The organism is Cupriavidus sp. 01T418 (genome assembly GCF_056398885.1).
The window spans coordinates 335,595-443,314 of sequence record NZ_JBFTQG010000001.1 but is presented as its reverse complement, the minus strand read 5'-3'; the positions used below and the strand labels follow the sequence as shown (position 1 = coordinate 443,314).

The 107,720-nt window shown below is 66.4% G+C and carries 86 protein-coding genes, 2 tRNA genes and 1 pseudogene (1 of these 89 only partly in view); 40 read left to right on the top strand and 49 right to left on the bottom strand.

The genetic code is table 11. The features are described from left to right. The first annotated feature begins 422 nt into the window (after positions 1 to 422). The 7 genes from AC1DQ3_RS01980 to AC1DQ3_RS01950 all read left to right on the top strand — a co-directional run bounded on the left by AC1DQ3_RS01980 (position 423) and on the right by AC1DQ3_RS01950 (position 9,405). Complete coding sequence (locus AC1DQ3_RS01980) at positions 423 to 2,015, top strand: exonuclease domain-containing protein (protein ID WP_477118479.1); 1,593 nt, start codon at positions 423 to 425, stop codon at positions 2,013 to 2,015. Positions 2,016 to 2,040: 25 nt separating this feature from the next. Then, entirely contained in the window at positions 2,041 to 2,454 is a 414-nt protein-coding gene (locus AC1DQ3_RS01975) for an SRPBCC family protein (protein ID WP_477118478.1), read from the top strand. A 276-nt stretch (positions 2,455 to 2,730) separates the two neighbouring features. Further along, entirely contained in the window at positions 2,731 to 4,248 is a 1,518-nt protein-coding gene (locus AC1DQ3_RS01970; protein WP_477118477.1) for an amidase, read from the top strand. 57 nt (positions 4,249 to 4,305) lie between these two features. Further along, positions 4,306 to 5,646 carry an MFS transporter gene (locus AC1DQ3_RS01965; RefSeq protein ID WP_477118476.1) on the top strand — a complete coding sequence of 447 codons (1,341 nt, stop codon included), beginning with the start codon at positions 4,306 to 4,308 and terminating at the stop codon, positions 5,644 to 5,646. 83 nt (positions 5,647 to 5,729) lie between these two features. After that, the gene (locus AC1DQ3_RS01960; RefSeq protein ID WP_477118475.1) at positions 5,730 to 6,161 is read left to right on the top strand and encodes a hypothetical protein; all 432 of its coding nucleotides are present in this window, start codon (positions 5,730 to 5,732) and stop codon (positions 6,159 to 6,161) included. Between the two features lie 731 nt (positions 6,162 to 6,892). Next, positions 6,893 to 8,182, top strand: a complete 1,290-nt coding sequence (locus AC1DQ3_RS01955; RefSeq protein ID WP_477118474.1) for an MASE1 domain-containing protein — start codon at positions 6,893 to 6,895, stop codon at positions 8,180 to 8,182. Beyond that, a complete protein-coding gene (locus AC1DQ3_RS01950) occupies positions 8,179 to 9,405 on the top strand; it encodes an alpha/beta fold hydrolase (protein ID WP_477118473.1) in 1,227 nt (408 codons plus the stop codon). Before AC1DQ3_RS01955 ends, AC1DQ3_RS01950 begins: the two co-directional genes overlap by 4 nt. A gap of 6 nt (positions 9,406 to 9,411) precedes the next feature. Here the strand turns inward: AC1DQ3_RS01950 and AC1DQ3_RS01945 are convergent, their stop codons facing one another. The 9 genes and pseudogenes from AC1DQ3_RS01945 to AC1DQ3_RS01905 form a co-directional block, all read right to left on the bottom strand. Next, a complete protein-coding gene (locus AC1DQ3_RS01945) occupies positions 9,412 to 11,709 on the bottom strand; it encodes a patatin-like phospholipase family protein (RefSeq protein ID WP_477118507.1) in 2,298 nt (765 codons plus the stop codon). A 365-nt stretch (positions 11,710 to 12,074) separates the two neighbouring features. After that, positions 12,075 to 13,055, bottom strand: a complete 981-nt coding sequence (locus AC1DQ3_RS01940; RefSeq protein WP_477118472.1) for a flavin-nucleotide-binding protein — start codon at positions 13,053 to 13,055, stop codon at positions 12,075 to 12,077. A gap of 287 nt (positions 13,056 to 13,342) precedes the next feature. Continuing rightward, positions 13,343 to 13,484, bottom strand: a pseudogene (locus AC1DQ3_RS01935) (IS256 family transposase); the annotation flags it as partial. Between the two features lie 540 nt (positions 13,485 to 14,024). Next, the gene (locus AC1DQ3_RS01930) at positions 14,025 to 14,945 is read right to left on the bottom strand and encodes a Bug family tripartite tricarboxylate transporter substrate binding protein (RefSeq protein WP_477118506.1); all 921 of its coding nucleotides are present in this window, start codon (positions 14,943 to 14,945) and stop codon (positions 14,025 to 14,027) included. A 71-nt stretch (positions 14,946 to 15,016) separates the two neighbouring features. Next, positions 15,017 to 16,357: a DUF1254 domain-containing protein gene (locus AC1DQ3_RS01925; RefSeq protein ID WP_477118471.1), complete on the bottom strand. Its 1,341-nt coding sequence runs from the start codon at positions 16,355 to 16,357 to the stop codon at positions 15,017 to 15,019. Between the two features lie 78 nt (positions 16,358 to 16,435). After that, positions 16,436 to 17,737 carry a DUF1254 domain-containing protein gene (locus tag AC1DQ3_RS01920; RefSeq protein WP_477118505.1) on the bottom strand — a complete coding sequence of 434 codons (1,302 nt, stop codon included), beginning with the start codon at positions 17,735 to 17,737 and terminating at the stop codon, positions 16,436 to 16,438. Positions 17,738 to 17,762: 25 nt separating this feature from the next. Then, a complete protein-coding gene (locus AC1DQ3_RS01915) occupies positions 17,763 to 18,773 on the bottom strand; it encodes a Bug family tripartite tricarboxylate transporter substrate binding protein (RefSeq protein WP_477118470.1) in 1,011 nt (336 codons plus the stop codon). A gap of 101 nt (positions 18,774 to 18,874) precedes the next feature. Next, complete coding sequence (locus tag AC1DQ3_RS01910; protein WP_477118469.1) at positions 18,875 to 21,043, bottom strand: acetate--CoA ligase family protein; 2,169 nt, start codon at positions 21,041 to 21,043, stop codon at positions 18,875 to 18,877. A gap of 87 nt (positions 21,044 to 21,130) precedes the next feature. After that, complete coding sequence (locus AC1DQ3_RS01905) at positions 21,131 to 21,937, bottom strand: IclR family transcriptional regulator (protein WP_477118468.1); 807 nt, start codon at positions 21,935 to 21,937, stop codon at positions 21,131 to 21,133. A gap of 157 nt (positions 21,938 to 22,094) precedes the next feature. Between AC1DQ3_RS01905 and AC1DQ3_RS01900 the strand changes: the two genes are divergently transcribed. From AC1DQ3_RS01900 to AC1DQ3_RS01890, 3 genes are all read left to right on the top strand, one after another. Beyond that, positions 22,095 to 22,787, top strand: coding sequence for a TetR/AcrR family transcriptional regulator (locus tag AC1DQ3_RS01900; RefSeq protein WP_477118467.1), 693 nt, complete (start codon positions 22,095 to 22,097; stop codon positions 22,785 to 22,787). 141 nt (positions 22,788 to 22,928) lie between these two features. Continuing rightward, complete coding sequence (locus tag AC1DQ3_RS01895; RefSeq protein ID WP_477118466.1) at positions 22,929 to 23,927, top strand: Bug family tripartite tricarboxylate transporter substrate binding protein; 999 nt, start codon at positions 22,929 to 22,931, stop codon at positions 23,925 to 23,927. A gap of 177 nt (positions 23,928 to 24,104) precedes the next feature. After that, entirely contained in the window at positions 24,105 to 24,809 is a 705-nt protein-coding gene (locus AC1DQ3_RS01890) for a histidine phosphatase family protein (protein WP_477118465.1), read from the top strand. A 78-nt stretch (positions 24,810 to 24,887) separates the two neighbouring features. Here AC1DQ3_RS01890 and AC1DQ3_RS01885 read toward each other — a convergent pair whose 3' ends face one another. The 3 genes from AC1DQ3_RS01885 to AC1DQ3_RS01875 form a co-directional block, all read right to left on the bottom strand. Continuing rightward, positions 24,888 to 26,066, bottom strand: coding sequence for an acetyl-CoA C-acetyltransferase (locus AC1DQ3_RS01885; RefSeq protein WP_477118464.1), 1,179 nt, complete (start codon positions 26,064 to 26,066; stop codon positions 24,888 to 24,890). A gap of 174 nt (positions 26,067 to 26,240) precedes the next feature. After that, complete coding sequence (locus AC1DQ3_RS01880) at positions 26,241 to 26,702, bottom strand: PaaI family thioesterase (RefSeq protein ID WP_477118463.1); 462 nt, start codon at positions 26,700 to 26,702, stop codon at positions 26,241 to 26,243. 5 nt (positions 26,703 to 26,707) lie between these two features. Further along, positions 26,708 to 27,685 carry an NAD(P)H-dependent flavin oxidoreductase gene (locus tag AC1DQ3_RS01875; RefSeq protein WP_477118462.1) on the bottom strand — a complete coding sequence of 326 codons (978 nt, stop codon included), beginning with the start codon at positions 27,683 to 27,685 and terminating at the stop codon, positions 26,708 to 26,710. 207 nt (positions 27,686 to 27,892) lie between these two features. On the opposite strand from AC1DQ3_RS01875, the gene AC1DQ3_RS01870 reads away from it, so the two are divergent. Further along, entirely contained in the window at positions 27,893 to 28,780 is an 888-nt protein-coding gene (locus AC1DQ3_RS01870) for a crotonase/enoyl-CoA hydratase family protein (RefSeq protein WP_477118461.1), read from the top strand. 16 nt (positions 28,781 to 28,796) lie between these two features. Continuing rightward, positions 28,797 to 29,468, top strand: coding sequence for a nitroreductase (locus AC1DQ3_RS01865; protein ID WP_477118460.1), 672 nt, complete (start codon positions 28,797 to 28,799; stop codon positions 29,466 to 29,468). A gap of 41 nt (positions 29,469 to 29,509) precedes the next feature. Here the strand turns inward: AC1DQ3_RS01865 and AC1DQ3_RS01860 are convergent, their stop codons facing one another. Further along, positions 29,510 to 32,272 (bottom strand): winged helix-turn-helix domain-containing protein, encoded by a 2,763-nt coding sequence (locus AC1DQ3_RS01860; RefSeq protein ID WP_477118459.1) that lies wholly within the window; start codon positions 32,270 to 32,272, stop codon positions 29,510 to 29,512. Positions 32,273 to 32,673: 401 nt separating this feature from the next. Between AC1DQ3_RS01860 and AC1DQ3_RS01855 the strand changes: the two genes are divergently transcribed. Both AC1DQ3_RS01855 and AC1DQ3_RS01850 read left to right on the top strand, forming a co-directional pair. Continuing rightward, on the top strand, positions 32,674 to 33,819 hold the full coding sequence (locus AC1DQ3_RS01855; RefSeq protein WP_477118458.1) for an acyl-CoA dehydrogenase family protein: 1,146 nt from the start codon (positions 32,674 to 32,676) through the stop codon (positions 33,817 to 33,819). 46 nt (positions 33,820 to 33,865) lie between these two features. After that, positions 33,866 to 35,101, top strand: a complete 1,236-nt coding sequence (locus tag AC1DQ3_RS01850; RefSeq protein ID WP_477118457.1) for an acyl-CoA dehydrogenase family protein — start codon at positions 33,866 to 33,868, stop codon at positions 35,099 to 35,101. A 55-nt stretch (positions 35,102 to 35,156) separates the two neighbouring features. Here AC1DQ3_RS01850 and AC1DQ3_RS01845 read toward each other — a convergent pair whose 3' ends face one another. The 4 genes from AC1DQ3_RS01845 to AC1DQ3_RS01830 form a co-directional block, all read right to left on the bottom strand. Further along, positions 35,157 to 36,734 (bottom strand): fatty acid--CoA ligase, encoded by a 1,578-nt coding sequence (locus AC1DQ3_RS01845; RefSeq protein WP_477118504.1) that lies wholly within the window; start codon positions 36,732 to 36,734, stop codon positions 35,157 to 35,159. Positions 36,735 to 36,792: 58 nt separating this feature from the next. Further along, positions 36,793 to 37,575, bottom strand: a complete 783-nt coding sequence (locus AC1DQ3_RS01840; protein WP_477118456.1) for an SDR family NAD(P)-dependent oxidoreductase — start codon at positions 37,573 to 37,575, stop codon at positions 36,793 to 36,795. A gap of 319 nt (positions 37,576 to 37,894) precedes the next feature. Beyond that, positions 37,895 to 38,140 (bottom strand): GlsB/YeaQ/YmgE family stress response membrane protein, encoded by a 246-nt coding sequence (locus AC1DQ3_RS01835; protein WP_477118455.1) that lies wholly within the window; start codon positions 38,138 to 38,140, stop codon positions 37,895 to 37,897. A gap of 31 nt (positions 38,141 to 38,171) precedes the next feature. After that, positions 38,172 to 38,582, bottom strand: coding sequence for a sunset domain-containing protein (locus AC1DQ3_RS01830; RefSeq protein WP_477118454.1), 411 nt, complete (start codon positions 38,580 to 38,582; stop codon positions 38,172 to 38,174). Between the two features lie 399 nt (positions 38,583 to 38,981). Between AC1DQ3_RS01830 and AC1DQ3_RS01825 the strand changes: the two genes are divergently transcribed. The 3 genes from AC1DQ3_RS01825 to AC1DQ3_RS01815 all read left to right on the top strand — a co-directional run bounded on the left by AC1DQ3_RS01825 (position 38,982) and on the right by AC1DQ3_RS01815 (position 43,377). Then, entirely contained in the window at positions 38,982 to 41,252 is a 2,271-nt protein-coding gene (locus AC1DQ3_RS01825) for a mechanosensitive ion channel family protein (RefSeq protein ID WP_477118453.1), read from the top strand. A 327-nt stretch (positions 41,253 to 41,579) separates the two neighbouring features. Further along, complete coding sequence (locus tag AC1DQ3_RS01820; RefSeq protein WP_477118452.1) at positions 41,580 to 42,740, top strand: helix-turn-helix transcriptional regulator; 1,161 nt, start codon at positions 41,580 to 41,582, stop codon at positions 42,738 to 42,740. Positions 42,741 to 42,915: 175 nt separating this feature from the next. Further along, complete coding sequence (locus AC1DQ3_RS01815; RefSeq protein WP_477118451.1) at positions 42,916 to 43,377, top strand: MaoC family dehydratase; 462 nt, start codon at positions 42,916 to 42,918, stop codon at positions 43,375 to 43,377. 90 nt (positions 43,378 to 43,467) lie between these two features. On the opposite strand, the gene AC1DQ3_RS01810 is transcribed toward AC1DQ3_RS01815, so the two are convergent. From AC1DQ3_RS01810 to AC1DQ3_RS01785, 6 genes are all read right to left on the bottom strand, one after another. Continuing rightward, the gene (locus AC1DQ3_RS01810; RefSeq protein WP_477118450.1) at positions 43,468 to 44,994 is read right to left on the bottom strand and encodes a SpoVR family protein; all 1,527 of its coding nucleotides are present in this window, start codon (positions 44,992 to 44,994) and stop codon (positions 43,468 to 43,470) included. Between the two features lie 80 nt (positions 44,995 to 45,074). Beyond that, a complete protein-coding gene (locus AC1DQ3_RS01805; protein ID WP_477118449.1) occupies positions 45,075 to 46,352 on the bottom strand; it encodes a YeaH/YhbH family protein in 1,278 nt (425 codons plus the stop codon). A 37-nt stretch (positions 46,353 to 46,389) separates the two neighbouring features. Next, positions 46,390 to 48,312: a PrkA family serine protein kinase gene (locus AC1DQ3_RS01800; protein WP_477118448.1), complete on the bottom strand. Its 1,923-nt coding sequence runs from the start codon at positions 48,310 to 48,312 to the stop codon at positions 46,390 to 46,392. Positions 48,313 to 48,743: 431 nt separating this feature from the next. Then, positions 48,744 to 49,931, bottom strand: coding sequence for an acyl-CoA dehydrogenase family protein (locus AC1DQ3_RS01795; RefSeq protein ID WP_477118447.1), 1,188 nt, complete (start codon positions 49,929 to 49,931; stop codon positions 48,744 to 48,746). Between the two features lie 142 nt (positions 49,932 to 50,073). Further along, the gene (locus AC1DQ3_RS01790; protein WP_477118446.1) at positions 50,074 to 51,060 is read right to left on the bottom strand and encodes a Bug family tripartite tricarboxylate transporter substrate binding protein; all 987 of its coding nucleotides are present in this window, start codon (positions 51,058 to 51,060) and stop codon (positions 50,074 to 50,076) included. A 27-nt stretch (positions 51,061 to 51,087) separates the two neighbouring features. Beyond that, positions 51,088 to 52,827: a long-chain fatty acid--CoA ligase gene (locus AC1DQ3_RS01785; RefSeq protein WP_477118445.1), complete on the bottom strand. Its 1,740-nt coding sequence runs from the start codon at positions 52,825 to 52,827 to the stop codon at positions 51,088 to 51,090. Between the two features lie 365 nt (positions 52,828 to 53,192). Between AC1DQ3_RS01785 and AC1DQ3_RS01780 the strand changes: the two genes are divergently transcribed. Then, positions 53,193 to 54,362: an AraC family transcriptional regulator gene (locus AC1DQ3_RS01780; RefSeq protein ID WP_477118444.1), complete on the top strand. Its 1,170-nt coding sequence runs from the start codon at positions 53,193 to 53,195 to the stop codon at positions 54,360 to 54,362. A gap of 52 nt (positions 54,363 to 54,414) precedes the next feature. On the opposite strand, the gene AC1DQ3_RS01775 is transcribed toward AC1DQ3_RS01780, so the two are convergent. From AC1DQ3_RS01775 to AC1DQ3_RS01750, 6 genes are all read right to left on the bottom strand, one after another. Next, a complete protein-coding gene (locus AC1DQ3_RS01775; RefSeq protein WP_477118443.1) occupies positions 54,415 to 54,849 on the bottom strand; it encodes a universal stress protein in 435 nt (144 codons plus the stop codon). A 108-nt stretch (positions 54,850 to 54,957) separates the two neighbouring features. Continuing rightward, positions 54,958 to 55,176, bottom strand: a complete 219-nt coding sequence (locus AC1DQ3_RS01770) for an HP1242/YdcH family protein (protein WP_477118442.1) — start codon at positions 55,174 to 55,176, stop codon at positions 54,958 to 54,960. A gap of 188 nt (positions 55,177 to 55,364) precedes the next feature. Then, complete coding sequence (locus AC1DQ3_RS01765; RefSeq protein ID WP_477118441.1) at positions 55,365 to 56,600, bottom strand: CaiB/BaiF CoA transferase family protein; 1,236 nt, start codon at positions 56,598 to 56,600, stop codon at positions 55,365 to 55,367. After that, positions 56,597 to 57,460 (bottom strand): MaoC/PaaZ C-terminal domain-containing protein, encoded by an 864-nt coding sequence (locus AC1DQ3_RS01760; RefSeq protein ID WP_477118440.1) that lies wholly within the window; start codon positions 57,458 to 57,460, stop codon positions 56,597 to 56,599. Before AC1DQ3_RS01760 ends, AC1DQ3_RS01765 begins: the two co-directional genes overlap by 4 nt. Positions 57,461 to 57,464: 4 nt before the next feature. Continuing rightward, positions 57,465 to 58,379, bottom strand: a complete 915-nt coding sequence (locus tag AC1DQ3_RS01755) for an SDR family NAD(P)-dependent oxidoreductase (RefSeq protein ID WP_477118439.1) — start codon at positions 58,377 to 58,379, stop codon at positions 57,465 to 57,467. A 96-nt stretch (positions 58,380 to 58,475) separates the two neighbouring features. Continuing rightward, the gene (locus AC1DQ3_RS01750; RefSeq protein WP_477118438.1) at positions 58,476 to 59,462 is read right to left on the bottom strand and encodes a Bug family tripartite tricarboxylate transporter substrate binding protein; all 987 of its coding nucleotides are present in this window, start codon (positions 59,460 to 59,462) and stop codon (positions 58,476 to 58,478) included. A gap of 194 nt (positions 59,463 to 59,656) precedes the next feature. On the opposite strand from AC1DQ3_RS01750, the gene AC1DQ3_RS01745 reads away from it, so the two are divergent. After that, the gene (locus tag AC1DQ3_RS01745; protein WP_477118437.1) at positions 59,657 to 60,559 is read left to right on the top strand and encodes a LysR family transcriptional regulator; all 903 of its coding nucleotides are present in this window, start codon (positions 59,657 to 59,659) and stop codon (positions 60,557 to 60,559) included. 73 nt (positions 60,560 to 60,632) lie between these two features. On the opposite strand, the gene AC1DQ3_RS01740 is transcribed toward AC1DQ3_RS01745, so the two are convergent. Beyond that, positions 60,633 to 61,964: a TldD/PmbA family protein gene (locus AC1DQ3_RS01740; protein WP_477118436.1), complete on the bottom strand. Its 1,332-nt coding sequence runs from the start codon at positions 61,962 to 61,964 to the stop codon at positions 60,633 to 60,635. After that, entirely contained in the window at positions 61,964 to 63,397 is a 1,434-nt protein-coding gene (locus AC1DQ3_RS01735; protein ID WP_477118435.1) for a TldD/PmbA family protein, read from the bottom strand. Before AC1DQ3_RS01735 ends, AC1DQ3_RS01740 begins: the two co-directional genes overlap by 1 nt. A gap of 357 nt (positions 63,398 to 63,754) precedes the next feature. On the opposite strand from AC1DQ3_RS01735, the gene AC1DQ3_RS01730 reads away from it, so the two are divergent. From AC1DQ3_RS01730 to AC1DQ3_RS01710, 5 genes are all read left to right on the top strand, one after another. Then, positions 63,755 to 64,924 carry an acyl-CoA dehydrogenase family protein gene (locus AC1DQ3_RS01730; protein WP_477118434.1) on the top strand — a complete coding sequence of 390 codons (1,170 nt, stop codon included), beginning with the start codon at positions 63,755 to 63,757 and terminating at the stop codon, positions 64,922 to 64,924. A gap of 12 nt (positions 64,925 to 64,936) precedes the next feature. Beyond that, positions 64,937 to 66,136, top strand: a complete 1,200-nt coding sequence (locus tag AC1DQ3_RS01725; protein ID WP_477118433.1) for a CaiB/BaiF CoA transferase family protein — start codon at positions 64,937 to 64,939, stop codon at positions 66,134 to 66,136. 128 nt (positions 66,137 to 66,264) lie between these two features. Further along, positions 66,265 to 67,647: an MmgE/PrpD family protein gene (locus AC1DQ3_RS01720; protein WP_477118432.1), complete on the top strand. Its 1,383-nt coding sequence runs from the start codon at positions 66,265 to 66,267 to the stop codon at positions 67,645 to 67,647. A gap of 37 nt (positions 67,648 to 67,684) precedes the next feature. Next, the gene (locus AC1DQ3_RS01715) at positions 67,685 to 68,542 is read left to right on the top strand and encodes an HpcH/HpaI aldolase/citrate lyase family protein (RefSeq protein WP_477118431.1); all 858 of its coding nucleotides are present in this window, start codon (positions 67,685 to 67,687) and stop codon (positions 68,540 to 68,542) included. Continuing rightward, positions 68,539 to 69,393, top strand: a complete 855-nt coding sequence (locus AC1DQ3_RS01710) for an HTD2 family dehydratase (RefSeq protein WP_477118430.1) — start codon at positions 68,539 to 68,541, stop codon at positions 69,391 to 69,393. The genes AC1DQ3_RS01715 and AC1DQ3_RS01710 overlap by 4 nt, the downstream gene beginning before the upstream one ends. An 86-nt stretch (positions 69,394 to 69,479) precedes the next feature. On the opposite strand, the gene AC1DQ3_RS01705 is transcribed toward AC1DQ3_RS01710, so the two are convergent. The 3 genes from AC1DQ3_RS01705 to AC1DQ3_RS01695 form a co-directional block, all read right to left on the bottom strand. Continuing rightward, positions 69,480 to 70,445 carry a Bug family tripartite tricarboxylate transporter substrate binding protein gene (locus tag AC1DQ3_RS01705; RefSeq protein WP_477118429.1) on the bottom strand — a complete coding sequence of 322 codons (966 nt, stop codon included), beginning with the start codon at positions 70,443 to 70,445 and terminating at the stop codon, positions 69,480 to 69,482. Between the two features lie 117 nt (positions 70,446 to 70,562). Next, positions 70,563 to 72,107 (bottom strand): class I adenylate-forming enzyme family protein, encoded by a 1,545-nt coding sequence (locus AC1DQ3_RS01700; protein ID WP_477118428.1) that lies wholly within the window; start codon positions 72,105 to 72,107, stop codon positions 70,563 to 70,565. Positions 72,108 to 72,158: 51 nt separating this feature from the next. After that, the gene (locus tag AC1DQ3_RS01695; protein ID WP_477118427.1) at positions 72,159 to 73,127 is read right to left on the bottom strand and encodes a tripartite tricarboxylate transporter substrate binding protein; all 969 of its coding nucleotides are present in this window, start codon (positions 73,125 to 73,127) and stop codon (positions 72,159 to 72,161) included. 259 nt (positions 73,128 to 73,386) lie between these two features. On the opposite strand from AC1DQ3_RS01695, the gene AC1DQ3_RS01690 reads away from it, so the two are divergent. After that, complete coding sequence (locus tag AC1DQ3_RS01690) at positions 73,387 to 74,595, top strand: acyl-CoA dehydrogenase family protein (RefSeq protein WP_477118426.1); 1,209 nt, start codon at positions 73,387 to 73,389, stop codon at positions 74,593 to 74,595. A gap of 59 nt (positions 74,596 to 74,654) precedes the next feature. Further along, positions 74,655 to 75,782, top strand: coding sequence for an acyl-CoA dehydrogenase family protein (locus AC1DQ3_RS01685; protein ID WP_477118425.1), 1,128 nt, complete (start codon positions 74,655 to 74,657; stop codon positions 75,780 to 75,782). A gap of 124 nt (positions 75,783 to 75,906) precedes the next feature. Here AC1DQ3_RS01685 and AC1DQ3_RS01680 read toward each other — a convergent pair whose 3' ends face one another. From AC1DQ3_RS01680 to wecB, 12 genes are all read right to left on the bottom strand, one after another. Continuing rightward, positions 75,907 to 76,152, bottom strand: coding sequence for a DUF1272 domain-containing protein (locus AC1DQ3_RS01680; protein WP_477118424.1), 246 nt, complete (start codon positions 76,150 to 76,152; stop codon positions 75,907 to 75,909). Between the two features lie 81 nt (positions 76,153 to 76,233). Continuing rightward, entirely contained in the window at positions 76,234 to 77,772 is a 1,539-nt protein-coding gene (locus AC1DQ3_RS01675) for an acetolactate synthase large subunit (RefSeq protein ID WP_477118503.1), read from the bottom strand. A gap of 122 nt (positions 77,773 to 77,894) precedes the next feature. Further along, a complete protein-coding gene (locus AC1DQ3_RS01670) occupies positions 77,895 to 78,725 on the bottom strand; it encodes a GntR family transcriptional regulator (protein WP_477118423.1) in 831 nt (276 codons plus the stop codon). A gap of 190 nt (positions 78,726 to 78,915) precedes the next feature. Continuing rightward, positions 78,916 to 79,851 (bottom strand): DUF535 family protein, encoded by a 936-nt coding sequence (locus AC1DQ3_RS01665; RefSeq protein ID WP_477118422.1) that lies wholly within the window; start codon positions 79,849 to 79,851, stop codon positions 78,916 to 78,918. 534 nt (positions 79,852 to 80,385) lie between these two features. Continuing rightward, positions 80,386 to 80,757, bottom strand: a complete 372-nt coding sequence (locus AC1DQ3_RS01660; protein ID WP_477118421.1) for a HigA family addiction module antitoxin — start codon at positions 80,755 to 80,757, stop codon at positions 80,386 to 80,388. Between the two features lie 437 nt (positions 80,758 to 81,194). Continuing rightward, positions 81,195 to 82,094: a hypothetical protein gene (locus AC1DQ3_RS01655; protein WP_477118420.1), complete on the bottom strand. Its 900-nt coding sequence runs from the start codon at positions 82,092 to 82,094 to the stop codon at positions 81,195 to 81,197. Further along, positions 82,091 to 82,966: a YaiO family outer membrane beta-barrel protein gene (locus tag AC1DQ3_RS01650; protein WP_477118419.1), complete on the bottom strand. Its 876-nt coding sequence runs from the start codon at positions 82,964 to 82,966 to the stop codon at positions 82,091 to 82,093. The genes AC1DQ3_RS01655 and AC1DQ3_RS01650 overlap by 4 nt, the downstream gene beginning before the upstream one ends. Before the next feature lie 210 nt (positions 82,967 to 83,176). Continuing rightward, positions 83,177 to 85,036, bottom strand: a complete 1,860-nt coding sequence (locus AC1DQ3_RS01645) for a polysaccharide deacetylase family protein (protein WP_477118418.1) — start codon at positions 85,034 to 85,036, stop codon at positions 83,177 to 83,179. Beyond that, positions 85,033 to 86,100, bottom strand: a complete 1,068-nt coding sequence (locus tag AC1DQ3_RS01640) for a hypothetical protein (RefSeq protein WP_477118417.1) — start codon at positions 86,098 to 86,100, stop codon at positions 85,033 to 85,035. The genes AC1DQ3_RS01645 and AC1DQ3_RS01640 overlap by 4 nt, the downstream gene beginning before the upstream one ends. Positions 86,101 to 86,110: 10 nt before the next feature. Further along, positions 86,111 to 87,154 (bottom strand): bactofilin family protein, encoded by a 1,044-nt coding sequence (locus AC1DQ3_RS01635; protein ID WP_477118416.1) that lies wholly within the window; start codon positions 87,152 to 87,154, stop codon positions 86,111 to 86,113. Continuing rightward, a complete protein-coding gene (locus AC1DQ3_RS01630; protein WP_477118415.1) occupies positions 87,151 to 88,491 on the bottom strand; it encodes a glycosyltransferase family 2 protein in 1,341 nt (446 codons plus the stop codon). Before AC1DQ3_RS01630 ends, AC1DQ3_RS01635 begins: the two co-directional genes overlap by 4 nt. Before the next feature lie 70 nt (positions 88,492 to 88,561). Beyond that, positions 88,562 to 89,713, bottom strand: a complete 1,152-nt coding sequence (wecB, locus tag AC1DQ3_RS01625) for a non-hydrolyzing UDP-N-acetylglucosamine 2-epimerase (protein ID WP_477118414.1) — start codon at positions 89,711 to 89,713, stop codon at positions 88,562 to 88,564. 1,136 nt (positions 89,714 to 90,849) lie between these two features. Between wecB and cysK the strand changes: the two genes are divergently transcribed. Together cysK and AC1DQ3_RS01615 are read left to right on the top strand one after the other, a co-directional pair. Continuing rightward, positions 90,850 to 91,767 carry a cysteine synthase A gene (gene cysK, locus AC1DQ3_RS01620; protein WP_477118413.1) on the top strand — a complete coding sequence of 306 codons (918 nt, stop codon included), beginning with the start codon at positions 90,850 to 90,852 and terminating at the stop codon, positions 91,765 to 91,767. A gap of 177 nt (positions 91,768 to 91,944) precedes the next feature. Further along, the gene (locus AC1DQ3_RS01615) at positions 91,945 to 92,145 is read left to right on the top strand and encodes a hypothetical protein (protein ID WP_006158694.1); all 201 of its coding nucleotides are present in this window, start codon (positions 91,945 to 91,947) and stop codon (positions 92,143 to 92,145) included. Between the two features lie 80 nt (positions 92,146 to 92,225). Here the strand turns inward: AC1DQ3_RS01615 and AC1DQ3_RS01610 are convergent, their stop codons facing one another. Continuing rightward, entirely contained in the window at positions 92,226 to 93,953 is a 1,728-nt protein-coding gene (locus tag AC1DQ3_RS01610) for a hypothetical protein (RefSeq protein ID WP_477118502.1), read from the bottom strand. Between the two features lie 558 nt (positions 93,954 to 94,511). On the opposite strand from AC1DQ3_RS01610, the gene AC1DQ3_RS01605 reads away from it, so the two are divergent. The 4 genes from AC1DQ3_RS01605 (at position 94,512) to AC1DQ3_RS01590 (ending at position 99,010) form a co-directional block, all read left to right on the top strand. After that, a complete protein-coding gene (locus tag AC1DQ3_RS01605; protein WP_477118412.1) occupies positions 94,512 to 94,787 on the top strand; it encodes a hypothetical protein in 276 nt (91 codons plus the stop codon). 306 nt (positions 94,788 to 95,093) lie between these two features. Next, entirely contained in the window at positions 95,094 to 96,263 is a 1,170-nt protein-coding gene (gene pobA / locus AC1DQ3_RS01600; protein WP_477118411.1) for a 4-hydroxybenzoate 3-monooxygenase, read from the top strand. 80 nt (positions 96,264 to 96,343) lie between these two features. Further along, positions 96,344 to 97,765: an aromatic acid/H+ symport family MFS transporter gene (locus tag AC1DQ3_RS01595; RefSeq protein ID WP_477118410.1), complete on the top strand. Its 1,422-nt coding sequence runs from the start codon at positions 96,344 to 96,346 to the stop codon at positions 97,763 to 97,765. Positions 97,766 to 98,176: 411 nt separating this feature from the next. Beyond that, the gene (locus AC1DQ3_RS01590; protein WP_477118409.1) at positions 98,177 to 99,010 is read left to right on the top strand and encodes a hypothetical protein; all 834 of its coding nucleotides are present in this window, start codon (positions 98,177 to 98,179) and stop codon (positions 99,008 to 99,010) included. 168 nt (positions 99,011 to 99,178) lie between these two features. Here AC1DQ3_RS01590 and AC1DQ3_RS01585 read toward each other — a convergent pair whose 3' ends face one another. Then, complete coding sequence (locus tag AC1DQ3_RS01585; protein WP_477118408.1) at positions 99,179 to 99,706, bottom strand: metal-dependent hydrolase; 528 nt, start codon at positions 99,704 to 99,706, stop codon at positions 99,179 to 99,181. Between the two features lie 198 nt (positions 99,707 to 99,904). On the opposite strand from AC1DQ3_RS01585, the gene AC1DQ3_RS01580 reads away from it, so the two are divergent. From AC1DQ3_RS01580 to AC1DQ3_RS01570, 3 genes are all read left to right on the top strand, one after another. Next, positions 99,905 to 100,327 (top strand): hypothetical protein, encoded by a 423-nt coding sequence (locus AC1DQ3_RS01580; RefSeq protein WP_477118407.1) that lies wholly within the window; start codon positions 99,905 to 99,907, stop codon positions 100,325 to 100,327. Positions 100,328 to 100,460: 133 nt separating this feature from the next. Beyond that, positions 100,461 to 100,536 (top strand) — tRNA-Glu (locus AC1DQ3_RS01575). A gap of 83 nt (positions 100,537 to 100,619) precedes the next feature. Beyond that, positions 100,620 to 100,696 (top strand) — tRNA-Asp (locus AC1DQ3_RS01570). Between the two features lie 192 nt (positions 100,697 to 100,888). Here the strand turns inward: AC1DQ3_RS01570 and AC1DQ3_RS01565 are convergent. Then, positions 100,889 to 102,526, bottom strand: coding sequence for a sensor histidine kinase (locus AC1DQ3_RS01565; RefSeq protein ID WP_477118406.1), 1,638 nt, complete (start codon positions 102,524 to 102,526; stop codon positions 100,889 to 100,891). A gap of 98 nt (positions 102,527 to 102,624) precedes the next feature. Here AC1DQ3_RS01565 and AC1DQ3_RS01560 point away from each other — a divergent pair, with 98 nt between their 5' ends. The 5 genes from AC1DQ3_RS01560 to AC1DQ3_RS01540 form a co-directional block, all read left to right on the top strand. Beyond that, positions 102,625 to 103,230, top strand: a complete 606-nt coding sequence (locus AC1DQ3_RS01560) for a response regulator transcription factor (RefSeq protein WP_477118405.1) — start codon at positions 102,625 to 102,627, stop codon at positions 103,228 to 103,230. A 342-nt stretch (positions 103,231 to 103,572) separates the two neighbouring features. Continuing rightward, complete coding sequence (locus AC1DQ3_RS01555) at positions 103,573 to 104,262, top strand: DUF746 domain-containing protein (protein WP_477118404.1); 690 nt, start codon at positions 103,573 to 103,575, stop codon at positions 104,260 to 104,262. A gap of 438 nt (positions 104,263 to 104,700) precedes the next feature. Then, a complete protein-coding gene (locus AC1DQ3_RS01550) occupies positions 104,701 to 106,140 on the top strand; it encodes a TolC family protein (protein WP_477118403.1) in 1,440 nt (479 codons plus the stop codon). Positions 106,141 to 106,161: 21 nt separating this feature from the next. Next, complete coding sequence (locus tag AC1DQ3_RS01545) at positions 106,162 to 107,328, top strand: efflux RND transporter periplasmic adaptor subunit (protein WP_477118402.1); 1,167 nt, start codon at positions 106,162 to 106,164, stop codon at positions 107,326 to 107,328. 1 nt (position 107,329) lies between these two features. Continuing rightward, a protein-coding gene (locus AC1DQ3_RS01540) for an efflux RND transporter permease subunit (protein ID WP_477118401.1) crosses the window boundary here: on the top strand, positions 107,330 to 107,720 show its 5' end (the start). Its footprint extends 2,705 nt past the window's final position; 391 of the gene's 3,096 nt are visible here — the first part of the coding sequence; the start codon lies at positions 107,330 to 107,332; the stop codon falls past the right edge of the window.

Below are 107,720 nucleotides of genomic sequence, written 5' to 3'. Positions count from 1 at the left end.
ATAACTTGTAAGCTAAAAGACCGAAGCCTTCCGCATCCGCTATCAAGCGCCCACACTTATCGGTTGTTTGTTTGTTAAAGAACGGCACCCGGTTCGCTTTGCTTACCGCGTCGCTGCGTTGTCCGCAGCAGAGAAACGAGATTATGAAGCGCAATCCGCGTTTCGTCAACAGGTTTTTTGACTTCCGTTCGCCGCGCCTGCCGCGCCGCCAACCACCCTGCCAACCCCCGCAACCCTTGTCCCGTCTGCGTTGCCGCCCGGTGTTCGTGTTGCGAGGGGGCGAACTATAAGGGACCCATTCGGTCCTGGCAAGCGTTTTCTGAAATTTCTTCAGGGCAGTTTGTGACGCGGTGATGAAGCCAGTTCCCGAATCCCGGCGCAGGGCGGTCTGCCTCGCGGCGGCTGTCTATTAGAATCAACGGATGCCCGACTTCCCGATCTACCAGCCCACGCGCCAGCCGGCCAAGACGCCCCGGCACCTGGATGCGCAAGCACTGGCCGAAGCACTTTCCCGCCCCATCGTCTTTGTCGACCTGGAAACAACCGGCGCCGACGCCACCCGCGACCGCATCACTGAGATCGGCGTGGTCGAAGTGGGGCCGGACGGCATTGTCGAATGGGACACCCTGATGGATCCCGGCATCGGCATTCCGCCCTTTATCCAGCAATTGACAGGTATCACCGATGACATGGTGCGCGGTAAGCCAAGCTTCGAGTCGCTGGCGCAGACCCTTGCGGAGCGGCTGCAGGGCAAGCTTTTCGTCGCCCACAACGCGCGCTTCGACTACGGCTTCCTCAAGAATGAATTCCGCCGCGTGGGCCTGACCTTTCGTGCCGACGTATTGTGCACGCTACGCCTCTCGCGTTCGCTTTTCCCGTCGGTAGCGCGGCATGGCCTGGACGCGCTGATCGCCCGGTTTGAATTGCAGCCCAAGGGCCGGCACCGGGCCCTGGCCGACGCCGAACTGCTATGGCAGTTCTGGCAGAAGATCCACGAGCTATACACAGTGGACCTGGTCGAATCAGCAGTGAAATCGCTGGTCACGCGCGCGAGCCTGCCCGCCGGGCTGGAAGAGACTGCCCTGGACGATGTGCCCGATACCGCCGGTGTCTATCTCTTCTATGGCGACCAGGATATGCCTCTCTATATAGGGAAGAGCATCCACCTGCGCCAGCGCATCGGCGCGCACTTCTCCGGAGATCATCGCGCCGCCCTGGAAATGCGGCTGGCGCGCGCGGTGCGCCGGGTCGATTGGCGCGAAACCGGCGGCGAGGCGGGAGCGCTGCTATTGGAAGCACACCTGATCAAGACGCTGCAGCCGCTGCACAATCAGATGCTGCGCCGGAATGCAGGGTTGTTTGCCTGGGAACTGGCGCCCGGACTAAGCACGCCGATACTGCGCTCGAATCGCGACACGGATTTCTGCCGCCACCCTAACTTATATGGCGCCTTTCCCAGCCGGGCGAGCGCCGAGGCGCACCTGGCCGACCTGGCCCAGGCCCATCAGCTCTGCCAAGCCGCATTGGCCCTGGAAAAACCGGGCCGGCGAGGCCTGCCCTGCTTCGCCCGCCAGTTGCACCGCTGCCTGGGGGCTTGCACGGGCGACGAATCCCTGGCGTCGCACCGCGAACGGACTGCAACAGCCCTGGCGGACCAGGCGCTGCGGCCCTGGCCGTTCGCTGGCGCAGTGGCATGGCGCGAGCAGAGTGGCGGCAAGGCATGGTGGCATGTCCTGGAAGACTGGTGCTACCTGGGTTCGGTGTCGACGCTGGATGAAGCACCCGGCCTGTTGTCCGCGCCCGCGCGTTTCGACCTGGACACCTACCAGATCCTCGCGCCGCGGCTGGCGGCATTGCTCGCCACCGCCGTGCCGCTCGATGCGGTCCGGCCATTTGAACTGCAGGCGCCCTCGGCACCGGATAAGCCGCCGGCCGCGCCCGTTCCCGCCGCGACCACGCGCCGGCGCAGGCAGCCCAGCCCCGACCAGCAAACCTTGTCCTTTCCCGATCACTAGCAGTATCTCCGCGCGGAGCACGATCATGGCAAAGCAAAGCGACCATCTCAGCCTCGGCATCGATATCGATCTGCCCGCCGCTACTGTCTCCGCCTTCCTTGCCGTGCCCGAGAACTATCGCCGCTGGGCCAGCGGGCTAGGGGAACTGTCGCGGCAGCCGGATGGCACCTGGCTGACCCTTACGCCCCAAGGCCCGATGGGAGTCCGGTTCACACCCGCCAATCCTTACGGCATCGCCGATCACTATGTGCAGCCAGCCGATGGCGAAGAGATCTATATCCCGATGCGCGTGATCGCCAATGGCAGCGGTGCCACCGTGTTATTCACCCTGCTGCGCAATCCGGGCGTGAGCGACGCCCAACTGGAAGCCGACGCGGAGTGGGTCCGGCGCGACCTGGCCGCATTGAAAGCACTGCTCGAACAGCGGCAAGGCCCCTGACTGGGCATCCACAATCCGGCCAAGAAGTGAAACAGTATACAAAAAGTGCCTAAAGCGCGCCTATTTTTGGTGCAGGCCTTCCGCTGAGAATCCTGCCCAGAGTTCGAATTCGTGCCACTAGCTGTTGCTCCGCACAAGAAAGCGGCGATTGTTGGCGCTTCAACATTTGCCTTGCCCTCCACGAATTAATGAATATAGTATACCGATTTCGCGGTAACCCGACAGCCCCACTCCCGTGCGTCGTTCGCACTGCACCCCACAAGACGGAGCGCCAGCGTGACTCGGCAAGACATTCCAAGCACCGACACCCGGGAGCCGGAAGCGTGCTTCCTGCCCATATGGGAAGCAGCCGACCTGCTGACCAAGGGCCGCGCCAGCGCGTGGGACCTGGTGAACTGGTGCGAGGCCGCCTATGCCGCCTCACACCACGAGATCAACGCCATCATCCTGGCGGATTTCGCCGGTGCACGCTCCGCGGCCAACGCCAGCGACGAGCGCCGGCGCCGTGGAGCGGCGCTTGGCCCTCTGGACGGCATCCCCTTCTCCATCAAGGAATCCTTCGATGTAGCCGGCTGGCCCACCACATGCGGCAGCCCGGCCCTGCGCGGTAACATCGCGGCCAACGACTCGGCCGTGGTCGAGCGCCTGCGCGCGGCCGGCGCTGTACTGCTGGGCAAGACCAATGTGCCGATCGGGCTGCGCGACTGGCAGAGCTACAACGCCATCTACGGCACCACCCGCAATCCGCGCGATCCCGGTCGCACGCCCGGCGGATCGTCCGGCGGCAGTGCCGCCGCGGTCTGCGCGGGCATGAGCTTTTTCGACGTGGGCTCCGACATCGGCTCCTCGCTGCGCAACCCGGCACACTACTGTGGCGTGTTCTCCCACAAGAGCAGCCACGGATTGGTGCCGCTGCGCGGACATGGCATCGGCCACGGCTACGGCGAGCAGGAGATCAATGTGGCCGGCCCGCTGGCGCGCAGTGCGCACGATCTCGAACTGCTGCTGCGAACACTCGCCGGGCCCGACGGCAGTGAAGCACTGGCCTATCGCCTGGAACTGCCGCCCTGCAACAAGCGCGCTCTGGCTGACTTCCGCGTCGCCGTGCTGCCCAGTCATCCGCTGTGCGAGACCGACGCGGAAGTCAGCGACGAGATCGAAAGCCTGGGCCGCTGGCTGGAGGGCCAGGGAGCCCTGGTACGTTGGAATGCCCGCCCGGACTTCGATGCCGCTGCCCTCTGGCACGCCTATGTCCTGATGCTGCGGGCGACGACGTCGATCCATATGGATGACGCCAGCTTCGACGCAGCGCTGGCCCACGCCGCCGGCGCCGCGCCCGAGGACCACAGTTACGCCACGCTGCAATTCACTGGCGCCGGCATCCGGCACCGGCAATGGCTTCAGCTGCAGCAGGCGCGCGCCGCCTTCGCACAGTCCTGGCAACGCTTTTTCGGCGAGGTCAATGTACTGCTGTGCCCGGCCGCGGCCACCACGGCGTTTGCCCTGGATGAGACGGGCGAGCCGTGGCAGCGCACGCTCCAGGTCAACGGCCGCGCGCAACCTCTCACCAACCAGTTGTTCTGGGCCGGGCACTCCGGCCTGTGCGGGCTGCCCTCGACGGTGGCACCGATCGGCCCGGGCCACAGCGGCCTGCCGGTGGGCGTGCAGATCGTCGCCGGGCGCTTTGCCGACCTGACCTCCCTGCGTTTTGCCCAGCTGCTCGAAGCAGCGGGTTTTGCCTTCCGGCCACCGCCGGTCCAGTCCCACAAGGTGCATCGCGCTCCAGCGCGATAGAACAACTAGCGCCCCGCCCCTCAATTCGAACGAATCGAAGGATTCGAAGGAGAGATCATGTTCGCCTGGTTCAAGGATTTATCGACAATGGAGCGCAAAGGCTTTTACGGCGCGTTCCTTGGTCATGCGGTCGATGTGTTCGATTTCATGATCTACTCCTTCCTGATTTCGACGTTGCTGACCCAGTGGGGCATGAGCAAATCGACCGCCGGCGCCATCATCACGTGGACCCTGGTGTCCTCCCTGGTCGGCGCCATCGGCGCGGGCATCCTGGCCGACCGCTACGGCCGGGTGCGCGTGCTGCGCTGGACCATCGTGGTCTTCGCCGTGGCGTGCTTCCTGTGCGGGCTGGCCAGCACGCCCGAGCAGTTGCTGATGTTCCGCATGCTGCAGGGCCTGGGTTTCGGCGGCGAATCCTCGCTTTGCATGGTGCTGGTGACGGAGATGATCCGCAACCCGGCGCATCGCGGCAAGTATTCCGGCTTCACCGCCAGCAGCTATTCCTTCGGCTGGGGCGCGGCGGCCATTGCCTACGCCATTGTCTTCAGCGTTTTCCCGGCCGAAACCGCCTGGCGAGTCTGCTTCTTCCTTGGCATCCTGCCGGCGCTGGTGGTGATCTACCTGCGCCGCAACCTGGAGGAGCCGGAAGTCTTCGTCAAGAGCCAGGCCGAACGCGCCGCGGGTGGCGCGGCCGATACTCCCTCCGCCTGGCAGCAGCTGGCGCGCCTGGGCCGCAGGCCGCTGCTGGGCAAGACCGTGCTGTGCAGCCTGCTGTCGGGCGGCATGCTCGGCGCCTACTATGCGATCGCCACCTGGCTGCCTACCTTCCTCAAGACCGAGCGTGGGCTGTCGGTGTTCGGCACGAGTTCCTATCTGGCGATGACGATCTTCGGCTCCCTGGTGGGTTATGTGGCGGGCGCCTACGCCACCGACCGCTGGGGCCGCCGGCTGACCTATATCGCCTTTGCCGCCGGCGCCTTCGTCATGGCCCTGGTCTATATGGTGATCCCGGTCTCGAACACCTCGATGCTGTTCCTGGGTTTTCCGCTCGGCGTGCTGATGCAGGGCGTGTTCGCGGGCATCGGCGCCACCATCTCGGAGTCGTATCCCAACGACATCCGCGCCACCGGCTATGGGGTGTCGTACAACGTCGGGCGCGTGATCGGTTCGCTCTTCCCGTTGACGGTGGGATGGCTCAGCACCGGCCGCACCTCCTTGCCGCTGGCCATCGCCATCGTGGCGGGAGTGGGCTACATGATGGTAATGGGCGCCGCCTTGCTGCTGCCCGAAACCAGCGGCATTGACCTTGGCCAGGCCGGCGGTGACGGCGGCGCGCACGAGCCGTCCGCGGACGCGGACAAGATCGTGCTGGCGCCTTCTGTGGGCAAACCCGCATAAGCTGCGCCAGGCCGCTTGCGGCGCGACGGGGCGCTAGGCTAGTCTGCGCAAGGGGGCATGCCGGCCCCCGTCGTGGAGCCTCCATGCCCGCTGTTCGCCGTCTCTGCGCCTCGTCTCGCCTTCTGTTGACACCATTCGCCGCCATCGCCCTTGGCGGCTGTGCCGGTATCGAGCAATCCGCCATGCAGCGCGTGCTGGCTTCCTGGCAGTCCGCGCCGATCGAGCAGGCCAAGGCGCAGTGGGGCGCGCCGCAGGCGGTGCAGGCCGTGCCGGGCGGCACCGCGTACCTGTGGACCGAGGAAGTGCCACTGGCGCGCGCGCCGGGCAGCGGCCCGAGCGATGTGCGCGCACCCACCTCGCCGGAGCCAGCGCTGACACCCGGCCAATGCCAGCGCCGCCTGATCGCAGGTCCCAACGGCCTGGTCATCGGCGGCGACTGGTCCGGCAACGCCTGCTGCCTCACAACCATGGTCGGCCGCTGCCGCGCCCTGATCAGAAACGGCGCCGCCAATTGAGAAGACAGTCGCCGCGTGCGCGGCACCGATGCGCCGGGAGCGCCCGGCAAGCGGGCTGGGCACCTCTCCGGCACGGTGGTAGCTGCCTTCCTGCTCCGGCGAGGGCCGCCGCAACGCGCACGACGCTCAGGCGGCCTTGCTGCGCAGCCGGAGCATGCCCAGGCCGAGGGCGACAAAGGCGTCGCCCGAGATGCGCTTGAACAGCCGCACGCGGCGGGCCTCGGAGAAGCCACGCTTCATGCCCCCGCTAAGTGCATTCCGCAATGGCTGCCGGGCATGGTGTGCGGGCCACGGGGGCGAAATCCCGGGGGTATCGCGTACGGCAGCCTGGGATAGAGCGAACCATTGATGACCATCTGGCCGGGCAGGATTCTCATATTTAGTGTGTACTTTGCCATCTTGTCGCGTCTCCTCGTTTATATTGCGGCCTTGCCTTTCCCGGTTCCTGGCATCCACCGCCTCCGGCCCGGCTTGGCTCGCGACCGGACAACCGTTATTGTGACAATTTTATTGCATCAGGCCATGCCAGAAATCCCTGCAGGGACTTATGATGCCCCTGCCCGGCCGCAGCGGCACGTCAGCCGTGCGTGCACCCGGCGCGTTCAGATACCGGCAGGCCGCCGGGCGCGGGTCTGCGCCATGAGGTGCCAGACGCACTGGCGCGTAGCCTCCATGCCAGCCGGCGGCCCGGCTCCGCATCGCTGCCAGGGTCTCAGCCAAGGAAAGCCAACGTGAAATCGACCAACCGAGCCGTCGTCCTGTTCTTGTGGGCGGCGCTGTACTTCTGCACCGGCTACATCTCGCACAAGCTCAATGGCCCGTTCTCCGCCACCGGCTATATCTGGCTGCCGGCCGGCGTGACCGTGGCCGCGTTCATGCTGACGCCGATGTCGCGCTGGCTGCCGGTGGGGCTGGCCTTCTTTGCCGCGCAGATGTTGCTGGGCTGGGTGGAAGGACGCGACACCCTGCGGCTGATCCTTTTCTCGCTCGACGAAATCGGCTGCGCCGCGCTTGCGGTGGCCCTGGTCCGGCGCACGCACTTCTCGCTGGAGGGGCTGGCCTTCGTGCGCGGGCTGCTGATCGCCGGGGTGGCCAGCAGCGCCGCCAGCGCCGCGATCGGCGCGGGCTGGTTCACGATCATGCAGGACGTGCCGTTCTGGAACACCGCGCGCATCTGGGGCGCCGCCGACCTGGTCGGCGTGCTGATCGTCACGCCGGTGCTGGCAGGCTGGTCGCGGTTTCGCGCCATGCGTTCGGGCGGCATGAGCCGCGGCGATTTCCTGTTCGGCCTGGGCGCCTTCGCCGCGCTGGTCGTGACCACCTTCTTTATCTTCGATATCAAGACCCTGGCGGCGCTGCCGCGCGGCGTGGTCTTTGCGCTGACCTATATCCCGTTGTTCTTCGCCGCGGTGGTGACGCTGCTGTGGGGCGGCCGGGGCGGCTCGGTGGCGGTAGCGATCCTGGCGCTGTCCGTGCTGGTCAATTCCGGCCAGGGCCATGGCCCGTTTGCCGAAAGCGCGGCCCATCATGGCCGCTCACTGCTTGAAGCCCAGCTTTACCTGGCCGTGGCGGCCCTGCTCACGCTGCTGATCAGCACGCTGCGGACCAGCAGGGAACAGTTGCACGCGCAATCGGCGCGGCGCCAGAACGATGTCAAGCTGGCGCTGGCGGCGAGTTGCCAGCTGGTCTATTGCCTGGACCCGCACAGCGGCACGCTGCGCTGGAGCGGCGACGTGGAACGCACGCTGGGCGTACACGAAGACAGCTTCGCCAGACTCGACGACGTGCTGGCCCATGTGCACCCCGACGACCGCGCCCAAGTGCGCGACCGCTGGCTGCGCGAGTGCGACGGCGAAAACCGCACCGACCTGCTGTTTCGCCTGATGCTGCCGGCCGGCGACTGCACCATGGTGCTTGATATGAGTGGCCCGCTGCTGGACGGCGACGAGTCTGTTGCCATCATCGCCGGGGCATGGCGCCTGCAGGGCGCGGCCATATTCGAGGAACGCGACGCAGCATGACGGCTCCCAAGGGCAGCGGCACGGGTGCCCTGCTCATCCACGGCCTGGGCGGCACGCAGTTCGACCTCGGCCCCATGCACAAGGCCTTGCGGCGCGCCGGGGTGGAAACCCACGCGGTGACGCTGCCCGGGCACGCCGGCACCCCCGAGGATCTGGTCCCCGTGCGCGCCGAGCAGTGGCTCGACACGGTCACGCGGGCCTACGACGAGCTGGCCGGGCAATACGAGACCTTCCATATCATGGGCATGTGCCTGGGCGGACTGCTGGCCCTGGCGCTGGCCGAGCGCCGCCAGCACCGCAAGGGCCGGCTGGTGGCGCTGGCGGCGCCGGTGTATATCGACGGCTGGTCCACCCCCTGGTACCGCGCACTGCGGCACCTGGTCTATCACATCCCCACGCTGCCCGCGCGCATGCGGGTAGAGGAAGAGGAGCCGTTCGGCATCAAGAGCGACCTCGTGCGCGCCATCGTCAAGGCCAAGTTCGAGCGCGGCGACAACTTCCACTACCGCTGGGTGCCGCTGGCCTGCATCCGCCAGGTCGACCGGTTGCGTGGCTGGGTGCTGCGGGGCGCCCCGCGCATCGCCTGCCCCACGCTGGTGGTGAATGCCCGCGAAGACGAACTGACCAGCCTGCGCTCCGCCGACTTCCTGGAAGCCGCGATACCCGACGTGCGCAAGGTGGTGGTGGAAAACAGCTACCACATGATCTGCGTGGACAACGACCGCGAGCAGGTGGTCAGCAGCGTGCTGGAGTTCCTGGGCTTCGATCCGGCGCAGGCACGCCGCCCCGCGCGTGCCAGGGTCGAAGTGCCGATGAGCGGGGAAGCCGTCGCCGCGGTGGTCAACGAATACCTGCAGGCCCTCACCAGCGGCCACTTCGAGGCCATCTTCCCGCTGCTGGAGCCCGGCGTGCGCTGGCGCCACCAAGGCGAGCATCCGCTGGCAGGCAGCTACGATGACCGCGATGCGGTGATCGACATGTTCGCCAGGCTGCAGGCGCTGGCCGGCAAAACGGTGCGCATCGCCGTCACCGCGCCGCCGCGCATTGAGGGCGCCACCGCGGCAATCGATGTGGAGGCCACCTCGGTCATCGACGGCGAGGCGCGTCACAGCCAGGGCACGCAAACCCTGCGCATGCGCAATGGCCGCATTTCGGCGGTGACTTTCCGGCCCGCCGACAACGCCGTAGCCGCCACCGAACCGCTGCCGGCACCCGCGGGCTAGCACGGGCTAGAAGACGCGGCCCAGCTGCAGGTAGAGGTTCCACACGCCATACGGCGCGGCGGCAACGCCGAAGTACAGCGGGCCGATCGCGCTATTGCCGCCGATAAACAGGCTGGCGCTGCTCTTGAACGGCCCGTTGCCGAAATTCCGGCGCCGCAGCCAGACATCGCCCGCCTCAAGGCTGGCGCCCAGCACGGTGGTACGCAGCCCAGGCAGGACGAACTCCCGCAAGTCATTCAGGTAGGTCATGCGGCCGTACAGCAGGTAGTTGCCGGCAAACTGGTCCTGCGCGTAGGCGGAAAGATGCTGGAAGCCGCCCAGCGTGAAGCCGAGACCGCCACTAAGACTGTTGTTGCTGCGATGGTCGCCATAGGTAACCGCGGCCTCGGCAGCCAGGTTCAGGGTGTGGCGGCCGTAGCTGGCGGCCCACAACGCCTTCGCATGGGCATCGTTGAAGCGGTTGTCGGTGCCGCCGAAGGCCAGTTCGTTGGTCGCCAGCAGGTAGTAGCCGGTGCGTGGAAAGAGCGGATCGTCGAGCTGGTCGATGGTGAGCTGGGCACGCACGGTGGGCTGGCGAACGCGAGTGGAGGGGAACAGCCGGCCGTTGCCGACGAGCAGGTTATAGACCGGTGAGGAATCGACCTGCTGATAGTTCACGCCCGCCCGGAATTCCCCCAGCCGGCCCAGCGGCACGCCCAGGTCCAGGCCCGCCACGGCGGTGTCGACCCGGTAGGCGCTCTGCGGCTGGGTATTGCGGTTGGGCGTGGTGTCGCCATAGAGATCGATGCGCTTGCGCCCATATTCCACATAGGGCGCGATATAGAAGCCGAGCCGGTCGAAGACCGGCTGGCGCAACTCGGTGTGCCACTTGGCCTGGCTGCTGCCCAGCACGATGTCATTGCGCCATTCCAGCCCGCCTGGCGTGATCCACGGATAGCGATGCCCCAGTTGCAGGTTGAAACTACCCTGGCCATTGAAGGTGGTGGACACGCCGAAGCCGAACAGCAGGAACTGCGGGCCCCAGGATTTTTGCTGGGCCTCGACCTTCAGCACATTGCGGCCGTCCTCGGTGACCAGTTCCTGCGTTACGCTCTCGAAATCGCCCGTTGTGGAGAGCTGCGCCATCTCTCGGTTCAGCGTGACCGCGTCGTAGGTGTCGCCCTCGGTCACTCCCAGGTACTTGCGCACGAAACTCGCCGGGATGCGGCCTTGCGAATGGATCTGGATGGCGTCGATGCGCGCCGCGACAGCCACCGCCTGGGTGCCCTTGCGCGCCGCCAGGTAGGACTGCCAGGCGTCGGCGGGCAGCGCCAGCGACGCCAGCCGGGGCTCGGACGCCAGCACTGCGTTCCAGCCGCTCCAGATGCCATCGTTGGCGCGCGAGAAGTCGGAGAAGGACAGGTCGCCCAGCTGGGGCTCGATCAGCACGTCGCCCGGCCTGAGCAACGCCTTCTGCGTGCTCACGTTCTGGTTCGTCAGGATGGTGACCATCTGCTGCGTCACCGCCGCCGGCGAGTCCAGGCTGGCGGGATCGTCCAGCGGCGAGGCAATATTGACCGCGATGACCACATCGGCGCCCATGTCGCGCGCCAGTTGCACCGGCAGGTTGCTGACCAGCCCGCCGTCGACGAGCGTGCGACCGTTCACCTTGATCGGCGCGAACAAACCCGGCACCGCTACGCTGGCACGGATGGCGCGCGGCAGCGAGCCATGGTCCAGCACCACCGGGGCCCCGGTGCCCAGGTCGGTGGCAATGGTGCGAAACGGCGTCGGCAGCTTGTCGAAGGCGGCACCGGCCGGCACCTGCGCAGTCCAGTTCTGCAGTAGCGCCAGCAGGCGGTTGCCCTGCGCCAGGCCGGTGGGCAGCTTGATCCTGCCGTCGCCATAGCCGGCCGAGATCCCGATCGGGTATTGCAGGTCGTCCTCGCGCTGCGATTGCGGCAGTTCGGCACGCTCGTTACGGTCGAAGGCGATATCGCTCAGGTTGATATGCGATAGCCGCGCCTCCAGTTCGTTGGCCGACAAGCCGCTGGCATACAGCCCGCCCACCACCGCGCCCATGCTGGTGGCGGCGATGCAGTCGATCGGCACCTGCATCTTCTCGAGTGCCTTGATCACGCCAATGTGCGCATAGCCGCGCGCACCGCCCCCGGACAGCGCCAGGCACACACGCGGGCGCTTGCCGTACGCGGGCGCAGCGGCAAGGCCTGGCGCGGCTGCCGCATGGGCCGGATCGGTGGCAAGTTCGGCCGCCCGGGTGGGCTGCGGCGCCACGGCAAGCCCCGCCGCCAGGGCAAGCAGCATTGGGAGCACCAGATAAGCGCGCGCCAGCGAGCGCCCGCACCAGGCAGTGCGTGAAAGATAGCGGGACATGGACAAACCGCGGCAAGACGGGACAAGACAGACAAGACGGTGAAATCGCCGCGAAGAGATGGCGGGGAAGGTCGTCACGATAGGGCAATTGCCCTTGCTTGAACAGCGCCTCATGCACCGATAAAGTGCTCTTATTACAACTTGCTGGCGAGGACCCGCCTCGCCAGCAAGCTGTCGCGCGGGTCGGCCAGCGCAAACCCGTGACAACATGCATCATGAAGCACAATTGAGGCGGGGCGCCAATGTGTACTGAAAACAACAAAAGAGGCGTCCGGCGCGCCCGCCGGGACGCGGCCTCAGAGCGCAGCCGCAGACTTCCAAGCGCCGGTTTGCGCCAGCCACGGCGACATCGCCTCGAACTGCCAGCGCAGCGGCAGCACCCGGGGGCGCCTGACCACGCGTTCCACGTGCAGCCGCACCAGCCGCTCGGCGCCGTCAAAGGCGTCCACCTCCGGCCCCTGCCAGATGATCTCGCTATGCCCGCTCAGGTGCAGCAGGCTGCCACGCTCGAAATCCGGCACCAGCAGCCCGGCGCGCGGGTTGGCCACGATGTTGCCAATGGTATTGAAGTAGTTGTTGCCGTTGAAATCCGGAAAGGTCAGCGTCCGGGCCCCGTCGACGCGGATAAAACCTGGCTTGCCGCCCCGGTGCGACACATCGGCCCCGCCGCTGTGGACGGCCGCGGCATCGTGATGGTGAGTGGCAATAAAGATCGTATCGGCGGCGCGCAGCGCATCCGCTGCCTCGGCATCCAGGGCGTCGCCGTGCCAAGCCGGCGCGACCCCGACTTCGTCCGGGCTGGCCTCGCGCCAGTGGCGCAACTGGATATAACGCGGACAATTGCCAAAGCTCTGCGCCACCGCCACCGTCAAGCCGGTCTCGTCCACCGCCACGAGGCGGCCGTTCATGCGGTTGCGGCGGCGCGTATGCAGCTCGATGCCAAGCAGGCCGATGTCGGCGCCGGCGCGCAAGGCCACCGCCAGCGGATCGCCCGCCAGCGGTCGCGCGGCAATGCACAGGAGGCCAGGATCGGGCGACTTCATAAAGCCCGGCGCACCGGTCAGCACGGTGGCCCAGGGCATGCCCGCGGCGTCCACGGCGCCGACCATCACGAACGGCAACTGGGCGAAGAACTGGCGATGCTGCGCGGGCATGGCGGGCCGCACCACGCGCCGGCCGGCCACTTCCATCTGCTCCCGGCTGCCGGCACGCTGCTGCGCAGCCTGCTCCCCGGCATGAAAAGGCGATTCGGCGTGCGGCCATGCTTGCAGGTCCATTTCATCCTCCCTGTGCGGCACCGGACGGCGCGGCGGGGCTGGTCGTGGTATTTGGCGTGGCGGCGGACATCCAGGCTCCTGGTGGTTGGGGGGCTGGAACTCATTCTGGGTGCCTTCGAAGTTGAAATAAATGGGGCTGTATGCAGTTGACTACTCCATAAATCGTAATAATGTGAGGCGCATGGACAAGCTCCGCGCCATGCAGACGCGCGCGGGCCTGTCAGTTTTTTTGTGTGTAGGGCAGGTAAAGGCTCAACGCCAATGGGACGGGTGAGGCCCGCATTATCTCAACGACGTGGATGGGTGAAGCGGTCCTCATAGAGAACTGCAAACTGGTTCATGGCAGCCTTCCTGTCGTGCGTTGAGCTGCCCCCTTTTCCCGGTGATGTTGCGCAGGGCCAGCCACAGCAGTTTGGTCGCCGCCACGGTGTCACTAAACTGGTAACGGCCCCGGCCCCGGCCCCATCAGTCCATTAAAACCCGGGACATCCCTAAATTCAATCCATCTGTCGCTCGCCGCGCGGTCGTCCACGATGTTGTGGCGCACCTGTTTCGTCGTGGGCGCGGCGGCACCGCATTAATAAGGCTAGGAGTGGGTCATCGCCGCGCCCACCCCACCACGAAACCATCAAGACGTGATGTGTCGTGATGGTTCGTGCCGGTACCGGTAGATGGGTGAATGGGCGAGGATTCCGCTACCGGGGGCCTCACCACGAAACCCGTGTTGCTCACGGGAGCGTGGCCTTCTAAACTGGTAACGGCATGAGTCCATTAGAACCCGGGGCCTGACGACGAAACCAATGGGGTGCGCAACCCCGACACGCCAGCTTCCTGCAAGGATCGCTTTCTTTTGGTTACTTTTCTTTACGAGTAAAGAAAAGTGACACCTCCGTGTGCGTAAACGGCCAACTACGTACAGCCGCGACAGCAGCTAAAAGCAATAAAACCCCGCCAACCCACGCCGCCCCCCTATTCAAGCTTAATCCCCACCTCCTTTATCAACGGCCCCCACTTCGCCACCTCGGCATCGATAAAACGCGCAAGCGAAACACTATCTCCGGCCGCCGGCTGCAACCCCAGCGCCAACAGCTTGCTGCGCGTCTGCGCATCGGCCAGCACCGCATTGGCATCGCGGTTGAGTTGCTGCACGACGGCAGGCGGCGTCCCAGCGGGCGCCACCAGGCCAAACCACCCATATCCGACCACGCCGGGAAAACCTTGCTCGCCAAACGTGGGCGCGTCCGGATAGACCGGCGTGCGCTGCTCGGCGGACACCGCGATCACACGCAGCTTGCCGGCCTTGATAAACGGCAGCGCGGTAGTGATTGCTGTCAGCGTGGCATCGACCCGGCCGGCCAGCAACTCGGTGTAGGCCGTGGAGTCGCCCCGGTAATGCACGTTGAGGCCCTTGAATTTCGCCTGGGCGGCGAAGAGTTCGGCCGTCAGGTGCGGTCCCGAGCCGATGCCCGGGGAGGCAAAGGTCACGCCGTCCTTCTTCTCGCGTGCCATGCGCACGAAGTCAGCCACCGTGCGTACCGGAGAATCGGCATTGACGATCAGGAAGATCGGCCCCAGCACGCGCGGCCCCACCGCCACGAAATCCTTGTGGATGTCGTAGTGCTGGGATAGCCCCGCCGCGGTATTGATGGCGAACGGCGCTGCTGCCCACAGCAGCGTATAGCCGTCCGGCGTGGCGCGCGCGAGCTGCTCGTTGGCTACGCGCGTGCCCGCGCCAGGCTTGTTCTCCACCACGAACTGCTGCTTGTACTTGCGGCTGAGGCCCTCGCCAAGCAGGCGCGCCGAGATATCGTTGGAGCCGCCCGGGCCGTAGGGCGAGATCAGGCGCACCGGGCGCGAAGGGTACTCCTCGGCATGCAGTGGCGCCAGCATGCCGCCGGCCGCCACGAACAGCAGGGCGTTGCACGCCGCCTTCAATACGTGCCGCCTTTGCGGAATCGGCTTCATGATGGCTCCCTGACTGAAGCTGCCGTGCCCGCCAGCGGACGGATCGGCGGATAGACGAAGGTCTTGTCGAGATGCGCGGGCTGCGGCACGTACAGCCGCAGCGTCACGTAGAACGGACCCGCGGGCGCCGGTAGCCAGTTGCCCTCTTCCGCCGGATCGGCCGGGGGCGTCGCCGACAGGCGCAGCTGCAGGCTGCCGTCGGGCGCGTAGCGCAGGCTGGGGGAGCGGTCGCCCAGGGAATAACGCCCGAGCACGTTGTCTACCAGCATGCAGTCGGTCTTGTCGTACATGGTGAGCGACCAGAACGCGCCCACCTGTGGCTGCGTATCGGCGCCGAAGACCAGTTCGCAGGCGGTGCGGCCATCGAGCGGCGCGCCCTCGCTGTCGCGGTCGGCCATGATGTACATCGCCTCCTCGACGCCGAGCGCGCCGATGTAATTGCGCGCCACCAGCGCGCGTTCGGCAAAACGCGTGCCGAACGATTCGCGGATTTCCACCGGCAGGGTCCAGCCGCCGCCCAGGTCCGACGGCAATGGCGTCGCCAGTTCGGCGAGCACTTCCTTGATCGCGGTGCCCAGGCCTGTGAGTACTGCCTCGCCGAGCGTGGCGGGATCCGAGTCCGCGCCGATGCCGAACGGCGCGAAGCTTGCCACCAGCGCAGCTTCAGCCGCCGGCGGCGGGTTCTTGCGCAACGCCTGGTTGACCACCTCGGCATAGCGGCGCGGATCGCCAAGGTGCTCGCCCGGCTGCATGCCGACATCGAAGGCCCGCGCGGCGGGCTCGCCGCCCAGGGTGGTCAATCGGAACTGGTCCTGCAGCGCGTGGACGGTGGGCAGATCGGCCTCGCCGTCCACCAGCACCCGGCCAAGCAGCCAGACCGCGTCGGTGGGGCAAGCCATCGCGGTGGCGCCCGCCGGCACTTCGCCCCGCCAGCGCGGGCCATGCAGCAGGAAGCGCCCGCGCCCGTTGCCGGTGGTGCGGGTGCCGATATAGCCGAAGGGGTTGGTGTAGAAATCGAGCAGGCCGAGCACGTAGTAGCGGCCGGCGCTGTCTGGCACGTCCAGCAATAGCGGCCCTTGCGAAAGATCGAGCCAGGCATTGCTGTAGAGCGTGTCGTTGTTGGGCGTGACCACCTGGCGATGCTGCGGGCCGAGCAGCTGGCGGGTATGGATGAAATGATTGATCCAGCGCACCGGGGCATCGGGCTGCTGCGCGGCAAATACGCCCGCGCTATTGCGGCGCGGGCAGGTGGCGGCGCGCATGCGTGCCATCTCATAGAGAGGCAGCGTGTAGCGCACCGCGTCGTGGGAAAGCGTGGCGGATCCGGATCTGTTCATGGTGGTTTCCATTAACGGCATTAGCGGAATTAGCGGCACTAGCGGCACTAGCGGCACTAGCGGCGTCAGTTCGTCGATTCAATCGATGCGGTGCACTGCCGGGATGGTGTACTGGCCTTCCAGGAAGGACGGCGCGGGATGGTAGAGCCGCAGGATCAGGTAGAACGGCCCGGCGGGCGCGGGCAGCCAGTTGTCCTCTTGCTGCGGGCGGGCATGCGAGACAGGAATCACCAGGCTGCCGTCGGCTTCCATGCGCAGGCCCGGCGTGCGGTCCCCCACCGCGTAGCGCCCGATTTCGTTGGCGCTGAAATAGCGGTCCTCGCCATACAGCGACACCGACCAGAACGCCTGCGCGGGCGGCAGCATGCCTGGCGCGAAGCGCAGTTCGTAGCGGTGGCGGCCATCGAGCGGCGCGCCATCCGCATCGAAATCGGCCATGGCGTAGATCGCCTCGTCGGCGCGCAGGGCGCCGAGCCCCTTCATCGCGGTGCAGGCGCGCTGCAGCCAGTCGTCGCCGTACATGCCCAGCTTGAGGCTGTAACCCCAGCTCTTGCGGCCCTGGCTGCGGGTATGCGCCTCGATCACGGCCATGGCCTGCGCGTAGGCGCTCTCCAGCCCGGCGACGACTGCCGGGCGCAACGCAGCCAGATCGATCTCGTCTTCCAGCCGGATGCCCACTTTGCGCAACAGGGTCGGCAGGCCGGCTTCCTCCGCTGCCGGCGGAAACTCGCGCAGCGCGTTGAAGAGGTTATGGAAGAAGTCCAGCGCGGGCCGGCCGCTGTCGCGCCATTGCTCCACGCAGTGCGGACGGGCTGCGCCCGGCGTGCGCGTGAGCGCGAAGCCTTGCTCGAAGGCACGCGCCGCCGGCAGGTCTTGCGGCCCCTGTACCAGCACACGGCCGAGCAGCCAGACCAGCGAGCTTGGGCACTGCACCGCGTGCCTGCCGCTGGCCTGCTGGCCCGGTCCGACCAGTTCGATCTCGCCGCCTTCGGCAGCGACGTTGCGCGGGCCCAGGTTCTCGAAGTTGTTGGTGTGGACGTCCAGCAGTTCGATCACGTAATAGCGCCCGGCATCGGGCAGCGGCGGAATCCGCAGCATTACCGGGCCATCGGCGAGGTTGATCCAGCCGCAGAAGTACAGCAGGTCGTTGGCCGGGGTGACGATGTCGCGGTCCTCGTGCGTCCACTGGCGCTCGCTCGCCGACAGGGTATTCACAGGCGCGCGGCCGTAGCCGGTGGCCGCGGCAATCGAGGTCTGCAGGCGGCAGGTGCGCAGCGTCTCCATGAGGGCATAGCCGTAGATCGCAAGCGGAAACGCGGCACCGGCTACCAGTGCCTGCTGGGGGTTGGCCTGCGTGGCCGGGACAAGGGGAGGGTTCATGTTCATGTGTGTGTCTCCTGACGGTTTATTCGAGGGCCGCGCCGCTGGTCTTGACGAGAGCGGCCCAGGCACGGATGTCCTGCTGCATCTGCGCGGCAAAGGCAGCGCGCGGCTGCGGGGTGAAGCGCATGCCCAGCGTGGCGGCCTGCGCCTGCATGGCGGGCTCGGCCATGATGGCGTCGACGGCTTGCTCCAGCCGATCGACGATGGCCGCCGGCGTGCGGGCCGGCGCGAACAGCGCGAACCAGCTATCGATGCGCAACGGCACGCCGGACTCGGCGAAGGTCGGCACGTCGGGCAGCGCCACCGAGCGCTCCGAGCCGGTGACCGCGAGCGCCCGGACCTTGCCGCTGCGGATCAGCGGCAAGGTGCCGGCCAGGTCGGACATGGCTACCGGCAGCGTGCCGCCCATCACGTCGGTCAGCATCGGGCTCACGCCCTTGTAAGGGATGTGGCGCAGATGGATGCCGCTGCTTGCGTTCAGGCTCTCGCCGGCCAGGTGGCCGCCCGAGCCAGGGCCCCACGAGCCATAGGCAAGGTCGGCGCCGGGACGCTTGGCCAGCGCGATCAGCGCCGGCAGGTCCTTGCCCGTGAAGCCCGGCCCCGCCACCAGCACATTGCCGCCGTAGGCGAGGCGCCCCACCGGCACGAAATCGCGCAAGGGATCGTAGGGCAGCCGGGGGAAGATCGACGGCGCGATCGCGTGCGTGGCGGAGATGCCCAGCAGCAGCGTGTAGCCGTCCGGCGCGGCGCGCGCGACCTGCGCGGAACCGATGGTGCCGGTGGCGCCCGCCACGTTCTCGACCACCACCGTGCCGCCCAGGGCGGTCGACAGCCTGGCGGCCACCAGCCGGCCGATCACGTCGGTGCCGCCGCCGGGCGGGAAGGGCACGACCAGGCGGATCGGCTTGTCGGGATATTTCGCCGTTTGCGCTGGCGCGGCGTGGGCCGGTGCGGCGGCCAATGCCGTCACTATGGCGAAGGCGAGTGCGCCGGCCGCCGGCACGCGCGCGCTCCTTGCAGCTTGCAAATGCATGATGCTTGTCTCCTGTTCTGGTTCGAGCCCATCCGCGCGTCCGGTCTGCGCCGGTATGCAGTTGCGCGGTGGCAATACGTTGCTGTGCTACGCCATCTCCTTCACGCCGATGCGCCCGCCGATGCTCCCGCCGGCAGCAAGGTGATCACGGCATCCGCCGCGACCGGGCCATCCGCGCCGATGATGAAAGGATTGATTTCCAGCGTATCGAGCCTGGGCCCCAGCGCGGCGGCCACCTGCGACACGCGCACCAGCAAGTCGGCGGCCTGCGCCAACGGCAGCATGGGGTTGCCGCGATGGCCCCCGAACAGCACCGCCGCGCGGCTTTGCTCGAGCATGGCAAGCGCGCGCTCCGGCGACAGGGGCGCCAGACCAAAGGCCATCTGCCGGAAGATCTCCACGGCGGTGCCGCCGATGCCGGCCAGCACCACCAGTCCGAACACCGGATCGCGCCGCACGCCCACCATCAGTTCGCCCCAGCCGCGCACCATGCGTGCCACCAGCACGCCCTCGAATGGCACGCCGGCATCGGCCCGCGCCAGTGCCGCCTGCATCTGCGCAAAGGCCTTGCGCACGGCGGCGGCGTCCGTCAGGTTGAGGGCCACGCCGCCCACGTCGCTCTTGTGCAGTACATGCGCAGAGCACAGCTTCACGACAACCGGGTAGCCAACGCGCTGCGCCAGCGCCACGGCCTCGTCGGCATCGCGGGCCAGGCCGTGCTCGGCCACCGGCACACCGGCGTCCGCCAGCAGGCGCATGGCGTCGAATTCGGACAGTGCGCTGGCGTCTCCCGGCACCCCGCGCAGAAGCGAAGCCATTGGCGCAACAGGTTCGGTTGCCGGCGGCCTTGCGGCCTTTGCTTCCAGCGCCGCCGCGCGGGCCAGCGCGGCTACGGCCTCGATGGCGTGGGCCGGCTCGCGGAACACCAGGCAGCCGTGGGCTTCCAGCCAGGCGCGCTTTTCGTCGTCGACCACGCCGGACAGCAGCAGCGGCGCGGCGCGCTTGTCCTCATGCAGCGCGGCGATGGTGCGCTGGAGTGCATCCCACAGGCGCGGCGCGTTGGCGCCGCCGGCCAGGAAGGCCACCACGCTGCCGTACTCGCCGCAGGTGGCCACGCCGGCCATCGCATCGAGCAGCACGGCGGGCTGGGCCACCACCTGGCCTGTGACGTCGATCGGGTTGGCGGTGCTGGCAAAGGGGATGCTCTTGCGCAGCGCCTGCGCGGCAGCCGCCGGCATGGGCGGCAACGGCATGCCCAGCTGCTCGGCGCGATCGGCCATCATGATGCCCACGCCACCGGACACCGTGACGATGGCCAGGGGGGCCACCGCATCCGCGCTCAGGCCGCCGGGGCTGTGCCAGCGCGCCGGACGGCGTCCGCGCGACAAGGTGTAGCCGAGCCGGAAGAAGTCCTCCAGCGTATGGGCGCGGTGCACGCCGTATTCGTCGAACACCGCCTGGTAGACCGCGTCCTCGCCTGCGAGGCTCGCCGTGTGGGATTGCGCCGAGCGCGCGCCAGCTTCGGTGGTGCCCACCTTGGTAATCACCACCGGCTTGCCGGCGGCACGCGCGGCGGCCAGCGCCTGGCGCAGGCGCGCGCCGTCGCGGCAGCCTTCGATATAGGCCAGGATCACGCGCGTGTCATCGTCCTGCGCCATCCATTCGATCACATCGGCCACTTGCAGGCCGGCCTCGTTGCCGGTGGTCACCCAGTGGCTCAGGCCCAGCCCGGCCTCGCGCGCCAGCGCGAAGGCGTAGGCACCGAACGCGCCACTCTGGCTGACCAGCCCCACGTCGCCCACCGGTGGCGCGCCCGTCAGCGGGATCGGCGAGAAGGTGGCGAACATGCGCTCGCGCAAATTCATCGCGCCCAGGCAGTTGGGGCCCAGCAGGGCCACGCCGTGCCGGCGTGCGCTTTGAGCCAGCGCCAGCTGCATGGCCAGGCCTTCCCCGCCCACTTCGGCAAAGCCCGAGGTAAAGAAGATCGCGGCGCGCGTGCGGTTTTGCGCCAGCTGCGCCATCACGGACTCGGTCGCCACGGCGGGCACCGCCACGATGGCCAGGTCAACGGCCTCGCCGATGGCGGCCAGCGACGGGTGCGCGCGCAAGCCCTGGATCTCGCCGGCGCTCGGATGCACGGGGTAGATGCGCCCGGCATAGCCAAGCTCACGCAGCAGGCGGATGGGCATGCCGCCCACTTTGTCGGGTTGCGTGGACGCGCCGATGACCGCGACCGAACGCGGTTTCAGCAAGGAGTCTAGATCGGGCATGGCTTGGTCTCCGGATTGCCTTGAAGGCTTGTTTTTGGGTAGGGCGCCTGTGCCGGCGCTGCCTTTGTGTCGTGTGGCGCAGCGCTGCTATTGCCGCAGCCCCGCCGCCGATTCGATCGACCGCGTCATCTCCATCAGCAGCGGCGCGATCTTCTTTTCCAGCATGCCGCGCCGCAACTGCGACGCCGAGATCGCGCAGTTGAACAGCAGCGGACGGTTCAGGTAGACGATGCGCGAATACACGCCGACACCATGGACGTTGCTGCCCGCGTCGCCTTCGTTGGTGGCGAAACCGCGCTTGGGGTAATGCGCCACGTTGTGGCAGACGGTGTCGTAGCAGGCCGCGTATTCCTCGGGGCGTTCGCGCCGCGCGGCCAGCATCAACGTTTCGAATTCCGCCTTGGACAAGGTGCTCAGGAAGGCGCGGCCCATGCCGGTGTTCAACACCGAGCGCACCGCGCCCACGCCGGGGCGTGCCGGCGTGCCTTCGTTATGCGTGCAGGTCAGCAGGTAGGTCACGTCGAGCCGGTGCGCCACGCCCAGCGAGACCGCGCCCGCGATGCGGTCGGCCAGCGCCTGCATCAACGGCCGCGCCACATGGCGCACCTGCAGGCCGGTCAGGTAGGGATAGCCCAGCGCCAGCACCTGGGCGCCGACGAAGTACTTGTCGAGCTTGGGGTCCCAGTCGAGGTAACCCAGCTCGAACAGCGTGCGGCAGATGCGCGATACGGTGGCGCGCGGCAGTTGCAGGCGTTCGGAGAGTTCGCCGTTGCCAAGCGGCCGCGGCTCGTCGATGAAGCAGCGCAGCAGCGCAAACCCCTTGGCCAGCAAACCGCCGAAAGACGGGTCGTCCTTCCGGCGCTCGGCAATGAATTGTTCAACTGGCGTGTTCATCTTGTCTCCTTGCTCCGCAGTGTGGGTGCGACTTTTTTCTGTGTCAAAGATCGGAATTGATTTCCATATATTGGAAATATAGACCTGCTCTTGACGAAACTTCGTGGTAGCCATAAGGTTCACAAAATCGAATCCGAATTCGCATACGGAATTTGCCATGCCCATCTCGTCCTCTGCCGCGTCCCCCGCCAAACCCGCCAAGGAGACTTCCGCCTTCCCCACCGTGGCCACCCCTTCGATCCTGCAACCGCCGCGCCAGCGGCGCGCCCGCGAGACCGAGCAAGCCCTGCTGGATGCGGGCCGCGAACTGCTGGCGCAGCGGGATTTCTCGGCAGTTTCCGTGGCCCAGATCGCCTCCGCTTGCGAAGTGTCCGTGGGGGCCTTCTATGGCCGTTTTCGCGACAAACAAGCGTTTTTCGAGTCACTGCGTGCACTGGTCATGCAGGAAACCGGCGAATCGGTGGCGCGTTACCTGCGCGTGGAGCGCTGGGAGGAAGTGCCCACCGACGTCATGCTCGAAAAAATCATGCGTTACGTGGTGCTGGGCTGCCACTCCAATCGCGGCGTGATCAAGGCGTCGCTCAAGCATGCCTCGATCCGCCCGGAAGAATGGCTGCCGCATCAGGAAAGCGGCAAGGCGGTGGTGGAGCGCGTGGTGGCCCTGCTGGTGCCGCGCCTGCCGATGCCGGCCGAACAGGCCGAGATGCGGGTGCGCTTTGCCATGCAGGCCGTGTTCAGCATCGTGGTCAACGCCATCCTCAACGGTGCCGGCCCGCTGCCGCTGGACGACGAACGGCTGCCTGGCGAAATGACGCGCCTGGTGGCGGGCTACCTGGCCATGCCGGCCTGACGCCACGAGCCGCCGCGGGCAAATCGTCCCGCCCATGACTCCCGCCTCGCATTACCCGGAAATACTGCGGAAATACCCCTATCGGCGCGCGCACTCGCTCGGAGCGCGCGCCGAATCCAATAAAACCCGAGGAGACAAACCATGACATTACGCAGCCCGTTCTGCGGGAAAGCTGCCGCCCTGCTCGCGTGCGCGTGCGCGGCACTGCTGCCGGTAGCCGTGCAAGCCCAGGCCGGCTACCCCGGCAAGCCCCTGCACCTGATCGTGCCCTACCCCGCGGGCGGCCTGACCGACACGCTCTCGCGCACGCTGGCGCAAGGGCTGGGCAAGCGGCTGGGACAGACCGTGGTGGTGGAGAACAAAGGCGGTGCGGGCGGCATCATCGGCACCGACTATGTCGCCAAATCCGCTCCCGATGGCTACATCCTGCTGCTGACCATTCCCGGTCCGATCACCGCCAACCTGGCCCTCTACAAGAAGCTGCCCTACGATCCGCGCGCCGACCTGCGCCAGGTTTCCGACGTGGCGATGGCCCGCACGGTGCTGGCCGTCAACGGCGCACTGCCGGTCAAGACCGTGGCGGACCTGATCGCCTATGCCAGGCAGGAGCCCGGCAAGCTGCGCATGGGTTCCTGGGGGCCGGGCACCCAGCCGCATACCATCCAGGCCTACCTCGACAAGACCTACGGCGTCGATATCCTGCACGTGCCCTATCGCGGCGAAGGCCCCATGGTGAGCGACCTGCTGGCCGGCCAGGTCAATATGACGGTGGGCTCGGTGACCTCGCTGAAGCAGCACTTCGCCAGCGGCAAGCTGCGTCCCCTAGCCGTCACCGGCACCCGGCGCGCCAAGGCGCTGCCCGACGTGCCGACCTTTGCCGAGGCCGGCTACCCCGACGAGCCTTACAAGCTGGTCGGCCCCATCACGCTGCTGGTGCCGGCGCGCACGCCAAACGACATCGTCGACCGCCTGGGCCGCGAGGTCAGCGCGTTGGTGAAGTCGCCCGAGATCAGCCAGCGTATCGAGGACATGGGCGCCGAGCCGATCGGCAACCTGCCGCCCGAGGCCGTCAGCGCCTACAAGGCCTACCTGCCGGGGGTACTCAAGCTGACCGCCGATACGGGGGTCACACTGGATTGAGGCCGGCCCGGGGACGGGATAATGCAGCGCAGAAATGGCCGCTATGAATCCGGCGGTGCTTCCCTTGGCCGCTGTCCGCCGCAACCCTACAATGACTGCACCTTCGCGCGGCGCCTTGGCGCCGCGTGCCCATTTCCGCTTCGCTTCCGGCGGCGCCTTCGGGTGCCGACATCACATATGGCAACGCTCTTCCTGGTACGGCACGGTCAGGCCTCATTCGGCGCCGCCAACTACGACTGCCTCTCCGACACCGGCCGGCAGCAAGCCCGCTGGCTGGGCGAGTATTTCCGCGAGCGCGGCGTCTCCTTCAAGCGGGTGGTGGCCGGTTCACTGGTCCGCCAGCAAGACACGGCGCTGGAAATCCTGGCCGGCATGGGGGCCGGCGATGTGCCGGTCGAAACTGCCGATGCGATCAAGGCGCGCATCGAGACGCACCCCGGCCTGAACGAACACGATGGCGAGGCACTGTATCGCAGCCATACAGGCGGCGCGGATCATCGAACCCACCAGAATACCGACTACAACGACTATTGGAGGACGTTCCGCGCGGCTTACCAGGCGTGGACGCTGGACCAGCTGGTTGGCATGCCGGAATCCTGGGCGGAGTTTGGCGGACGTGTCCGCGCCAGCCTGGCCCATGCCACGGAAGGCGCGGCGCGTGAAGACGCGCTGCTGGTGGTGAGTTCGGGGGGCGCCATCGGGCGCGTTATAGCGGATTTGCTGGGCGCGCCGCCACAGACGGCGATTGAGTTGAACCTGCAGTTCCGCAATACGGCTTTTTGCGAAATCATCGCCGGACGCGGCACACAGCGGCTGCTCAGCTTCAACAGCCTGCCCCACCTGGAGCGGGCGGACCGCAGGCACGCCATCACGTTCGCATAACGGCGTGCGGGCGAGCGGACGGAGGGTGAGCATCATCGCCCACCGTCCACCTTCCACAGTCCACCCGCGTCTGCAGGCTTACAGCCGTTCCACGATGGTCACGTTGGCCATGCCGCCGCCTTCGCACATGGTCTGCAAGCCATAGCGCTTGCCATGCGTATGCAGCGCATGCACCAGCGTAGTCATCAGCTTCGCCCCCGAGCCACCAAGCGGATGGCCCAGCGCGATGGCGCCACCATGCACATTCATGCGCGCCGGATCGGCCCCGGTGGCCTGCAGCCACGCCAGCGGCACCGGTGCAAAGGCTTCATTGATCTCGAACAGGTCGATATCGCCGATCTTCATGCCGGCCTTTTCCAGCGCCCGCAGGGTAGCCGGCAGCGGTGCTTCCAGCATGATCACGGGATCGTGGCCAAGCACCGACATATGATGGATGCGCGCCAGTGGCTTGACGCCCAGCTTCCTGAGCCCGGCTTCGTTGACCACCATCAGCCCGGCGGCGCCATCGCAGATCTGGCTGGCGCTGGCAGCCGTCACGGTGCCGCCTTCCTCGATCAGCTTGACGCTGCCGATCGACGCCAGGCTGGCCTCGAAGCGGATGCCTTCATCCACCGTGTGCAGTTCGCCATTGCCGCTGCCGTCGGCGGCGCGCACCGCTACCGGCACGATCTCGTCCCTGAAGCGCCCCGCCTGCGTGGCGGCGATGGCGCGGCGATGGCTTTCCAGCGCGTAGCGGTCAAGGTCGTCGCGCGTCAAACCATACTTGCGCGACATCATCTCCGCGCCAGTGAACTGGCTGAACTTCACGCCGGGATAGCGCTCCTGCATGGCCGGGCTCATCGAGCTGCCGAGGCCGTTCTTGAACGGCAGCGTGGAGGGCAGGCCCATCGGCACGCGCGTCATGCTTTCCACGCCGGCCGCGATGACGATGTCCATGGTGCCCGACATCACCGCCTGTGCGGCGAAATGCAGCGCCTGTTGCGACGAGCCGCACTGGCGGTCGACCGAGGTGCCGGGCACGCTCTGCGGCAGGCGCGAGGCCAGCACCGCATTGCGCGCCACATTGCCGGCCTGCTCGCCGGCCTGGCCCACGCAGCCCATGATCACGTCCTCGATCAGCGCCGGATCGGCGCCGCTGCGTTCCACCAGTGCGTTCAAGACCTGCGCGGCCAGATCCGCCGGATGCCAGCCCGCCAGCTTCCCGCCCTTGCGCCCGCCCGCGGTTCGCGCGGCCGCTACGATGTATGCCTCTGCCATGTGTTCTCCTCTTATCGTCGTTCCGGGCGAACCGCCCGTGGTGGCCGCGCGCCGGGAATGGCGCGGCAAGCCTCGCCAGCCTGTTGCGGATTCTGGCGCAGCAGCCGGGCGCCCGGCGTCGTCGGAAGCGACGATTGCGCGGCGCCGGCGGTCCCGCGCGCCGGTTGCTGCCCTTCAGGTGCGGGGTGCCAGCACCGAGAAGATGGCCGTGGCGCGCAACAGGCAGCGCTCCCCAGCCATCACGTGGCAATGGCCGAAGCGCAGCCGCGAACCCATCTTGTCGAACGCGACATGCGCCTCGATCCATTCGCCCACGCGGCCGGCATCGAAGTAATCCAGGCTGAGATTGACGGTCACCGCGAGCGGTTTGCGCTCGCCCTCCATCGCCATCATCATGCCGATGGCAGTATCGGCCAGCGTGGCCAGCATGCCGCCGTGCGGGATGCCGAGCGGGTTGAGGTGATGCTTGCCGATGCGCAGGCCCACCGCGCGCCGCTCGCGGTCCACGTAGAGCTGGCCGAGATGGGCGAGAAAGCCGCTGCTGGCACGCATGGGCTCGAAGCCCGGCGGGACTGTGTCGGTGGCGTCGGTGGCATCGGCTCCGCCAGCGCCGGGAAGTTGGTTGGATTCAGCCATGCCGGTCATGCCGCCTTGAAATAGCGCGAAGCCACGCCAAGCTGCTCGCGGCACTCGGCCACCATGCGCTCGATCAGCTCGGCGCAGGTCGGGATATCGTCGATCAGGCCCACGCACTGGCCCGCGCTGATGATGCCGCCATCGGTCTCGCCGGCGGCGAGCGCGGCCTTGCCGCGTACGCCCGCCACCAGGTGCTTGACGTCCTCGAACCGGGCGCCGCCGGGTTGGCGCTCGATGGTGACCACTTCGTCGGAGACGGCATTCTTGAGCACGCGCGCGGTGTTGTGCAGCGTGCGGAAGATCAGGTTGGTGTCGCGCTCGCTGGCATCCACCAGGGCCTGCTTGACGTTGCGGTGGATCGGCGCCTCGCGCGTGGCGCAAAAGCGCGTGCCCATATTGATGCCCTCCGCGCCCAGCACCAGCGCCGCCGCCATGCCGCGCCCGTCGGCGATGCCGCCCGAGGCAATCACCGGAATGCCCAGCCGGCGCGCCGCCAGTGGAATCAGCACCATGCCCGGCACGTCGTCCTCGCCGGGGTGGCCCGCGCATTCGAAGCCGTCGATCGACACTGCGTCCACGCCCAGGCGCTCCGCCGACAGCGCATGGCGGATCGCCACGCACTTGTGGATCACCTTCATGCCGGCGGCCTTGGCGCGCGCGATATGTTCCCTGGGATTGTTGCCTGCGGTTTCCAGCACCTTGATGCCGCTCTCGATGATCACGTCGAGGTAGCGCGCGTATGGCGGCGGGTTGATCGAGGGCAGCAGGGTCAGGTTGACGCCGAAGGGCTGGTCGGTCAGTTCGCGGGTGCGGCGGATCTCGGCGGCCAGCGCCTCGGGGGTGGGCTGGGTCAGCGCGGTCAGCACGCCGAGACCGCCGGCGTTGGATACCGCGGCGGCCATTTCAGCGTAGCCTACCCACTGCATGCCGCCCTGGATGATGGGATAGCGGGTGCCCAGCAATTCGGTGATGCGCGTCTTCATGAGGTTTCTTCTCGCTTCATGTCGTTCAAGAGTTCTATGTTCTATGTTCTGCCGGCCTTGCCTGCTCGCGGTGCGGTCTCGCCGCCAGGCGTGCTGGCGCCAGTCTACGGCGAGGCGGCCGCGCCTACCTCGTCGGATTCGACGATTGCAGGCGCATGATTCTGCACTACCTTAACCATCAACCCATTCGAGCAGCCAAGGCCAGCCATGAGCAACTCCAGTTCCACGACTCCCTCCAGCTTCGAGACCCTGCAATACGCCGTTGACCAGGGTGTCGCCACCATCACCCTGCACCGCCCGGACAAGCTCAACGCCTTCACCGCGCAGATGATGCAGGACCTGATCGATGCCTTCGACGCCACCGATGCGGACGACAACGTGCGCGCGGTGATCGTCACCGGCTCCGGGCGCGCCTTCTGCGCCGGCGCCGACCTGTCCTCGGGCGGCTCCACCTTCGACTACGAGAAGCGCTACGGCGCCAGCAAGGAAGCCGCGCACCGCGACGGCGGCGGGCGCGTGGCGCTGCGCATCTTCCGCAGCCTCAAGCCGGTGATCGCCGCGGTCAACGGTGCCGCGGTGGGCATCGGCGTGACCATGCAACTGCCGATGGATATCCGCCTGGCCTCCACCGACGCCAGGTTCGGCTTTGTGTTCGCGCGGCGCGGCATCACGCCGGAGGCGGCATCGTCGTGGTTCCTGTCGCGCGTGGTCGGCATTTCGACCGCGCTGGAATGGTGCTACACCGGCCGCGTGTTCTCGGCGCAGGAAGCGCTGGAGCGTGGGCTGGTGCGCTCCGTGCACGCGCCCGAAGACCTGCTGCCGGCCGCGCAGGCGCTGGCCCGCGAAATCGCCGACAACGCGGCGCCGGTCTCGGTGGCGATCTCGCGCCAGCTGATCTGGCGCATGGCGGGCGCCAGCCACCCGATGGAGGCGCACCGGCTGGACAGCCGCGCGATCCAGTCGCGCGGCCAGTCGGCGGACGTCAAGGAAGGCGTCAGCGCTTTCCTGGAGAAGCGCCCGGCCCGCTTCCCCGAGCGCGTCTCGCAGGATATGCCGGACTTTTTCGACTGGGGCAACGAGCCGCCTTTTATCTGAGCACACGGAGAGCAGCGTGAACGTCAGCATGGCAGTCCAGACCCGCAAATCGGTGCGCGGCTTCCTGAACACCCCGGTGCCGCCCGATATCATCCGCGAGGTGCTGGAGCAGGCGGCGCGGGCGCCCTCGGGGGGCAACCTCCAGCCCTGGCACCTGCACGTGGTGGGCGGCGAGCCGCTGGAGCGGCTCAAGGCCACCATGCGCGAGCGCATTGCCGGCGCGCCCGGCGGCGAACGCTTCGCGTACGATATCTACCCGCGCGAGCTGGTCTCGCCCTACCGGGAGCGCCGCTTCCAGGTGGGCGAAGACCTTTATCGCTGCCTGGGCATCCCGCGCGAGAACAAGCGCGCACGCATTGCGCAGTTTGCCAATAACTTCACGTTCTTCGGCGCGCCGCTGGCCTTGTTCTGTACCGTGGACCGCCGCATGGGCCCGCCGCAATGGTCGGACCTCGGCATGTACCTGCAAACCGTGATGCTGCTGCTGCGCGAGCACGGCCTGGACAGCTGCGCGCAGGAATGCTGGGCGATGTATCCGGAAACGGTCTCGGGCTTTCTCTCCCTGCCTGCCGAACGCATGCTGTTTGCCGGCATGGCGATCGGCTACGAGGATCCCGAAGCGCCGGCCAACCAGCTTCGCGCCGCGCGCGCGCCGCTGGAGGAATACGCGGAATTCATCGGAATCTGATCGGATCTGATCTGATCCGATCCTGGTATCCGGGACAACCTTTACAGCAAGCCCAGTTGCCGCGCGATGGCGACCGCCTGCGTGCGGTTGCTCGCTCGCAGCTTCGCGCTGATATTGCGCAGGTGGGTACGCACCGTGGTCTCCGAGACGAAGAGCCGCTCGGCCATCGCCACATTGGAAAAGCCCTCGGCCAGCAAATGCAGCACCTTCTGCTCCTTGGGCGTCAGCGCCTCCAGCAAGCCGTGGCGCGCCTGCATGGCGGCGGGGTCCGCCGGCTCCGGCGCACCGCCGCAAGCCTGCAGCAACCGTTCCACGTATCCCGCGGGCAGCGCGCTGCCCTGGCGCACACAGGCTTCGCCTGCCAGCCGCCGGATCTCCGCGCTCTCGTCGGCAAAGATGCGGATAAATCCTTCCGCGGCACCGAAGCGCAACGCCTCGCCCATCACGAGCAGCGCGCGCGCGGCATCGCCGCTGCGCTGGCAGGCCAGCGCCAGCAGGATGCGCAGCTTGAGCGCGCGCCGCATCAGTTGCGCGCGCTCGGCGGCGCCGAGTTCCTTCTCGATGGCCTCGCGCGTGGCGGCCGAGGGCTCGCTGAACAGCGCGAGCCGCAGCTGCCCCATGGCCACGTCTTCCAGGTCGTTGGCGAAGGAGCTGACGGTGCTGGCGCCGGGCCGGGCCCGCCACAGCGCCGGGTCCGCGGCGTGCCGCAGCGCCTCCTCGGCGGCATGGCGGTTGCCCTGCAGCAAGGCCAGGCGTGCGCGCTCCAGCATGGCACCCAGCACCAGCCGCGGCAGGCCGCGATGATGGCCGAGGTGTTCGAGCGCGGCCAGCCATTCGTGCGCGCCATCCACGTCCCCGCGATCGCAGGCGATACGGGCCAGCACGGTATGGCCGCTGATGATCTGGTCGGGCAGGCCCAGGTCGCGCGCCAGCGGTACGTACACATTGAGCAGGCGCTCCGCGCGCTCGCGCTCGTTGATCTCGTAGAGCGCGTCGGCCAGCAGGATGCCGGCCATGGCGTTGCCGTTGGTGGGGCCGTAGCGGTTCGGCAGCATGGTGCTGGCGGCAATCCGGAAGCGCGCCAGCGCCTGCTGCAGGCGGCCCTGGCGCAGGTCGATCAGCCCCTCCACCGACTCCGAAAAGATCTTGTTGAAGTTGCTGTCGGAGCCGCGCACCACCTGCCGGGCCACGCCCAGCAGCCGCCGCGCTTCGCGGTAGTCACCGGTGACCGCGGCCATGCGCGCCATCGAGGTGGCAAGGATGGAGTCCGGGAACGGGTAGCCCATCGGCAGCGGCAGGGGATCGTCGCGGCTGTAGGCGCGTGCCTCGTCGAAGCGGTCCATCATGTTCAGCAGCATATGGCGCAGCGCGCGCACATGGGCGAGCAGATCGCCCTCCGCGCCGGCCAGCGGGATGGTCTGCAGCAGCGCAATGGCGTCAGCCGGGCCGCGCGTAAACGACAGCGCCCAGACGTGGGCGATCTGCAGCTTGGGCCACGCCGCCAGCGCGTCGGCCGGCACGGCGTCCAGCCAGCGCGTCAACAGGCGCATGCGGCCTAGCGCCAGCAAATCATCCACCGCGCGCGCCATCAGCGGCAGCGCGTGGGCGACCGCGCCTGCAGCCAGCGCATGCTCGATGGCGGGCACCGGCCGGTCCTGCTGCTCGTACCAGCGCGACGCGGCCATCTGCAAGGCGGGCACCGCGTCCGGCATGGCCTGCTGCAGCTGCGCGCGCAGGAAGCTGGAGAACAGGCTGTGGTAACGGTACCAGCGCGTATTGGGCTGGGCCGGACGCTCGGCGCCGCCATGGCGCTCGCCGTCCAGCGGCATCAGGAACAGGTTGGCGCGCTCCAGCCAGGCGAGGATCTCCTGGCTGTCGGCGGCGCAGCACACGGCGTCGCACAGGGGCCCGCTGAGCTGGTCGAGGATGGAGGTGCGCAGCAGGAAGGCGCGCACGGCGTCCGGCAGGTGCAGGTAGACGTCTTCGACGAGGTAGTCGGCGATGGCGGCATTGGAGCCGGAGAAGCCGGCAATGAAGGCATCCGGCTGGCCGCGCCGCTCCAGCGCCACCGAGGCCAGCCACAGCGCGGTGGCCCAGCCTTCGGTGCGGCGATGCAGGGTGGAGATGGCCGCGGGTTGCAGCGCCAGGCCGCGCGCGCCGCGCAGGAAGTGATCGGTTTCGTCGGCGGTAAAGCGTAGCTGGGCGGGCTCGATCTCCAGCAGCTCGCCGCGCGCGCGCAAGCGCGCCAGCCCGGAATCCGGCACCCAGCGCGTGCCGACCACCAGGCGGCCGCCGGGTGGCAGTTGCTCCACCACCTGCCAGACCAGGCCGGCCACGGCGGGATTCTGCAAGGCCTCGAAGTCGTCCAGGAACAGGGTAAAGGGGCGGTCGTGGCCGGCCATGCGGTCGATCAGCGCCAGGGCCTGCTCGCCAAGCGACTGCGGGGCCGGCTGGCCGGCGGCCAGCGGCGCGCCGCCCTTGCGCAACACCAGTTCGAAAGCGGCTTCGAGCGAGCCGAGAAAGCGCGTGGCGTCGTTGTCCGCGCGGTCCAGCGTGAGCCAGGCGGTGGCAATGCCGTCGGCGTCCAGCCGCGCGCGGCATTGCAGCATGGCGGTGGTCTTGCCGAAACCGGCCGGCGCGCGCACCAGCACCAGCTTGACGAAACCGGCCGCGCACACCGCATCGCAAATGGCGCGGCGCTCCACCTGGAACGGGGTCAGCATGGGCGGGCGCAGCTTTGCCACCAGCGTGGCAGCGCGGGCGGCGCCCCGATGGCCCACGCTGGTCTCCTCGATTGTTGCCATTCGCCGTGTCTTCCTGTTGGCGGCGGCACCCGCGCCGGGCGGGTGCCGCGCGATCGGCACCGGCTGATGGTGGCCGGCTGCTGGCGCCACATGCGCCAGGGATCGAACGGCTGATTATGGCGTAAACGCCCGCACGGCACCCGGCTCGTCCATGTGCGCCGGGTCCGCAGGACCGTAGGGCCCTGGCAATTGGACAGGCAAGACGACGACCCACATTGTCCGGACAGGCGGCCGCCCCGGGCATCGTCGGAAGCGACGAACGCGCCTTGGTGCGGCGCCGCAAACGGCGCACCGGCACGCGCGCGGCGAAGCGCGATTCGTCGTATCCGACGATGCGGCCCGGCGACCGCTTCGCATAATGGCAAGTGCCCTTAAGCAAGCAACCGTGCCGAGGATCCACCGTGGATTTCCAATTCAGCGAAGAACAATCGATGCTGCGCGACACGCTCGCGCGCTACCTGGCCGACCACTACCAATTCGAGGCGCGCCAGGCGGCAATCCGCTCGCCGGCGGGCTGGCGGCCGGCGTGCTGGAAAGCGCTGGCGCAGGAGCTGGGCCTGCTCGGCGCGGCATTCCCGGAACGCTTCGGCGGGCTGGGCGGCAATGCCATCGAACACATGATCGTGTTGGAGCAGTTTGGCCGCCATCTGGTGGTCGAGCCCTACCTGTCGACCGTGGTGCTCGGCGGCGGTGCCTTGCTGCATGGCAGCGAAGCGCTGGCCGCCAGCTGGCTGCCCGCCATCATCGGCGGCGAGGCGACGGTAGCCTGGGCGCACGGCGAGCCGCGCAGCCGCTACTGCCTGCACGACGTCGAGACCACCGCCAGGCGTGGCGAGGGCGGCTGGCGCCTGAGCGGGCACAAGGCGGTGGTGGTGGCCGCGCCGTGGGCCACGCACCTGGTGGTAAGCGCACGCAGCGCGGGCGAGCGCCGCGACCGCGCCGGCATCAGCCTGTTCTGGATCGAGCGCGATGCGCCTGGCGTGACGCTGCGCGAATACCCCACGGTAGACGGTTCGCGCGCAGCCGACGTCCTGCTCGACAACGTCTTCGTGCCGGACAGCGCCTTGCTGGGCGCCGAGGGCGAGGCGCTGGCGCTGATCGAGCGCCTGAGCGACGAGGCAGCCGTGGCGCTGTGCGCCGAAGCCGGCGGCGCCATGAGCCGGATGCTCGGCGATACGGTCGACTACGCGCGCCAGCGCAAGCAGTTCGGCGTGCCGATCGCCACCTTCCAGGTGCTGCAGCATCGCATGGCCGACATGTATGTGCAGCTGGAACAAACCGTGGCGCTGACCCAGGTCGCCGCCATGCAGGCAGGCGCGGACCCCGCGCAGCGCGCGCTGGCCGCCAGCGCCGCCAAGGCGCAGGCCGGACAGGCGGGCAAGTTCGTGGGCCAGGCCGCGGTACAGATCCACGGCGGCATGGGCGTAACCGAAGAGCTTGCCGTCGGGCATTACTTCAAGCGCGTCACCGCCATCGACCTGCAGTTTGGCTCGACCGAACATCACCTGCGCCGCTACGCCGACCTGCTGTATCCGGTTGCCGCGTGAGCGCACGCACCCTGACCCGCACTGACGATCATCCCGAGGCCCACCGATGCATCTCGATTTCTCCCCGCAAGAACTGCAGTTCCGCGACGAGGTCCGCGCCTGGATCACCGAAGCCTTCGACCCCGGGCTCAAGGCCATGATGGCGCGCACCAAGAATGGCTACCTCGACAAGGAAGGCCAGGTGCGCTGGCAGAAGAAGCTGTTTGAACGCGGCTGGGCCGCGCCCAACTGGCCCGAGGAGTATGGCGGCCCGGGCTGGACGCCGGCCCAGCGCTACCTGTTCCAGGCCGAGACTGCCGCCGCCGGCTGCCCGACCGTATCGCCGATGGGCCTGAAGATGGTGGCACCGGTGATCATGAAATACGGCACCCCGGAGCAAAAGGCGCGTTTCCTGCCGCCCATCCTGCGCTCCGACATCTGGTGGTGCCAGGGCTACTCCGAACCCAACTCCGGCTCCGACCTGGCCTCCCTGCAGATGCGCGCCGAGCGTGGTCGCGACCAGGACGGCGAGCACTACCTGCTCAACGGTTCCAAGATCTGGACCACGCATGCGCAATGGGCCGACTGGATGTTCTGCCTGGTACGCACCAGCCGCGACGCACGCCGCCAGGACGGCATCTCCTTCGTGCTGGTGGATATGCGCACCCCCGGCATCACGATCGCCCCGCTGCCCACGCTGGACGGGCCGGTCGCCGGCCAGCAGGAAGTCAACCAGGTGTTTTTTGAAGACGTGCGCGTGCCGCTCGGGAACCGCATCGGCGAGGAAGGCCTGGGCTGGACCTACGCCAAGTATCTGCTCGAATTCGAACGCGGCGGCAGCTACGGTCCGATGCTGCGCCAGCAACTGGGCAAGGTAGCGCGCATTGCGGCAAACGAACCCGGCGAAAATGGCGGCCGCCTGCTCGACGACCCCGGCTTGCGCCGCAAACTGGCCGAACTGCATGTCCGCGCCGCCGCGCTGGAAGCGAGCGAGTTGCGGCTGTTCTCCAGCGTGGCGTCCGGCACCTCGATCGGCGCGGCCTCCAGCATGCTCAAGCTGGTAGGCACGGAAACCATCCAGGCCATCAGCGAACTGGCGGTGGAAGCCGCCGGCCCTTACGCACTGCCCTTCGTGCAGGATGGCTGGGCTGAGCAGCAGGGACGCACCGCGGGCCCGCAGGTGGGCCCCGACTACGCTGCGCCGCTGGCACCGCGCTACTTCAACTATCGCAAGGCATCGATCTACGCCGGGTCAAACGAGATCCAGCGGAACATTATCGCGAAGCTGGTGCTGGGGCTCTGAGAGAGTGGGAGCGGGCCCGCAGTGAGCGTCTTCGCTCCCGCGAGCGCCCGCCCCCTCAATTCACCCTCCGACTGAACCCGTCCCAATACGGCTCCCGCAATTTCCGCCGCAACAGCTTCCCCGAAGGATTCCGCGGCAACGCATCCACAAATTCAATACTCTTCGGGATCTTGTAGCCAGCCAGCCGCTCGCGCGCCCACGCCAGGATGCCCTGGCGGTCAGCAACCTGTCCGGCTTTCAACACGACAATCGCCTTGACCGCCTCGCCCCACTTTTCGTCGGGCACGCCGATCACTGCGACGTCCGCCACTTGCGGATGCCCATAGATAGCGCTCTCCACTTCGGCGGGATACACGTTCTCCCCCCCGCTGATGATCATGTCCTTGACCCGGTCGTGGATATAGACATAACCCTCGGCATCGAGATAACCCGCATCGCCGGTCCGCAGCCAGCCTTCGGCGTCGATCGTGCGCGCGGTCTCGTCGGGCTGCTTCCAGTAGCCGGCCATATTCTGCGGCGACCGGATCATCAGCTCGCCGACTTCCCCAGGCGGCAGGCGTCGGCCTTCCCAGTCCACCACCACCACTTCCACGCCGGGCAAGGGCTTGCCGGCGGCCCGCATGCGCGGCACGTCCTCGGTGGTGTGGTCCTCCGGCGGCAAGGCCACCACCGTACCGGTGGTTTCAGTCATGCCGTACTGTTGCGCGAACCCACAGCCGAATACCTCGATGCCTTCGCGCAGCAAAGCCGCGGGAATCGGGGCGGCACCGTAGAGCAGCGTCTTCAACCGCGAATAGTCGATGCTGCGCGCACGCGGATCGCGCAAGACGAACTGCATCGCGGCAGGCACCAGGAACAGCTTGCTCACGCGCTCGCGCTCAAAGAAATCCAGCACCGCGGCCGGATCGAAATCGCGCGCGACCACGCCTTTGGCGCCAGCCAGCAAACTGCGCAAACCCCACCCCGAGCCACCGATATGCGCCACCGGCATCGCCACCAGCGAGACATCGTCATCCGTCCAGCGCGACCACGGAATATCCTCCCGCTCGCTCGCCTGCGTGCCGGCGGTGAGATTGCGATGGGTCAGCATGGCGCCCTTGGGACGGCCCGTGGTGCCGGATGTGTAAAGCTGCAACACGACATCGTGCGCGCTGGGCTGGTGCGCCGGCGGCACGGGCGCGTGCGCGTCGCGCCACGCGGTGTAGGCTGGCCAGTCCGCCTCGCCGACTTCCATGGCAATCACGCCGCGCACCAGCGGCAGCGTCGGCAGCAGCCCGCGCACCAGTTCCACCGATTCCGGCCCGACGAACAGCAGCACGGCATCGGAGTGGCCGACGATATAGCCAACCTCCGGGGGCGCCAGGCGCCAGCTTGCCGGCGCCATCACGGCGCCGGCCTTGGCAGCGCCCAGCAGCAACTCGAAATAGTGATCGCAGTTCTTGCCGATATAGCCAATGCGGTCCCCCGGCCCGATGCCCGCGGCCGCCAGCGCCTGGGCGACGCTGTCGGTTTGGCGGTCGAACTCGCGGTACGTCGTGAGCCTGCCCTCGAAGGCATAGGCCACGGCATCGGGCCGCCGCTGCGCGAAATGACGCAGCGCGTGCGGCAGTGTCGTCAGGTAACTGAAATCCATCAGCGCCTCCTTCTCTCGGTCCTGCTGCATGCGCGCGTCCTTTTTTCTGGGTGAGGAATCAGCGCGGGGCCATGCGGATGGCGCCGTCGAGCCGTACCGACTCGCCGTTGAAATAGCCGTTCCGGCACATCTCCAGCACGAGCGAGGCAAACTCCTCCGGCGCGCCGAGCCGCTTGGGGAACGGCACCGAGGCGGCCAGCGCTGCCTTGACGTGTTCCTGCGCACCTTGCAGCAGCGGCGTGTTGAAGATGCCGGGCATGATGGTGTTGACGCGAATGCCCTCGCCGGACAAGTCGCGCGCGATCGGCAGGGTCATGCCAACCACGCCGGCCTTGGAGGCCGAGTACGCGGCCTGGCCCATCTGCCCGTCCTGCGCCGCCACCGAAGCGGTGTTGATGATGACGCCGCGATCGCCTTCGCGCGCCTCCAGCGTCAGCATGCCGGCGGCCGAGCGCGCCAGGCAGCGGAAGGAGCCGATCAGGTTGATCTGGATGATGCGTTCGAACGCATCCGAGGCAAAAAAGCGGATCTGGTCCGGCGCTTCCTTGGCGCGCGATGCGGTCTTGATGGCGTTGCCGGTACCGGCGCAGTTGACCAGGATGCGTTCCTGGCCGAGCGCCGCGCGTGCCTTGGCGAAACCGGCTTCAACCTCGGCCTCCGAGGTCACGTTGACCTGGCAGAACACGCCGCCCAGTTCGCGTGCCACGGCTTCGCCTTTTTCCGCGTTCATGTCGAACAGCGCGACGCGCACGCCATGCGCCGCCAGCGCGCGCGCGGTGGCTTCGCCCAGGCCCGAGGCCCCACCCGTGATGACTGCCGTAACCGATGCATCGAGTTCCATCGCTTCTCCACGTATTTCCACGTTTTTCCGTATCTGCTGAATCATTCCCTCCGGCGCGCGGCGATGCGCGGGCGGCGGAATGCCTGCGTCCGGCAGGCCGCGAAGCGGACCGGCCAGCGTGGTATGAAGATTCGGGGATGGCGGCGCGGCACGCATCGTCGGAAGCGACGAATGCACGAAAGCACACGGGATGCGCTGCGTGGCATGGCCAACGCCGTTGCGCACGGGTCACGCCCGCGCACAACGGCTGACTGCAGACTAGCGAACCTGCGAACTTACGAACCCACGGACGATGCGGACGATGCGGACGATGCGGGCACTAGCGCCTGGTCGCCAGGTGATACAGCAGCAGCAGGATCACCGCGCCCACCACGGCACCGATAAAGCCGGCGGACTGTCCAGCCCGGTACCAGCCCAGCGCTTGCCCGAGGAAGGTCGCGGCCAGCGAGCCGACGATGCCCAGCCCGGCGGTAAGGAAGAAGCCGCTCGGTCCGCGGCCGGGTGTCAGCATGCGCGCGACCAGTCCGGCGAGGAAGCCGATAAGAACGACCCAGATCAAGTGCATGTCATAGCCTCCTGCCAGCGATTTGCGCGGCTTACTTGCATGCCTTCCCGTGGTCCGGATGGAAGCCTTGCGCGGTGGCATCGGCTTCACTCATGTAGGCGCCGTTCTTGGTCTTGCCATAGTACTTGGTGCCGGGGCAATGATAGACCTTGGAGTTCTTGTTGGCCCATACCTGCCCTGCCCCGCCACCCGGAGCGGCGGCGGCAGCGGGCGCAGCCGGCTTGGCCATCGGCATGGAGGCAGAGGGAGTGGGAGCGGCCGGCCTGGCCATCGGCGCGGCGGGAGCGGCAGGAGCCGTCTGGGCGCGGGCCAGCTGCGGGATCGAGATGACGAGCGCGGCGGCCAGCAGCATCGGCATGCCGATGCGCCGGCCAAGCGAGCCGGACAGGGCCAACGAGTGGGTGACGGAGGACAAGGTGTTCACGGCTTTCATAGCATTCATGACAGGCTCCTGCGGTAACAATGCCAAGGGGACAAGGAAACGACAGGGCTGCATACAGCCGCAACCCGACCGACACGCAATACCTCCCTCAACGGCTGGCACCGGCACTGCGTTGACCGCGAGCCGGGTGCCGCAGCGTTCGGATGGACAAACATGCCGGAGATGTGCTTCAAAATACCCAAACCGGCAAGCGTAGATCGGACGGGTGCGCGGTATCCGCGATGCGCTACAGTGTCAGGCATTCCCCGGTAACGGCCGGAAGCTCCAGACCCATATGCGATGACGCCCCTGAACAGGTCCCCAAGGACGACAACCGCCGCGCCAACCGCCGCGTGCCGGCCCGGGGCTTCCCAGCCACGCCCCGATGCAGTCCATTCGGCACGGCGGGCCGCGTGGCGGATGCGCCTGCTGCTGGTGCTATGGCTCGCGCTGGCCAGCACCCTGCTGGCGCGCCCGGCAACCGCCGCGCCGCCCAGGCTGGCCTCGCTGACGGCGGTCGTCAAGGCCGAAGCCGCGCCGGCCTCGCAACCGGCGGCCAGCGAGCCGCTCGCCCAGTCGCTCGACCAGGTGATCACGACGCTACAGAACGACAAGGAGCGCAAGGCCCTGGTCGAGCAGTTGCAGACGCTGCGCAGGGGCGTCGGCGCGGCCAGCGCTGCGTCGGCGGCGCAGCCGGGCCTGCTCGGCGCGCTTGCGGAGGCGGTCGACCATCTCGACACGACACTGGGCAAGGACAAGGGGCCATGGCATTACTGGCGCTGGCGGACCGAATTCGCCGGCGCGGAGTGGCTGGCCGCGCTGACCATCAACGGGACCCGCTCGCCGTGGCAATCGGCGCGGGAGTTCGGCACCGTGCTCGTGGTCTGGTTCCTGGCAGGATGGCTGCTGAGGGAAACCGTCAGGCGCGTGCGCAACCGGCGCCTGCCGCCATCGGCGCACCGTGAGCTGCCGGCGGTACCGTCCTGGATGGACGTCGGGTTTTACATGTTGCGCAGGGTGGCGCCGTGGGTAGCCGCCTTCGCCCTGGCGATGCAGTTCTCCAGCACCGTGTTCGAACGCTCGCCCGCCAGCATGGCCGGCATGGTGATCGCCTATTCGGTGGTGGCCGGGGGCGTTGTGGGCGCCGTGTGCCAGGTCATCTTCGCGCTGTTCGTCTCGGCCCATCGTGCCCATGCGGTGCGCGACCTGCTGCTGCACTCGCGCGGGCTGCTGTTCACCACCGGCGCACTGGCGGCGCTGGGCGACGTCACTACCGACCCCAGGGTGATCGCTCCGCTCGGCGCCAACTTTTCCGCTCTGATCTCCACCTTGGCCAATATTGCCGCGGCGCTGCTGATCGGCGCGTTCACTGTGCGCTTTCGCCGGCAGATCGGCCAGATCATCAGCAACCGGCCGCTGGCCTTCCGCCAGGGACATCCCGCCATCATGGACCTGCTGCGCCTGGCGGGCTCGACCTGGCACCTGCCGGTGCTGGCGGTGGTGGTGGCCTCGGTGGCGGGCACGGTGCTGGCGACCGGCTACGCGGACATCTTCCTGCGGCGCACGGTGGGCTCGGTGGCGCTGTTCGTCGCCGCGCTGTTGCTGACGCTCATCACCGGCCGCTCGCCCAAGGCCTCGCGTCGCCCGCCGCGGTTTCGCGACCGCCAGCGCTCCGCCTACCTGGCGCGCTTCGGGCGCTTTGCGGTGGCACTGATGCGGGTGGCGATCTGGTTCGCCTACTTCGAACTGGCCAGCCGCATCTGGGGCGAATCCCTGCTCTCATTGATTGAATCGACGGCGGTCGGCAGGCGCATCGGCGAGGCCGTGTTCAGCGTGACCAGCACGGTGCTGTTGTCGTGGCTGCTGTGGCTGCTGATCGATACGGCCATCACCCAGACTTTGGCGCCCGCGTACGGCCGCGGGCAGCAGCCCAGCCTGCGCGCCAAGACCATCCTGCCGCTGGTGCGCAATGCCTTGTTCGTGGCGCTGCTGGTCATCACGCTGATCGTGGTGCTGGCCAACCTCGGCGTCAACGTCACGCCGCTGCTGGCCGGCGCCGGCGTGGTCGGCCTGGCGATCGGCTTCGGCGCGCAAAGCCTGGTGCAGGACCTGATCACCGGCCTGTTTATCGTGGTGGAAGACTCCATCGCCATCGGCGATTCGGTGGAACTGCCCGACCATGCCGGCGTCGTGGAGGCCATGACCATCCGCACCGTGAAACTGCGCGACGGCAAGGGCGCGCTCCACGTCCTGCCCTACAGCCAGATCAAGGCCGTCAAGAATCTGTCGCGCGGCCATGCATTTGCCGTGTTCAACATCGGCGTGGCCTATGGCAGCGATCTCGATCGCGCCATCGAACTGATCCGCGAGACCGGCAACGAGGTGGCACGCGATTTCCGCTATGCCCGGAACCTGCTGTCCGGCCTCGATATCCTTGGACTCGACCGCTTCGACCCCAACGGGTCGGTGGTGCTGGCCCAGTTCAAGACCCGTCCCCTGACCCAGGCGGAGATCACGCGCGCCTTCAATGTCCGGCTCAAACGCAAGTTTGACCAGCACGGTATCAGCATGGCCACCCAGCGGGTGACGGTGCAGGTCGAAGGCGGAACAGCCGCGGCCGTGCAGGCTGACGAGGCGGCGGCGGGTGCCGGCGCTGCCGCCCGCGCGCCAGGCGCGCCCGCGGCTGGCTAAGCCCGCGGCGGGAGGCACCCGGTGTACGCAGAAACGGGTACGCCCTTTGGTTGCACGTGCCGCCGAAGTGACATTCGGCGCCGAAAACTTTTGAATATTTTCGGCAAAACAACAGGTTAAACAACACTCCCGTTTGCGAAGTTTTGCAGTGATCCGCATAATGCCGCCAGGCGATATGCGAAGAGCCGTCGACCCGCATTGCGGGCATGACGGCTCCACCCGATGGCGCGTGCCACATCGGAGCGGCTACAAAGAGCCCGCCGCGGCAGCGGACCAAGAAAATAAGAGCAGAGCGGGATAGGGCGAAAGCCACCGGGGAGAAACACTATGGGCGAGCATCCGTCGGCGGATGAAGACTTCCATCGTCTGATCGATTCGATCTACGAATCCGCGCTTGACGTTACCGCCATGCCGGCCGCGCTTGGCCTGTTCTCCAGCTATACCGACATCGACAGCCCGCATTACCTGGTATGGGACAAGTTGTCCGGGCAGGCGCGCCTCGGCGTCACCCCGCACGGCTGCTTCTCGGCGCAAGGCAGCCACGTGCCGGAGGGCCTGCACGCGCTGGCGAACCTGCCGGCGCGCACGCTCGCCGCCGCCCATGCGGGCGAAGGGCACGATGACGCAGCCTGGCGCGCGCCGCTGCATGGCGCCGACCTGGAACAAGGCATCCGCCTGCTCGACACCGCCGAGGTCTGCGTGCTGATGGGCGGCACAGGCCGCGACGGCCGCCAGGCTACCGGTTTCGATAGCGCGGACGCGTCGGCCCGCCGCAGCGGGCGTCTCGCGCGCGTGCTGCCGCACTGGGCGCGCGCCGCGCGCATGCAACAGCGCAATTTCGAATTGAGCGGACTGGCCGCCCTCGGCCAGGCCGGCCTGGACACGCTCGACTTCGGCGTGATGGTGCTGCAGGCCGATATGCGCGTGCGCTACGCCAATATCTGGGCCGAGGCGCTGGTGCAGGCCGACAGCCAGCTCGCGCTGGAGAACGGTGTGCTCACGGCCAACGATCCCGACCTGCACCTCACCCTGCACAAGCTGCTCGAGGGCGCCATGCAGCCGCGCGGCGGCGAGTCGGCGGCCGGCTCGTGGATGCACATTACCTCGGGCGGCCAGGCGGTACCCATCATCGTGCTGCCGCTGGCGGCGCGCCAGCCGGCGGAAGGTCCGTGGCAACTGCCGTTCGCGATGGTGCTGTTGGGCAATTCCGAATCGCGCTCCGTGCTCGACACTTCGGTGCTGACCTCGCTGTTCGGCCTGTCGCGCAAAGAGAGCATCGTTGCCATCCGCCTTGCGGCCGGCGAAACCCTCAATGAGATCGCCGAACACGAGTTCGTCTCCCCACACACGGTACGCGTGCATATCCGCGACATCCTGCGCAAGACCGGCACCCACCGCCAGAGCGAACTGGTGCGGCTGCTCCACTTGCTGCCGGGCGTGGCACTGGAACGGGCCAGCAAGCCGCAAGTCGGCCGCGTGCCCACCTGAGGCAGGGCACGCGCGGACTGCCGGGGAAGGCAGGTCTGACCGGCGAACGGATCGACGAACCGGGACGGCACGGCTTATTGCGCGCCACCGGCCGCCGACGCCTAAGCGCTGCCCCCTTCCCGCTCCTAACATAAAGGAAACCGGCCGCCGATGGCGGCCCTCACCAGGAGACGCCGTGCCCCATACCCAACTCCCCCGACTCGGCCAGGGCTTTTATTGGCAGGACATCAAGGAAGGCCAGGCCTTCCAGACCTTCCGCCGCACCGTGACCGAGACCGACCTGGTCAACTTCATCTCGGTCACTGGCATGCTGGAGGCCATCTTTATCGAGTCTGGCTTTGAAGGCGACGCCATCCACGGCCGGCCCGTGCCCGCGGCGCTGACCTACTCGATGATCGAGGGCTTCATCCTGCAGACCATGATCCAGGGCACCGGACTGGCCATGCTGGAGCTGACCCAGAAGATCCTGGCCCCGGTGCTGGTGGGCGACACCATCTGGGCCACCGTGACCGTCACCGGCATCCGCCCGACTTCGCGCAACGGCCGCGCGGTGGTGGATTCGGATATCGAGGTCTTCAACCAGCGCCATGAGCGCGTCATGACTTATTCCGCCCGGCGCCTGCTGGCCGGCCGTTGAGAATACCCGCACGGCCGGCCATCACGGAGCTCCGATCCGACTTCCCTGCTGAGTCCCTTCCAGCGCCTGGAGAGCCGCCCTGCCCGGCGGTCAAGCCGCCTTGCGATGCCGGCGCTCCGGCTTGCACTCGTACTTGGATTCGCGCCGGCCATCCTCGTACGCCACCTCCAGCCGCACCGTGAAGCCCCACAGCCGCGTGACGTGGCGGATCACCTCGTCAAAGTTCTGCGCCAGCGGGCGGCGGTCGTTCTGCAGATGCCGCAGCGTCAGCGAGCGGTCGCCGCCCACGTCGACATTGGTGATCTGGATATTGGGTTCCATATTCGACAGGTCATACTGGTTGGCCAGCAACTGCCGGATATTGCGATAGCCCTCGTCGTCGTGGATAGCGGTCACCCGCAGCTTGCCTTCGCGGTCGTCGTCCAGCACGGAGAACAGCTTGAGTTCGCGAATCACACGTGGCGACAGGAACTGCAGCAGGAAGCTCTCGTCCTTGAAGTTGCGCATGGCAAAGTCGAGCGTCTTGTGCCAGTCGCTGCCGGCGAATTCCGGCGCCCAGCGGTAGTCTTCCTCGGTGGGGTTCTCGCACATGCGGCGCAGGTCCTGGAACATCAGGAAGCCCACGGTGTAGGGGTTGAGGCCGCTGTAATACGGGCTGTTGTACGGCGGCTGGTAAATCACGTTGGTGTGCGCCTGCAGCAATTCCAACATGAAGGCGTCGTTGACCAGGCCTTCCTCATACAACTGGTGCAGGATGGTGTAGTGCCAGAACGTGGCCCAGCCTTCGTTCATGACCTTGGTCTGGCGCTGCGGATAGAAGTACTGGGCGACCTTGCGCACGATGCGCACGATCTCGCGCTGCCACGGCGCCAGCTTGGGCGCGTTCTTCTCGATGAAGTAGAGCAGGTTTTCCTGCGGCTCCGGCGGGAAGAGCGATTCGCGCTCGAGTCCTTCATCGTCGTTCAGCGCGTGCGCGCGATGCTTTGGCAGGGTCCGCCACAGGTCGTTGACCTGCGTCTGCAGATAGTTTTCCCGCTCGGTCTGGCGGGCTTGCTCCTCGGCGATGGAAAGCTTCTTGGGCCGCTTGTAGCGGTCCACGCCGTAGTTCTGCAGCGCGTGGCAGGAATCCAGCAGCAGCTCCACTTCCTGCTCGCCGTAACGCTGCTCGCATTCGGCCACGTAGTTCTTGGCGAACAGCAGGTAGTCGATGATGGCGTCGGCGTTGGTCCAGGTGCGGAACAGGTAGTTGCCCTTGAAGAAGGAGTTGTGGCCGTAGCAGGCGTGCGCGATGGTCAGCGCCTGCATCGGCATGGTGTTCTCCTCCATCAGGTAGGCGATGCAGGGGTTGGAGTTGATCACGATCTCGTAGGCCAGGCCCATGTGCCCGCGCTGGTAGCTGCGCTCCGACGCCAGGAAGTGCTTGCCGTACGACCAGTGGTTGTAGCCAACGGGCAGCCCGGACGATGCGTAGGCATCGAGCATCTGCTCGGCGGTAATGATCTCGACCTGATTCGGATAGGTGTCCAGTCCGAAATCGCCGGCAATGCGGGCGATTTCGCGGTCATAGCGCTGGATCAGCTCGAAGGTCCACTCCGAGCCGGTGGAGAGATATGCCATTTACGACCCCCGTGGCGGGTGAAGCTAGGGTTGCTACCCTCTACCCCGGAGAGAGAGGGGAAAAAGATCAATGCACTTGCTCAGCGGCTCGCCGGCCAGGCCGCCTTCTTCTGGAAAAGGTCATGCAGCACGGGATAGATCTCGTCCGGCCCGATGATGCGCTGCATGGCGAAGTTCTCGTGGCGGTCCTTCACCGCCAGATACTCTTCCCAGAGATTCTGCGGCTCCTCCGAAGCCACCTCCACATAGGCGTAATACTGCACCAGCGGCAGGATGGACTCGCGCAGCAAGCGCCCGCACAACTCCGAATCGCCCGCCCAGTTGTCGCCGTCCGACGCCTGTGCGCAGTAGATATTCCACTGGCTGGCGGGATAGCGGTCGTGGATCACCTCGACCATCAGCTTGAGCGCGCTCGATACCACCGTACCACCGGATTCGCGCGAATGGAAGAAATCCTCCTCGTTGACTTCCTTGGCTACCGTGTGATGGCGAATGAACACCACATCGATGCGGTCGTAGTTCCGCTTGAGGAAGAGATACAGGAGCATGAAGAAGCGCTTGGCGAGATCCTTGCGGCTCTCGTCCATGGAGCCGGAGACGTCCATCAGGCAGAACATCACCGCCTGCGCCTGCGGCCGCTTCTTCAGCACGCGGTTGTTGTAGCGCAAGTCGAGCTTTTCGATAAAGGGCACGCGTTCCACGCAGGAGCGCAGGTGACGCATTTCCTTCATCAGTTCGAGCGCGCGTGCCGAATATGGCCCTTGCTCCTCCAGCACTTCGCCGTACTCCTGCTCCAGCAGGGCGAGCTTTTTCTGGTACGGGCTCGACAAGGCGATGCGCCGCCCGAGCGAGCTTCGCATCGTGCGCAGGATGGAGAGATTGGACGGCGTGCCGTCGATGGAGAAGCCCGCCCTGACCTTGCGGACCTCGGCGATCTTGGCGAGGTGGCGCTTGGCCATGTCCGGCAGCGCCATGTCCTCGAAAAAGAAATTGAGGAAATCCTCGCGCGACAGGGTGAAGACGAAATCATCCTCGCCTTCGCCCGAATCGCTCGCCTTGGAGCCGCCGCCACCGCCGCCTTGCTGCTGGCGGTCGAAGCTGTCCCCCCGGACGAATTTCTTGTTGCCCGGGTGGATCCATTCCCGCCGGCCGCCCTGGCCGTGGTGGAAGGCAGGTTCGGAGATGTCCTTGACCGGAATGGACACCTGCCCGCTCTGCTCGATGTCCATGATCTTCCGGCCGGACACCGCCTTCGCTACCGCCTGGCGTATCTGCTCGCGGTAGCGTTTGATGAAGCGTTGCTGGTTGACGGCACTCTTGTTGCCGCTGTTCTCGCGCCGATCGATGACCGTGGCCATATGCTTGCCCTTTTCGAGAGGCCTCGTCCAGGCGCCGTTACGATGATTTTCTTACGCGCAAATACCACTCCACAAGTAAGCGGACCTGCTTCGCCGTGTAGCCCTTCTCAACCATGCGGTTGACGAAGTTCGCGTGCTTGTCCTGGTCCTCGCGAGAGGACTTGGCGTTGAACGAGATCACGGGCAGCAGGTCTTCCGTGGTGGAGAACATGCGCTTCTCGATCACCATGCGCAACTTCTCGTAGCTGGTCCACGCGGGATTCTTGCCCGCGTTGTTGGCCCGCGCGCGCAGCACGAAGTTGACGATCTCGTTGCGGAAGTCCTTGGGGTTGGAGATCCCCGCGGGCTTTTCCACTTTCTCAAGCTCGTCGTTCAGCGCGTTGCGGTCGAGAATCTCGCCGGTATTCGGGTCGCGATACTCCTGGTCCTGGATCCAAAGGTCGGCAAACACCACATAGCGGTCGAAGATGTTCTGGCCGTATTCGGAGTACGACTCCAGGTAAGCGGTCTGGATCTCCTTGCCGATGAAATCCACGAACGGTGCGGTCAGGTACTCCTTGATGTACGAGCGCAGCTTGGCTTCCTGTTCCGGCGGGAACTGCTCGCGCTCGATCTGTTGCTCGAGCACATAGAGCAGGTGCACCGGATTGGCGGCCACCTCGGTGTTGTCGAAGTTGAAGACCTTGGACAGGACCTTGAAGGCAAAGCGCGTGGACAAGCCGTTCATGCCTTCGTCGATGCCGGCGTAGTCGCGGTACTCCTGGTACGACTTGGCCTTGGGGTCGACGTCCTTCAGGCTTTCGCCGTCATAGACGCGCATCTTGGAGAAGATGTTCGAATTCTCCGGCTCCTTGATGCGGGTGAGCACGGCGAACTGTCCCATCATCTTCAAGGTATTGGGCGCGCATGGCGCGGCCGACAGCGAACTGCTGCGCAGCAGCTTGTCGTAGATCTTCACCTCGTCCGACACGCGCAGGCAGTACGGCACCTTGACGATGTAGATCCGGTCGAGGAAAGCCTCGTTGTTCTTGTCGGCCTTGAAGGTTGTCCACTCGGCTTCGTTCGAGTGCGCCAGGATGATGCCGTCGAAGGGGATCGCGCCGAAGCCTTCGGTACCCTTGTAGTTGCCCTCCTGGGTGGCGGTCAGCAAGGGGTGCAGGACCTTGATCGGCGCCTTGAACATCTCGACGAACTCGAGCAGCCCGCGGTTGGCCAGGCACAGCCCGCCGGAATACGAGTAAGCGTCCGGGTCGTCCTGCGGGAAATCCTCCAGCTTGCGGATATCGACCTTGCCAACCAGCGAGGAAATATCCTGGTTATTCTCGTCGCCCGGCTCCGTCTTGGAGATCGCGATCTGCGACAGCACCGAGGGGCGCAGCTTGACCACGCGGAAGCGCGTGATGTCGCCGTTGAATTCGTGCAGGCGCTTGACCGCCCACGGCGAGGCGATGGTGTTGAGGTACCGCACCGGGATGCCGTAGTCCTCTTCCAGGATCTTGCCATCTTCCTCGGGCGAAAATAGCCCAAGGGGAGATTCATGGATTGGCGAGCCCTTCAACGCGTAGATGGGCACCTGCTCCATCAGGGCCTTGAGTTTTTCCGCCAGCGAGGACTTGCCGCCGCCCGGAGGCCCGAGCAGGTAGAGGATCTGCTTGCGTTCCTCGAGACCCTGCGCGGCATGCTTGAAGAAGGACACGATCTGTTCGATCGTGTCTTCCATGCCGTAGAACTCACGGAAGGCCGGATAGACCCTGATGACCTTGTTGAAAAACAGGCGGGACAGCCGGGGATCGTGGTGGGTGTCCACCAGTTCAGGCTGACCGATCGCGGCGAGCATGCGCTCGGACGCGGTCGCATAGGCGGAAGGATCCTTCTTGCAGATATCCAGGTACTCCTGGATGCTGTATTCCTCTTCCTTGCGACCTTCGAAGCGTGTGGCGTAGTGGCCGAAAATGTCCATACTTCACTCCCGTCAGAGTCCCGTCCGAGGCGAAGGTAGATCTACTACAACTCAAGATCCCGCGGCAGCTCTTGCGGCTCCGCCACCCCGGCCTGGCGGTGCTGCCATGTTGCGAAATCTTTACTTCATCATAGTCAAATAACGGCGAGAGCTGAGAGTCCGTTGACGACCTTTGCACCTGCACAACGCACTGCGCATAGGACAAATTCGACTCAAGGTACCATCACTCCAAGCCCCACTCGCGACGGGCATTTGAACCATGTCTTGTGACAAACATTACACCTTTCCGGTGCTCCCTGCACAGGTGGTTTGTAACGAGAAGCACGCTTCGCCGCTCGCACCCCGCGCTGTGCGGGGCTTTGCGGGCGGCCTGATTCCAACGCACTACGTCGTTGGCATGAGCGCCTTCCCACATGCCCCGCGCACCTGCATCAAAGCGTGCGCGCCACCAGCTCCTTCATGATCTCGTTGGAGCCGCCATAGATCTTGCTGACCCGTGCGTTCGCGTACATGCGGGCGATCGGGTATTCGAGCATATATCCATACCCGCCATGCAGCTGCAGGCATTCATCGATGATTTCGCAGTTTTTCTGCGAGCACCACCATTTGGCCATGGCCGCGGTGGGGGCATCGAGTTCGCCGGCGAGCAGGCGCACCATGCAGTCATCGACGAAGGTCGCGGCGATGGTTGCCTCGGTCTTGCACTCCGCGAGCTTGAAGCGCGTGTTCTGCATATCGATCAGCGGTTTTCCGAACACCTGCCGCTCGCGTACGTAGTCGGTCGTGAGTTCGATGGCGCGCTGCATGCTCGCCACCGCCCCGAGCGCGATGATCATGCGCTCCTGCGGCAGTTGCTGCATCAGTTGATAGAAGCCCTTGCCCTCCTCCGTGCCAAGCAGGTTATCCACCGGCACGCAGACATCGTCGAAGAACAGCTCGACGGTGTCCTGGCCCTTCTGCCCGATTTTTTCCAGGATACGTCCACGCCTGAAGCCGGGCAGGTCCCGGGTCTCGACCATGATGAGCGAGACACCGCGCGCGCCGGCTTCTGGATCGGTCTTGGCCACCACGCAGACCAGGTCGGCGTGGTAGCCGTTGGTGATGAAGGTTTTTGCACCGTTGATGCGATAGATGTCTCCATTCTGGGTCTTCTCGCGCACCGCTCGGGTGCGTACCGACTTCAGATCGGAGCCCGCGCCGGGCTCCGACATGGCGATGGCGGCCACCATGGCGCCCGACGCCATCTGGGGCAGCCATTTGCGCCTTTGCGCCTCGGTACCGTAGTTGAGCAAGTAATGGGCCACGATGCCGCTGTGCACGCCAATTCCCAGGCTGGTGGCGATGGCGCGCGCCATCTCTGTACAGATCACGGCCTCGTGCGCAAAGTTCCCGCCGCCCCCGCCGTACGCTTGCGGAATGCTGGCGCACAGGAGGCCAACCTCGCCGGCGCGGTTCCAGACTTCGCGGTCGATGTAGCCGCGTTCGGCCCAGCGCGCTTCGTTCGGCACCAGTTCCCGCTCGACGAAGCGGCGTACTGTGTCCTGGAACATGCCCAGATCTTCATTCATCCAGGGCACCTTGCGGACTGCCATCGCCATGTTCTTGTCGGTATTTCCCATGATGTCTCCTTATTGGATATTGCGATCCGCACGGCTTTGTCCTCAATCGGGCCAGCGGTAGGCGTGGCGGCTACTTGTCCATGCGTGGATCGTGTGCAGCGAATCAGCGAATAAGTGCTGAAATCGGCATAAATAGGCCGTCCTAGTCGAGCTGGATGTGCGCGTCCCGGACGATGCGGGCCCACTTGGGTGTATCCGTCGCCACCAGCGCCGCCAGTTCTTCGATAGAGGACCCCACCGGCTGCAGCCCCATCGCCGACAGCTTCTGCGAGATCTCGGGCAGGCGCACAATGCGGCCGGTCTCGGTCGAGAGCCGACTGACCACGTCGCGCGGCGTATTGGCAGGCAGGAACATCGAGAACCAGCCGCTCGGCTCAAACCCGGAGAAACCCGCCTCCGCGAAGGTGGGCACGGACGGCATCGATGGGTAGCGCTGCGACCCGGTTATGGCGAGGGTCTTGAACTTGCCGCTGTTCAGGTAGCTGTTGGCGGAGGTCACGTCGACAAAAGCCGAATCCACCTGCCCGCCGAGCACGTCGCTCATCAGCGGCGCGGCGCCCTTGTAGGGGATGTGCGTCAGATCCACCTTCGCCTGCATCTTCAACAGTTCGCCGTGCAGGTGCGAGGAGGTGCCGTTGCCGTAGGAGCCGTAGCTGAGCTTGCCGGCCTTGGCCAGGGCGATGAACTCGGCCAGCGTGTTGGCGGGCACCCGGCTGGGCACCACGAACAGGTCGGAGGACCTGGCGATCAGCGAGACCGGCGCAAAGTCGCGCGTCACGTCATAGGGAATGCGCTTGTACAAACCAGGCGACTGGATCATCGCGGTAATGCCGAGCAGCACCGTGTAGCCGTCGGGCGGCGCCTTGGCCACGATATCGTTGCCGAGCATGCCGCTGGCGCCGGGCTTGTTGTCGACCAAGACCGGCTGGCCCCAGGCTTCGGTCAGGCGCTGGCCGATCATGCGCGCAATGGTGTCGGTGCCGCCGCCGGCGGGATAGGGCACTACCATGCGGATCGGCCTTGCCGGATAGTTGCCCTGCGCCAATGCCGGCCATTGCCATCCGGCCAGCAGCGCGCTGCCGCCCAGTGCCGCCGCCTGGCCCAGCCAGTTGCGTCTCGTCGTTTTCATGCTGTCTCCTTTTATGTCTTATGTTCTTCAGGCCGCGCGTCCGCCACCATCCGCTTGCGCCGACGGGCCCTGATCCAGCTCCTGCAGCGCCCGCCACTGGATCTTGCCGGTGGCGGATTTGGGCAGGGCATCGACGAAGGTGACGATGCGCGGCACCTTGTAGGCGGCCAGCCGCTCGCGGCACCACGCCATGATCTGCTCGGCGCTGGCCTCGGGCGTGCCGCGCGCGGCCGGCTTGAGGGCGACCACCGCCTTGACGGTCTCGCCGCGGCGCGCGTCGCGCGCGGCAATCACGCAGGCCTCGTGGATGGCCGGATGCCCGTAGAGCAAGTTCTCCACCTCGGCCGGCCAGACCTTGAAGCCGGACGCATTGATCATGCGTTTGAGCCGGTCGCGCATGAAGAAGTAGCCTTCGGCATCCATGAAGCCAAGATCCCCGGTGCGCAGGAAGCGCTTGCCGTCGATCTCGACAAACGATTCGGCATCGGCCTGCGGGTTGCGCCAGTAGCCGCGCATCACCTGCGCGCCGTGCGTCACGATCTCGCCCAGTTCGCCCTGCGGCAGTTCGGCCAGCGTGTGCGGATCGATCACGCGCGCGTCCACGCCGAAGGTGGCGATGCCCAGGCATTCGCGCTTGGGCCGGTGGCGCGGGTTGGACAGCAGGAAGGCGGCGGTTTCTGTCAGGCCGTAGGCTTCCACATAGGGCAGGCCGAAGCGCTCCTGCAGCATGGTGCTCACCGCGTCGGGCATGGCGGCACCGCCGCCACCCAGGTAAGCGAGGCTGGAAAGATCGCGCTCGGCGATGCCGGGTTGCGCGAAAAAATCGACCAGCATCGCCGGCGGCGCGCCCCAGGTGGAAACCTGGTAGCGCTCGATCAGGTCTGCTGCCAGCGCGCGATCCCAGCGCGGCAGCAGCACGATGGTGGCGCCAAGGTAGAGTGGCGCGTGGATGCCATTCTGCATGCCCAGCAGATGGAACATCGGCGCGACCGACAGCGACACGCCTTCCGGACTGGCGCCGCGCCACAACTGCGAGCCCACCGCGGCGCTCATCAGCGAGCCGTGCGTATGCATGCAGCCCTTCGGGTGGCCGGTGGTGCCTGAGGTGTAAGCCAGCATGCACAGCGTGTCGTAGCCCGCCTGGTGCACGCGCGGGACATGGCCCGCGGCGTCGGCCTGCTTCCACGGCGCCAGCGTGGCCCCTGCCGCAACGGATGCCGGCAACGGCGCGCGCTCCTGAAGCCAGGCGGGTATGCCGTCGCTGGCGTTGGCACAGTCGAGCATGTCGGCATAGTGGTGCACGATCATATGCGTCAGCTTGACGCCGTGCAGCGGCGCGATCTGCGGATAGAGTTCGGCCGCGACAAACGCCGCCACGGCGCCGCTGTCGGCCACCACATGCTCCAGCTCGCCGGTCAGCCACATCGGGTTGGCCGGCACCACCACCGCCTCGGCGCGCAGGATGGCGTAGTACGCCACGATGAACTGCGGGCAGTTCTGGCTGAACAGCATCACCCGATCGCCCGGCGCCACGCCGCAATCGTGCTGCAGGTAGCCGGCCATGCGCTCGATCTGGGCGTGCAGGCTGGCGTAGGTGATGGGGGTATGGAGGTACTGGATCGCGGTCTTGTCCGGATAACGCCGGGCGGCCACCTCGACGTTGTAGACCAGGCTGGAGCGCGGCACGTGCACCTCGGCCGGCATGCCCGGAGGCCAATGGGGGGAGCGGTAGGCTTGGCAGGGAGAAGCGGAAGCAGCTTGAGTCATGGCAAACACAGAGGAAGGTAATCGCCGGCCGCCGCCGGCCTGGCGTTAATCAGCATTGATCAAGGCGGAGCGCCCCGATGGCCCGAAGCCGGCAAGGGATGAGATTGCGCGATGCTGCACTGCGTGGACAATGACCATTCGGCCCAAAATGATTGGCCGAATCGCTCAAGGAAAAGCATGCCTTTGGTAAATCCGGATTGTGCGGGCGCGCCGCATCGGGCTAACTGGTGGCATGGCCGGCACAGAACCGGCCTGAATCCGGCAAGCGCAGCCGTCGTGCTGCAGTGCAGCGTGGCTACCGGCGCCGAAGACCGGACGCCGGATGCCGGTTCGTGACCGGGGTGTCCAAGGAGGACGAGGAGACTATGCAAATCGCCGTACTCAGGGCGCCCGCGCCGTCGTCAATGCCGGTGCCGCTCGGATCCCGCCGGGCCGGCGCGATCGACGCGACGCTGTCGCGTGTGCACGAGACGCCGCGTGCCGACACTGCTCAGCCGCCCACGGGCCATACCATTTCCGTCATGCAGCTGCACCAGATCGTGCTGGGCGCGCAGCGCCTTGGCTGCGACATCGACGCCTTGCTGCGCCGCGCCGCGATCTCCCCGGCCCTGGTGCAATCGCCCAGCGCCCGCGTCAGCGAGGGCCAGTTTGCCGCCTTGATGCGGTCCATGCGCCGCGTCACGCGCGATGAGTTCTGGGGCTTGCTGAGCCGCCCGGTACGACCGGGCGTGTTCGCGCAGGCCTGCAGGGCGCTGATCCATTGCGCCACGCTGGAGGACGCGCTGCGCGCCGGGCTGCACCAGTACCGCATGCATCTGGACGACTTCGTCCCACGCCTGCAGCAGCGCGACGGCGTTGCCACCCTGCTGCTGCTGCCGCGCGCGCCCGCCACGCCCTGCAGGCTCTATGCCGAATCCACCTTCGCCTTCCAGGCCTATGGCGTGGCCAACTGGCTGGTCGCGCAGCGCATCCCCCTGGTCCGCGTGGACATGGCCGCGTCCGCTCCGGGCCGGACCGGCACGCCGCACCGGTTGACCGACACCGAACGGGTTTTCAATACGCCGATCCGCTACGGCCAGCCACACACGGCGCTGCATTTCGACGCCAGCTGGCTGCGCCTGCCGGTGGTGCAGGACGCCGGCAGCCTGCAAGCCTTCCTCAATGACACCCCGCGCAACCTGCTGACCCGCTACCGCGACGACTCTTGCCTGGCCGAGCGCATCCGCCGCCACCTGCGCTGCCATCTAGACAGTGAACTGCCCTCGCTGGAGCAGATGGCCGAAACCCTGCGCCTGACGCCGCAAACCCTGCGCCGCCGCCTGCGCGACGAAGGCCGCGGCTACCAGAGCATCAAGGACAGCCTGCGCCGCGACGCGGCCATCGCCTTGCTCGAACACACGGCGCTGCCGCTGCAGCAGGTTGCACTGCGCGTGGGATTTTCCGAACCCAGCACCTTCCACCGGGCGTTCAAGAAATGGACCGGCGTGGCGCCGGGGGAATACCGGCAGCGGCAGATGATGGAATGCGCGGCCTGAACGGCCGGGGCAGGATGCGCCGGCGTAATTTCCCAATCGAAACGCAAGCGGTTCAGCGGAACACCAGCACAGGAATGTCGCTATGCGTCAATACCTTCTGGGTCTCGCTGCCGAGCAGCAGGCCGCTGATGCCGCGCCGTCCATGCGAGGCCATGAAGATAACGTCGCAACCGAGCTCCTTCGCCGTGTTGATGATGCCGTGATAAGGCGCGGCCGCAATGGACGTAGCACCCGAGCAGGACACGCCGGCCTGCGCCGCGGCTGCTTCCACCTTCGCCAGTTCCTCGCGCGCCGCGGCTTCGACGCGATGTTCGAAGACCGACCTCTTCTCATGGCCGGCGTCGTTGGACATCAGGTATGGATACTCCTCCAGACACATATAGGGTGTCAGCTTGGCGCCGTGCGTCTGCGCGAATTCGATGGCCGCCGTGAACGCCTTGCGCGAGAGTTCCGATCCGTCGATGGGGAGCAGGATATGTTTGAACATGGAAATGGCCCTTTTGATTGGCGGAGCTGAAGTGGTGGCGCGGCAGTTCGCCGTTGTTCGCGGTTGTTGCGCTGCGCAGTGGGGTCCCATGCGCTCTTGCCTGTCATGTCAGGAAGCCGACGCCTTGCACAAGATGACGTAGACCTGATCCTTCAACTGGAGCTTTTGCTTCTTGAGATTCTCGATCATGGTGCCATCGGCGGGAATGACGCCCGCCTCCATGTCTTTGATTTCCTGATCAAGCTCGTCGTGGCGGGAAAACAGGCTCGCAAAATGTGCGTCCTGCGACCTGAGGGTGGCTATCTGTTCGCTAAACTCGGGAAACATGTGCCTCTCCTTTGGCTGGGGTGTGGAAGGCTGGGAGTTCCAGTTCATTTTGCCGCGAAGCGCGCGTCCGCGACTTGATATGGATCATGTGCCCAGGACAGATCGCGGTCAATATCGGTTGGATTCGACTTCTCGCTCCCGCAGATCCTGGTCAGGCCCTCAGGCACTTCCGGCAAACAGGATCCGCCTCAAACCACCCCCTTCTCCCGCAGCGCACCAATCCGCGCCGCCGACATCCCCAGCACCTCACGCAGCACCGCCTCGGTATGCTCACCCAGCCGCGGCGGCGCAGCGTCATACCGCACCGGCGTAGCCGACAGCCGCAGGGGACTCTTCACCGTGGGACAAACCCCGCCATCGCTGCGCACCATATCCACCTGCAGTTCGCGATACCTGACCTGCGGGTCTTCCAGCACCTGTGCGTAGTCGTTGATGGGACCGCAGGGGATGCCTTCGCGTTCCAGCGCTTCGACCCACTGCGCGGTCATGCCCGTGCGCATATGGGCCTCCAGCAGCGGCACCAGCACGTCGCGATTGACGATCCGGCCGGTGCCTGTGGTGAAGCGTTCGTCCGTTGCCAGGTCCGGCCGCTGCACGCCCCGGCAGTAGCCCTGCCACTGCCCGTCGTTGCCAGCGGCCACGATCATGTAGCCATCGGCGGTGGCAAACACGTGATAGGGGACCATATTGGCATGCGCATTGCCAAAACGCTGCGGCGTCTTGCCAGTGACCTTCTGCGCGAGGATGGGCGTCGCCCCGACCGCCACCACCGCATCGAGCAGCGCCATGTCGATACGCTGCCCCTCGCCGGTGCGCTCGGCATGGCGCAATGCGGCCAGCACGGCCACGGTGGCATACATGCCGGTCAGCATGTCCACCACCGCCACGCCCACCTTCTGCGGCCCGCCGCCAGGCAGGTCATCGCGCTCGCCTGTAATGCTCATCAGCCCGCCGATGCCCTGGAAGATGAAGTCATAGCCGGGCTTGTGCGCGCTCGGCCCTTCCTGCCCGTAGCCGGTGATCGAGCAATAGACCAGCGACGGGTTGATGGCCTTGAGGCTGTCGTAGTCCAGGCCATAGCGCTTGAGATCGCCGACCTTGTAGTTTTCCAGCACGATCTGCGACTGCGCCGCCAGCTCGCGCACGATGGCCTGCCCTTCGGCGCTGGCGATATCGAGCGTGACCGAGCGCTTGCCGCGGTTGGCGCCGGCATAGTAGGTGGCATCGCGCGAGGGCTTGCCCTCGCCGTCGGGCAGCCAGGGCGGGCCCCAGCTGCGGGTGTCGTCGCCCAAGCCGGGGCGCTCCACCTTGATCACCTCGGCGCCGAGGTCCGCCAGGTTCTGGGCGCACCACGGACCGGCCAGGATGCGGGAGAGGTCCAGCACGCGTACGCCATCCAGCGCGCGCTTCATGGTTGTTGTCATGCACGGAACTCCGCTGCGCCGTTGCTGAGCACGGTGACGCCGCGCGCGGGCACGCGGGCGTCGAACAGCACGCGCCCGCCACCTTCGCGCCACATGCGCACTTCGAGGGTTTCGCCGGGAAATACCGGCCGGGAGAAGCGCACGTTGAGTTCGAGCAGCCGGTCGCCGTCGCCATCGGCGCAGGTGTCGACCAGCGCGCGGGCGGCCACGCCGTAGGTGCACAGCCCATGCAGGATGGGCGCGTCGAAGCCGGCGGCGCGCGCCACCTCGGGATCGGCGTGCAGCGGGTTGGGATCGGCATTCAGGCGATAAAGCAGCGCTGCCTGCGGCAGGATCGCCAGACTGCGAACCTCGTCCGGGGCGCGTGCCGGCGCTGCCGGCAGCGCCTCGGGCGCGGTATCGCCCTGGCCGAAGCCGCCATCGGCGCGGCAGAACGTGGTTTGGCTCACGGTAGCCAGCTCGGCGCCGGTGGCGTCGTCCACCAGCGTGCGTTCCACGATCACCAGCGCGCCCTTGCCGGCGCCCTTGTCGATCACATGCGTCACGCGTGCGCGGGCCCGCACCGTGCCGGCTGCCGGCAGCGGCCGGTGCAGGCGCAGACGCTGCTCGCCGTGCACGATGCGCACCCAGTCGATGCCGCTCCTCGGATCCTGCATCCAGAAGCCCGGGTAGGCCAGCACCACGGCCTGCGTCGGAAAGGCCTTGAGCTGCGCCTCGTAGACGTAGCGCAACTGGCGTGGATCGGTGGGCTTCTCGCCCAGGCCAAGGCCTAGCGCGTAGAGGATGGAGTCCTTCTCGCCGTAGGTCTGCCTGACCTCCGGAAATTCCCAGTGCCTGATGCGGTTGTAGTCGAGCGGCATGGCGTCAGATCGGGTCCCAGTTGATCACGTCGGGCGAGCGCTCGAGCTTGAAGAAACTGTTGCGCATCGCGGGGATGGCGATCTCGGCGATGGATTCCGGAGTCCAGCCTTCGCTCATATGCACCGAGCGCACCGGACGCGGCTGGCTCATCAGCATGATCTCGTTGGCACGCACGGCGAAGATCTGCGCATTGACTTCGTGCGCGGCATCGCTGGCAAGGAAGGCTGCCATCGGCGCGACCTTGTTGGCCTCCATCTTCTGCAGCTTGAGCACGCGGGCTTTCTCTTCCGGGGTCTCCGAGGGAATCGAGCTGGTCATGCGGCTCCACGCGAACGGCGCGATGCAGTTCGAGCGCACGTTGAAGCGGGCCATGTCCAGCGCGATCGACTTCGACAGCGCGGCGATGCCGAGCTTGGCGGCCGAGTAGTTGGCCTGGCCCAGGTTGCCGATCAGGCCGGAAGTGGAGGTCATGTGCACGTAGGCGCCGCTCTCCTGGTCCTTGAAGTGGTTGGCCGCGGCACGGCTGACAAAGAAGGTGCCGTTGAGGTGAACGTCGATCACCGAGCGCCATTCTTCCTCGTTCATCTTGAAGAACATGCGGTCGCGCAGGTTGCCGGCGTTGTTGACCACGGCATCGATGCGACCGAAGTTGTCCAGCGCGCATTGCACGATGGCGTTGGCGCCCTGCCAGCTCGACACGCTGTCGGTATTGGCCACCGCGCTACCGCCGGCGGCGACGATCTCGTCGACCACGCGCTGCGCGGGGCCGGCATCGCCGCCTTCGCCGGTCAGCGATACGCCGATGTCGTTGACCACCACCCTGGCGCCCGCCTTGGCCAGTTCCAGCGCGACGCCGCGCCCGATGCCACCGCCCGCGCCGGTCACCAGCGCTACCTTGCCTGCCATCATTCCACTCATGCTGTCACTCCTGTCTACAGATCTGCTCGGTGGCCTGGCGCTCGCCAGGCCGGGTATTTGTCTGTTGCTACCGCGTCCCGTTGAGCGGGGGCGCCTTTACTGTTGCGCAATGCCGGTGTCCTTGACCACCTTGGCCCAGCGCATGCGCTCGGCATCGATGAACTTGCCGAAGTGCTCGGGCGTGTCGCCGCCGGGCACGCCGCCAAGGTCCGCCAGGCGGGTCTTGACTTCGGGCTCGGCCAGGATGCCCGCCACGGCCTTCTGCAGGCGCTTGACGATCGCGGGCGGCGTGCCAGCCGGCGCTACCAGGCCAAACCAGGCGGTGACCTGGAAATCGTCGAGCCCGGCTTCCTTCATGGTAGGCACGTCGGGCAGCTCGGCCACGCGGGTAGCGCTGGTCACCGCCAGCGCACGCAGCTTGCCGGACTGGATGTGCGGCAATGAGCTTGGCAGGTTGTCCACCATCATGGTCACCTGCCCGGCGACGAGGTCGGCCACGGCCGGGGCGGCGCCCTTGTACGGGACATGGATGATGTCAATGCCAGTGCGCTTCCTGAACAGCTCGCCGGACAGGTGCACCGATTGGCCGGTGCCGGAGGAAGCGAAGGACAGTTTGCCTGGCTGGGACTTCGCCAGCGCCACCAGCTCGGCAACGTTGCGCGCAGGCACCTTGGCGTTGACTACCAGCACATTGGGCACCGAGACCACCATGGTGACCGGCGCAAAGTCCTCGGCACGGTAGGGAAGTTGCTTGTACAGGCCGTAGTTGATGGCATTGGGGCCGATATTGCCCATCATCAGCGTGTAGCCGTCCGGCGCGGCCTGGCGCAGGGCCTGCACGCCGACGATGCCGGCTGCGCCGGCGCGGTTCTCTACCACGACGGGCTGGCCGAGCACTTCGCCCAGCCGCTTTCCGACCAGGCGCGAGGCAATATCGGTCGTGCCCCCCGCCGCCGCGGGCACGATCAGGCGCACGGGCTTGTCGGGATACCCGGCGGCGCCAGCGCCGCCGCTCATGAATGTCAGGCCCAGCAAGGCGGCCAGGGCCGTCCGCCTGCTTGCGCTGTAGCGCCGAACTGTCATCGATCGTCCTCCTTGGGCGGCCTTGCGGCGGCGCGGGAATTCCGCCCCGCTCGTCCGGGCCTATCCGGTATTCGCCCGCGCAATACGGGCGAACCAGCCTTTATGGTTCTATTGCCACGTCGAATACGATAAATTGGCGGCGGGGACATTGCTATTCACGATTCACAAAAGAGGCCTTTGGCCCAGCGAAACACATGCATTACGACCTGACCGACCTGCGCCTTTTCCTCAACGTCGGCGAAACCGAAAACCTGACCCGCGCGGCCGAGCGCAGCTTTCTCTCCCTGCCCGCCGCCAGCACCCGCATCAAGCAGCTGGAGGAGGCCTTCCAGACGCAGTTGCTGATCCGCCAGGTGAAAGGCGTGCGCCTGACCCCGGCCGGCGACGCCCTGCTGCGCCACGCGCGCGAGGTGTTCCGCGAGCTGGAATGCCTGCACTCGGACCTGCGTCCCTACGCCAAGGGCGTCAAGGGCCGCGTGCGCCTGCTGGCCAATACCACCGCCACCAACTCCTTCCTGGCTACCGCGCTGTCGCGCTTCCTGGCTGAGAACCCGGATGTCGACATCGAACTGGAGGAACAGCTCTCCCAGGCCATCGTCTCGTCGATCAGCGCCGGTGCGGCGGACCTCGGCATCGTCGCCGGCGAGGTGGCCACCAATGATCTCGACGTGATGCAGCTGTGCAGCGACGAACTGATCGTGATCGCGCCGGTCAACCACCCGCTGCCGCAGTTCACCAGCCTGCATTTCGCCGATCTGCTGGATACCTGCCGCTTTGTGGGGCTTAACCAGTTCAGCGCCATCCAGTCTTTCCTGGACCGGATCGCCAGCGGCATGGGCAAGCGGATCAGCCTGCGGATTCAGTTGGGTAGCTTCGATGCGGTGTGCCGGATGGTGGAAGCGGGGGCTGGCATCGCCATCGTGCCGAACAGCTGCGCGCGGCGCTATGCGAGCCGCAAGGTGCTGCGGTTTATCCCGCTGGAGGACGAATGGGCCAAGCGCGACCTGCGGCTGGTGCGGCGGCCGGGAAGGGAGCTGCCGCAGTTTGCGGAGACGTTGATCCAGTATTTGACGGACGCGGCGCGGGAGCCGGTTTGAGGGGCGCGCAGCCATCTTCAGCGAGCCGGACCGGCTGGACAAGGAAGACGGCGCATGAAGGCCGCCACCGCGCTCAGAGTGTCAACGTCAGTTTTCCGGTCAGCGCTCCGGGCAACAGCGCCGAATCGGTCTGCCGCTCCCCATAAGTACTGCTCGACACCCGCAACTGCCGCTCGCGCGTCAGCGCCTCCAGATGCTCACCCAGGAAACTGTAGATGCTGTCGTCGAACCGCATTGTCCCAAGGGGCGCCTGGATGCGGCCATCCTCGACCCAGAACGTAGCGAAGCGCGTCATGCCGGTCAGGCGGCCCGCCGGCGCGTCCGACCAGTTCAGGTACCAGAGATTGCCGATATAGAGACCCGTGCCGAGGGCCGCGAGCACATCGGCTTGCGCCAGTTCGCCAGCAGCCATGGCCAGTGCCTGCGGCCCTTCGCCGGCACTGGCGCAATTGGCGGCGAGATCGTACTCGCGCGCGCTGCGCGGGTAGACCAGCCGGCCGGCAGGCTGCCCCGCGCGCACCAGTGCCACATCGCTGCGCGGGATGCCTTCGGGGCCGAAGGCGGGGGCGAGCGTGCCGCTCGCCCGTTCGTCCAGGTCCAGCCAATGGCTGAGCCGCGCGCTGCCGTCGTACAGGCGCTGCAGCGGGCTTTCCTTCTGCGCCAGCGCGCGGGCCGAGAAGCCGCCCCAGGAACACATGCCCAGCACTTCGTCCAGCGCGGCAGGGGCCAGGTAGGCACGGTAGTCGCCTGGCGCCAGGACACGCTGCGGCTTGCCCAGGTGCTCCAGTTGCCGGTGCGCATCGGCAAAGCGGCTGGCAAACTCCGCGGCATCCCAGCGCGAGCCGGCATAGTCGGCCTTTACCGCCTGCCCGTTTGCGTGGAACAGGCTCCAGTCGAAGTGGAAGCCCTGCGCGGCATGCCAGCCGAAGGCGCCGAAACTGTTCGCAAAACCCCGGTACAACGGACCGGCGGCATAAATGCCGACCAGATCGAGTCCGCGCGCGGCCTCGTCGATCTGCGCGAGCACCTCGGCGCTGTCCGGCGGCGCTGCCACCTCGGCCAGCGTCGCGCGCTGCCACGGTTCGCGCTCCAGCATCAGGTAGGGATCGGGCTGCAACTGGCCGGTCGCCTCGCGCAGTTGCAGCAAGCCATCGGCGAGGCGCTGGCGATCGGTCGCCGGCTCGCCGGACAGGGCGATGCCGATGTCGGCATGACGGCCATCGCGAACCAGCTTGAGCCGGGCCGTGGCTTGCCGCACCTGGCCAGCCTGGCGCACCCGCGCGCGGTTGAAGCGAACGAACTCGGACTCCTCCGCGCTGTACCACAGGGTAAAGGCTTCGCCCTCGACCAGCGCGGCGCGCACATCTTCGGCCAGCGCCGCGAACAACGATTCCGCATCCGCCATCACGCGGCCCCTCCGAAGACTTCCACTTGCCGGAACACGCAGGCCGGCGAGGCATGGCCGACGCGCACCACCTGGTTGGGCTCGCCCTTGCCGCAGTAAGGCGTGCCATGCACCTCGAAGGTACTGGCATCGCCAACGGCGGCCAGGCTGCGCCAGAAATTGGCGGAAACGCCGCGATAGTTGGGGTTCTTGACCACGCCCTTAAGCTCGCCGTCCTCGATCAGGCGCCCCCATTCGCAGCCGAACTGGAACTTGTTGCGCGCGTCGTCGATGGACCACGAGCGGTTGGACGACATCAGGATGCCGCGTTCGATGCCGCCGACCAGTTGCGCCATGCTGCGCTCGCCCGGCTCCAGGTTGAGGTTGGCCATGCGATCGATCGGCGGCCGGTTCCAGTTAGACGCGCGGCTGTTGGCTACGCCCGGCAGCCCGCTGCGCCACTGCGACAGCGCGCCGCCGAGCGGTCGCAGCAGCAGGCCATCGCGGATCAGGAACGCCTTTTGCGCCGGCAGGCCTTCGTCGTCGTGGCTGTAGCTGCCCAGTTCCTCGGGGATGCCCGGGTCGAAGCTGATATTGAGCAGGGCCGAACCATATTGGTAGCGGCCGAAGTCTTCCAGCCCGATAAAGCTCGCGCCCGCATAGTTGCGCTCGTCGCCAAGGATGCGATCCAGCTCCAGCGGATGGCCGATGGATTCGTGGATCTGCAGCATCATCTGGTCCGGCATCAGCAACAGGTCGGTGGGACCGCTTGGGGCATTGGGCGCCAGCAGCAACTGCAGCGCCTCGTCCGCTACCCGCGATGCCGCGTCGGCGAAGCCCAGGCGCTCAATGACCTCGGCGCCGCCCTGCTGGCCGCTGCCGAAGCCGCCAAAGCTGCGGGTCTGGCTGTCGCTGCCGTCGAAGGCGGTCACGCTGATGCCGGGATAGACGAAGCGCAGCGCCTGCCATTGCTCGGCGCCGGCGCTATTGAGATAGAGCTGCTCGTGGCGCTGGTGATCCAGATAGACGATCCAGTTCACCAGCCGCGCGTCAACGGGCACGCTGGCGGACACTTCCGCCAGCAGCGCGAAGCGCTCGGCAAGTCCGGGGAACGGGCCGTGCAGGCCAGGCGATTCGTAGCGGGCGTGGCCTTGCGGCGGTTCCAGTCCCCGCACGTCGACAAGGCCTTGCGCGGCGATCCGCCGGGCAAGCGCTTCGGCGCTGTCGAGCGCGCGCTGCAGCCCGGCCACACTGAGATCGCTGGTGGCCGCGTAGGCCTCTACGCCATCCAGGCGCACACTGAGCATGGCACCCATGTCCTGCATGAAGGATGGCGGCTCGGCAATGCCGCGCCGCAGCATGCAATGCTCGCCGGCCTGCCGGACAAGGCGCAATGCGTGAAACTCGGCGCGAGTTGTCAGCGCGTTGAAATTCTGTCTGGCGCGTTCGAACAAGGAGTGGCTCCGGCAACGGTCGGGAAAAGCCGATGCCGGCGGATCGCGCTTCACGTCAGCAACCCGCCGGTGCCTCGACTGTCGGCAAATGTTACTACCTCTGCGCCGATTGCACCTCCCCGCCCCGCCCGCGTGGGGTGCCAGCAAGCGCACACGGGCGACATGCATCCTCGCCCTCTGCCCCCCTTTTATGACCCCTTGACCACTCGCTTCCGGGGGCGCTAAGCCGCTCTTTCGCAAATCCGAATTACCGCGCGGCAAGCCCTCGGGAATAATGGCCGCAAGGTAAATCCCATCACGTCCATCAGTCCATAACGTCCATAACGTCCATAACGTCCATAACGGGGCCCCAATTCCATGTTCGCAGAAGACTCGCACGACCAGCCGTATCCCGACATCCGCGAAGCCGTGCGTGCACTATGCGCCGGTTTCGATTCCGCCTATTGGCAACGCGTGGAAGAGCAGAACGCGTTCCCCGAAGAATTCGTGATCGCGCTGACCAAGGCCGGCTGGCTGTCGGCACTGATCCCCGAGGAGTTCGGCGGCTCGGGCCTGCCGCTGACCGCGGCCTCCGTCATCATGGAGGAGATCAACCGCAGCGGCGGCAACTCCGGCGCCTGCCACGGCCAGATGTATGTGATGGGTTGCCTGCTGCGCCACGGCTCCGAAGCGCAAAAGAAGCGCTGGTTGCCCGGCATCGCCTCGGGCGAGTTGCGCATGCAGTCGATGGCGGTCACCGAGCCCAGCACCGGCACCGACACCACCAAGCTCAAGACCACCGCGGTCAGGAAGGGCGACCGCTACGTCATCAACGGCCAGAAGGTGTGGATCTCGCGCGTGCAGCATTCGGACCTGATGCTGCTGCTGGCCCGCACCACGCCGCTGGACCAGGTCAAGCGCAAGTCGGAAGGTCTGTCGGTGTTCGTGGTGGACCTGCGTGAAGCCATCGGCAAGGGCCTGACGGTGCAGCCCATCCGCAATATGGTCAATCACGAGACCAACGAACTGTTCTTCGACAACCTGGAGATCCCCGCCGAGAATCTGATCGGCGAGGAAGGCAAGGGGCTCAAGTACATCCTCGACGGCCTGAACGCCGAGCGCATCCTGATCGCTTCCGAATGCGTGGGCGACGGCTACTGGTTTATCGAGCGCGCGAGCAGCTACGCGCGCGAGCGCATCGTGTTCGACCGCCCGATCGGCCAGAACCAGGGCATCCAGTTCCCCATCGCGCGCGCCTATGTCAACGTGGAGGCCGCCAGCCTGATGCGCTACAAGGCCGCCGCGCTGTTCGACGCCGGCAAGGCCTGCGGCAAGGAGGCCAATATCTCCAAGCTGCTGGCAGCCGATGCATCGTGGGAAGCGGCCAATGTCTGCCTGCAGACGCACGGCGGCTTCGGCTTTGCCGCCGAGTACGATATCGAGCGCAAGTTCCGCGAAACGCGCCTGTACCAGGTGGCGCCGATCTCCACCAACCTGATCCTGTCGTATGTGGCCGAGCACGTGCTCGAACTGCCGCGTTCGTTCTGAGGGCCCGCGCCAATGCTTCCTTCGCACCAGGGCATCCGCCCGCTCGACGGCATTCGCGTCGTCTCCCTCGAACATGCCGTGGCCGCGCCCTTTGCCACCCGCCAGCTGGCCGATCTCGGCGCGCGCGTGGTCAAGGTGGAACGCCCCGGCGTGGGCGATTTCGCGCGTGGCTATGACGAGACCGTCAACGGTCAGGCTTCGCACTTCGTCTGGCTCAACCGCGGCAAGGAGAGCCTGACGCTTGACCTCAAGCAGGACGAGGCGCAAGCCGTGCTGCACCGCCTGCTGGCCGATGCCGATGTGCTGGTGCAGAACCTCGCACCCGGCGCCGCCGCGCGCATGGGCCTGGATTTCGACGCGCTGCATCCGCGCTACGGCAAGCTGATCGTTTGCGATATCTCCGGCTACGGCGACGCCGGGCCTTATCGCGACAAAAAGGCGTACGACCTGCTGATCCAGGCGGCTGCCGGCCTGATCGGCATCACGGGCAGCGCGGAGGAACCCTCCCGCGCGGGCATTTCGATTGCCGACATCGCTGCCGGCATGTACGCCTACAGCGGCATCCTCTCCGCGCTGCTGCAGCGCGGACGCACCGGCCAGGGCCTGCGCGTGGAGGTGACCATGCTCGAAGCGCTGACCGAGTGGATGAACTACGCGCTGTACTTCGGCCACTACGGCGGCAAGGCGCCGGCGCGTTTTGGCGCATCGCACCCGGCGATCGCGCCCTATGGCGTGCATCGTACCGGCGACGGCGGCAGCGTGATCTTCGGGCTGCAGAACGAGCGCGAATGGCAGGCCTTCTGCAACAAGGTGCTGGCGCAGCCCGAGTTGCTCAAGGACGAGCGTTTCTCCTCCAACCCGGGCCGCGTGAAGAATCGCGCCGAACTGACCGCGCTGATCGAGGCACGCTTCGCGCCGATGACGGTGACGCAGGTGGAAGCACTGCTCGACGAAGCGCAGATCGCCAACGCGCCGATGAACGATATCGAAGCCGTATGGAACCACCCGCAACTGGCGGCGCGCGGACGCTGGCGCGAAGTGGCCAGCCCGGGCGGCCCCATCGGCGCCCTGTTGCCGCCGGCCAACCTGTCGGGCGTGGAACCGGTGATGGGCGACGTGCCGGCGCTGGGCGCGCATAGCGCGGCCATCCTGGCTGAGCTGGGCTACGGCGCGGACGAGATTGCCAGGATGACAGACAGCAGGACGATTTGAAGAAAGGAAACGCAGCGATGGCGTCTGCGTGACATCTCGCGCGGATGTAGCTCCCCTCGCCCACGCCAGTGGGCGAGGGGAGGAACCGCGAAAATACAAGACAACCCCGAACACTGCCCGGAGCCGGCATGCGCCAATCCACTGACCACACCTACCCTACCCGCCAGTTATGCGATTTCCTGGCCCGCTTCACGCTGGACGACGTGCCCGCCGTGGTGGTGGAACGCATCAAGGACCTGTTCCTCGACTGGATCGCCTCGGCCATCGCCGGCAAGGACGCGCCGGCCGTGCGCAAGCTGCAGGAGTTCGTTGCCGCGATGGGTCCGCAGCAGGGTCCGGCGGAAGTGCTGGTGGATCGCCGCCGCACTTCGCCCTACTTCGCCGCGCTGATCAACGGTGCCTCCTCCCACGTGGTGGAGCAGGACGACGTGCATAACGGTTCGGTGCTGCATCCCGCCGCCGTGGTGTTCCCGGCGGTGATCGCCGCCGCCCAGGCCGAAGGCAAGAGCGGCGCCGATGTGCTGCTGGCCGCCATCGCCGGCTACGAGGCGGGCATCCGCATCGGCGAATTCATGGGCCGCTCGCATTACCGCGTGTTCCATACCACCGGCACCGTCGGCACGCTGGCGGCAGCCGCTGCCGTGGCCAAGCTCTACGGGATGGATGCCGAAGGCATCAACCAGGCGCTCGGCTCGGCGGGCACCCAGGCCGCCGGCCTGTGGGAATTCCTGCGCGACGCCGCTGACTCGAAGCAATTGCACACCGCCAAGGCAGCCGCCGACGGCCTGATGTCCGCATGGATCGCGCGTGCCGGCTTCACCGGCGCCAGGCGCATCCTGGAAGGCCCGCAGGGCATGGCCGCCGGGATGTCCAGCGACGCCAACCCGGCCGCGCTGACCGACGGCCTTGGCAAGCGCTGGGCCACCGCCGAAACCTCGTTCAAGTTCTTCGCCTCGTGCCGCCACACGCACCCGGCAGCCGACGCGCTCAAGGACCTGATGCTGCGCGAGAAGCTCCGCGCGGACCAGATCGCCAGCGTCACCGCGCACGTGCACCAGGGCGCCATCGACGTGCTCGGCCCCGTGACCGATCCCAGGACCATCCACCAGGCCAAGTTCTCCATGGGCACCGTGCTGGGCCTGGTGGCCGTGCACGCGCACGCCGGCCTGGCCGAGTTCGAGGATCACGCGTTGCAGGACGCCAAGGTGGCGGCCTTTCGCGACAAGGTCGAGATGGCGCTGGACGACGAGATCAATGCCGCCTACCCGCGCCAGTGGATCGGCCGCGTCACGGTGACGACCACGGATGGCCGCACGCTGGCAGGCCGCGTGGACGTGCCCAAGGGCGATCCGGGCAATACGCTGTCGCGCCCGGAACTCGAAGCCAAGGCACTGCAGCTTGGTGCGTTCCGCCACGGCGCGAGCGAGGCCGAGATGCGTGCGATCATTGCCCGCGTGTGGGCGCTGGAACAGCAGGCAAATGTCAGCGACTGGCTGCCCGTCGCCAGATAAACGACGGCCCACGGCCCATCCAACCGAGACCTGCTTCATGTCCACCGCGATTACCTACCTCTTCGTGCCGGGCGACCGGCCCGAGCGCTTCGACAAGGCCGCTGCCGCCGCACCCGATACCCTGATCCTCGATCTCGAGGATGCCGTGCACCCGGACGCCAAGCCGGCCGCGCGCTCGGCCATTGCCGCCTGGCTGCTTGAACGCGGCACGCAGGCACAGGCCCATGTGCGCATCAACGACACCAGCTCGGCGGCCTTCGCCGCCGATATGGATTGGCTGCGCGCGTTGCCGCCGGACATCCCGCTGGCCGGCCTGCTGGTGCCCAAGGCGGAAGACCCGGCCGCACTCGGCGAGATCGCCCAGGCGCTGGCCCAGGTCAATCCGCACGGCCGCATCGTGGCGCTCATCGAGAGCGCGCGCGGCCTGCACGATATCGATGCGGTCGCTACCGCCCACGGCGTGTCGCGGCTGGCCTTCGGCTCGCTGGACTTTGCCGTGGACCTGGGCTGCGCCCATGCGCGCGAGGCGCTGCTGATGGCGCGCTCGCGCATTGTGCTGGCCTCGCGCGTGGCGGGGCTGCCGCCGCCCGTGGATGGCGTCACCACCGCGCTCAAGGATGAGGCGGTGCTGGCCGACGACGTGGCGCACGCGCGCGCGCTCGGCTTTGGCGCCAAGCTGTGCATCCATCCCGCCCAGCTCGGCGCGGTGCGCGCGGGCTTCCTGCCCACGGCGGAGCAGCTCGACTGGGCGCAGCGCGTGCTGGCCGCCACCGCCAGCGGCAGCCACGCGGTACAGGTCGACGGCAAGATGGTCGACCGCCCCGTCATCGAACAGGCCCGGCGCATGCTCGCGCTGGCAAACCACCCCGCAGCGAATCAGCCGAATCAGCCATGAACCAACTCGAAACCCTGCGCGCCTGGATCGGCCGCAGCGAAAGCCGCACCGAAACCCTTGCCCCCGAGCCCGCGGCCGGGCTGGCGGCCACGCTCGACCTGGACGGCGAAGCGCTGGTGCGCGGCCCGCTGCCGCCGCTGTGGCACTGGCTCTATTTCCTGCCGCGTGCGCCGCAGCGCGAGCTGGGCCAGGACGGCCACCCGGCGCTGGGCGGCTTCATGCCGCCGGTGCCGCTGCCGCGCCGCATGTGGGCCGGCGGCGAGCTGGATTTCCGCCGGCCTTTGCGCGTGGGCGATACCGTGACGCGCACCTCCACCATCCGCAATGTCGAGCACAAGAGCGGGCGCAGCGGCGAGCTGTGGTTCGTCACCGTGGAACATGTGCTGACGGTCAAGGGGGAAGCCGCGCTGACCGAGCGCCATGACCTGGTCTATCGCGCCATGCCGGAGCCGGGACAGCCGCTGCCCCCGCGTCCGCGCCTGGCGCATCAGGCGCAATGGCAGCGCCAGTTGCGTGCCGACCCGGTCATGCTGTTCCGCTTCTCCGCGCTCACCTTCAATGGCCACCGCATCCACTACGACCACGACTATGTGCGCGACGTGGAAGGCTACCCCGGACTGGTCGTGCACGGCCCGCTGCAGGCGATGCTCACGCTGGACCTGCTGGCGCGCGAGATGCCCGGCGCCACGGTGCGCCGCTTCGGTTTCCGCGGACTGGCGCCGATTTTCGACCACGACACCGTGACGGTGGGCGGCACGCCCGATGCGGCCACGCCGGGCAAGGTCGCGCTGTGGACCGGCGACGATGCCGGCGGCCAGTCCATGGAGGCATGGGCCATCGTGGAGAGCTGATCCGCACGGCAGCAGGACAGACTCCTTGCGGCGGTTCGACGGCTGTCGCTCCCTCTCCCGCAAGCGGGGCAGGGAGCGAGCCGGCATCAATCCAACTGAATGTTCGCGGTCTTCACCACCCCGCCCCACAACTTCAGTTCCCGCTGGATGCGATCGGCCAGCGGCTTCGGCCCGGTGATGTTGAGGTCATAGCCGCCCTGCGTCATGCGCTGCTGGAAAGCGGGGTCGTCGCCGATGGCCTTTTGCGCCTTGACCAGCTTGTCCACCACGTCGGCAGGCAGCTTCTGCGGCCCGATCAGCGCGTACCAGCCGGTCAGGTCGTAGTTTTTCATGCCGGACTCGATCATGGTCGGCACGCTCGGCAATGCCGCATTGCGCGTGCTGGACGTCACCGCCAGCGCGCGCACCTTGCCACCCTGGATATGCCCGATGGCCGTGCCCGTGATATCGAACATAAAGGTCACCTTGCCGCCAATCACGTCGGCCATCGCGGGCGAATTGCCCTTGTACGGCACGTGCAGCATCTTGACGCCTCCCATCTGCGCCAGCAATTCAGCCGACAAGTGATTGGAAGCGCCAACCCCGGCCGAACCGAAGCTCACGCCGTCGGGATGCTTGCGCGCGTAGTCGACCAGTTCGCTCACGTTCCTGGCCGGGAAATCCTTGTTGATCAGCAGGACGTTGGTGTAATCGGTGATCAGCCCGATATAGCTGAAATCCTTGTTCGGATTGAAGTTCACCGACTTCTGGATCAGCGGCGTCATGGTCATGGTGGGGCTGGCCACGAAGTACAGCGTGTAGCCATCCGGCGTCGCACGCGCGGTCAGGTCCGCGGCAATGGCGCCGCTGGCGCCCGCGCGGTTGTCCACCACCACCGGCTGCTTGAGCGAGCGGCCCAGGTAGTCGGCGTAGATGCGCGCGGCGGTATCGACCGGACCGCCAGGGGCGTAGCCCACGATCAGCTTCACCGGACGCGTGGGATAGTTGTCCGCCATCGCCGTGCCTTGCACCAGGGCCAGCACCGCGCCCGCCATCGTCATCCATCGCTTCATCTGTCACCTCCGTAGTGTGTTGTCTGGTGTTGTCTGGTGTTGTCTGGTGTTGCCTGCCGTGTTGTCTGCCAGGCCTCGGCATGCCGGGGCGCGGACGGCGGCATTCGCCGCCTGTTGTCATGCCGCTACGGCGCCGCCGTCCAGCATGGCGCGCAGCGGCTGCTTCAGGAGCTTGCCGCTGGCGGTGGTGGGAATGGTCTCGATCGCGCGGATCTGCGCCGGCCGCTTGTACGGCGCCAGGCTTTCCCGCAGGTAGGCCTCCAGGGCGGCGAGGTCCAGCTGCGCGCCCGGCTGCGTTTCGATAAAGGCCACGACTTCTTCATTGCCGTCGGCGGCCGGGCGTCCGACCACCGCGGACTGGCGCACGCCGGGGAAGGCGTTGATGACGGATTCCACCTCGATCGGATAGACGTTGAAGCCCGAGCGGATGATCAGGTCCTTGGAGCGGCCCACGATAAACAGCGCGCCGTCTTCACCGAGGAAGCCCAGATCGCCAGTGTTGAGCCAGCCGCCCGGCAGCAGGGCCTCGGCGGTCTGCTCCGCGTTGCGGAAATAGCCGCGCATCACGCCGGGCCCGCGCACGCGGATCTGGCCGCGTTCGCCGGCCGGCATCGGCTCGCCTTGCTCGTTGGTGATGTTGATCTCCACGCCCTCGACGATGTAGCCGGCCGAGCAATCGGCGCGCGGCGCGTCCTTGCGGGTGATGAACAGCGAGCCGGCGTATTCGGTAATGCCATAGCCGTGGTGCAGCGGCTGGCCGAACCATGCCTCGGTGTCGCGCTTGAGCGTGGGATCGAGCGGCGCACCGCCGGTATAGAGGTAGCGCAGGCGCGGAAACGCCGCCGCGCCGCCCGGCAACGACGACTCCCGCGCCACCGCCATGATGCGCGTGAACATGGTGGGCACGCCTTGCAACATGGTGACGCCGGGAGACGCCAGTGCGGCGAAGACGTCCGCGGCATCGAATCGGGGCCGCATCACCAGGCTGGCGCCGGCGTACAGTGTCGCCATCAGCACGGTGGCAATGCCGAAGATATGCGACAGCGGCAGCGCCCCGTAGGCGATATCGTCCGGCCCCAGGTCGCGCGAGGTTGCCGAGATACGCGCGAAGATCGTCAGGCCGGCGTGCGGCACCATCACGCCTTTGGGCGCGCCCGTGGTGCCGGAGGTGTAGATCAGGGTGGCAATGTCGCGCGCCTGGGCAGCGTCCACGCGCGCCGGCACCGCTTCGGCGCGCAGCATGACGAAGCCGGGATCCAGCGCCGTGCAGTCGCTGCGCTGCGCGCAAAGCCGTTTGGCGTGCGCGGCGGCCACATCGGAGACATGGCTGGTAAAGAACGTCAGCAGCGGCTCGGCATGCGCGCGGATGCCGTCGATCTCGCGGGGCGAGAGCCGGGCGTTGACCTGGATCGGCCAGGCGTGCAGCGCGCTGCAGGCGAACAGTATCACCACCATTCCGGCGCAGTTCTCGCCCACCACCATGACGCGGTCGCCCTGCCCGACGCCTTGCGCGGCGAGCCAGTCGCGCGTGGCCGTGATGCGCTCCCACAGCGCGCCGTAGCTGAGTACGCCGCCGGTCTCGTACAGGCAGGGAGCCTGGGGAGATTGCTCGGCCCAGTGCCGGGGGATGTCATGGATGAACTCGGGACGGAAGGAAGTCATGTTGCTAGCGATGATGGGGTTGGAACCGGACGGTCCTGAAGAACAGCGAACTCACTGATCCAGGTGAATATTCGCCGACTTGATCAGGCCATCCCACTTCTGGTACTGGGTGCGCATATAGGTGCCGAACTGCGCGGGCGTGGAAGGAAAGGGCACGGTGCCCTGGCTGGCCAGCCGGGCCGCCAGTTCGGGCTGCGCGAGCGAAGCGACGATCTCGGCGTTGAGGCGGTCGACCACGGCGGCCGGCGTATTGGCCGGCGCCACCACCCCGAACCACGCGGTCAACTCGTAGCCGGGCACCCCCGCCGCGGCCAGCGTCGGCACGCCGGGCAACTGTCCGGACGGCTTGGCGGTGGTGAGCGCCAACGCGCGCACGCGGCCATCGCGCACATAGGGCAAGGCGGTGGAAATGCTGTCGAACATCATGGTGAGGCGCCCGCCGATCAGGTCGGTCATGGCCGGGGCGCTGCCCTTGTAGGGCACGTGTTCGATGCGCACGCCCGCCAGGTGGGTGAACAGTTCGCCGGCGAGGTGCGAGGATGAGCCGTTGCCGAAGGAGCCGTAGCTGAGCTTGCCGGGCTCGCGCCGCGCCAGGGCCAGCAGTTCGGCCACGTTGTGCGCGGGCACCGCGGGATGCACCACCAGCACATTCGGCAGGTAGGCCACCGAGGCCACCGGCGCGAAATCCTTGAGCGGATCGTAGCCGGGCTTGTCGTACAGGCTCTTGTTCACGGCCAGCGAGCCAAAGGTGCCGAACAGCAGGGTGTAGCCGTCGGCGGGTGCGCGCGCGACCGCCACGGCGGCGATGTTGCCGCCCGCGCCGGGGCGGTTCTCGATCACCACCGGCTGGCCCAGCCGCACCGAAAGTGCGTGGCTCACCTCACGCGCCAGCAGGTCCGTGGCGCCACCGGGCGGAAAGGGCACGACCAGCCGCACCGGTTTGTCCGGATAGGCCGCGAACGCGCTCGCGGCGGCGGCAAGCCAGCCGCACAGCACGAGCAACTTGGTCCAACGTGACATCGCCTGTCTCCTCGGCGTTGATTGTGTAATTGCTGCGATGGAACTGCGCCAGTGTGAGCCAGGCGCCGGCGGCGTGCCATTTGGATTTGGCTAAGGCCGTGTTCTGCCCGGCATATGCGCCGGGCGGGCATCGGTTCGCAAGCGCGGAAGGACGGCTTTGTCATTGCGGAAGCAGCGAATCCCCGGCCACCCCTAGAATCGCTGCACCGTATCGAAGAGGCGGCCGCTGGCCAGCCTTCCCAACCCAGGGGACAAGCAGATGGATTTGCGTTTCAGCGCGGCGGAACAAGCGTTCCGCGAAGAGGTTCGGCGTTTTGTGCAGGCCAGCCTGCCAACCGATATCCGGGATAAGGTGCTGGCCCACCAGCGCGTCGAGAAAGACGACTACGTGCGCTGGCACCGCATCCTGCACGCGCAGGGCTGGGGTGCGCCGACCTGGCCGCAGGAATGGGGCGGCACCGGCTGGAACGCGCTGCAGCGCCTGATCTTCGAGATCGAGGCCTTCCGCGCCGGCGCGCCGCGCCTGCTGCCGTTCGGCCTGACCATGATCGGCCCGGTGCTGATGAAATATGCCAGCCAGGAGCATAAGGAACGTTTCCTGCCGCGCATCCCGACGGTCGAGGATTTCTGGTGCCAGGGCTACTCCGAGCCGGGAGCCGGCTCGGACCTGGCCTCGCTCAAGACGCGCGCCGTGCGCCGGGGCGACCGCTATATCGTCAACGGCCAGAAGACCTGGACCACGATGGCGCACTTCGCCGACTGGATCTTCTGCCTGGTGCGCACCGATACCGAGGGCAAGCCGCAGGAAGGCATCTCGATGCTGCTGATCGACATGAAGACACCCGGCGTGACAGTGCGCCCGATCGTCACGCTCGACGGCGGCCATGACGTCAACGAAGTCTGGTTCGAGGACGTGGAAGTGCCGGTGGGCAACCTGCTGGGTGAAGAGAACCGCGGCTGGACCTACGCCAAATACCTGCTGGGCCACGAGCGCACCGGCATTGCCGGCATCGGCCACTGCAACCGCGAACTGCGCCAGCTCAAGCACTACGCCGCCCAGGCCACCGACGGGGCCGGCCGCCCGCTGATCGATGACGTGCGCATGCGCGACAAGATCGCACGCATCGAGATGGACATCATGGCGCTGGAAATGCTGCTGCTGCGCGTGGCCACGCAAGACGCGGGCCGCGGCCCCGGCCCGGAAGCCTCCATCGTCAAGATCCGCGGCTCCGAGATCCAGCAGGACCTGGCCATGCTGCAGATGGAGGTGGCCGGCCCCAATGCCTGGCCGTACTCGCCGAGTTGGCTGGAAGCCGGCACGGCGCCGCCGGCCGACGCACCGCTGCACGCCCCGGCCTGGGCCTCACCTGCCGCTTCGACGTACTTCGACATGCGCAAGACGTCGATCTACGGCGGTGCCACCGAGGTACAAAAGAACATCATCTCCAAGATGATCCTGGGTTTCTGAAGTCACGCAGGACTTCAGGGACGCCACACCAACCCGGGATTCAAGGAACAAGCACAGTCATGGACTTCAATTACAGCGAAGAGCAGCAGATGCTGACGGACAGCCTGCGCCGCTTCATCGATACCGCATACACCTTCGACAAACGCCGCAAGAGCGCCCGCGGCGGCGGCAGCTTTGACCGCGCCACCTGGGCACAGCTTGCCGAGATGGGCGTGCTGGGCCTGACCGTACCAGGCGAATACGGCGGCTTTGGCGAAAGCGCCGCCAGCCAACTGGTGGTGCAGCGCGAACTCGGGCGCGGCCTGGTGCTGGAACCGGTCACGCCAAGCGCCGTCATGTCCGCGGCGGTGCTGAACGCCTACGGCAGCCATGCCCAGAAAGCAGCATGGCTGCCTGCCATCGCCGCCGGCGAGCGCGTGGTCACCCTCGCCTACCTGGAGCCCACCACCCGCTACCGCCCCGAGACCGCGCGTGCCAGCGCCGAGCGCAAGGGCGACGGCTACGTGCTCAACGGCAACAAGAGCCTGGCCTGGCACGGCGAAGCCGCCGACGCCTTCCTGCTCACCGCGCGCATCGCCGGCAGCAACGAGCTGGCGCTGTTCCTGGTACCGCGTGGCGCTGCCGGACTCACGGTGCGCGGCTATCCCACCATGGACGGCCTGCGCGCCGCCGACCTTGCCTTGCAGAACGTCGCGGTAGACGCCACGGCCCTGGTGGGTGACGCGGCCGACGGCCTGGCCGCCCTGCTCCACGGCATCGACCACGGTATTGCCGCGCTATGCGCCGAAGCCGCCGGCGCGATGGAAAAACTGATCGAGATCACCGGCGAATACCTGCGCACGCGGCAGCAGTTCGGCAAGCCGCTGGCGGTGTTCCAGGCGCTGCAGCACCGAATGGCCGATATGCTGGTGCAGAAGGAGCTGGCGTTGTCGATGGCTTATGTGGCAGCGCAGGCGCTGGATGAAAGCGATCCGGCGCAGCGGCGGCGGATGCTGAGCGCGGCGAAGGTGACGGTGGCCAAGGCCGGGCGTTTTGTCGGCCAGCAGGCTGTGCAACTGCATGGCGGGATGGGGATGACCGATGAGCTGGAGGTGGGGGATTATTTCAAGCGCTTGACGATGATCGACCCATTGCTGGGGGATAGTGATTACCACGTACAACGGTATGGCGAGGTGATGGCGGCGTAAGGATGCCGCTCGCGATGCCTGCGCGGCATCGCGAGCGGATGCCGGCATCCGCGCAGACCTGAATCGGCCTTTGAAGTTGAAGTCAGGCCTTGGACGCCAAGCAGTTGAATCCAAAGCGCCGCATTCACCCGCCCCCGCACCCCTCCGGCTTGAAAACCCTGACCTCGGAAGCTGGAAATCCGGCCAGTTTCCCGGCCGGCCGCCGTGGCCGCGCCACCAGCTCCCCGCCGCAGTTCGGACAAATCCCCCCAAGCCGCTGCCCGGCACAATCCACACAGAACGTGCATTCAAACGAGCAGATCCGTGCATCGGCCGAGTCAGGCGGCAGATCCTTGTCACAGCATTCACAACCAGGCCTGAGCTGCAGCATGCGTCCTCCCCTTGCGATAAATTCAGGTACACGGCGGCATCGTACCGCCATGCCGATCAGCCAGCCGGTGCGGCCCGCAGGTCAGATCACCAGTTCAATGACAAACGGTCCCGGCCGCGCATTCGCCATGCTGAACAATTCGGCAAAACGCGCCATATCGTCGGCACGCGCGGCTTCGACTCCCATGCCGTTGGCCAGCTTCACCCAGTCGAGATCCGGATTGCCGATATCGAGCATGTCGAGTGCGGTCTTTCCCGGATTGGCGCCAACCTCAGCCAGTTCGCCCAGCAGGATCGCGTACTTGCGGTTGGCCAGTATCACCACGGTGACATCAAGCTTCTCGCGCGCCATCGTCCATAGCGATTGCAGCGTGTACATCCCCGAGCCGTCGGCCTGCAGCGCTACCACCCTGCGGCCCGGTGCGGCCACCGCGGCGCCAGTGGCCAACGGCAGGCCATCGCCGATCGCACCGCCGGTGAGTTGCAGCCAGTCGTGCGGCGCGGCATGCACGGTGCCGGGATAGAAAGCACGCCCGAAGCTCACGCTTTCCTCCACCACGATGGCTTGCTCGGGCAGCAGGGCGGTCAGCGTCTGCGCCACGGCCTCGGAGGTCACCGCGCCCTTGGCGATCTCGTGCGTGGACGTGGAGGCCGGCAGGGAAACGGACGGTGCGGCAAGTGCGTCGGCAAGACGCGCCAGCGCTTCGGCCAGGTCTTGCTCCGGACGCGCCAGCACGTGGATCTCCGCATCTTCCGGATACGGCCGCGGCGACTTGCCCGGGTAGGCGAAGAAGGTCACCGGTGGCGGCGCGCCGACCAGGATGACGTTGCGGATACCGGCCAGCCTGGCGCGTGCCACGTCGCCGGAGTACGGCACCCGGTCCACATTGAAGCGGCCGCGGCCGCGCGCCACGCGCGCGTTGGACATCGGCGTGATCAGGCGGGCGTCGGTGGCGGCGGCGATACGGTGCGCGTCGGCCAGCGGCGCTTCGCGCAGCGCGGTGCCGGCCAGCACGATCAGCGTGGGCTGGCCCGAGCGCAGCAGGCGCGCGGCTTGCTCGATGGCATCGGGCGAGACCTTGGGTGCGGGGATCGGCGGCAGCGGCGCGGCCACCTTGCCGCCGGCATCCCAGCAGACGTCGGACGGCAGGATCAGGCTGGCCACGCCGCCGGGCGCCGCGCATGCGGCCTGTACCGCGGTGGCGGCGTCGGCGCCTACCGAAGCGGCATGCGTCGCGGTACGGGTCCAGACCGAGACGGGGCGCGCCCAGCCTTCGGTATCGGCGGTGAGCGGCGCGTCGAACGGACGGTGATAGGTGGCCTGGTCGCCAACGATATTGATCACCGGCGTCTGCGCACGGCGGGCGTTATGCAGATTGGCCAGGCCATTGGCCAGGCCCGGGCCGCAATGCAGCAGCGTGGCGGCCGGCTTGTCCGCCATGCGCGCGTAGCCGTCGGCAGCGCCCGTCACCACGCCTTCGAACAGGCCCAGCACGCAACGCATGCCGGGAATCCGGTCGAGCGCGGCCACGAAGTGCATCTCGCTGGTGCCGGGGTTGGCAAAACAGGTGTCCACGCCGCAGGCCAGCAGCGTCTTGACCAGGCTCTCGGCGCCGTTCATCTCGCCCTGCCCGTTTTCGCCATGGCTGGCATGGTTCCCTTGGTTGCGCTCGGTAGTCTGCATCTCGTTGATTTCTAGTTGATTTCTAGTTGATTTCTAGTTTGCAGGTTGCTGGAATGGCATCAGGACTGCGCGCCCGGCGTGCTTGCCGGGCGCGGCGGAACATAGGTGGGGGCCGCGCCCCCACCGGATGCCAGCAGGTCGAAATCCAGGCACACGAACTCGCTCGGGAATTCAATGCGCGCGTAATAGACGATCACGCCGTCGACGCAGGCATAGCGCCGCAACTCGGCCACCGGCGCGCCAACCGGCAAGGCCAGCCTGGCGGCCGACTCCGCGCCCGCCGCAATGATCGACAGGCGCTGCCTGGCCGCCGTGACCTTCAGTTGCGGGAAGCGGTCGAGCACCGGCACCGAGGGGCCATGGCGGAACGCTTCGGGCTTGCGCGCGAACACGCTGGCTTCGATGAAGACCTCGCCCAGGGCAAAGGGCCGTTGCTCGATCCGGTGCAGCCGGCGCAGGCAGTGGTAGCCCGGCGCACGCGCCGCGCTACAAGGCATGCCGAGCGCCTCCGGCAACGGCACGGTACCGTCGGATTCGGAAAGCGCTTCGGTATCGAGTTGCTCCCCGACCGCCACCACCTGGTCCCAGCTGACCGGCAACATCAGCGCGCGGCGCTCGCGGCAGGCGGCCTTGACGAAGGTGCCGCGGCCGCGCTCGCGGGCCAGGAGGCCCTCTTCATCCAGCAGCGAGAGCGCATGGTGCATGGTCATGCGCGCCACGCCGAACTCGCGGCAGAGTTGCTCAAGCGACGGAATGCGCGCGCCCTGGCGCCATTCTCCGCTTTCGATCTGGCGGCGGAAGATGGTGGCAAGCTGCAGGTAGACCGGCTGGCGGCTGCGGGAAAGAAGATCGCTGCTGGCAGGCAAGGCGGTGGAAGCTGGGTTCGGCATTGTCGGCGGAAGCGGCGCAGCCGCCGCGGTGGGCAGGCCGATCGGCAAGGTTGGCTGGCAGGAAGCTGCCTACTTTAATAAGGTCTATAAACCTAGACCACTGGGGTTTACCGCAGTCCATAAAAAAGCGCGGGACAAAATCCCGCGCTTTTCCTGGCCGGCATCCACGGCGGCCTGTCGCCGCCACCGCTCACGCCGCAAGCGCCTCCGGACATGCCGGTGCAATGACTTGCGTCAAGACCGGCGCCGGCGCCATGGCCTGTCCCACGCCGGGCGCTGCAAGCCGGTCGAGCACGCTCGCATGGATGGACTCGACCTGTGCCAGCTTGCGCCGGTAGGCCGAACGCTTCCTGGAGGGCAGTTCCATCACATCGCGGCGCGGCTGGTTGACCGGTATCTCGACATTGCCGCCGGCCAGCAGTTGGCCGCCGGACTCCATCCAGAACCCTTCGTAGTCGCAGAGGATCTCACGCGGGGTATTACGCTGGCGCCCCACGTGGTTACTCCTGCAAACACCTACGATACGCCTGACCTGCAGCGCAGCGGCAAAGGCCAGCACGGCTTCCATGACCGCGTCCTTGGGACGCAGGCCATCGCATGCCTTGGTGGATTCGCGGATCAGGTCGCGGCTGTTTTCGCCCACGGGACCTTGCAGGCCACCCACGAAGATCTCCACCCCGTGCTTGCCTTGCGCCAGGTAGAAGCTGAGCTGGCTCAGGCAAACGCCGCTGGCCGTATCGCGCCAATAAAAGGCCAGCTCGCCCTCCCTGGGGTTCGGCCCGGAGTCGGCCAGGCGCAGTGCATACCGCCCCACGCCCAGCGGGAATTCGAGGCCGCCGCCGACGTAGATCCGTTCGCTAAGCGCCAGCGGCACCAGCGTGCTCATGGCCTGGTAGTGCTCCAGCACGGTACGCATGCGTTCGCGGAAACCCAGTCCGAATGCGCCGAGCGGCCGATACGGACGGACGAGCAGCGCGGGCTTGATCATGGCGACGCGTTGCATCAGCGTGCAGGAATTCACCGCTTGCAGCCAGCTCCGCACCGCGGCATAGCGGAATGCCGAGCGCACGATCAGCTTGATGCGCCTTAGCCGCCACTTTTTCCCGCCCGGCGGATAGCAAAACACGGAGAGCGCGGCGAGCGTCCCCAGATAGCGAAAATAGAAAAAAGGCCCGGGATGCTGAAAGAATCCTCTGGCAGCGAGCCCTGATAGCCATTGAAGGCTCGAGATTGGTCCTTGCACGACTTGATGCTCCCCTTTAAGCCGTTGCAGCAAAGCCGGTATCCGGTCTTGTATTGCGCTGCCCTTGCTATTGAAACTTCAGCGACACGATAGGCAAATGGCCAGCCAGGCCTGGATCACGAGGCAGGGTCAGCGACCTGGCAGGGCCGCCGGGCAAAGCGTTTCTGCCTCGTAATATTTCGTAACGAATTGTAATGCTTCCGGTTGACTGCAAGATGAGTCATTTCCCGCAGGGAGCAAAAAAAGCCGGCTGACGCGTGGCCATGCCTGGAAGTGCTGGGGGGAGACGAGCGCTAACGCAGAAGTGCCCACGACCAGGTTCGCAGCCACGCCAAAATCCAGCGTGATGGCCGCAACCGTCAACGCCGCCAGCGCAAATGGCGATCCCGGCCTACCGGCTCCCTTTTCCTTGACGTATCAAGCCGACAACGCGTCGTTTCGAAGCGGCATTACATCGGGCTGCTCGCGCTGCTCTGCCTGGCTCAACGCATAGTTAGCCTGCAAGGTCATCCAGAACCGAGCCGTGCTTACCCCAGCTCGCTCCAGGCGTACCGCAAGATCGGGGCTGATGCCGGCATGCCCATTGATAACTCGCGAAAGGGTCGTGCGCGACATGCCGAGACGACGCGCAGCGTCAGTAACTTCGATTCCAAGCGGCTGCAAGACGTCTTCACGCAGCAGCTCGCCAGGATGGGGGTGATGCTTCATCCTTCGGGCCATGAGTATTTCGGAATTCTTTAAGTCGGGATGGAAATTCGTGACGTGATAACTGGATTCACTTTTATGCAAAACGAATCAAAATTCTTATAAATCAACAGCCGCACTCCTGTCACCTATGGAAAGCTCGAAACTGCATTCAAGCTGATGGCGGGAATTGGCTCTTTGTTATCCAGATGATTCGGAACAACGAGAGCGCGGAGGATGGCCCTGGGACTTCCAGCGAGCGTCACGCCAGTGGCACTGCCAGCGGGCGCACGCGCGCCGCGCACCCCGAGAGGGGAGCCAACCGTTGGCAAGGAGAAACGATAGCGTCGGCTCAAAAATCGGTGCAGCCGTGCGGAGCGCCCGAGGGGCGGGCCCCGTTGAGCCTCACCGCCCCCGCGCCACCGTCTCCGACGGCAACTCCCCCAAAAGCGCCCGATACATGCCGCGCGCTTCCTGCGCCGTGGAGAGCCGTGCCTGCAGCGGCGTGCAGTGGATCGGCATGGCTCTTCGGTGGCCCCCTCTCAGTCGCGCCGGCGCCAGCTCATCGCCCAGGCATAAAGCGCAACCAGGGCACCAAATTGAATGAAGATAGACCCAAGCAGGAAGAGCAGGGGATACCAGAGCATGGAAAAGTGAAGCAGGCAGACGGCGGTCAGCGTGTATTGCATCGGAATCAGCACGATCAGATACGCCACAGCCATGGTCGACAACAGGAGTTTGCGCACGAAGCCAAAATCCAGGACGTTGTAGATCAGCGCATACAGCCATGGCGTGACCACGACAACGAGCAGGGACGCCTGCGTCAGTGAAGCGATGGACTTGTCCGCTTCGTAGTGGAAGCTTGCCGGCCAGAGATAGAAGTAGAACTGCGCACTGGCCTGGATCAGGCCGACCAGGCGCAGGCCGTAGGCGAGAGGCAGCGACTTGCCGGTCAGCCACCGGGTGCCGAACAGCAGGACCAGGGTGATTGCCATTCCGCACAACCATTGCACTGGCGTAGGCAAGGCAGCATCTGCGTGTGCATACGGCACCAGGTCAAAACCCGGTAGCAGAGCCTTGTCAGCCTGGAGCACGATCTCGCCGCCCAGGGTCTCGCTCCAGAAGCCGATGATGCGGCTCCACAGGTTCGCCACCCAGGGCCAGGCCATGCAGATGGCAAGCGTAAGCGCGAAGGGAATGAGCAAGACATCGATCCAGCGCCCCGGCGGAAACGCAAGCCGGCGCATTGCCCGGTGCATTTCGATCCTGTCGCCACGATAGCCGATCACGCGCCGTACCTCGCTGCCTCGCGTCCCGGCCGCGCGGTTTTCCTCTGCCGCCTGTCCTCGCGCGGGAGGCAACGGCGCCATGGGTCCCGGCTCCGCCATGAGGGGCGGCACCGACTGCCCTTCGGGCTGTCCTGGAGACTTGGCGTCGTTCACCGGAAGCTCCATCGAAAGCCCACTTCCGCCGACGTCCGGCTGTACGTGGGATTATGGTAGTACTGCACGCCCAGCAGCAGCAGCAGATCGCGGGAGATGCGCTCACGCCACTGAACGCTATAACTCTGGCTGTCATAGTTCACACGCTCGGTGCCGGTCGTCAGGATCTGATAGGCCTCCCTTGCATGCTCGGCCCGCATGATGAAGGCCCGCTTCTCGTCGCTGCCAAGCGTGGCCGCGATGTATTGGCTCGGCCCGAACACGTGGCCCGGGTTCGCGCGATTGAAGCGCAAGCCGCCTTCGAGTACCAACGAGGAAAAATAGGCGATGCCGCTCAGCAGCGCGCCGTCATCCCAACGCCCGCTGTCCTTGCCTTTTGCATAATAGCCGCCAAGCCCTACGACGAAGCGTCGGTCGGGTCCAAACTTGCGGTAGCCGGTCACATCCGTGCGCCAGCGGGGAAACAGTTCACTGCTTCCCAGGCCCGCGCCAACCGTCATGTAGTAATCCTCGGAGAGGTCACGCGTGAGCGACAGTGCGCCGTACTCGCCGTTGAAGCCGAAACGGCTCGCACGGTCCAGTTCGCCTTGTACCACCCCCAGCGAGGTCACGACCATGCCGCGCAGTGCCGCAGCGGTCGCGGAGCCGAAGCCATTCGTCATATGGCCATCGCCGAAGACGAACTCGATTGCCCCCTTCTCCGGCGCATACGGCACCGGCACCGGTTCCGGTATCGCCATAGGCACGGGCGTCGGCGTTGCCATCGGCGTCTGCGCCAGGGCCGGCGCATCGGGTGCAAGCGCGACATCCGCCTGAGCTTGAGTGCCGCCCGGCAGCGCCCCACTCTGGGCACAGGCAATTTCCATGGTCATGGCCGATGCTGCCAGTAACGCACACCACACGATTCGATTCAAATACACGCTCAATTCTTCCCAAAATAAGCTGTCCATCGGAGCGACATGTGCCTGAGGCTGCCACACTGAGCGTCCCGGTGCGGCTTCCACCATCAGCAGGCGCGTTGTGCCCGGCGGCGGTGCGACCCGCGGCCAGGTTGCTTGCCTTCAATGCAGGCTCCGAAGCATTCAGGCTGCCCCGCCGGCGCGCAGGGCGGCCGCGATCACGATCTTCTTTCCAGGGGCCGCAATCACCATCCAGCGATTCCCCTGCATCGTCACCCGGCCTTGTCCGCTCTCGATTCGCGGCCTGGCATAGCGATCCGCCGGGAACAGCCACGTCAACTTGTCGAGCGAATCCTCGTTATCCGCGAAGACCCGTACGTCGTTCTTGTCGGAGGCGAGGTGCCATACGGTCCGCTCGCGCCGCGTCGCAAAATCAGCGACCTCGGTCATCGTGCGCCATTGAAAGCGCTTCTGGGCCTGCTCGCTATCGGCCGTGGCCAGCAGGGCGTCGATGGCGCGTAGATACCGTACCGCCCCCGGCGGATGGAAGTAGATCAGGCGGATCTCGCCGGTATTTGCCGAGAACTCAACCAGGGACGTGAGCCACGCAGCGATCTCCGACTCCGGGAGGTTCGCCATATAGGCTTCCTCGATCGTGCTGTACTCACCATAAGTCTGCACGGGGAAAGACCAGATGTGCTCATCGCGACGTCCTCCCCGATAGGTTCTGGTGGGACCCTGTCCGATATTGCCTGTGAAGTAGTAAGCCTTGACCTGCCGCTCGTCCAGCCACCGGGTCACCCATTCCGGCTGGTTGCCGGTTGGCGCCGAATACTCTGTCTGCGGTTTGCCCGTCAACGCACGGATCGCGTCCGCATTTTTCTGCAGGTAGACCTCCATGGTGGCCTGATTGTTCTCATTGACATTGAGCCCGAACCAATCGTGGATCCAGCCCCCATGGCTACCGATCTGGTGGCCCTCGCGCATCAGCCCGCGCACAACCTCGGCGAATTCCGGATTGTTCGGCAGGTCCACGCCCCGTCCGTCATTGAACTGGCGCTGGTCCGGTCCGGCGGTGATGTGGAAGCTGAACGGACCATGCTTGAATACGCCATCCTTGATCAGGCTATCCGTGGCATCAATGCAGATCTTGGCGTCGCAATGCCAGTTCAGCACGAGGCCGCCAATCCCATCGGGCGAGGATGAAAGCTGGGGCTGCTCCAGCATGCGGTTGGCGAAGTAGTGCAGGAAGCCATGGAGCAGGACCCCGTCGGTACGCAGCTTGAGGTATCCCAGCGGCAAATTGACGAACAGCACGCTGCCCTTTCCCACCTTGCGCTCGCCGGCGATGACCGAGTTGTCGTCCGCCTGCATCAGCACGCGGCCGTTGTAGTTGCCGCTGGTACGCATGGCCGCATAGCGCAGGATGTCCTGTCCATAGCCTGACAGCACAGCACGCCCGTTCTTTGCAATCCAGCGGCCAGGTGGGATGTGCAGCTCCGCCATGACATCGGGCGTGCCGGAGACAGTCGCCTGATTTGCCATGCCGTCGCCAAGCTTCGAATAAAAACCGTACGACACGCCGGCCAGGCCCGACATGCGCGCCGGGCCCTGCTCATAGAAACCGTCCTCGTTCAGGATGCCGGCATCGTAGACCTGCATCAGCGCGCCGCCATCTTCAACGAACTGCCTGATCTTGTTGACGAATGCCGTGGTCATCGAGCGATGCACCGTATCGGGCAGGATCACCCCGGAAAAAGCCCGTTCGCCATCAAGGCCGTGGCGCACGAACTCCGATGCCGTGATGATACGCAGGCGAACCCCTTCCTCCAGGGCCGCATCCTCCCACGCTTGTGCGTAGACACGGTTCTCACCCGGCAGCGTGTCTGGCAACACCAGGACGATGCTGTCGCTCTGTGGCTTGCTGGCTCCCGCGTTGATGCTGCGATAGGCAAACAGCGCACAGGCCACGAACGCCACCAACGCCAGCACACCGAACAGGTGCTTGCGTAGCGCAATTATTTTTTGCAGTTTCACATTCATGGCTTTCTATTGGTCTCGCCAGGCAATGCATGCAGGAGTCCAATCCGCACGCCCTCCTCCAGTACGTTCCAGCGGCCCTGCTGGCGCCACTGCGCGGATGCACGCAGCCAGGCCCCGGCGGTCTGCGTGTCTCCAATCTTGTAGGCCGCCCAGGCAATCAGGCCCCAGGGAAAATGATCACTCTTGCCGTCCAGCCAGGCCTGGCCATAGCGGTGCTTCCAGACCATCCAGTTGCGCGCGGCGACCGGCCCCGTGCTCAAGTCATAGATCCAGAGATAGACCGGCGCAACGGCGTTGGGATAGAAGCCATACGGCGTCGGCGGCAGGCTGGCCCGCTCCGGCTCCAGCGCCCCCTTTGGATCATAGCCATAGTTGCGCGACAGACCGGCCAGCATCGTGCCTCGCGCAGGCAGGTTCGCCAGTTCCCGCGCATAGCGCGCGGCGGTGTCCGGATCGGCGCGCAGGCGATCCAGTGCGCCGATCACTTCCACGTTATCGGCAAAATAGGCCACGGGCTGGCCGAACAGGGCACGGAAGGTGCCACGCTGCGGATCCCATAGCGTGGCGAGATTTTCAAGGGACTTGCCGCAGCTGGCCTCCAGGGCCCGGTCGCCCTTCAGCACCTCGCTGGCCACCAGGCACCAGAAGACAGCCAGGGAGTCGTCGGCATCGGCCGGCCCGCACGCCAGCCATTCCGTGCTACCGCTGCGGCAGATCCGCGGAAACGGCCCGTTCGCCTGCTGGTATGGCAACAGCCAATGCGCCAACGCTGTTGCCGGCGCGCGCACGTCGACACCGAGTCGATGCGCGACCAGCAACGCCTTGAGGGCGGTATACGGCTCCACATAGTCTCCATGGGCAAATACGGTCATGGCGCCATTGGGCACGGTGAAGTCTTCGAACATGGGCACAGTCTCCGCGGGCGCCGCCATCGCGGCCAGCGGCATCGCAAGCGCAAGCATGGTGGCTGCGCAGCGATTTGCCAGCCGCGGCAGGCGGGCGCCGGGCAGCAATGCCTGCGGCCATGCGACATTGCGCCGGAAGACATTCGGGAACCATGGCATGGTTCGCCTCCTAAGCGAGAACATGGGCGGATTCATGGGAGGTAATGACGCCATGAACGACGCAGCCGGGCGAGACGGTCAGCCGATTGCAAACCAGCGTGGTCGGCGCGTCGGGGCGGCCGATCCGGCAGTTCGGACCAATGACGATGTCCTCGAAGCTGATCAACGGCCCGAGAACCGCGCTGCCCGCACCGATTTCCAGATTTTTTCTGGACGAGAGACTGCCGACGATCCGACTGCCATCGCCGATGTGCAGGTGGCCGTGGCTCTTGATGCTGCCGACGAGCGAGACTTTCGCCGCAACGCGGCAATTGCCGCGGACCACATAGTCGCCGCACAGCACGTTGTCGGGCCCGATCTCTGCATCGCCGTACAGGACCTGGCGCGAGTTGACCACCGGCGGCAATGCCACGGGTGCGGGCGCGGCAGCGACCTCGCCAAACAGCACAGCCTGCGCCCCCGCACGCTCGAAGCGGGCCGGCGGCGTGAACGTGACCGTCTCGACCGCCGTGACCCTGCCATCCACGCGCGCGTTGCCAAGCAAGCGTACCTGCTTGCCATGCACCCAACGCTGCACCACCGCGTTTTCGCCCAGCGAGACATCGCCTTCCGCAAGGCATGCGCGCAGTTGCGCGCCAGCGCCCACCTCGACATTGCGCACGACGTACAGATCCGCGCGAACCCTGCTGCCTGGCGCGATCCAGGCATCGCCCCGGAACAGCACGATATGGTTCGCCTGCCCGAGTGCCCGGCTAAGTGCCGTCCACTTGTCTGCCGGCCGGGTCAGCATATCGCGGCCGACACTCAAGGCCTTGCTGGTTCGTATTTCATAGGCGTCGCCCTCCAGCTTGAGCGCCTGCAGATCGATGCCATGCTGCTCCGCAAGCCGCGTGCGGAAGCTGTTGGCAAAGAAGGTCAGGCTGTTCGGCTCATCCCGCCGCATTGGCAGCGGCGCGAAATCGGTTGGTCGCAGCCATTCCACGATGGCGGGAATGAATGGTAAAAGCAGCAGGATCAGTACCGAGCCGGAAAGGAGAAGATAGCTTCCGGTCATCCCCGATCCTTCGCCGGTGCAGTATCGGGCTTGCCGGGTACACCGCCGGTGGGTCCGGACGCCGGCTTGCGAAACCGCTCCGTCTTGTCCCAGACCAGTTCCCGCTTGCGCCACGCATCCATGATTTGCGTGCCCCCCGCACGCGAGATCGCCACCATGCTGACGAGAAAGCCGAACAGGTTCAAGGGAAGCAGCCGGATGCGATTCCGGTGGCCGTCCAGATAGGTAGCGGCAGCGATCTCGAAGAACGCGGCATTGCTCCCGAGGCCCCCGTAGCACAGCAATGCGGTCAGGAAAACCCAACCGGATACGATAGACTGCGTCGCCGTGTAGAACAGGATCACGGCAATCACCCAGCCCAGCAACTGGATGGGGGGCATGACGAAAATCAGCAGCAGCAGAGCCCCATCCACGCGCTCGCGCCTGCTGATGTGTTTGTTTGCGATGAACTTCCTGATGTTGTGCACCATCACCTGGTTGTGCCCGCGCGACCAGCGACTGATCTGCTTGACTCGCACAGGCCAGACTTCCGGCACCTCTTCATAGCACTCCGAGCGGTTCTGATAGACCGTTTTCCATCCGCACTGGAGCAGACGGAATGTGACGTCGGTATCTTCCGCCAGCGTATCAATATTCCAGCCACCGATTTCAGCCAGCGCGCGGCAGCGAATGCCACCGACCGTCCCGCCATACTGCGGGACCAGCCCCAGGTTCATCCGCGCGGTCTGGTCCACCTGATAGCCGCCCGCGCGTTCGAGGTCGAGCAGACGTGTCAGCAGGTTGGTGCCGGCGTTCATCGGCACCACCCGGCCCATGATCGCGCCGACCTCCGGATCAAAGAAGGGCGCGACCAGTTGCTTGATCAAGCCTCGTGCCGGCAGATAATCCGCATCGAATACGATCATGATCTCGGCATCGATCATTGCGGTGGCATCGCGCAGCGCGGCGGCCTTGCCCGGACGGCCCTCGGTGCGATGAAAGAGCGAGAAGCGCCCGGGATGGCGCGCCGCGATGTCATCGATGATCCCCCGGGTGCCGTCGCTCGAGCGATCGTTGACCGGCATGATGGTCAGCTTGTCCTGGGGGTAGTCGACTTGCAGCAAGGCATGCAGGCAGTCGGCAATCACCCGCTCCTCGTTGTGTGCGGCGACGCAGACCACCACGCGCGGCCATACCCCGTGCTCGATATCGAGGTACGGCTGCCGTTGGCGGCCGAACAGGCGATTGAGGGTGAATATATAGTGCCGCGCCGTGTAGATGACCAGCAGCACGATGATGCACAGCGCCACCGCCAGAAGCACGTGATTGATAAGCGACAGGATATCCATGTTCCGCATCAGATTGCTTTCGCCATGCGGCGGTCCGCAGATAGTGCATGGCAAACGGGAGCAGCTGCGTTCATGACGATCAGGCTGCCGCCCGCTGATCGCACTGGAATTCGCTCACCGCAGCGCCGGACAGGGCCGCCAGGATGCGCTGCGAAGCCTGGCCGTCACCGTACGGATTCATGCGTCGGGAGAAGGCCCACCAGGCATCGTCGTTGTCATACAGGGAGCTGACCGACTCCACGATGCTCGCGACCTCGGTCCCCACCAGCCGCACCGTGCCCGCCAGGACGGCCTCCGGCCGCTCGGTGACATTGCGCATCACCAGCACGGGCTTGCCCAGCGACGGCGCCTCCTCCTGCACGCCGCCGGAATCGGTCAGGACAACGTGGGCCCGCTGCATCAGGCGTACGAACAGCGCGTAGTCGAGCGGCGGGATCAGGTGCACGTTCGGCAAGCCGGACAGCTTGCCGAGCACGGGCTCCTGCACGTTCGGGTTGAGGTGCACCGGATAGACGATCTGAATGTCCTCGCGCCGGGCGAGCAGAGCGAGTGCGTCGCAGATATTGGCAAAGCCGGAGCCGAAGTTCTCGCGGCGATGGCCGGTGACGAGCAGGAGCTTCCGGTCCTCGCGCAGGTAGGGGAAGTGGGCATCCAGCCGGGCACGGAACGCCGGATCGGCGAGGATCCTGTCCGTGGTTTGCAGCAAAGCGTCGATCACGGTGTTGCCGGTGACCACGATCCGGCCGCCGAGATTCTCGGCGCGCAGGTTGTCGCGCGAGGAAAGGGTAGGCGCGAACAGCAGATCGGCGCAGACGTCGATGGTGCGGCGATTCATTTCCTCCGGCCACGGTTGGGACAGGTCGCCGGTGCGCAAACCCGCCTCGACATGGCCGACCGGGATTCGGCGATGAAACCCCGTCAGGGCCGCGGCCATCGCCGATGTCGTATCGCCGTGCACCAGGATCCGGTCCGGGCGCACCGTGTCGAGAACGGAATCAAACGCCGTGAGCAGGCGTGCGCTCAGGTCGTTGAGCGTCTGATTCCGCGTCATCAACTCCAGGTTGTAATGCGGGACGATATCGAACAGCTCGAGCACCTGCTGCAGCATCTGCTGATGCTGCCCTGTGACGCAGACAATCGACTCGATGTGATCATGGCCAGCGAGTGCCTTGACCAGGGGCGCCATCTTGATGGCTTCGGGGCGGGTGCCGAACACGGAGAGGATTTTCATGGCAGTACGGCAAATAGAGGCAGAATTCTAACCGTTCGTTTGTTTCGCGAGAAACACGGGCGCGGCGCAGGCTGACGACGCAGTGGAAGGATTTTGGGCTGGTTCAGTCATCGACTTCGCCAATGCCGACGTGGGAAAACCGTCGTGTTTTGGGTGTGGCGGCCGTGCGCGGGCCGAAGCCGCTGTCAGGTTCGACGGTCGGGATATCGGAGACTTGCGGGGAGCCCACCGGCGGCCTGCTGCCAGGGTGGAAGACGATGCTGCGGGCGCCCGGGGAGGCAGGCGCCCGCAGTGGCCACCGCCTGCGTCTGCGCCGGGCATGGCCAGGCAGCAAATACGGCCTGGCGTGCGCCAGGCCAGGCTCTCGTCATCGACATGCCCCGGCTTGCCTGGCGCAAGCCGGCCACGCGGCGCATGACGCCGTGCAATCGCAACAGATTCACTTGTTGACCCCTGTTTTCTTCCGTTTTTTTGTCCCGCTCCGGAATCGCTCGCTTTGCTTGCCTGCGCGCTCTTGCGCGTTGCCGACAGGCGATGCATTCCGGCTATGGCTGTTCCCATGTACTGCTTCCCGCGCTGCCGCAAATTCCAGGCAGTCCCCCGCGGGGCACTTATCGATACATCGTGCTCAAAGTGCTGGTTGGAGCACTGAAAGCGAAAGATTCTGAGGTATTGGGGGTAAGCGTGGATATAAGCATTTCGGACTAGGGATTACGTGCCAGGGCAAATGCAGTGCCTTGGGGCCGCTAACCTCTAACGGCTAACGCCGGTTGCCGGCGCCAATCACTACGAGCGCGCCTTGGCGGCGTCCGCTGCTCCGGGTTGGTTTCCGCATGCGGCAAGCTTCGCATTGCCTGGGCATTTTCCGCATTTTTCCGACCCGACAAAATATCACAATACGTGTCGGAAACTCGATGCCGATGTGTCAGTGAGGGGCGAAAAATCACGAATCGCGCCGTGGCCAGGGCAGGAATACAACGCTCCACGCAAGTCCACGTATTGAGCAAGAGAATCTTGAGTCACGCATATGACGGGCAAATCGCATTGCCCGCGCGCCGCGCGGCTAGAATCTCCCAGCGCTTGCTAGTCCGGACGCACTTGCAAGTCCGGTTCGACAACATCCCTGGAGTTCCCGCATGAAGGCCGACAACATCCTGCAGACCATTGGCAATACGCCCCATATCCGCATCCGGCGGCTCTTTGGCGATACCCATCAGGTCTGGATCAAGTCCGAGCGCGCCAACCCCGGCGGCTCCATCAAGGACCGGATCGCCCTGTCGATGGTCGAAGCGGCCGAGCAATCCGGCGTGCTCAAGCCGGGCGGCACCATCATCGAGCCTACCTCGGGCAATACCGGCATTGGCCTGGCCATGGTGGCCGCGGTGAAGGGCTACAAGCTGGTGCTGGTGATGCCCGACAGCATGTCAGTGGAACGCCGACGCCTGATGCTGGCCTATGGCGCCACCTTCGACCTGACGCCGCGCGAAAAAGGCATGAAGGGCGCCATCGCCCGTGCCGAGGAACTGGTGGCGGCCACGCCCGGTGCGTGGATGCCGCAGCAATTCGAGAATCCCGCCAATATCGAGGCACACGTCCAGACCACCGCGCTGGAGATCCTGGCGGACTTCCCGCAAGGCATCGATGCCCTGATTACCGGCGTGGGCACGGGCGGCCATATCACCGGATGCGCCCGCGTGCTGAAGCAGAAGTGGCCTGCGCTGAAGGTATTCGCGGTCGAACCCACGGCCTCGCCGGTCATTTCCGGCGGCGCACCCGCGCCACACCCGATCCAGGGCATCGGCGCCGGCTTCATCCCCAGGAATCTCGATGCCGATCTGCTGGACGGCGTGATCCAGGTCGACGCCGAGCCGGCACGCGAGATGGCGCGCCGCGCCGCCCGCGAAGAAGGGATGCTGGTAGGTATTTCCTCGGGCGCCACCCTTGCCGCGATCGCGCAGAAGCTGTCCGACCTGCCGGCCGGCGCCACCGTGCTGGGCTTCAACTACGACACCGGCGAGCGCTATCTCACCGTGGAAGGTTTCCTGCCAGCGTGAGGCCGCGCAGCGCCGCCGGAATCTCTTTGGGCGGCGGAGCGCGCGGTGAACCATACTGGAGATTGACAGGCGCCGGCGCAGGAGTGCGCCGGCTGCCGATTCATCCAATAAGGCGCGCCACCGGCCCCGCTGCCTGATGCTGCGGAACCCGGCAGGACGCTGACACAAGGAGTTGAGATGACCATCCCGAGTTATGAAGTCGCACGACTGGCGTCCCTGGCAGTGCGGCTTGCACTGTCGTCCGGCCTGTCGCACGAAGAGATGCAAGCTGCGCTCAGCCTCGCAGCGACCATGATCGAGCAAGACGAAGGTGCCACGCCCGAAGGCGCGGCGGCGGCGGCAGTTCCGCACGCCAAGGTGACACGTACCATTCATTGAAGCCGCCCGGCCGGGGCCAATGCCTTGCCCCCGCCACGCGCTTCGTCCGGATCAGCGGACGGCCCCTGGGTCGCCTGGCTTCAGTTCAACAGCCCTGCCCAATACAGTTCCGCCGCAGCCAGCACGGCCCGCATCTGCGTGGTGTGCGCCAGGCGGAAGGCATCGCCATAGACGGTCTGGTCCGGAAATTCGGTGACCAGGGTGTAGGGCACCGTTGAGCGATGATCCTCGCAGATCATGCATGGAATGCCGTTGAGCACGGGGAACGGCACCTCCCCCACATGCCGGCCCCAAGTGGCGAGCTGCCGGGCGTTGAATTCGGCCAGTTCCGGCGAAGCCGCGAGCTGCGCGGTCAGCGCCTGCATGAATGCCAGCCCGTCGCGCCCCGCGTGATGGCGCAGGATCAGGAAAAACCCCTTGGGGACGGTCCAGGTCTCGAAGCCCGGCGGCACGTAGCCGGTCAGCGGGCGCGTCCATTCATGGGCGGGGTAGCCATGCAGGCTCATGTGCAGCCCTGCGCCGGTGCGCTCGATCGCCTCCAGCCGGGCCGCTTTCTCCCCGAACGGCGGCGCCATGCGCGCTTCGAGGTCGTCCCCCAATGCCGTGTAGCGCGCGGCATGCGACATATGCCGCGGGTTGTCCTCGCGCAATTGCACGTGCAAGGCGGCGCCGTCCGGATTCTCCATCGCAATCAGGGCGAAGTGCGCATGCGGGCGCAGCTTCAGCGCTTGCGCCGCGCGTAGAGCACCCACCACGCCGGAAGTTTCGTTGGCATGCTGGCCAGCCGAAATCACCAGCCCCGGCAGCGCGCCTTCGATGTGGGTGCCGTGGACCACGCGCCCCTGCGTGGACGCAACGGCGAAGCGATTGCCACCCAGCGCGTGCATCTCGATGGCGGCTTCGTCCGGCGTCAGTGGCCGGGAGAGGCCGGCGAGCGCCGCGGCGGATAGCGGTGTCCCGGCGGCAGGTGCCACCGTTGCGCGCGGATGCGGCAGCAGTTTCACCCGCACCCGGGTGGCGCCACTGGCGGCGCGTACGTCGGGCACGATCTGGCCAGGCTGCAAGGTGCGATCGCCGCGCGGCAAGCCGGCGCGATCCTGGAAGAACTCGAGGATGGAGAAGTACAGGTCCTCGTGCAGGGCTTCGCGCGTACTGATGCACTCGTCCTCATAGGACAGCCGCCGCTCGATGCCGCCGGTGTCGATGGCAATGCGCAGCACATCGAAATAGGGGGCCTGCGTGCCCCAGCCATGGCTGCGGATCGCATCCATGGCCGCGGCGAATGCCAGTTCGAACTCGGTGGCCAGTGGCCCGTCCTCCAGGCAGGCGCCATCCTGCCACACGCGTAGCCACCCGCAGGGCGCGCCCGACGCCGCGAGCGGCACGAATACGCGATGGGCTACGCCGCCATCGAGCTGGACGGCGTAGTGCCCTTCGTCCTCTCCCTCGCTGATGCGGAGCTTGCCCTCAGGCAACATGCCGGCGAGCGGATAGGCTTCCAGCCGGAAGCGCTGTGCCATTGCCGGCGTCGTGGCGGCGGGCAGGCGCACGGCGACGTCGCGCGCGCCGGCGAGCGGGCCGCCATCGCGTGCCAGTCCCGGTTCATCGAGAAAAAAATGCAGCAGCGGCTTGTAGGCGCTGCGAATGACAGCCGCTACACCGGTTGCGGCCAGGCGATCCTCGGCCGCGCGGCGCGCGGCGGCATCCTCGAACACCCAGGCTTCCACGCGCGCACCGCGCATGGTGCCCAGGCGCTCGACCAAGCCATCCAGGGTGCATGAAATGGAGGTGTCGAGCAGGATCGTCATGGCTGGCCTTGGCACCACGCGCGGCGGGCAGGGTATCGGATCCGGCATTATAGGCAGGCTCTCGAACCGGCGTGCGGCAACGGCGGCAAGCTGATCGGTATCGGGGCCGCCAACACGGCTGGACATGGTTCTCGTGCACATTTCCTTACAACCCGGACACACATCGGTATCACTCGCTCGCTAAGCTGCCCCCTTGTGCAAGCCGTGTCTTGCCCAGACCAGGAAAGTACATATGAGCCGCTCGCTTTTGAAGTTGCTACCACCGCCTGCCGCGCCCGAGCGGTGGCCCCAATGAAGTGGTCCACCATCGTGCTGGTGCTGCTCGGCTGGCTCGGCGTCTGCGTCGGCATCGGATGGTTGCTGATGGCGTGCTCCAGCTTGCTCGGGCAGTGAGTTTCCGAAACCCGGAAGCGCGAATGCAGGCATCGGCCCATCGTCCATCCACCTCACGGACCCCTGATCCGCGCGCCATTTGGTAACGGCATATTTCATCCGCGCTACGGAACCCCGCGGCGCGCCCCAAGCCTGACCGGCCCCTTCCCAAAGCAAGGAGAGACCATGTACGATCGCGCCGCCCTGCCGCGCCAGAGCCAGAACCACCGCGCCATGACCAACGGCGTCATGCAAGACGCGCCCGCGCCGCGCGCCCGCCACGTCGCTGCAGCTGCCTGCGGCGACGTCCTGATGTCCGATATCGGTCTGCTGAAGCTATGCCGGCATTGCGGCGAGCACTGGCCAGCCGACAGCGAGTTCTTCGCGCGCGACGCGCGGCGCCAGGATGGCCTCGAACACATCTGCAAGGCTTGCCGCAAAGAGCAGCGCCTGATCCGCTGAGGTTCCCGGGCAGTCGTGTGCCGGGTGCGCCGCCAGTGGTGCACGATGTATGGAATGTGAAGGCGGTCACACCTGGACGATGTGCCTGAAGATCCCTCCCCGCGGCGGAACCGGCCCGGTAATTCCGGCTAATTTCAGGCAGATATCTAGGGTTTTCCCTCGTATCCACAGGATATCCGGCCTTGTCACGCGATAAGGCCGGATGTTCGTTTTGTCCTGTTGATGGTTCGTTCCGTCTATTCCCTCCCCTGCCTGGCGCCGCTATTGTTACGTTCAATAACAATCCCCCGCACCAGGAGACACGCGATGCGCACACAAGTCGCCATCATCGGCGCCGGCCCCTCGGGCCTGCTGCTAGGACAATTGCTGGCCAAGGCCGGCATCGATGCAGTCATCATCGAACAACGGAATCCCGACTACATCCTCGGCCGTATCCGCGCCGGCATCCTTGAGAGCGTAACCGCCGATGCACTCGAACGCGCCGGCGTGGCGCAGCGCCTGCATCACGATGGCCTGGTTCACCACGGCATCGAACTGTCCTACGGCGGCGAACGCCACCGCATCGACTTCCAGGCGCTGATCGGCCGCTCCGTGACTGTCTACGGCCAGACCGAGGTCACCCGCGACCTGATGGCCGCGCGCGAGGCCGGCAATGCCGTCACCGTCTACGACGCCGAGGACGTGAGCGTGCACGATTTCGATACGGCCACGCCCGTGGTGCGGTATCGCAAGGATGGCCAGCTGTGCGAACTGCGCTGCGATTTCATTGCCGGTTGCGATGGCTTCCATGGCGTCACGCGGCGCAGCGTGCCGGCGCCATCCAAGCGCATCTTCGAGCGGGTCTATCCCTTCGGCTGGCTCGGCGTGCTCACCGACACGCCGCCGGTAGCGGAGGAACTGATCTATGCCAGCCACGAGCGCGGCTTCGCCCTGTGCAGCATGCGCTCGCTCAACCGTAGCCGCTATTACGTGCAGGTTGCCGCCGACGAACGGGTCGAGGACTGGTCCGATCAACGCTTCTGGGACGAGTTGCGCAGCCGGCTCGACGCGCCGGCCGCCGAGGCGCTGGCGACGGGCGCAAGCATCGAGAAGAGCATCGCGCCGCTGCGCAGCTTCGTGTGCGAGCCGATGCGCTTCGGCAACCTGTTCCTGGCGGGCGACGCCGCGCATATCGTGCCACCCACCGGCGCCAAGGGCCTGAACCTGGCTGCCAGCGACGTGCTTTACCTGGCCGACGGCCTGATTGCACGCTACCTGCACGACGATGCCGGCGAACTCGATGCCTACTCGCAGAAATGCCTGCGCCGGGTATGGAAAGCGGAGCGCTTCTCGTGGTGGATGACATCGCTGCTGCATCGCTTTCCCGCTGCCGATGACTTCGCGTTGCGCATCCAGCAAGCCGAACTGGACTACCTGACCGGCTCGCGCGCCGCCCAGATGTCGCTGGCCGAGAACTACGTCGGCCTGCCTTACTGAAGCCTGGTGAAGCCTCGCGCCAGGCCTTGAGAAATACGAAAATCCGCCGCCAACGAGCGGCATGACAGGAGACCCGCATCATGACGCCCCCGAACAGCGGCCAGCCGGCCGCAACCCGCGACCCCGCGCGCCAGCCTGGCGCCAGCATCGACGTGCAGCAGTTCATCGACAAGCAACCCTTCTCGCGCTTCCAGTGGATCATCCTGATCCTGTGCTTCCTGATTGTCGCCGCCGACGGTTTCGACACCGCGGCGATCGGCTTTATCGCACCGGTGCTGGCCAGGGAATGGGGCATCAGCCGCGCCCATCTCGGACCGGTGATGAGCGCCGCCTTGTTCGGCCTGGCTGCCGGCGCGCTGGTGGCGGGACCGCTGGCCGACCGCTTTGGCCGCAAGAGCGTACTGGTGGGCTCGGTGCTGTGCTTCGGCGGCTGGAGCGTGGCCTCAGCCTTCTCGAACTCGCTCGAGACGCTTACCGTGCTGCGCTTCCTGACCGGCCTGGGCCTCGGCGCGGCCATGCCGAACGCGGTCACGCTGATGTCCGAATACGCGCCCACGCGGCGCCGCTCGCTGGCGGTCAACGCCATGTTCTGCGGCTTCACGCTGGGCTCGTCGGCCGGGGGCTTTGCCGCGGCCTGGCTGATTCCTCACTACGGCTGGCATTCGGTGCTGCTGGTTGGCGGCATCGCACCGCTGGTGCTGGCCGTGCTGCTGGCCTTCTGCCTGCCGGAATCCGTGCGCTTCATGGTGGCGCGCAAGGCGCCGTCCGCCCGCATCGCGGCCGCATTGTCGAAGATCCGCGCGGGCGCGCTGCATGGTGATGAACGCTTCCATATCCAGGAGACCGTAGCCGTCGATGCAGCATCCGCGGCAACCTCGTCGCTGCGTACTATCCTGACGCCGCGGTTTCTCTCCGGCACCGTGCTGCTGTGGACCACGTATTTCATGGGCCTGCTGATCTTCTACCTGCTGACCAGCTGGCTGCCGACGCTGTTCGCCGACGCCGGCTACCCGATCGAGAAAGCCGCCCTCATCACCGCGCTGTTCCCGCTTGGCGGCGGCATCGGCACGCTGACTGTAGGCTGGCTGATGGACCGCGGCCATCCGTGGCGCATCGTCGCCTGCACCTATGCGCTGACGGGCGCGCTGGTCTACGCGGTCGGCCACGGCGCCGGCGATCTCCTCCTGCTGGGCGTGCTGGTGTTCGCCGCCGGCACCTGCATGAACGGCGCGCAATCCTCCATGCCAACGCTGGCCGCCGGCTTCTATCCCACGCAGTGCCGCGCCACGGGCGTAGCCTGGATGCTTGGCATCGGCCGATTTGGCGGCATCGTCGGCGCGCTGCTGGGGGCGCATATCCTGGGCATGGGATGGAGCTTCGGCAAGATCTTCGGCCTGCTCTCGCTGCCGGCCTTTATCGCTACCGCTGCGTTGCTGATCGCCTCCGCCCGGCCGGGAACAGCGACGCGCCAGGTAGCTGGCCAGCACGACGCCGCACACTGACCGGCACACTTGCTGTTCACGGAGGACGTGGCCCGCATCGCCGCCGCATTGGCTTCCATTGCCACCTTGTTGCCACCTTGTTGCCAGCTCGTTGTCACCTTGCTGTCACCTTGTTGTCACCTACTGCCACCTCACTGTCATCTCAGTGCCACATCCCGGCCACATTGGCGCGGCAGCATGGCTCGTCGCCGCGCGGGGTCCATGCGGGGAGCCCTGCGCCGCCCGCATTGCGTTGCGTCCCGCATCGGCAGGGGCTTGGTTCGCTGCCCCACACAGCATGCATCGCCGCAGGCAGGGAACAGCACCGCCCGCTTTGCCTTGCAGCACGGTCGCGGCCTACCATGCTAGGAAAGCCAAGCCCGGTTACAGGGCGGATGTACCAGAGAGAAATCGTGGTAAGGCGGGGATACTTTGGCGAACTACCTGGAAGAGTACTGCGCACGCATCAGGCACGGGTCGGCAACGGCTGTCATCGACAAGCCGGTGCTGGTTGACCGCGACGGCATCTACGCGATGTCCTACGTGCCGTTCGAGCACAGCCATGCGGACGCGCGGCTGGTCCTGGTGAGCACCACGCCAGGACACATGCACGTCCAGCTGGCGGCCGAACTGACCGAGAGACTGCTGCAAAGGCGTGCGCCAGGCCGCACGATCCAGCGCGAGAACAAGCGGCGGGTGGAACTCGGCGGACGGCTTGTGCGGCCCAACCTGGTGCGCATGCTGGATCATTTCGGCATCGCGCAACTTGTCGGCCTGCCCGGTGCGGCGGCGCTCTGGGACGAAGGCTTCGAGCGGCTCCAGCCGCTGGCATTGCTGCCCTATGCCACCACCCGGCGCGGCCTCGCCTTCGACGGCGACCTGGAAGCGCTGCTGGCCGTGCCCATGCTGCGCGCGGTGTTTGAGGAACACTTCCTCGGCGCGCTCGCGCGGAGCCATGGCGAGGCACTCTACGTCGCGCTGGGGCGCACGGCGTGGTCCGCGCTGGGTTACGCCGTCGATCGCGGCCTGCTGGAGCGGTGGCAGTTGCTGGGCATGATGCCCGTGCCCGCCCGCGCGGGCAGCATGGTGAAGTATTTCCTGGGCGAGGTGACCGGCGCCGACCTGTCGCCGCGCGATCCCGTGCGCCATCGCACCGCCTGGCTCGACGCCGCCCATGCCGAGATGGCAACGGCAGTGCGCAGGCATAGCCAGCAGGAGTCAGGCGCCGGCCTGCCGTGCACCGCGGCCACTTGCCTGCAGGCATGACCCCGCGGCGTTGCGCCTGACTCGGTCTGCATGGCGGAAACAGGACCCCACCTCAGTGGGGTTCATCCGGCACTTTGCGCCGCCGATACCTTCTGCGAGGGAATTGCCTCCCTCGACATTCCCGATCGGCGGCCCCTCGTGGCCGCCTCTTTTTTCTTGCACGCTCCCTCAAACCCGCGGATGCCAGGCCCGCAGGTAGTGAAGCAGGTCCAGGCCATGCGTCCCGTGGAACCAGACATGCCGCGACAGCGCCAGCGCGCCCATCCATGAGGCGGCCACCACCATCAGGTCGCAGCGGCCGCTCTTCCACCAGTTCAGCGAGTGCCGGCCCAGGATCCAGGGTACGCCTAGCGGATTTGGCCAGTCGGCCAGCAAATGCATCAGGCCGCCACAGGCAAAGCCGAACGCCGGCGCGGCCAGCCATTGCGAACCCAGCGAGCGATGCGCCACCACCAGCAAGGCCAGCCAGGCGATGCCCCAATGCGTCCATGTGCGATGCGTGACCCAGAGGCGGCGGGACTTCGACCACCAGGCCACCTCCAGCCAGTCGGGCGCTCCGCCGCCGGCCACGCCCGCCACAAAGGCAAGCAGGGCGGCAAGGTGATAGGGGCCACCGGCACCTGCCTTGGCCACCACCGCGGCGGCGATCAAGCCCGCCGCCCATCCGGTGGCATGGTGTGCTTTGCTGGAAGCCATCGTCGTTGCGTCTTTTAGCCGCTGTGGAATCGAGGGCCGCTATGGTGGCAGATCGGTTCGCAAAAGGACAGCGTTACCTGGCTGCCGCGGCGGCCTCGCCGAGGCTACGGGCCGGCCTTGCGTGCAGTCGCCGGCCACACTAAGTTGGAAGCTTGGAAGCACCTTGCGGCAACCCGGCCGCGCACCCTGGGAGCTGTCATGAAATGGCGCATTGCCCGGCAAGCCCTCGTCATCCTGCCGGCGATCCCGCTGCTGGCCGCAGCGCTGTGGCTGGCGCCGGCGGCCTACTGCCAGCCGGCGGAAACAGGGCCGATGACCGTTGGCGGTTCGCTGGTGGTGGAAGGGCCGCTCACCGTGCATGGATCGCTCACCGTGGACGGCAGCGTCCTTGCGCACGGGCCGCTCAGTGCGGCCTGGTTCGCCACCCTGGCGCCGACCTACGCGCCGCCGCCGGGAGCCGGCCCGCAAAAGGTCTTTCATGGTCCGCTCACCGTGCACGGGCCACTGGTGGTGCGGGGCAACGTACTGGTCAATGGCCCCGTGAATATCGATGGGCCGCTAAACGCGGGCGGCAGCATCGACGCGGACGGACCCATGCGCGAGCGGCGGCGCGACCGCTGAGGCACGGGCGGGCGCAAGCGTTCAGGCGGATCGCCCGGCAGCGGGCAAATTAGCCCTTCCCACATCCGCAGAAGGGCGCTATAATCGCGCCCCTCGCGACACGAAAAGCACATAGCGTCGCGAGCAAGCCTAAGTCCCCTTCGTCTAGAGGCCTAGGACATCACCCTTTCACGGTGAGTACAGGGGTTCGAATCCCCTAGGGGACGCCAGTTCAGGGAGCACGCCACGCAAGCCAGGGCGGTCTCCAGCAAGCGCGTCGGGAACCGTTTTGAAACGGTTCCAAAGCCACTGCGGAGTGGTAGTTCAGTTGGTTAGAATACCGGCCTGTCACGCCGGGGGTCGCGGGTTCGAGTCCCGTCCACTCCGCCACGCTGCCGAATGCATCACAAACCCGAAGAGGTTGCAGCACCGGATTTGCAGTATCGAAACCCGCCACCCGTAAGGGCTGGCGGGTTTTTATTTGCCTGCCGGGGCTGCCTTGCCAAATCTGGCCTGGGGTGCGATGGCAGGCGCAAAAGGTGGCAGAACCGTCGCCGCGGCCAAGTGAGATCGGACGGCCCCTCAGGTAATTCCGGCCGCGCTGGGCAACCGGACCTCGAAGCGTGAGCCTTGCCCTTCCTTGCTGGTGACCGCGACCTCGCCGCCATGCAGGTCGACCGCCAGCTTGACCAGGTACAGGCCCACGCCCGCGCCAGCCGTGCCGGCGACATTGCCGCCGCGCACAAAGCGCTCGAAGATGTGATCGCGGTCCTTGTCCGGAATACCCATGCCCCGATCGGACACCGAGACACGGATCGCCTCCGCGTCCGCGGATACGTGCACGGCAACCGGGGCGCCCGCTGGAGAGTACTTGATCGCGTTGCCGACCAGGTTGCTGAAGGCCTGGAACAGCAGCTTGGCGTCGCCGTGGAAGATCTCGCCAACGCCGGCTTCGATCGTTTCCTCGATGACCGCTGCGGGCGAGCTTTCCCGGTGCATCTCGCAGACCTCGTGCACCAGCAGCGCCAGGGAAAAATCGACCCCCTGCAGCGTGGCAAGGCGGCCGCCATCCAGCAACTGCGAGGAATCGAGCAAGTGGTCGATGAGATTGGTCATGCGCCGCACAGCCACGCGGATGCGCCCGCAGCGCTCGGAGAGGACGTCGGCGGCGGGTGCCTCCTTCATCCGCATCAGCCGCTGCGCGTGCCCGTCGATCACATTCAACGGCGTGCGGAACTCGTGCGAGGCCATCGAGACGAAATTGCGCTGCAGCACCGCCAGGCGCCGCTCGTTCTCCAGCGTGTCCCGCAACATCCTGGTCTGCGCGGCCAGCGCCGCCTTGCTGCGCTCCAGCTCGATCGTATTGTCCCGGAAACGCACCACCGCGCGGGCAATCTCCCCGATCTCGTCCTTGCGTCCGGCACCCGGAATATCGATATGCGGATCGTTGTCGGTGATGCGGTGCATGCGCTCGACAAGGGCCGCGATGGGATTGGATACCGCGCGTACCAGATAGATCACGGCCGCGATCACCAGGAAGCCCGACACCAGGATGGCGCTGGCGATCAGCCGGCGCGCCTCATGGTAAGCGTCCGCTTCGCGCGCGGTCGCCTCAGCCGCGCCGGCGACATTGCGCTCCGTCAGCACACCCAGCGTGCCGTTGGCCTGCTCGAAGGCGCGGCGCGACTCGCCGTGGTAAAGCGCCACGGCCTGCGTCGTGTCCTTCTTGTGGGCCAGCGACACCACCTGGTCGACCAGCTGACGGTAAGCCGACCACTGCGACATGAACTGCTCGTAGAGTGCCAGTTCCGTCGGATCATGCTCGATCTTGCCGTAACGGGCCTCGACCTCCTTGATCACAGTGTCCAGCCCGCCGATCTGCCCTTCGGCCGCGCGCAGGTCGGCGCGCGAAGTCGCGATCAGCGCATCGGCCTCAAAAGCGCGGTAGTCGGAAATATAATTGTTGAGGTCGCCCAGGATGCGGTTGCTCTGCAGCCAGCGGCCGCTGATCTGCGCGGATACGCTATGAAAGTTGCTGAGCCGGTTGATCCCGAACAGCCCCACGCCCACCACCAGGAGCAGGAACAGCACGAATACGAGCGACAGCCGCACCCGGATCGGCCTGAGCATCGGTACTGAATCGGGCAACCCGACCAGGCGCCGCCCCAGGCCGCGACGCACTCGCCGGCTGGCGGGCGCCGGACGCATTGTGTGATTCATGAGACATTTATCCTGAAATTCGCTATGCTGTGCCCGTGCGCGTGCGCGCCTGGCGGCCTGCCGGGAGCCCCTCCCCGCCGCCGCTACCAAGGACCACAATGACCGATGCCCGCCGGAAGATCCTCTGCATCGAGGATGATGCCGAAACGGCCGATCTGATTGCCGAAGAGCTCATCGAGCGGGGCTTTGCCGTCAGCATCGCGCACGACGGCGAGCAAGGCTTCGCCGCCATCCTGCGCGACGCGCCGGATCTCGTCCTGTGCGACGTGAGTATGCCAGTGATGACGGGCTTCGAGCTGCTGGAGAAGATCACTTCGCTGGCGCCGCGCTTCGCCGACATGCCCTTCGTATTCCTTACGGCGATGGCCCAGCGCGAGGCCGAGCTCAAGGGCCGCAGGCTGGGCGCCGACGACTACGTCACCAAACCGGTCGATTTCGACATCCTGACGAGCATCGTCGAGGCCCGCCTTGCCAGGGTTGCGCGGAAGCGGCCTGGCCTGCCGGCCGTCCAGCTCAGCGAAAGGGAGGTGGAGACACTGGTGTGGTCGGCGCGCGGCAAGACCTCGGGAGAGATTGCCACCATCCTCGGCCTGTCCAAGCGCACGGTCGACTTCCATATCGACAATGCGCGCCAGAAGCTGGGCGTGGCCACACGCATCGAAGCAGTCGTCAAGGCCGCGTCCGCCGGCATCATCAAGCCGTAGCGCGCCCGCACCAGGTTCAGGTCCGGCGTCGCCCCATCCATCCCGCGGACATCCTCGCAGCGATGTCTACTGTGATCAATCACAGTACGCGGCGGACGCCATTACAAATAGAATCGGCGCAATTCAATTCCATCGCTCCCGGCGTACCGGCTGGCGGGATGAAGAGGCCCGGGGGGCGACAACGCCTCCCGACAATGCACTGCCGCGGCGCGACTTGATGCCACGGAACGCAGGCATCAATGAATCAGCTGGTAGCGCGCACCGCGTTACGGCGCATTGGAGCAGGCGGAGTGCCAGCTCCGGCTCCCTGGCTTACGGACCGGCCCGGCTCCCGCCTACGATATGAGCAGATTGCAACCGCAGCCGACGCCGCCCGAGCAGGATATCCCGGCCACGGGCCAGGGCGCCCGCGAGCGTCCCATTGCGGAGGAGATTCGCCGCGCGACGACGTTGATCCATTTCCGCGCGAACGGGGCGGCCGAAGTCGGCGATGACGGGCTGACGGCATTCCTGATGTCCGCATGGCGCAAGCTGCATAGCGCGAGCCACCGGCCACCGCAATGCCCGCGCTGCCGCGCGCGCAAGGCTGTCTATGACGGCGCCGATACCAGTGGCTTGCCGTTCTTTCAGTGCGAGGGCTGCCGCCAGCGCTTCAACCGGCTGACCGGTACGCCACTGGCGCGGCTCCGGCTGGAAGACAAGGCGGAGGCGTTCTTCAACCTGGCGTCGCAGCAGGTGTCGGTTGCGGAAGCGGCGCGCCGCCTGGCGATCAAGAGCGAGACTGTCAGGCATTGGTCGATCCAGACGCGCCTGTGGCTGCTGGCACTGGATCCGCAAGGCGACTGGGAAGGCCGCGTGCAGCTCGGCGTTCGTTACGCGGTCATGCCCGCGGTTGCCCGCGGCGAACCGGCACCCGCCACGCCTGGATGCAAGTGCTCCATCGCATCCGACGATAGCCAGGCACTCGCCGAAATGGAGAACGCGCCTTTGCTGATACGGGTGTGCGCATTCTGCGAGCAAACGGCGCATTAGCATGGACTAATCCAGTCCACCGAAAGGAAATCTCCTTACTCGCCCGGACCCCAATCCGCTTTCTCCAGCGATTGCGTCTATCATTTTTTTAAATCTGATCCCGATATGCCATCCATTTAAAGGCCGGGCAACCGCTCACATCGCACGCCAGACACCGCGCGTTCCGCGCAGGACCCGCCGCGTCAATTTCCGCTTTAAATTCGGCCGCTTTCGGCATGATGGCGCACGCTCATGCGCGCCATCACGCTTGTTGCAAGGCCGCATCATTTCACTGGAATTCAATCGCAATTGCGCCATCTCCCGTGGAATTTGCGGCACCCAATTTAATTACAAAGTACGGGCAATTACCTACATTTCCGAAAGCTATTTGCAATGTTCTGGAAGGGAGAATGAAAGTTTTTCCTGTCATAACTGTTACAAGTAGCAATGGGAGAGTTCATGATTAAAAAACCAACCAATATAAAAGTTGGGGCGGCGGTCATTCTGGTCCTGGCGGCTCGGGTCGCCTGGGGTGTCCAACTAAGCGGAGATACCGATCCGGTACCGCTGATACCACCGGTAAAGAAGGCCCCGGGTGCCGGCAAAGCGCCAGCCAGCGGGTGGGATCAGCCGCTATCAACACCGCGCGCGCCCACCCCGCCGGCGGCACCGCTCAGCGACGAAGAAAAAACCAAGGGCCTGGTCGGGCCGGGGTTCTCCCTGTGGGAGCTTTCGGAAGAACTGCGCGCGAACAACCCGCAACTGATCCAGGCGCGTTCGCTCTATATGGCGGCCAAGGCCACGGTGCCGCAGATCGCCGCGCCCAACAATCCGCAGGTCGGCTTTATCTGGGGCAACCTGCCCAAGAACAGCCCGCTGGCACTGGCGCGCGCGGAGAGCTTCAGCTATACGCTGACGCAGTCGTTCCCGTTCCCGGGCAAGAAGGCGCTGGCGGCCGATATCGCCAACACGCAGGCGGAGTCCATCGACGCGCAGCGCGATGCGCTGTACCTGCAGTTTTACGCGCAGCTGAGCACGACTTACTTCCAGGCGCTGGCGCAGAAGGCGCAGCTCGATGTGCTGCGCCTGAACCTCAAGCGGCTGGAACAGGTCAAGCAGGTGGCGCGCATCCGCTACGCCAACAATGCCGCGGGTTATGTCGACTACCTGAACGCCCAGGTGGCGCAGAGCAGCGCGCAGAACGATACCTTTGGCCTGGAGCGCCAGTATGACAACGCGCGCAAGACCATCAACACGCTGATCGGCAAGAATCCCGAGTTCCCGCTCGAATTGCGCCCGGATGCCAGCGCGGTACGCATGCCGCCCACGCCGTTGCCCGAACTGGAAGACATGGCGTTGCGCGAGCATCCCAATGTGCGGGCATCGCGCTTCCTGGTGGACGCGGCCGAGAAGGGCGTGCGCCTGGCCCGCAAGGCCTACCTGCCGGACTTCCAGGTCATCGGCACCTTCAACGGCAACAACCCGCCGCTGGGCTTCAGGCCGGCCAGCTACGGCATCGAGTTCGACGTGATCATCCCGCTGTTCTTCTTCACCAAGGAGAAGTACGGCGTGGATGAAGCCGTGGCCAACAAGGTGGCGTCCGACGCCAACGACCAGTCGGTGCGCCAGCAGACGCTGCTGGCCGTGGATACCGCGCACAACAACCTGCGCCAGTCGGTGAACCAGGCCGAGTTCCTGCGCCAGCGGCAACTGCCGGAAGCCATGACGGCCTACAAGATGGCCTTCACCAACTACGCCAACAACAACGCCGACTTCACCGACCTGCTCACTGCCAGCTCCGCGCTCAAGAATGCGGAACTCGCGGTGACGCAGGCCGAAGCCGAAGCGCGCCAGGCTTACTACACGCTCGCCGCCGCGGTGGGCCGGGACAAATTCTGATGGCCGCGAGGCCCTGAACCTATGAAAAAGAATCTGATGATCGGCGCCGGCTTCGTGGTGGTCCTCGCCGGCGGTATCTGGGGTGGAAAATACTGGGCCCAGGCGCAGCAGGCCGAACTGCCTGGCAAGGCTGCCGCGTCGATGCCGGCCGCGGCGCCGTACGCCAAGGCCGAGGCGGCGAAGCCGCGCCCGGTGCCATCGCTGCTGAAGCTGCCTGAAGGCGGCTTCGATCCGAAGGCGGTCAAGTCCGCGGAGTTCAGCACGCAAACCGTGACGATCGACACGCCCACGCCCGGCAAGCTGGCCTATAACGTGCAGCAGGCCAAGCTGGCGTCGGCGCGCGTGGCCGGCCGCGTCGAGCGCATCCTGGTATTCGAGGGGGCCGTGGTCCATGCCGGCCAGCCGCTCGCCGAACTGTACTCGCCCGAGTACATCTCCGCGCAGAACGAATTCCTGCTTTCGCACAACGCCTTTCACACGCTGAACAACAGCGACCTGACGGAACTGGTGGATGACGCCAAGCTGACCATGCAGTCGGCCGAGAACAAGCTGCGCGTGCTGGGCGCGACCACCGAGGACATTGCCCGCATCCGCGAACGCGGCGTCGCCTCCGATACGCTGACCATCCGCGCGCCGATCGGCGGCACCATCGTCAAGCGCGACATGGACCCCGGCTCCTACCTCAATGTCGGCGACTCGCTGATGAGCGTCATCGACACGCGCTCGATCTGGTTCACCGGCAATCTCTACGAGAACGATATCCGGAACGTGCGCCTGGGCCAGGTCATCGAGATCGAAACCCCGGCCTACCCGGGCCGGCGCTACCGCGGGCGCGTCAGCTTCATCGCGCCCAATGTCGACGCCGACACGCACACCCTGCAGGTACGCTGCGATGTGCCCAACCCGGACGGCACGCTCAAGCCGGAGATGTACGCCACGGCGCGCATCGTCACCGGCTCGGCACAGGCACTGGTAGTGCCGCAATCGGCCATCGTCAAGGACCAGGGCAAGCTCTACCTGATGACGCAGCCTGACGACAAGCATATGGAGCGCGTGCTGGTGCAGGGCACGCCGCGCAACGACGGCACCTTCCAGGTGACCGAAGGCGTGGCGACGGGCGCACCTGTGCGCGTGGTGACGCAGGGCGGCATGCTGCTCAACGAAATGCTGCTCAAGCAGGAGGCCTGAGATGGTCTTCTCGCCCATTAAAAGCATCCTCAAGCGGCGCCTGGTGATCGTGTTCCTGGCGATCGGCCTGCTGGCGGCCGGCGTGCTGAGCTTCCTGCGGCTGCCGCTGCAGGCCTATCCTGGCGTGGCGCCGGTCACGGTGCAGGCCATCACCCAGTGGCCCGGCCGCAGCACGGTCGAAGTCGAGCAGCAGATCACGATTCCCGTGGAAAACGCACTGGCCAGCGTGCCGGATGTGCAGTCCTTCCGCTCGGTCTCGCTGTTCGGGCTGTCGGTGGTGACCGTCAAGTTCAAGGAGGGCGTGGACAATTTCAAGGCGCGCCAGAACTTCGTCACCTACCTGTCGCAGGCCAGCCTGCCGCCCGGCGTGCAGCCCAACCTGTCGCCGGACG

Coding starts and splice junctions, on each gene's coding strand:
- AC1DQ3_RS01980 (WP_477118479.1), top strand. CDS start 423: ATGCCCGACTTCCCGATCTACCAGCCCACGCGCCAGCCGGCCAAGACG.
- AC1DQ3_RS01975 (WP_477118478.1), top strand. CDS start 2,041: ATGGCAAAGCAAAGCGACCATCTCAGCCTCGGCATCGATATCGATCTG.
- AC1DQ3_RS01965 (WP_477118476.1), top strand. CDS start 4,306: ATGTTCGCCTGGTTCAAGGATTTATCGACAATGGAGCGCAAAGGCTTT.
- AC1DQ3_RS01960 (WP_477118475.1), top strand. CDS start 5,730: ATGCCCGCTGTTCGCCGTCTCTGCGCCTCGTCTCGCCTTCTGTTGACA.
- AC1DQ3_RS01950 (WP_477118473.1), top strand. CDS start 8,179: ATGACGGCTCCCAAGGGCAGCGGCACGGGTGCCCTGCTCATCCACGGC.
- AC1DQ3_RS01945 (WP_477118507.1), bottom strand. CDS start 11,709: ATGCTGCTTGCCCTGGCGGCGGGGCTTGCCGTGGCGCCGCAGCCCACC.
- AC1DQ3_RS01940 (WP_477118472.1), bottom strand. CDS start 13,055: ATGGACCTGCAAGCATGGCCGCACGCCGAATCGCCTTTTCATGCCGGG.
- AC1DQ3_RS01930 (WP_477118506.1), bottom strand. CDS start 14,945: ATGCTGGCGCCACTGCATGCCGAGGAGTACCCTTCGCGCCCGGTGCGC.
- AC1DQ3_RS01925 (WP_477118471.1), bottom strand. CDS start 16,357: ATGAACAGATCCGGATCCGCCACGCTTTCCCACGACGCGGTGCGCTAC.
- AC1DQ3_RS01920 (WP_477118505.1), bottom strand. CDS start 17,737: ATGAACCCTCCCCTTGTCCCGGCCACGCAGGCCAACCCCCAGCAGGCA.
- AC1DQ3_RS01915 (WP_477118470.1), bottom strand. CDS start 18,773: ATGCATTTGCAAGCTGCAAGGAGCGCGCGCGTGCCGGCGGCCGGCGCA.
- AC1DQ3_RS01910 (WP_477118469.1), bottom strand. CDS start 21,043: ATGCCCGATCTAGACTCCTTGCTGAAACCGCGTTCGGTCGCGGTCATC.
- AC1DQ3_RS01905 (WP_477118468.1), bottom strand. CDS start 21,937: ATGAACACGCCAGTTGAACAATTCATTGCCGAGCGCCGGAAGGACGAC.
- AC1DQ3_RS01900 (WP_477118467.1), top strand. CDS start 22,095: ATGCCCATCTCGTCCTCTGCCGCGTCCCCCGCCAAACCCGCCAAGGAG.
- AC1DQ3_RS01895 (WP_477118466.1), top strand. CDS start 22,929: ATGACATTACGCAGCCCGTTCTGCGGGAAAGCTGCCGCCCTGCTCGCG.
- AC1DQ3_RS01890 (WP_477118465.1), top strand. CDS start 24,105: ATGGCAACGCTCTTCCTGGTACGGCACGGTCAGGCCTCATTCGGCGCC.
- AC1DQ3_RS01885 (WP_477118464.1), bottom strand. CDS start 26,066: ATGGCAGAGGCATACATCGTAGCGGCCGCGCGAACCGCGGGCGGGCGC.
- AC1DQ3_RS01880 (WP_477118463.1), bottom strand. CDS start 26,702: ATGGCTGAATCCAACCAACTTCCCGGCGCTGGCGGAGCCGATGCCACC.
- AC1DQ3_RS01875 (WP_477118462.1), bottom strand. CDS start 27,685: ATGAAGACGCGCATCACCGAATTGCTGGGCACCCGCTATCCCATCATC.
- AC1DQ3_RS01870 (WP_477118461.1), top strand. CDS start 27,893: ATGAGCAACTCCAGTTCCACGACTCCCTCCAGCTTCGAGACCCTGCAA.
- AC1DQ3_RS01860 (WP_477118459.1), bottom strand. CDS start 32,272: ATGGCAACAATCGAGGAGACCAGCGTGGGCCATCGGGGCGCCGCCCGC.
- AC1DQ3_RS01850 (WP_477118457.1), top strand. CDS start 33,866: ATGCATCTCGATTTCTCCCCGCAAGAACTGCAGTTCCGCGACGAGGTC.
- AC1DQ3_RS01845 (WP_477118504.1), bottom strand. CDS start 36,734: ATGGATTTCAGTTACCTGACGACACTGCCGCACGCGCTGCGTCATTTC.
- AC1DQ3_RS01840 (WP_477118456.1), bottom strand. CDS start 37,575: ATGGAACTCGATGCATCGGTTACGGCAGTCATCACGGGTGGGGCCTCG.
- AC1DQ3_RS01835 (WP_477118455.1), bottom strand. CDS start 38,140: ATGCACTTGATCTGGGTCGTTCTTATCGGCTTCCTCGCCGGACTGGTC.
- AC1DQ3_RS01830 (WP_477118454.1), bottom strand. CDS start 38,582: ATGAATGCTATGAAAGCCGTGAACACCTTGTCCTCCGTCACCCACTCG.
- AC1DQ3_RS01825 (WP_477118453.1), top strand. CDS start 38,982: ATGCGCCTGCTGCTGGTGCTATGGCTCGCGCTGGCCAGCACCCTGCTG.
- AC1DQ3_RS01820 (WP_477118452.1), top strand. CDS start 41,580: ATGGGCGAGCATCCGTCGGCGGATGAAGACTTCCATCGTCTGATCGAT.
- AC1DQ3_RS01810 (WP_477118450.1), bottom strand. CDS start 44,994: ATGGCATATCTCTCCACCGGCTCGGAGTGGACCTTCGAGCTGATCCAG.
- AC1DQ3_RS01805 (WP_477118449.1), bottom strand. CDS start 46,352: ATGGCCACGGTCATCGATCGGCGCGAGAACAGCGGCAACAAGAGTGCC.
- AC1DQ3_RS01800 (WP_477118448.1), bottom strand. CDS start 48,312: ATGGACATTTTCGGCCACTACGCCACACGCTTCGAAGGTCGCAAGGAA.
- AC1DQ3_RS01795 (WP_477118447.1), bottom strand. CDS start 49,931: ATGGGAAATACCGACAAGAACATGGCGATGGCAGTCCGCAAGGTGCCC.
- AC1DQ3_RS01790 (WP_477118446.1), bottom strand. CDS start 51,060: ATGAAAACGACGAGACGCAACTGGCTGGGCCAGGCGGCGGCACTGGGC.
- AC1DQ3_RS01785 (WP_477118445.1), bottom strand. CDS start 52,827: ATGACTCAAGCTGCTTCCGCTTCTCCCTGCCAAGCCTACCGCTCCCCC.
- AC1DQ3_RS01780 (WP_477118444.1), top strand. CDS start 53,193: ATGCAAATCGCCGTACTCAGGGCGCCCGCGCCGTCGTCAATGCCGGTG.
- AC1DQ3_RS01775 (WP_477118443.1), bottom strand. CDS start 54,849: ATGTTCAAACATATCCTGCTCCCCATCGACGGATCGGAACTCTCGCGC.
- AC1DQ3_RS01770 (WP_477118442.1), bottom strand. CDS start 55,176: ATGTTTCCCGAGTTTAGCGAACAGATAGCCACCCTCAGGTCGCAGGAC.
- AC1DQ3_RS01765 (WP_477118441.1), bottom strand. CDS start 56,600: ATGACAACAACCATGAAGCGCGCGCTGGATGGCGTACGCGTGCTGGAC.
- AC1DQ3_RS01760 (WP_477118440.1), bottom strand. CDS start 57,460: ATGCCGCTCGACTACAACCGCATCAGGCACTGGGAATTTCCGGAGGTC.
- AC1DQ3_RS01755 (WP_477118439.1), bottom strand. CDS start 58,379: ATGAGTGGAATGATGGCAGGCAAGGTAGCGCTGGTGACCGGCGCGGGC.
- AC1DQ3_RS01750 (WP_477118438.1), bottom strand. CDS start 59,462: ATGACAGTTCGGCGCTACAGCGCAAGCAGGCGGACGGCCCTGGCCGCC.
- AC1DQ3_RS01745 (WP_477118437.1), top strand. CDS start 59,657: ATGCATTACGACCTGACCGACCTGCGCCTTTTCCTCAACGTCGGCGAA.
- AC1DQ3_RS01740 (WP_477118436.1), bottom strand. CDS start 61,964: ATGGCGGATGCGGAATCGTTGTTCGCGGCGCTGGCCGAAGATGTGCGC.
- AC1DQ3_RS01730 (WP_477118434.1), top strand. CDS start 63,755: ATGTTCGCAGAAGACTCGCACGACCAGCCGTATCCCGACATCCGCGAA.
- AC1DQ3_RS01725 (WP_477118433.1), top strand. CDS start 64,937: ATGCTTCCTTCGCACCAGGGCATCCGCCCGCTCGACGGCATTCGCGTC.
- AC1DQ3_RS01720 (WP_477118432.1), top strand. CDS start 66,265: ATGCGCCAATCCACTGACCACACCTACCCTACCCGCCAGTTATGCGAT.
- AC1DQ3_RS01715 (WP_477118431.1), top strand. CDS start 67,685: ATGTCCACCGCGATTACCTACCTCTTCGTGCCGGGCGACCGGCCCGAG.
- AC1DQ3_RS01710 (WP_477118430.1), top strand. CDS start 68,539: ATGAACCAACTCGAAACCCTGCGCGCCTGGATCGGCCGCAGCGAAAGC.
- AC1DQ3_RS01705 (WP_477118429.1), bottom strand. CDS start 70,445: ATGAAGCGATGGATGACGATGGCGGGCGCGGTGCTGGCCCTGGTGCAA.
- AC1DQ3_RS01700 (WP_477118428.1), bottom strand. CDS start 72,107: ATGACTTCCTTCCGTCCCGAGTTCATCCATGACATCCCCCGGCACTGG.
- AC1DQ3_RS01695 (WP_477118427.1), bottom strand. CDS start 73,127: ATGTCACGTTGGACCAAGTTGCTCGTGCTGTGCGGCTGGCTTGCCGCC.
- AC1DQ3_RS01690 (WP_477118426.1), top strand. CDS start 73,387: ATGGATTTGCGTTTCAGCGCGGCGGAACAAGCGTTCCGCGAAGAGGTT.
- AC1DQ3_RS01685 (WP_477118425.1), top strand. CDS start 74,655: ATGGACTTCAATTACAGCGAAGAGCAGCAGATGCTGACGGACAGCCTG.
- AC1DQ3_RS01680 (WP_477118424.1), bottom strand. CDS start 76,152: ATGCTGCAGCTCAGGCCTGGTTGTGAATGCTGTGACAAGGATCTGCCG.
- AC1DQ3_RS01675 (WP_477118503.1), bottom strand. CDS start 77,772: ATGAACGGCGCCGAGAGCCTGGTCAAGACGCTGCTGGCCTGCGGCGTG.
- AC1DQ3_RS01670 (WP_477118423.1), bottom strand. CDS start 78,725: ATGCCGAACCCAGCTTCCACCGCCTTGCCTGCCAGCAGCGATCTTCTT.
- AC1DQ3_RS01650 (WP_477118419.1), bottom strand. CDS start 82,966: ATGACCATGGAAATTGCCTGTGCCCAGAGTGGGGCGCTGCCGGGCGGC.
- AC1DQ3_RS01645 (WP_477118418.1), bottom strand. CDS start 85,036: ATGAATGTGAAACTGCAAAAAATAATTGCGCTACGCAAGCACCTGTTC.
- AC1DQ3_RS01640 (WP_477118417.1), bottom strand. CDS start 86,100: ATGCCATGGTTCCCGAATGTCTTCCGGCGCAATGTCGCATGGCCGCAG.
- AC1DQ3_RS01635 (WP_477118416.1), bottom strand. CDS start 87,154: ATGACCGGAAGCTATCTTCTCCTTTCCGGCTCGGTACTGATCCTGCTG.
- AC1DQ3_RS01630 (WP_477118415.1), bottom strand. CDS start 88,491: ATGCGGAACATGGATATCCTGTCGCTTATCAATCACGTGCTTCTGGCG.
- wecB (WP_477118414.1), bottom strand. CDS start 89,713: ATGAAAATCCTCTCCGTGTTCGGCACCCGCCCCGAAGCCATCAAGATG.
- cysK (WP_477118413.1), top strand. CDS start 90,850: ATGAAGGCCGACAACATCCTGCAGACCATTGGCAATACGCCCCATATC.
- AC1DQ3_RS01615 (WP_006158694.1), top strand. CDS start 91,945: ATGACCATCCCGAGTTATGAAGTCGCACGACTGGCGTCCCTGGCAGTG.
- AC1DQ3_RS01610 (WP_477118502.1), bottom strand. CDS start 93,953: ATGACGATCCTGCTCGACACCTCCATTTCATGCACCCTGGATGGCTTG.
- AC1DQ3_RS01605 (WP_477118412.1), top strand. CDS start 94,512: ATGTACGATCGCGCCGCCCTGCCGCGCCAGAGCCAGAACCACCGCGCC.
- pobA (WP_477118411.1), top strand. CDS start 95,094: ATGCGCACACAAGTCGCCATCATCGGCGCCGGCCCCTCGGGCCTGCTG.
- AC1DQ3_RS01595 (WP_477118410.1), top strand. CDS start 96,344: ATGACGCCCCCGAACAGCGGCCAGCCGGCCGCAACCCGCGACCCCGCG.
- AC1DQ3_RS01585 (WP_477118408.1), bottom strand. CDS start 99,706: ATGGCTTCCAGCAAAGCACACCATGCCACCGGATGGGCGGCGGGCTTG.
- AC1DQ3_RS01580 (WP_477118407.1), top strand. CDS start 99,905: ATGAAATGGCGCATTGCCCGGCAAGCCCTCGTCATCCTGCCGGCGATC.
- AC1DQ3_RS01565 (WP_477118406.1), bottom strand. CDS start 102,526: ATGAATCACACAATGCGTCCGGCGCCCGCCAGCCGGCGAGTGCGTCGC.
- AC1DQ3_RS01560 (WP_477118405.1), top strand. CDS start 102,625: ATGACCGATGCCCGCCGGAAGATCCTCTGCATCGAGGATGATGCCGAA.
- AC1DQ3_RS01555 (WP_477118404.1), top strand. CDS start 103,573: ATGAGCAGATTGCAACCGCAGCCGACGCCGCCCGAGCAGGATATCCCG.
- AC1DQ3_RS01550 (WP_477118403.1), top strand. CDS start 104,701: ATGATTAAAAAACCAACCAATATAAAAGTTGGGGCGGCGGTCATTCTG.
- AC1DQ3_RS01545 (WP_477118402.1), top strand. CDS start 106,162: ATGAAAAAGAATCTGATGATCGGCGCCGGCTTCGTGGTGGTCCTCGCC.